This window comes from Microbacterium gubbeenense DSM 15944 (genome assembly GCF_000422745.1).
Taxonomy (GTDB): domain Bacteria; phylum Actinomycetota; class Actinomycetes; order Actinomycetales; family Microbacteriaceae; genus Microbacterium; species Microbacterium gubbeenense.
The window spans coordinates 156,486-271,828 of the sequence record NZ_KE383914.1; the positions used below are offsets into that span (position 1 = coordinate 156,486).

93 protein-coding genes, 1 tRNA gene and 1 pseudogene (2 of these 95 cut by a window edge) are annotated in these 115,343 nt (G+C 68.8%); 62 read left to right on the plus strand and 33 right to left on the minus strand.

Annotation, left to right across the window (positions count from 1 at the left end; all coding sequences use genetic code 11):
• The 3 genes in view from G510_RS17180 to G510_RS17185 are tightly spaced (each overlapping or abutting the next) and all read left to right on the plus strand, a layout consistent with a single transcriptional unit that may run on beyond the window.
• Positions 1 to 476 carry the 3' portion of a M81 family metallopeptidase gene (locus tag G510_RS17180; protein ID WP_425411304.1) on the plus strand. The gene continues 1,057 nt to the left of window position 1, outside the view, so the window shows 476 of its 1,533 coding nt (coding positions 1,058–1,533); its start codon lies beyond the left edge, outside the window; it ends in the stop codon at positions 474 to 476.
• Positions 473 to 1,198 (plus strand): copper homeostasis protein CutC, encoded by a 726-nt coding sequence (locus tag G510_RS0114115; protein WP_029154133.1) that lies wholly within the window; start codon positions 473 to 475, stop codon positions 1,196 to 1,198. The genes G510_RS17180 and G510_RS0114115 overlap by 4 nt, the downstream gene beginning before the upstream one ends.
• Positions 1,195 to 2,076, plus strand: a complete 882-nt coding sequence (locus G510_RS17185; RefSeq protein WP_051216794.1) for an ROK family protein — start codon at positions 1,195 to 1,197, stop codon at positions 2,074 to 2,076. The genes G510_RS0114115 and G510_RS17185 overlap by 4 nt, the downstream gene beginning before the upstream one ends.
• Here the strand turns inward: G510_RS17185 and G510_RS0114125 are convergent.
• The 3 genes from G510_RS0114125 to purS form a co-directional block, all read right to left on the minus strand.
• Positions 2,073 to 3,002, minus strand: a complete 930-nt coding sequence (locus G510_RS0114125) for a 2-hydroxyacid dehydrogenase (RefSeq protein WP_029154134.1) — start codon at positions 3,000 to 3,002, stop codon at positions 2,073 to 2,075. The genes G510_RS17185 and G510_RS0114125 overlap by 4 nt on opposite strands.
• Before the next feature lie 209 nt (positions 3,003 to 3,211).
• A complete protein-coding gene (purQ, locus tag G510_RS0114130) occupies positions 3,212 to 3,913 on the minus strand; it encodes a phosphoribosylformylglycinamidine synthase subunit PurQ (RefSeq protein ID WP_029154135.1) in 702 nt (233 codons plus the stop codon).
• A complete protein-coding gene (purS, locus tag G510_RS0114135) occupies positions 3,913 to 4,158 on the minus strand; it encodes a phosphoribosylformylglycinamidine synthase subunit PurS (RefSeq protein ID WP_029154136.1) in 246 nt (81 codons plus the stop codon). The genes purQ and purS overlap by 1 nt, the downstream gene beginning before the upstream one ends.
• 79 nt (positions 4,159 to 4,237) lie before the next feature.
• Here purS and G510_RS0114140 point away from each other — a divergent pair, with 79 nt between their 5' ends.
• Positions 4,238 to 4,594 (plus strand): PLD nuclease N-terminal domain-containing protein, encoded by a 357-nt coding sequence (locus G510_RS0114140; RefSeq protein WP_029154137.1) that lies wholly within the window; start codon positions 4,238 to 4,240, stop codon positions 4,592 to 4,594.
• An 88-nt stretch (positions 4,595 to 4,682) separates the two neighbouring features.
• A pseudogene (locus tag G510_RS17190) lies at positions 4,683 to 5,697 on the plus strand (LacI family DNA-binding transcriptional regulator).
• Positions 5,698 to 5,860: 163 nt separating this feature from the next.
• Here G510_RS17190 and G510_RS18960 read toward each other — a convergent pair.
• From G510_RS18960 to G510_RS0114165, 3 genes are all read right to left on the minus strand, one after another.
• Positions 5,861 to 8,290 (minus strand): helix-turn-helix transcriptional regulator, encoded by a 2,430-nt coding sequence (locus G510_RS18960; RefSeq protein WP_029154139.1) that lies wholly within the window; start codon positions 8,288 to 8,290, stop codon positions 5,861 to 5,863.
• 204 nt (positions 8,291 to 8,494) lie between these two features.
• Entirely contained in the window at positions 8,495 to 9,340 is an 846-nt protein-coding gene (locus G510_RS17195) for an HAD hydrolase family protein (RefSeq protein ID WP_051216795.1), read from the minus strand.
• A 12-nt stretch (positions 9,341 to 9,352) separates the two neighbouring features.
• Positions 9,353 to 10,753, minus strand: a complete 1,401-nt coding sequence (locus G510_RS0114165) for an MFS transporter (protein ID WP_029154140.1) — start codon at positions 10,751 to 10,753, stop codon at positions 9,353 to 9,355.
• Positions 10,754 to 10,810: 57 nt separating this feature from the next.
• On the opposite strand from G510_RS0114165, the gene G510_RS0114170 reads away from it, so the two are divergent.
• Both G510_RS0114170 and G510_RS0114175 read left to right on the plus strand, forming a co-directional pair.
• Complete coding sequence (locus tag G510_RS0114170; protein WP_051216796.1) at positions 10,811 to 12,001, plus strand: MFS transporter; 1,191 nt, start codon at positions 10,811 to 10,813, stop codon at positions 11,999 to 12,001.
• A 26-nt stretch (positions 12,002 to 12,027) separates the two neighbouring features.
• Entirely contained in the window at positions 12,028 to 12,966 is a 939-nt protein-coding gene (locus G510_RS0114175; protein WP_029154142.1) for an NAD(P)-dependent oxidoreductase, read from the plus strand.
• 107 nt (positions 12,967 to 13,073) lie between these two features.
• On the opposite strand, the gene G510_RS0114180 is transcribed toward G510_RS0114175, so the two are convergent.
• Genes G510_RS0114180 through G510_RS0114190 form a run of 3 tightly spaced genes read right to left on the minus strand, consistent with a single transcriptional unit; the run spans position 13,074 to position 16,932 of the window.
• Positions 13,074 to 14,402: an enolase C-terminal domain-like protein gene (locus tag G510_RS0114180; RefSeq protein WP_157560735.1), complete on the minus strand. Its 1,329-nt coding sequence runs from the start codon at positions 14,400 to 14,402 to the stop codon at positions 13,074 to 13,076.
• Positions 14,402 to 15,982, minus strand: coding sequence for an aldehyde dehydrogenase (NADP(+)) (locus tag G510_RS0114185; RefSeq protein ID WP_029154144.1), 1,581 nt, complete (start codon positions 15,980 to 15,982; stop codon positions 14,402 to 14,404). The genes G510_RS0114180 and G510_RS0114185 overlap by 1 nt, the downstream gene beginning before the upstream one ends.
• Before the next feature lie 20 nt (positions 15,983 to 16,002).
• On the minus strand, positions 16,003 to 16,932 hold the full coding sequence (locus tag G510_RS0114190) for a 5-dehydro-4-deoxyglucarate dehydratase (RefSeq protein WP_029154145.1): 930 nt from the start codon (positions 16,930 to 16,932) through the stop codon (positions 16,003 to 16,005).
• A 406-nt stretch (positions 16,933 to 17,338) separates the two neighbouring features.
• Between G510_RS0114190 and G510_RS0114195 the strand changes: the two genes are divergently transcribed.
• Genes G510_RS0114195 through G510_RS0114210 form a run of 4 tightly spaced genes read left to right on the plus strand, consistent with a single transcriptional unit; the run spans position 17,339 to position 21,608 of the window.
• Positions 17,339 to 18,913: an ABC transporter substrate-binding protein gene (locus G510_RS0114195; protein WP_051216797.1), complete on the plus strand. Its 1,575-nt coding sequence runs from the start codon at positions 17,339 to 17,341 to the stop codon at positions 18,911 to 18,913.
• Between the two features lie 33 nt (positions 18,914 to 18,946).
• A complete protein-coding gene (locus G510_RS17200; RefSeq protein WP_051216798.1) occupies positions 18,947 to 19,927 on the plus strand; it encodes an ABC transporter permease in 981 nt (326 codons plus the stop codon).
• Positions 19,920 to 20,873 (plus strand): ABC transporter permease, encoded by a 954-nt coding sequence (locus G510_RS17205; RefSeq protein ID WP_051216799.1) that lies wholly within the window; start codon positions 19,920 to 19,922, stop codon positions 20,871 to 20,873. Before G510_RS17200 ends, G510_RS17205 begins: the two co-directional genes overlap by 8 nt.
• Before the next feature lie 3 nt (positions 20,874 to 20,876).
• Positions 20,877 to 21,608: a sulfite exporter TauE/SafE family protein gene (locus tag G510_RS0114210; protein WP_029154147.1), complete on the plus strand. Its 732-nt coding sequence runs from the start codon at positions 20,877 to 20,879 to the stop codon at positions 21,606 to 21,608.
• A 2-nt stretch (positions 21,609 to 21,610) separates the two neighbouring features.
• Here the strand turns inward: G510_RS0114210 and G510_RS0114215 are convergent, their stop codons facing one another.
• Complete coding sequence (locus tag G510_RS0114215; protein WP_029154148.1) at positions 21,611 to 22,612, minus strand: 2-hydroxyacid dehydrogenase; 1,002 nt, start codon at positions 22,610 to 22,612, stop codon at positions 21,611 to 21,613.
• Positions 22,606 to 23,919: a glucarate dehydratase family protein gene (locus G510_RS0114220; RefSeq protein ID WP_084644410.1), complete on the minus strand. Its 1,314-nt coding sequence runs from the start codon at positions 23,917 to 23,919 to the stop codon at positions 22,606 to 22,608. Before G510_RS0114220 ends, G510_RS0114215 begins: the two co-directional genes overlap by 7 nt.
• 100 nt (positions 23,920 to 24,019) lie before the next feature.
• Here G510_RS0114220 and G510_RS17210 point away from each other — a divergent pair, with 100 nt between their 5' ends.
• The 6 genes from G510_RS17210 (at position 24,020) to G510_RS0114250 (ending at position 30,756) form a co-directional block, all read left to right on the plus strand.
• Positions 24,020 to 24,949: a LysR family transcriptional regulator gene (locus G510_RS17210; protein WP_036323592.1), complete on the plus strand. Its 930-nt coding sequence runs from the start codon at positions 24,020 to 24,022 to the stop codon at positions 24,947 to 24,949.
• Positions 24,950 to 25,036: 87 nt separating this feature from the next.
• Positions 25,037 to 26,671, plus strand: a complete 1,635-nt coding sequence (locus G510_RS0114230) for a dipeptide ABC transporter ATP-binding protein (protein ID WP_029154150.1) — start codon at positions 25,037 to 25,039, stop codon at positions 26,669 to 26,671.
• 152 nt (positions 26,672 to 26,823) lie between these two features.
• Positions 26,824 to 28,671, plus strand: a complete 1,848-nt coding sequence (gene dnaK / locus G510_RS0114235) for a molecular chaperone DnaK (RefSeq protein ID WP_029154151.1) — start codon at positions 26,824 to 26,826, stop codon at positions 28,669 to 28,671.
• Entirely contained in the window at positions 28,671 to 29,273 is a 603-nt protein-coding gene (locus G510_RS0114240; RefSeq protein ID WP_029154152.1) for a nucleotide exchange factor GrpE, read from the plus strand. Before dnaK ends, G510_RS0114240 begins: the two co-directional genes overlap by 1 nt.
• Before the next feature lie 17 nt (positions 29,274 to 29,290).
• Positions 29,291 to 30,235: a DnaJ C-terminal domain-containing protein gene (locus tag G510_RS0114245; RefSeq protein ID WP_029154153.1), complete on the plus strand. Its 945-nt coding sequence runs from the start codon at positions 29,291 to 29,293 to the stop codon at positions 30,233 to 30,235.
• Between the two features lie 89 nt (positions 30,236 to 30,324).
• Positions 30,325 to 30,756 (plus strand): heat shock protein transcriptional repressor HspR, encoded by a 432-nt coding sequence (locus G510_RS0114250; protein ID WP_036323595.1) that lies wholly within the window; start codon positions 30,325 to 30,327, stop codon positions 30,754 to 30,756.
• Position 30,757: 1 nt separating this feature from the next.
• On the opposite strand, the gene G510_RS17215 is transcribed toward G510_RS0114250, so the two are convergent.
• A complete protein-coding gene (locus G510_RS17215) occupies positions 30,758 to 31,657 on the minus strand; it encodes a LacI family DNA-binding transcriptional regulator (RefSeq protein WP_051216800.1) in 900 nt (299 codons plus the stop codon).
• Positions 31,658 to 31,663: 6 nt separating this feature from the next.
• Here G510_RS17215 and G510_RS0114260 point away from each other — a divergent pair, with 6 nt between their 5' ends.
• From G510_RS0114260 to G510_RS0114280, 5 genes are read left to right on the plus strand one after another with little or no spacing between them, the layout of a single operon-like run.
• Complete coding sequence (locus G510_RS0114260) at positions 31,664 to 32,719, plus strand: sugar ABC transporter substrate-binding protein (RefSeq protein ID WP_029154155.1); 1,056 nt, start codon at positions 31,664 to 31,666, stop codon at positions 32,717 to 32,719.
• Positions 32,720 to 32,769: 50 nt separating this feature from the next.
• Positions 32,770 to 33,684 carry a carbohydrate ABC transporter permease gene (locus tag G510_RS0114265; RefSeq protein ID WP_051216801.1) on the plus strand — a complete coding sequence of 305 codons (915 nt, stop codon included), beginning with the start codon at positions 32,770 to 32,772 and terminating at the stop codon, positions 33,682 to 33,684.
• 12 nt (positions 33,685 to 33,696) lie between these two features.
• Entirely contained in the window at positions 33,697 to 34,560 is an 864-nt protein-coding gene (locus G510_RS0114270; protein ID WP_029154157.1) for a carbohydrate ABC transporter permease, read from the plus strand.
• Positions 34,561 to 34,592: 32 nt separating this feature from the next.
• The gene (locus G510_RS0114275; protein WP_029154158.1) at positions 34,593 to 35,372 is read left to right on the plus strand and encodes a ThuA domain-containing protein; all 780 of its coding nucleotides are present in this window, start codon (positions 34,593 to 34,595) and stop codon (positions 35,370 to 35,372) included.
• Complete coding sequence (locus tag G510_RS0114280; RefSeq protein WP_029154159.1) at positions 35,369 to 36,466, plus strand: Gfo/Idh/MocA family protein; 1,098 nt, start codon at positions 35,369 to 35,371, stop codon at positions 36,464 to 36,466. Before G510_RS0114275 ends, G510_RS0114280 begins: the two co-directional genes overlap by 4 nt.
• Before the next feature lie 9 nt (positions 36,467 to 36,475).
• Here G510_RS0114280 and G510_RS0114285 read toward each other — a convergent pair whose 3' ends face one another.
• The gene (locus tag G510_RS0114285) at positions 36,476 to 37,453 is read right to left on the minus strand and encodes a LacI family DNA-binding transcriptional regulator (protein WP_029154160.1); all 978 of its coding nucleotides are present in this window, start codon (positions 37,451 to 37,453) and stop codon (positions 36,476 to 36,478) included.
• A 115-nt stretch (positions 37,454 to 37,568) separates the two neighbouring features.
• Between G510_RS0114285 and G510_RS0114290 the strand changes: the two genes are divergently transcribed.
• A complete protein-coding gene (locus tag G510_RS0114290; RefSeq protein ID WP_029154161.1) occupies positions 37,569 to 39,098 on the plus strand; it encodes an alpha-N-arabinofuranosidase in 1,530 nt (509 codons plus the stop codon).
• Here G510_RS0114290 and G510_RS0114295 read toward each other — a convergent pair.
• The gene (locus G510_RS0114295) at positions 39,091 to 40,872 is read right to left on the minus strand and encodes an ABC transporter ATP-binding protein (RefSeq protein ID WP_051216802.1); all 1,782 of its coding nucleotides are present in this window, start codon (positions 40,870 to 40,872) and stop codon (positions 39,091 to 39,093) included. The two genes, G510_RS0114290 and G510_RS0114295, sit on opposite strands and share 8 nt — an antisense overlap.
• Positions 40,873 to 40,958: 86 nt before the next feature.
• Entirely contained in the window at positions 40,959 to 42,236 is a 1,278-nt protein-coding gene (locus tag G510_RS0114300) for an ABC transporter substrate-binding protein (protein ID WP_036323602.1), read from the minus strand.
• A gap of 274 nt (positions 42,237 to 42,510) precedes the next feature.
• Between G510_RS0114300 and G510_RS17220 the strand changes: the two genes are divergently transcribed.
• A complete protein-coding gene (locus G510_RS17220) occupies positions 42,511 to 44,799 on the plus strand; it encodes a beta-galactosidase (protein WP_211219210.1) in 2,289 nt (762 codons plus the stop codon).
• Here G510_RS17220 and G510_RS0114310 read toward each other — a convergent pair.
• The 3 genes from G510_RS0114310 to G510_RS0114320 form a co-directional block, all read right to left on the minus strand.
• Positions 44,792 to 45,790, minus strand: a complete 999-nt coding sequence (locus G510_RS0114310; RefSeq protein WP_029154164.1) for a LacI family DNA-binding transcriptional regulator — start codon at positions 45,788 to 45,790, stop codon at positions 44,792 to 44,794. The two genes, G510_RS17220 and G510_RS0114310, sit on opposite strands and share 8 nt — an antisense overlap.
• Positions 45,791 to 45,843: 53 nt before the next feature.
• Positions 45,844 to 47,442 (minus strand): glycoside hydrolase family 13 protein, encoded by a 1,599-nt coding sequence (locus tag G510_RS0114315; RefSeq protein WP_036323605.1) that lies wholly within the window; start codon positions 47,440 to 47,442, stop codon positions 45,844 to 45,846.
• A 190-nt stretch (positions 47,443 to 47,632) separates the two neighbouring features.
• Positions 47,633 to 48,691: a LacI family DNA-binding transcriptional regulator gene (locus G510_RS0114320; protein WP_051216804.1), complete on the minus strand. Its 1,059-nt coding sequence runs from the start codon at positions 48,689 to 48,691 to the stop codon at positions 47,633 to 47,635.
• Between the two features lie 200 nt (positions 48,692 to 48,891).
• Here G510_RS0114320 and G510_RS0114325 point away from each other — a divergent pair, with 200 nt between their 5' ends.
• From G510_RS0114325 to G510_RS0114350, 6 genes are all read left to right on the plus strand, one after another.
• Positions 48,892 to 50,199: an ABC transporter substrate-binding protein gene (locus tag G510_RS0114325; RefSeq protein WP_029154167.1), complete on the plus strand. Its 1,308-nt coding sequence runs from the start codon at positions 48,892 to 48,894 to the stop codon at positions 50,197 to 50,199.
• Between the two features lie 19 nt (positions 50,200 to 50,218).
• Complete coding sequence (locus G510_RS0114330) at positions 50,219 to 51,169, plus strand: carbohydrate ABC transporter permease (RefSeq protein WP_029154168.1); 951 nt, start codon at positions 50,219 to 50,221, stop codon at positions 51,167 to 51,169.
• Positions 51,170 to 51,255: 86 nt separating this feature from the next.
• A complete protein-coding gene (locus tag G510_RS0114335; protein ID WP_036323721.1) occupies positions 51,256 to 52,077 on the plus strand; it encodes a carbohydrate ABC transporter permease in 822 nt (273 codons plus the stop codon).
• Positions 52,078 to 52,120: 43 nt separating this feature from the next.
• Positions 52,121 to 53,200: a glycoside hydrolase family 130 protein gene (locus G510_RS0114340; protein ID WP_029154170.1), complete on the plus strand. Its 1,080-nt coding sequence runs from the start codon at positions 52,121 to 52,123 to the stop codon at positions 53,198 to 53,200.
• Positions 53,201 to 53,263: 63 nt separating this feature from the next.
• On the plus strand, positions 53,264 to 56,710 hold the full coding sequence (locus G510_RS0114345; protein WP_157560720.1) for an LPXTG cell wall anchor domain-containing protein: 3,447 nt from the start codon (positions 53,264 to 53,266) through the stop codon (positions 56,708 to 56,710).
• Between the two features lie 143 nt (positions 56,711 to 56,853).
• Positions 56,854 to 58,011: an AI-2E family transporter gene (locus G510_RS0114350; RefSeq protein ID WP_029154172.1), complete on the plus strand. Its 1,158-nt coding sequence runs from the start codon at positions 56,854 to 56,856 to the stop codon at positions 58,009 to 58,011.
• A gap of 96 nt (positions 58,012 to 58,107) precedes the next feature.
• Here the strand turns inward: G510_RS0114350 and pgm are convergent, their stop codons facing one another.
• Positions 58,108 to 59,751 (minus strand): phosphoglucomutase (alpha-D-glucose-1,6-bisphosphate-dependent), encoded by a 1,644-nt coding sequence (pgm, locus tag G510_RS0114355; protein WP_029154173.1) that lies wholly within the window; start codon positions 59,749 to 59,751, stop codon positions 58,108 to 58,110.
• Positions 59,752 to 59,887: 136 nt separating this feature from the next.
• Here pgm and pheA point away from each other — a divergent pair, with 136 nt between their 5' ends.
• The 6 genes from pheA to G510_RS0114385 all read left to right on the plus strand — a co-directional run bounded on the left by pheA (position 59,888) and on the right by G510_RS0114385 (position 67,062).
• The gene (gene pheA / locus G510_RS0114360; RefSeq protein ID WP_029154174.1) at positions 59,888 to 60,838 is read left to right on the plus strand and encodes a prephenate dehydratase; all 951 of its coding nucleotides are present in this window, start codon (positions 59,888 to 59,890) and stop codon (positions 60,836 to 60,838) included.
• A gap of 147 nt (positions 60,839 to 60,985) precedes the next feature.
• Positions 60,986 to 62,164 (plus strand): hypothetical protein, encoded by a 1,179-nt coding sequence (locus tag G510_RS17225; RefSeq protein WP_157560722.1) that lies wholly within the window; start codon positions 60,986 to 60,988, stop codon positions 62,162 to 62,164.
• The gene (locus G510_RS0114370; protein ID WP_029154175.1) at positions 62,161 to 63,237 is read left to right on the plus strand and encodes a hypothetical protein; all 1,077 of its coding nucleotides are present in this window, start codon (positions 62,161 to 62,163) and stop codon (positions 63,235 to 63,237) included. The genes G510_RS17225 and G510_RS0114370 overlap by 4 nt, the downstream gene beginning before the upstream one ends.
• Entirely contained in the window at positions 63,227 to 64,678 is a 1,452-nt protein-coding gene (locus G510_RS0114375) for a tetratricopeptide repeat protein (RefSeq protein ID WP_029154176.1), read from the plus strand. The genes G510_RS0114370 and G510_RS0114375 overlap by 11 nt, the downstream gene beginning before the upstream one ends.
• Positions 64,672 to 65,919, plus strand: coding sequence for a CHAT domain-containing protein (locus G510_RS0114380; RefSeq protein WP_036323611.1), 1,248 nt, complete (start codon positions 64,672 to 64,674; stop codon positions 65,917 to 65,919). The genes G510_RS0114375 and G510_RS0114380 overlap by 7 nt, the downstream gene beginning before the upstream one ends.
• Positions 65,920 to 65,955: 36 nt before the next feature.
• Positions 65,956 to 67,062 (plus strand): Gfo/Idh/MocA family protein, encoded by a 1,107-nt coding sequence (locus G510_RS0114385; RefSeq protein ID WP_029154178.1) that lies wholly within the window; start codon positions 65,956 to 65,958, stop codon positions 67,060 to 67,062.
• Positions 67,063 to 67,074: 12 nt separating this feature from the next.
• On the opposite strand, the gene G510_RS0114390 is transcribed toward G510_RS0114385, so the two are convergent.
• Entirely contained in the window at positions 67,075 to 68,112 is a 1,038-nt protein-coding gene (locus G510_RS0114390) for an LLM class flavin-dependent oxidoreductase (protein ID WP_029154179.1), read from the minus strand.
• 91 nt (positions 68,113 to 68,203) lie between these two features.
• Positions 68,204 to 70,279, minus strand: coding sequence for an acyltransferase family protein (locus G510_RS0114395; protein ID WP_084644423.1), 2,076 nt, complete (start codon positions 70,277 to 70,279; stop codon positions 68,204 to 68,206).
• Between the two features lie 94 nt (positions 70,280 to 70,373).
• Here G510_RS0114395 and G510_RS0114405 point away from each other — a divergent pair, with 94 nt between their 5' ends.
• From G510_RS0114405 to G510_RS17240, 4 genes are read left to right on the plus strand one after another with little or no spacing between them, the layout of a single operon-like run.
• On the plus strand, positions 70,374 to 72,146 hold the full coding sequence (locus G510_RS0114405) for a cation:proton antiporter (protein ID WP_029154181.1): 1,773 nt from the start codon (positions 70,374 to 70,376) through the stop codon (positions 72,144 to 72,146).
• A 59-nt stretch (positions 72,147 to 72,205) separates the two neighbouring features.
• On the plus strand, positions 72,206 to 73,660 hold the full coding sequence (locus G510_RS17235; RefSeq protein ID WP_051216806.1) for a DUF3375 family protein: 1,455 nt from the start codon (positions 72,206 to 72,208) through the stop codon (positions 73,658 to 73,660).
• Entirely contained in the window at positions 73,653 to 74,345 is a 693-nt protein-coding gene (locus G510_RS0114415; RefSeq protein ID WP_029154182.1) for a DUF4194 domain-containing protein, read from the plus strand. The genes G510_RS17235 and G510_RS0114415 overlap by 8 nt, the downstream gene beginning before the upstream one ends.
• On the plus strand, positions 74,342 to 77,668 hold the full coding sequence (locus G510_RS17240; RefSeq protein ID WP_051216807.1) for an ATP-binding protein: 3,327 nt from the start codon (positions 74,342 to 74,344) through the stop codon (positions 77,666 to 77,668). The genes G510_RS0114415 and G510_RS17240 overlap by 4 nt, the downstream gene beginning before the upstream one ends.
• A gap of 12 nt (positions 77,669 to 77,680) precedes the next feature.
• Here G510_RS17240 and G510_RS0114425 read toward each other — a convergent pair whose 3' ends face one another.
• The 3 genes from G510_RS0114425 to G510_RS0114435 are packed head-to-tail and all read right to left on the minus strand — an operon-like array spanning position 77,681 to position 79,162.
• A complete protein-coding gene (locus G510_RS0114425; protein ID WP_029154183.1) occupies positions 77,681 to 78,154 on the minus strand; it encodes an acyl-CoA thioesterase in 474 nt (157 codons plus the stop codon).
• Between the two features lie 49 nt (positions 78,155 to 78,203).
• Positions 78,204 to 78,431 (minus strand): helix-turn-helix domain-containing protein, encoded by a 228-nt coding sequence (locus G510_RS0114430; protein WP_029154184.1) that lies wholly within the window; start codon positions 78,429 to 78,431, stop codon positions 78,204 to 78,206.
• Entirely contained in the window at positions 78,428 to 79,162 is a 735-nt protein-coding gene (locus G510_RS0114435; protein WP_029154185.1) for a hypothetical protein, read from the minus strand. The genes G510_RS0114430 and G510_RS0114435 overlap by 4 nt, the downstream gene beginning before the upstream one ends.
• Positions 79,163 to 79,471: 309 nt before the next feature.
• Here G510_RS0114435 and G510_RS0114440 point away from each other — a divergent pair, with 309 nt between their 5' ends.
• The 6 genes from G510_RS0114440 to G510_RS0114465 all read left to right on the plus strand — a co-directional run bounded on the left by G510_RS0114440 (position 79,472) and on the right by G510_RS0114465 (position 85,288).
• On the plus strand, positions 79,472 to 81,997 hold the full coding sequence (locus tag G510_RS0114440; protein ID WP_029154186.1) for an ATP-dependent Clp protease ATP-binding subunit: 2,526 nt from the start codon (positions 79,472 to 79,474) through the stop codon (positions 81,995 to 81,997).
• A 127-nt stretch (positions 81,998 to 82,124) separates the two neighbouring features.
• Positions 82,125 to 82,679 (plus strand): RNA polymerase sigma factor, encoded by a 555-nt coding sequence (locus tag G510_RS0114445; protein WP_029154187.1) that lies wholly within the window; start codon positions 82,125 to 82,127, stop codon positions 82,677 to 82,679.
• Positions 82,679 to 83,659, plus strand: a complete 981-nt coding sequence (locus G510_RS0114450; RefSeq protein WP_051216808.1) for a DUF4349 domain-containing protein — start codon at positions 82,679 to 82,681, stop codon at positions 83,657 to 83,659. Before G510_RS0114445 ends, G510_RS0114450 begins: the two co-directional genes overlap by 1 nt.
• A gap of 10 nt (positions 83,660 to 83,669) precedes the next feature.
• Positions 83,670 to 84,176 (plus strand): amino-acid N-acetyltransferase, encoded by a 507-nt coding sequence (locus G510_RS0114455; RefSeq protein WP_029154189.1) that lies wholly within the window; start codon positions 83,670 to 83,672, stop codon positions 84,174 to 84,176.
• A 9-nt stretch (positions 84,177 to 84,185) separates the two neighbouring features.
• Positions 84,186 to 84,857, plus strand: coding sequence for a hypothetical protein (locus G510_RS0114460; RefSeq protein WP_029154190.1), 672 nt, complete (start codon positions 84,186 to 84,188; stop codon positions 84,855 to 84,857).
• Between the two features lie 20 nt (positions 84,858 to 84,877).
• Entirely contained in the window at positions 84,878 to 85,288 is a 411-nt protein-coding gene (locus G510_RS0114465; protein ID WP_029154191.1) for an SseB family protein, read from the plus strand.
• Here the strand turns inward: G510_RS0114465 and G510_RS0114470 are convergent, their stop codons facing one another.
• Both G510_RS0114470 and G510_RS0114475 read right to left on the minus strand, forming a co-directional pair.
• Positions 85,289 to 86,647: an MFS transporter gene (locus G510_RS0114470; protein WP_029154192.1), complete on the minus strand. Its 1,359-nt coding sequence runs from the start codon at positions 86,645 to 86,647 to the stop codon at positions 85,289 to 85,291. It lies immediately after the preceding gene.
• 21 nt (positions 86,648 to 86,668) lie between these two features.
• Entirely contained in the window at positions 86,669 to 87,022 is a 354-nt protein-coding gene (locus G510_RS0114475) for a YchJ family protein (RefSeq protein ID WP_029154193.1), read from the minus strand.
• Between the two features lie 56 nt (positions 87,023 to 87,078).
• Here G510_RS0114475 and radA point away from each other — a divergent pair, with 56 nt between their 5' ends.
• On the plus strand, positions 87,079 to 88,443 hold the full coding sequence (gene radA, locus G510_RS0114480) for a DNA repair protein RadA (RefSeq protein ID WP_029154194.1): 1,365 nt from the start codon (positions 87,079 to 87,081) through the stop codon (positions 88,441 to 88,443).
• A 38-nt stretch (positions 88,444 to 88,481) separates the two neighbouring features.
• Complete coding sequence (locus G510_RS0114485; protein WP_029154195.1) at positions 88,482 to 89,210, plus strand: DsbA family oxidoreductase; 729 nt, start codon at positions 88,482 to 88,484, stop codon at positions 89,208 to 89,210.
• Between the two features lie 4 nt (positions 89,211 to 89,214).
• Here the strand turns inward: G510_RS0114485 and G510_RS17245 are convergent, their stop codons facing one another.
• Positions 89,215 to 90,276, minus strand: coding sequence for a magnesium and cobalt transport protein CorA (locus tag G510_RS17245; protein WP_051216809.1), 1,062 nt, complete (start codon positions 90,274 to 90,276; stop codon positions 89,215 to 89,217).
• Between the two features lie 255 nt (positions 90,277 to 90,531).
• Here G510_RS17245 and G510_RS0114495 point away from each other — a divergent pair, with 255 nt between their 5' ends.
• Entirely contained in the window at positions 90,532 to 90,840 is a 309-nt protein-coding gene (locus G510_RS0114495) for a hypothetical protein (protein WP_029154196.1), read from the plus strand.
• An 84-nt stretch (positions 90,841 to 90,924) separates the two neighbouring features.
• On the opposite strand, the gene G510_RS0114500 is transcribed toward G510_RS0114495, so the two are convergent.
• Positions 90,925 to 91,012 (minus strand) — tRNA-Ser (locus G510_RS0114500).
• A gap of 233 nt (positions 91,013 to 91,245) precedes the next feature.
• Between G510_RS0114500 and G510_RS17250 the strand changes: the two genes are divergently transcribed.
• Positions 91,246 to 95,364: a 3-keto-alpha-glucoside-1,2-lyase-like domain-containing protein gene (locus G510_RS17250; RefSeq protein WP_084644413.1), complete on the plus strand. Its 4,119-nt coding sequence runs from the start codon at positions 91,246 to 91,248 to the stop codon at positions 95,362 to 95,364.
• A 192-nt stretch (positions 95,365 to 95,556) separates the two neighbouring features.
• On the opposite strand, the gene G510_RS0114515 is transcribed toward G510_RS17250, so the two are convergent.
• Complete coding sequence (locus G510_RS0114515) at positions 95,557 to 97,224, minus strand: thiamine pyrophosphate-dependent enzyme (protein WP_029154197.1); 1,668 nt, start codon at positions 97,222 to 97,224, stop codon at positions 95,557 to 95,559.
• Positions 97,225 to 97,331: 107 nt separating this feature from the next.
• Positions 97,332 to 98,603 carry a phosphoribosylamine--glycine ligase gene (gene purD / locus G510_RS0114520; RefSeq protein ID WP_029154198.1) on the minus strand — a complete coding sequence of 424 codons (1,272 nt, stop codon included), beginning with the start codon at positions 98,601 to 98,603 and terminating at the stop codon, positions 97,332 to 97,334.
• 53 nt (positions 98,604 to 98,656) lie between these two features.
• On the opposite strand from purD, the gene G510_RS0114525 reads away from it, so the two are divergent.
• The 4 genes from G510_RS0114525 to purF are packed head-to-tail and all read left to right on the plus strand — an operon-like array spanning position 98,657 to position 102,026.
• Complete coding sequence (locus tag G510_RS0114525) at positions 98,657 to 99,010, plus strand: sterol carrier family protein (RefSeq protein WP_029154199.1); 354 nt, start codon at positions 98,657 to 98,659, stop codon at positions 99,008 to 99,010.
• A 45-nt stretch (positions 99,011 to 99,055) separates the two neighbouring features.
• Positions 99,056 to 99,400 (plus strand): hypothetical protein, encoded by a 345-nt coding sequence (locus G510_RS0114530; protein WP_051216811.1) that lies wholly within the window; start codon positions 99,056 to 99,058, stop codon positions 99,398 to 99,400.
• A 9-nt stretch (positions 99,401 to 99,409) separates the two neighbouring features.
• A complete protein-coding gene (gene purM / locus G510_RS0114535) occupies positions 99,410 to 100,543 on the plus strand; it encodes a phosphoribosylformylglycinamidine cyclo-ligase (protein ID WP_029154201.1) in 1,134 nt (377 codons plus the stop codon).
• A gap of 7 nt (positions 100,544 to 100,550) precedes the next feature.
• Positions 100,551 to 102,026 carry an amidophosphoribosyltransferase gene (gene purF / locus G510_RS0114540; protein WP_029154202.1) on the plus strand — a complete coding sequence of 492 codons (1,476 nt, stop codon included), beginning with the start codon at positions 100,551 to 100,553 and terminating at the stop codon, positions 102,024 to 102,026.
• 60 nt (positions 102,027 to 102,086) lie between these two features.
• On the opposite strand, the gene G510_RS0114545 is transcribed toward purF, so the two are convergent.
• Both G510_RS0114545 and G510_RS0114550 read right to left on the minus strand, forming a co-directional pair.
• A complete protein-coding gene (locus G510_RS0114545; protein ID WP_029154203.1) occupies positions 102,087 to 102,668 on the minus strand; it encodes an HdeD family acid-resistance protein in 582 nt (193 codons plus the stop codon).
• A gap of 73 nt (positions 102,669 to 102,741) precedes the next feature.
• Positions 102,742 to 103,497 (minus strand): MerR family transcriptional regulator, encoded by a 756-nt coding sequence (locus G510_RS0114550; protein ID WP_036323621.1) that lies wholly within the window; start codon positions 103,495 to 103,497, stop codon positions 102,742 to 102,744.
• Positions 103,498 to 103,623: 126 nt separating this feature from the next.
• On the opposite strand from G510_RS0114550, the gene G510_RS0114555 reads away from it, so the two are divergent.
• The 3 genes from G510_RS0114555 (at position 103,624) to G510_RS17710 (ending at position 106,424) form a co-directional block, all read left to right on the plus strand.
• Positions 103,624 to 104,478, plus strand: coding sequence for a DUF4097 family beta strand repeat-containing protein (locus G510_RS0114555; RefSeq protein WP_029154205.1), 855 nt, complete (start codon positions 103,624 to 103,626; stop codon positions 104,476 to 104,478).
• Entirely contained in the window at positions 104,478 to 105,077 is a 600-nt protein-coding gene (locus tag G510_RS0114560; RefSeq protein WP_029154206.1) for a PadR family transcriptional regulator, read from the plus strand. The genes G510_RS0114555 and G510_RS0114560 overlap by 1 nt, the downstream gene beginning before the upstream one ends.
• Before the next feature lie 81 nt (positions 105,078 to 105,158).
• The gene (locus G510_RS17710; protein ID WP_029154207.1) at positions 105,159 to 106,424 is read left to right on the plus strand and encodes an MFS transporter; all 1,266 of its coding nucleotides are present in this window, start codon (positions 105,159 to 105,161) and stop codon (positions 106,422 to 106,424) included.
• Positions 106,425 to 106,483: 59 nt separating this feature from the next.
• On the opposite strand, the gene G510_RS0114570 is transcribed toward G510_RS17710, so the two are convergent.
• Entirely contained in the window at positions 106,484 to 106,669 is a 186-nt protein-coding gene (locus G510_RS0114570) for a DUF3073 domain-containing protein (RefSeq protein ID WP_029154208.1), read from the minus strand.
• A gap of 158 nt (positions 106,670 to 106,827) precedes the next feature.
• Here G510_RS0114570 and G510_RS0114575 point away from each other — a divergent pair, with 158 nt between their 5' ends.
• The 5 genes from G510_RS0114575 to G510_RS0114595 form a co-directional block, all read left to right on the plus strand.
• Complete coding sequence (locus G510_RS0114575; protein WP_029154209.1) at positions 106,828 to 107,361, plus strand: universal stress protein; 534 nt, start codon at positions 106,828 to 106,830, stop codon at positions 107,359 to 107,361.
• Positions 107,362 to 107,480: 119 nt separating this feature from the next.
• Complete coding sequence (locus G510_RS17260) at positions 107,481 to 110,900, plus strand: efflux RND transporter permease subunit (protein ID WP_084644414.1); 3,420 nt, start codon at positions 107,481 to 107,483, stop codon at positions 110,898 to 110,900.
• A gap of 586 nt (positions 110,901 to 111,486) precedes the next feature.
• Complete coding sequence (locus G510_RS18140) at positions 111,487 to 112,110, plus strand: endonuclease domain-containing protein (RefSeq protein WP_245563380.1); 624 nt, start codon at positions 111,487 to 111,489, stop codon at positions 112,108 to 112,110.
• Between the two features lie 373 nt (positions 112,111 to 112,483).
• Positions 112,484 to 114,592 carry a DEAD/DEAH box helicase gene (locus tag G510_RS0114590; RefSeq protein ID WP_029154211.1) on the plus strand — a complete coding sequence of 703 codons (2,109 nt, stop codon included), beginning with the start codon at positions 112,484 to 112,486 and terminating at the stop codon, positions 114,590 to 114,592.
• An 87-nt stretch (positions 114,593 to 114,679) separates the two neighbouring features.
• On the plus strand, positions 114,680 to 115,343 hold the 5' portion of the coding sequence (locus G510_RS0114595; protein ID WP_029154212.1) for an aldose epimerase family protein. The gene runs 254 nt beyond the window's last position; only the first 664 of its 918 coding nucleotides appear in the window; the start codon lies at positions 114,680 to 114,682; its stop codon lies off the right edge, out of view.

Below are 115,343 nucleotides of genomic sequence, written 5' to 3' on the forward strand. Positions count from 1 at the left end.
CCGTCGGCGACGCGGTCGACGTCACGGCCGGCGCGCGGGTCGACCACCGGGTGGCCGGGCCGGTGCGGATCCGCGGCGAGCTGCTGTCGCTGCACTCCGGCGATCCTGCGGCGGGACGAATCGCGGTCATCCGCGTCGGCGGAATTCGCGCGATCGTCACCGAATTCCGCAAGGCGTTCCACGACGTCGCCGACTTTCACGCGATCGGGCTAGACCCGACCGAGGCGGACATCGTCGTCACGAAGATCGGATACCTCGAGCCGACCCTCTACGACGTCGCTCAGGGATGGACGCTCGCGCTCACACCCGGCCCCGTCGACCAGGATCTCGAGCGCCTCGGCCACTCGAGGATCGGGCGGCCGATGTATCCGTACGATCAGTTCGAGACGCGCCCCGACCTGTCGGCGGCGGTTCTTCGCGGTCGCGAGTACGTGCGCGGCTTTGCGGGAGCTCACGAAGGCAGTGCGACGCGATGACGGCGTTCGAGCTGGCGGTGCAGGATCCCACAGGCGTGGCGATTGCCGAGCGCGTGCGCCCGACGCGGATGGAGCTCTGCTCGGCGCTATCGACGGGCGGCGTCACGCCGTCTGCCGGCCTCATCGAGCAGGCGGTGGCGACGGGCGTTCCGGTGCACGTTCTTGTGCGGCCCCGCGAGGGCGGGTTCACGTATGACGATGTCGAGAAGCGCACGATCCTGGCCGACGTGCGGCACGCAATGAGCCTCGGCGCGGCGGGAGCCGTGATCGGCGGTCTCGTCGGTGACGCCGTCGACCTCGACCTCGTGGTCCGCGTGCGCGCGGCATCGGACGGAGAGGTGACGTTCCACCGCGCGTTCGACCAGCTCTCCGACCAGCGTGCGGCACTCGATCAGCTCGCGGAAGCGGGCGTCGCGCGCGTGCTGACCTCGGGAGGCCGATCCGCAGCAGCCGACGCGCTCGTCGAGCTGCGTGCGCTCGCGGCCCACGCGGCCGGACTCCTCCAGGTCATGGCGGGTGCGGGCGTCACCTCGCGCAATGCCGCATCGATCGCCGCGACGGGTGTCGACGCGGTGCATGCGTCGGCGAAGCGCACCGTGACCGACCGGCTCACCGTTTCTCTCGGATCCGCTGCCGGTGCCGGCGAGACGCGCTATGCCACGACCGATGAGGACGAGGCCACCGTGATCCGCGAGATCCTCGCGCCGGGTGCCGCGCTGTGACCGCGCTCGGCATCGACTACGGCGGCACACACACGAAGTTCCTCCTCGTATCGCAGGGCGGCGAGGAGCTCGCCCGCGAGACCGCTCCGACGGGCAGCATCGACGAGCTGGGAGACCGCGTCGCGAGGTTCCTCGCTTCCGCGCCGGCCGACGCATTCGGGGTGACGGTCGCCGGCACGCTCGACCCCGCGACCGGCATCGTCGGCCGCAGCACGAACCTGCCCTGGCTCGACGGCACGGCTCCTGCCGAAGTACTGTCGGCGCGCCTCGGCATTCCCGGAACGGCGGTGCAGGACGGCGAGGCGGCCGCGCTCGCGGAGGCGCGCCTCGGCGCGGGCCGCGGCAGCGATGACGTGTTCGTCCTCGCGCTCGGTACGGGCATCGCGGGCGCCCACGTGACTCGCGGATCCGTTCGCCGCGGCGCTCACGGGGCCGCTGGCGAGGTGGGGCACATGCGGGTTGCGACGAACGGCGTGGTCTGCTCGTGCGGACAGCTCGAGTGTCTCGAGACCGCGATCGGCGGACATCAGCTCGCCGCGCGCTGGGCAGAACGCGGCGGTGCGGGCGCCGACGGAGCGACGGCCGTCGACGTCGTGCGCGCCGCCGAGTCGGGCGACGAATCGGCGCGCGCCGCGCTCGACGACGCCGCGCGTGCGCTCGGCCGCGCGATCCTCGAGGTGAGCGCCCTGGTCGATCCGGAGCTCATCGTCGTGGGCGGCGGGCTCTCCCGATCGCCCGAATGGACGGTGCACCCCGCGATCGAGATGGCCCGCGCGAGCGCGACGTTCCACACGGTGCCGGAGATTCGGCTGGCGACGCTCGGCGTGTGGGCGGGCGCGCGCGGCGCTGCCGAGGCCGTGCGGCGGGTCGGGCCCTAGACTCCGAGCACCACGTTGACGGGATCCTCGCCTCGCGCGAGGCGCGCCGCCTGCTGTGCGATGAGCTTCGCGATGCGCGGGGCCATGGCGGCCGTGCGACCGCCGACGTGCGGCGTGATCAGTGTGTTCGGCAGGGTCCACAGCGGATGGTCCGCGGGGAGCGGCTCCGGGTCGAACACATCGCTCGCCATGCGGATCCGCCCGCGAGAGATGTGATCGACGAGCGCGTCCGTATCGAAGGTCGGACCGCGGCCGACGTTGACGACGAGTGCACCGTCGGGGAGCGCCGACAGCGCCGCGTCGTCGATCAGGTGATGCGTCGCGTCGCCGCCCGGTAGGACATTGACGAGGATCTCAGCCGACGGCAGCAGCTCGGCGAGGTCGTTGATCGCGTGCACGCGGATCCCGTCCTCCTCGCGGGCTCTTGACGCGACGACCACCAGCTCGGCCTCGAAACCCTCGAGGCGCTTCGCAATCGCTTTGGCGACGCCGCCGTACCCGAGCATGACGATGCGGCGGTCGGCGAGCCCGGCGGTCCAGAAGTTGTCCCAGTCGCCGCGATCCTGATTGCGCACCACCGTGGGCAGGTCTCGCTGGGCCGCGATCATCAGGCCGACTGCGAGCTCGGCGGTCGCGGCCTCATGCACGCTCGTGGCGTTGGCGTAGAGCACACCATCGGGCAGCGCCTTCGCCACTCCGTCGAACCCGATGGCCTGACCCTGGATGAGCCGGGGTGTGACGGCCGCGCTCGCGCGCAGCATCTCGCCCTGCTTCATGTACGGCGGCACGACGAGATCGATGCGCTCGCGGGGCGGTGCACCCTCGGCCCACAGCACGACCTCGATGTCGAGCGACGGATCGAGCCGCTCCCGCACGTCGGCGGCAAGCTGCTCGGTGGGCACGGAGACGGTGAGTGATTCGGTCACACGTCCACCGTACCGGGAAGAAAGGGCCCGCCCTCCTGCGTGCACAACTACGGCAGATCCTGCCCCGGCGCCCGGGATCGGGCGGTTTTATGCGGCAGCTGCCCGGACGTGCCGTACTTGTGCACGGAGTGCGGCGCGCGGGGCACTACAGGCCGGCACGCAGAAGGCGCGCTCCGGAACGGATCCGTGAGCGCGCCTTCTGCGAACCGCTACGCGACCTGGAGGGCGTTCAGCGCACTCTCGAAGAAGCGCAGGCCGTCGATCCCGGAGCGCATCGCGTCGGGCGTCGACGGGCCGAAGCCTGGCTCGACCGCATGCTCGGGGTGCGGCATGAGGCCGACCACGTTGCCGTGCTCGTTGGTGAGGCCCGCGATGTCGTCGATGGATCCGTTCGGGTTGACGCCCGCGTAGCGGAACGTCACGAGGTTCTCGCCGTTGATGCGCTTGAGCGTCTCGGCATCGGCCGTGAAGCCGCCGTCGGCGTTCTTCAGCGGAATCACGATCTCTTCGCCGGTCTTGAACCGGTTCGTCCATGCCGTATCCGAGTTCGTCACCGTGAGCTTCTGGTCGCGGCGGATGAACTGCTGGTGCGCATTGCGGATGAGGCCGCCCGGCAGCAGGTGCGCCTCGACGAGCATCTGGAAGCCGTTGCAGATGCCGAGAACCGGCATGCCCTTCGCGGCAGCCTGCTTGATCTCGGACATGATCGGGGCCAGCGCGGCGATCGCGCCGGCGCGCAGGTAGTCGCCGTACGAGAACCCGCCCGGCAGGATCACGGCGTCCACGCCGTCGAGGTCGTGGGACCCGTGCCACAGGGCGACCGGCTCCGCGCCTGCTGCGCGCACCGCGCGCTGGGCGTCGCGGTCGTCGAGCGAACCGGGGAAGGTGACGACGCCGATGCGGGTCGCCATCACACGACCTCGATGCTGACGACGTCCTCGATGACCTGGTTCGAGAGGATCTCCTCGGCGAGGGTCTTCGCCTCGGCGAGCACCTCGTCGGTGACCTCGCCGTCGACCGTGAGCTCGACGCGCTTGCCGATGCGCACGTTCTGGAACTTCTCGTGGCCGAGTCGCGCGAGCGATCCGGTGACGGCCTTGCCCTGCGGGTCCAGCAGCTCGGCCTTGGGCATGACGTCGACGACGATGGTGGGCATGTGTGAGCTCCGGAAGTCGCGGGCGGGAAGGACACCCCGATTCTAGCCGGTCGACGCTGACCATTAATAAGATGCGGGTATGCCCTTCCTTATCGGTGCCCTCAACCTCGCGCTGTTCGTCGCGTCGCTCGTCGACATCATTCGGATCCCCGACGACCGCGTGCGATACCTGCCGAAGATGGTCTGGATCCTCGTCGTGATTCTGCTGCCGTTCATCGGCAGCATCCTGTGGTGGGTTCTCGGGCGCGAGTACGAGCAGCGCGGTGCGCGTCTGCGTCGTGCCCCGCGGCGGGCGCAGCAGCCTCCCGCGACGCCCGCACGCACGCCCGGATTCCGTACGACGGAGCAGCAGCTCGAAGACCTCGAGCGCGAGGAGTACGAGGCCAAGCTGCGTGAGGAGATCGCCCGCCGCAGAGGCGAGCGCGGCCTGAGCTGACGCGTAATATGAGGAGCTCTGGCCGATGGCGGCCGGGGATCGTGCGGTGACGAGCGCCGCGCGACAACGAGACGATCTGGAGTCCGCGATGACCTTGAAGAGCGACGCCGGAAGCGCGACGCTCGAGCAGGTCGCGGTTCGTGCCGGGGTATCCCGGTCAACGGTGTCGCGGGTCGTCAACGGCGGGCATCGGGTCAGCCCCGAGGCGCTGACGGCAGTCGAGAAGGCGATCGCCGAGCTGAGCTACGTGCCGAACAGGGCCGCGCGCTCTCTCGCCTCTCGGCAGACGCACGCGATCGCGCTCGTCGTGCCCGAGGACACGATGCGGTTCTTCGGGGATCCCTACTTCGCGGCGATCGTCACGGGCATCAACGATCGCATCTCCGCCTCGCCGTACATGCTCGGGCTGTTCATCGCGTCGAAGGACCCCGACGATAAGGCCGCGAGCTACGTGTCATCCGGCAATGTCGATGGTTCGCTCGTCGTCTCGCACCACACCAGCGACGCCTTCGTCGGGCGGATCGCGCGCACGACGCCAGTCGTCTACGGAGGCCGCCCGATGCATCCGCGCCCGGGCGAGTGCTGGGTCGACGTCGACAACGTCGAGGGCGGTCGCATGGCCGTCCGTCACCTCCTGAGCCGGGGGTGCCGGCGGATCGCGATGATCACCGGCCCGCAGAGCATGGCCTCGGCTGTCGACCGTCTCACCGGCTGCCGGGCGGAGCTCGCCGATGCGGGCCTCGAGCTCATCGCGGTCGAGGACGGCGACTTCTCGGCCACGGGCGCCGAGGAAGCGATGCGGCGCATCCTCGCCTCCGGTGCCGCCCCCGGACGGCGTGTTCGTGGCGAGCGACCTGATGGCCAGGGGTGCGCTGATCGAGCTGCAGCGCGAAGGCGTCAGCGTGCCCGACGAAGTGGCGGTGGTGGGCTTCGACGACTCGCCCGTGGCCTCGTCGGTGTCTCCGCCGCTCACCACCATCCGTCAGCCGTCGCGCGATCAGGGTGCGGCGATGGCCGACGTGCTGCTGCAGGTGCTGGCGGGGCAGGATCCGCCCCGCGAGACCATCCTTCCGCTCGAACTGGTCGTTCGAGAGAGCGCCTGAGCCACCCTCGACCCGGTTCTGTTGGAACCCCTGCCGCACCCGTTGCGGATACGTCGGAGATTCTGATGGAATCGGGCCGCTACACGCATGTTGACGCCCGATCTCCGACAGAACCGGAGGCACCGCTCCTGCAGCTCCGACAGAACCGGGGTGCGGACCGTCGCTACTTCGCCAGGCCGAGACGGCGGGCGGTGGAAACGGCGTCGGCCCAGGAGGAGACGCCGAGTTTGCGGTAGATCGAGCGCAGCTGCGTCTTCACCGTGTTCGGCGAGACGTGCAGGCGGGCGGCGAGGTCCTTGGTCGAGTCTGCGCGCACGAGCTCGGCGACGACGGCGCGCTCGCGGTCGCTGAGGGCGTCGGTCGAGCGTGTTGCCCGCTGCAGTCCATCGCGCATCGTCTCGAGGTCGGCGACGAGCCGGCGTCCGGCGGCATCGAGCGTGAGCTCGCTCGCCTGAGCGATCGTCGTGTTCAGCGCTCCCATGCCCTGCATCGCGAACGGCAGCATCGGGCGTGCGCGCGAGGCGGCGACGATCGCCGCTTGCAGGTGCGAACGCGCGACATCGATCGATGATTCGGATCCGAGGTCGTGGTACGCCAGGAACAGGACGACGTGCGACCAGACAGCGAGCACTCCGGACCCCGGCGCGTCGCCCGTCGCCGCGAGGCACGCGAGTGCGCGCGCCGGCTCGCGGTCGCGGAGGTAGGCGCGGGCGCGCAGCAGGTCGATCGGGATCGTGCGCGTGCCCGCCGCCGGCAGATCATCGAGCACCGCGATCGCCTTCTCGCCGGATTCCGCATCGAGCAGCGATTCGGCGCGCGCCCATGCCAGGAGCGTCTGCTGGTTGCGCGACAGGTGGCGGCCGCCGAGCTCCTGCTCGAACAGCTCGAGCCGGCTGAGGGCGAGGCTGGACGTACCGAGCAGGCTGTGCGCCATCGAGCGCAGCACGACCGTCACGAAGCGCAGGACGTGCGGGTCGTCGATCGCAGAGACCTCGGTCCGGTCGAGGGCCGTCTGCAGCGCGCGGGGCTCGACGACGTAGAGCGCGCTCGAGAGCGCGACGATTCCCCGCATCGACGGCGACACCGGCTGCGCGCCGACGATTCCGTCGATGCGCGCCTGGAAACTGGTCGGCAGCGGCACGCCCCCGGGGGTCGCGATCAGGAGCATGTCGTGAGCGAACCGCGCGAGGCGGTCGTCGTGGGCGGCATGGGCGAGCGCGGCGGCGGCCGAGAACCATTCGGATGCGATGTCGGACCGCGACGCGTCGAAGGCGCTGAGCGCCGCCTGCATCAGCACGCCCGCGCGCACGATGCTGTGCGCCGGGTCCGAGGCGGGCTCGCGGTCGGCATCGGCGAGCGCCTCGTGCGTCGCGAGCGCCTCATCGAAGCGCCCGTCCAACCGCAGCAGCACCCCGCGAAGGGCGGCCGCGACGACGCCGAGGTCGCCGTCCGGGTCGTCGACCTCATCGAGAAGGGCCTCGGCCTGGCGCCGGTCGGCCTCCGAGATGCTGCCGGTGTGATCCATGCTCGTCACGTCGAGAATGGTGCGCGCGAGCGCGACGCGCAGCGCCGGATCCGGATCGCGGGTCACGGCCTCCTCGAGCCACGGCCGGGCGCGCGCGACGTCGACCTCGCCGAGCAGCCGCCAGTGACGGGCGAGGAAGCGGGTGCGCGCGCCGGGCAGCTCGGCGACGATGGCCCAACCGTCGTCGGCCTCGCCGTTCGACAGCAGCCGAGCCGCGAGCTCGGTGACGTCGGCATCGATCTGCTCGATCTGCACCTCGCGCTCCATGCGCGCGGTGAACGCGATACGCAGATCCGGGCGCAGCTCGATCGTGTCCTGCTCGAGGTCCTCCACGAAGAATCCCGACTGCAATACGTTGTCGAGCGCGGCGCGCACGACCTCGTCGCGCCCCCACACGCTGAGCAGCGTGCGCCGCGGCATCGGGCCGATCCGCGCGGACACGAGCGCGGCGCGCCATCCGTTCGGACGGAAGACTCCGGCGGCGGCGGATCCGGCGAAGTGCGCTGACTGCTCGTCGCACCCCGCGCGCACGGCTGCGTCGTCGAGCTCGCCGCGCACGGCGGCGGCGCGCAGCACCGCATCGACGAACCCGGCGTGGGATCCGACGCGGTCGAGGAGCGCGGTGGCCTCGTCCCAGGTGAGGGTGAGACCGAGCTGCTCGGCGCGGTCGATCGCTTCGTCCGCGGTGAAGCCGAAGATCGATCCCGCGAAGACGCGCTCCGGCCGCATGCCCTTGTCGAGCAGCGGCGACGGCCACTGCGTGCTCGTCACGGCGATGAGCGTGGCGCTCGGCCAGCGTGCACGCACGGCCAGCGTCGCGGTGACGTGATCCTCGCGCATGCCCTCGAGCTCGAGGAGCACGACGTCGGCGTCGGGGGTATCGGCGGGCACCTCCACGCGGTTCGACGACCACACGATGAGCCGCAGGTCGGATTCGGCGAGCCACTCGCGCACGCTCGTGGCGACGCCCGAGCGGTGCTGCGCCGTCACGACGACGGTCGCCCCCGGTGTGACGCGGCGCCAGAGCGATACGAGGCGGGGTCTCGATAGCCGGTCGCGGTCGCTCATGCGTCCATCTTGGCACGGGGGTGACCGCGGGCGAATTACGGGTGACCGGCGGGTGAAAACTCCCTCATTCATGCGGGACTGCGACGGCTGTCACCGTAATCTCGAAGAGTCGGGGGTCGCGATCACGCGACGTCGACGGCCGAGAGGCTTTGGGCCCGGGCAGCGGTCGGGGGAGCGCAGCCCGGGCCCTTGCACGTCCGCGGCTCAGCCGGGCTGGACGAGCCCGTGCTTTTCGAACGCCGCCCAGATGCCGCCGTGGTCGACGTGCGCCGTGGTCTCGTCGGCGGCCGCGAGCGCCTCGGGCGTCGCGTTGCCCATGGCGATGCCGACTCCGGCCGCGGCCAGCATCTCGAGGTCGTTGTTGTTGTCGCCGATGGCGATCGAGTTCGCCCGGTCGAGCCCGAGCTCCGCGATGACCGAGACGAGCGCCGCACCCTTCGTCACCCCGGCGACCGATACCTCTCCGCCCGCTGTGCCGAGGCCCGGCATCGTGCCGGTGATGACCATGAACTCCCCGCCGAGACGTGACTTGACGGCGCCGTAGGTGCCGTGGTCCTCACTTGAGAAGGTCGCCTTCGCGATCCGATCGAGGGGCGGATCCGCGTCGATCGTGACGCGATCGATCAGCACCTCGCGGAGGCTGTCGGTCAAGCGTCCCTCGGCGGCGAGGCGAGCACACATGCGGTCGACGGCGCCTTGCGTGGTCCACACGCCCTCGCGGCCCTGCAGCATGTAGTCGGCGCCCACCTCACGGAACACCGCGATCATCTCGGCGGCGCGATCCGGGTGCATGAGATGCTCCTCGTGCCAGGAGCCGTCGGTGTAGGGCGTGCCGATCCAGGTGTAGGCGCCCGCGCCGAGGATGGCGCCGTCGAAGCCGATGTCGAGGATCCGGGATCCGATCTCGGTCGGCCCGCGGCCGGTCGCGAGGAAGACGAGATGCCCGTTCGCGCGCGCTTCGCGGACCGCGCGGACGGTCGATTCGGGAATGGATCCGGACGTGTCGAGGATCGTGCCGTCGATGTCGAGGAAGGCAATCTGGCGCGTCATGGATTCAGTCTGTCAGGCGCGGGTGGTCGGCTTCACAGGGAGGATCAGCAGGAGCCCGGCGAGCAGCACGAGCACGATGCCGAGCACGCCGAAGATGGTGGCGCTCGTGATGGCGATGAACGCCGACCAGAGGGCGGCCGACATCCAGCTGGCCGCGCGGCCCGTCGTGGCGTAGAGGCCGAAGATCTCGCCCTCGCGGCCGGCCGGTGTCACGCGCGCGAGGAAGGATCGGCCGGCCGACTGGGCAGGCCCGACGAACGCGCACAGGACGAGGCCGAAGATCCAGAACACGATCTTCCCGGCGTCGGCGAAGAAGAACACGAGGAGGCCGGCGACGACCATTCCCGTCAGGGCGAAAACGATGATCGCCTTGGGGCCGAATCTGTCGTCCCAGCGCCCCGCGACCATGGTCGAGACGCCCGCGATGAGGTTCGCTGCGATGCCGAAGATGACGATGTCGATGAACCCGAAGTCGAACACCTGGCTCGCGATGACCGCGCCGAACGCGAACACGCCCGCGAGCCCATCGCGGAAGACGGCGCTCGAGAGCAGGAACCAGAAGGTGTTGCGCGTCGTGGGGTTCTTGTAGAGGCCCTTCACGTCGCGCAAGAGGATGGCATAGCTCTGGAAGAAGCCCGCCTTGCGCTCGGGCTTGCCGAGCGGTGCGGGCTCGGGAACCTTGAGGAACACCGGCAGGCAGAACACGATCGCCCACACGGCGCAGCCGACGGCGATGAGGCGGAACGGCACGCCGCCGTCGTCGGGGATCCCGAACCAATCGCTGATGTAGAACGCGACGACGAGGATCAGCGCGACGACGCCGCCGACGTATCCGAAGCCCCACCCGAGCCCCGAGATGCGGCCGATGTTCTTCGGCGTCGCGATGCTCACGAGAAGCGCGTTGCTGTTGACGGCCGCGATCTCGCCGAGCACGGTGCCGGCGGAGATCATCGACACCGCGAACCAGAAGAACGCCGGCGCCGGCTCGGCGAACCACAGCGCGAGCATGCTGAGCACGGTGCCGATCGTGCCGATGCCGAGCCACAGCTTCTGGCGGCCCTGCGCGTCGGCCTGTTGGCCGAGCACGGGGGCGAGGAGGAGGATGAGCAGCCCCGCGATGGTCGAGCCCCACCCGAGGCCGCTCGCGAGGTCGGCGAGCGCGCCTTTCTTCGCCGGGTGGTCGTTGGCCATCGCCGCCCCGTCGGCCGGCAGGAACGCGTCAGTCGTGAGGTACAGCGCGGTGAAGATGAACGTGACGATGATCGTGTTGAACGGCTGCAGGCCCCAATCCCACAGCGCCCACGACAGAATCGTCGACTTCTTCGTCGGGGCGCCGCCCAGCTGCTTCTGCAGGCCGAGCACGGGCACCGCCTCGCTGTTGGCCAGTGCCGGGGGGCGCGGAATCTCGCTCATGGCCGCACACTATCGCGTACATGTGACATCTCCGCGGCGTTCGGGCAGGATCGGTAGGTGCCCACACCCGATCGCGTGCTGAAGCGCGGCCACATCGCCGCCGCGACGTTCTTCTTCACGAACGGCGCGGTGTTCGCGAACCTCGTTCCGCGATATCCCGAGCTGAAGGCCGCGCACGCGATGGACGCGACGACGTACGGCGTCGTGATCGCGATGAATCCGGTCGGCGCGATGGTCGCGGGGCTCGCGGCGGCGGCGCTGATCCGCCGGTTCGGATCCGCGCGGATCGCGGCCACGACGACCGTCCTACTCGCGCTCGGCACGCTCGCGGCCGCGTGGTCGCCGTCGATCCTGCTGCTGGCCGGATCCTTCCTCGTCGCGGGCGCAATGGACGCCATCACCGACGTCGCGCAGAACGCGAACGCGCTGCGCGTGCAGGAGCGCCGGGGCCGGTCGATCATCAACTCGATGCACGCGCTGTGGTCGGCGGGTGCCGTGACCGGCGGGGCGATCGCGGCCGGGGCGATCGCGCTGGGGATCCCCGTGCGCTGGCACATCCTCGGGTCGTCCGTTGTGTTCGCGTGCGTGTCGATCTTCGCGCTGCGCCTCGCGCTGCCGGGGCCGGAGACCGAGTCGGGAACGACAGCCGAGATCCGCGTGCGCCGGGCAGCGGGCGGCGTCACCTCGAAGATCGTGTTCCTGCTGATCGCGATGCTGCTGATCGCGATCGGCGGCGGGCTCGTCGAAGAGGTCGCTTTCTCGTGGGCGTCGCTCTATCTCAATGAGGAAGTCGGAGCGCCCGCCGCGATCGCCGCGGCCGGATTCATCGGGCTGGTCGCCGCGCAGTTCGTCGGCCGAATGGTCAGCGACCGGCTCGTGGATCGCTTCGGCGCGCGCGCCGTAGTCTCCGTCGCGGGGATCCTCATCGCCGCGGGCATCGGCCTCGCGGTCGGCGTGCCGACGGTGTGGGGCGCGTGCGCCGGCTTCGTGCTCGCCGGATTCGGCTGCGCGCCGACGATCCCGCTCGCGATGCAGCAGGCCGACCGGCTGCCCGGCCTGCGCCCCGGAACCGGCCTGACGATCGTGACGTGGCTGATGCGCCTCGCCTTCCTCGTCGCGCCCCCGCTCGTCGGCATGATCGCCGACGCGAGCTCGATCCGCATGGGCCTGCTGATCTCCCTCTCGGGCGGCCTGCTGGTGCTCGTTCTGGCGTTCGTGATGCCGCGGGCGATCCCGCGAAAGCCGTAGGCTGGAGGCGAACGAAAGGTGGACCGATGAAGATCCTTGTTCCCGATATGGTCGAGTTCCTCGACGACGTCGATCCGCGTGCCGAGGTGGCGCTGTACGACCCGGCCGTGCCGATTCCGGATGAGCATCGGGACGCCGAGGTCTTCGTCGCCTGGGGCAACAACGCGGACAATCTCGCGAGCGCCGTGCAGCTGCCGAACCTGAAGTTCGTGCAGGCGCTGAGCGCGGGCGCCGAGAAGATCACGGGTGCCGGGTTCGCCGACGACGTCGTCATCGCGAACGGATCCGGGGTGCACGACCGCACCGTCACCGAGCACGCCGTCACCCTTGCCCTCGCGCTGGCGCGCCGCCTGCCCGCCTCGGCGCGGGCGCAGAAGGCGCACGAGTGGTCGCGCGAGCTCGGCGGGGTGCACCTGATGCGTCCTGAGGGCGCCGTGACGAGTCTCGTGCGCGCACGCGTGCTCATCTGGGGATTCGGCAACATCGGCCAGAACCTCGCGCGGGTGCTCGACGCCCTCGGCGCCGAGGTGCGCGGGGTCGCCCGCAGCGACGGCGAGCGATCCGGTTTCCCCGTCATCTCGGAAGGGCGCATCGGCGAGGTGCTGCCCGAGACCGACGTGCTCATCATGATCCTGCCGGGCGTCGCGGCGACGCAGAACGCGCTCGGCGCCGAGCGGCTCGCGCAGTTGCCCGACCACGCCTACGTCGTCAACGTCGGCCGCGGCACCACGATCGACGAGGACGCGCTCGTCGACGCGCTCGACTCCGGATCCATCGCGGGCGCCGCGATCGACGTCACGGCGGTCGAGCCGCTGCCCGCGGATTCTCCCCTCTGGGACGCGAAGAACCTCATCCTCACGCCGCACGCCGCGGGCGGCCGCGCCGACCTCGGCGCGAACCTCATCCACGAGAACCTCGCCGCCTATCTCGACGGCACGCGGATCAAGAACGTCGTCGAGCGGTAGGGCGCGCGGCCGCGAGCCACAACGGCGGAAATGAGCCGTAACTGCGGAGCGAATAGCCGATTCGGTCCGCAGTTACGGCTCATCTCTGCTCGAACCCGGGCGCCGACCTACCGCACGAGGCAGGGGCGCTTCGGATCGAAGCTCCAGCCCTCGACGAGGTACTGCATCGCCGCGGCGTCGTCGCGCTGGCCGAGGCCGTGCTCGACGTACAGCTCGTGCGCCTCGGCGATCCGGTCGCGGTCGAGGGTCACACCGAGCCCGGGCGCGGTCGGCACCTGGATCGCGCCGCCCGAGATCGTTGGTGCGTTCTTCGTGAGCTGCTGGCCGTCCTGCCAGATCCAGTGGGTGTCGAGCGCCGTGATCTCGCCCGGAGCGGCCGCGCCGACGTGCGTGAACATCGCCAGAGAGATGTCGAAGTGGTTGTTCGAGTGCGAGCCCCACGTGAGGCCGAAATCATCGCAGAGCTCCGCGACGCGCACGGATCCGGCCATGGTCCAGAAGTGCGGATCGGCGAGCGGGATGTCGACCGCGTTCGTGCGCACGGCGTGCGCCATCTCGCGCCAGTCGGTCGCGATCATGTTGGTCGCGGTCGGCAGCCCCGTGCGGCGTCGGAACTCGCTCATCACCTCACGGCCGGAGAACTTCCCCTCCGCACCGCAGGGATCCTCCGCATACGCCAGCACGCCGTTCAAGCGCTTGCCGATGCGTACGGCGTCCTCGAGCAGCCATCCGCCGTTCGGATCCAGCGTCACCCGGGCTTCGGGGAACCGCTCGGCGAGCGCCGTGATCACGTCGGCCTCGTCGTCGCCCGCGAGCACGCCGCCCTTGAGCTTGAAGTCGGAGAAGCCGTACCGCGCTTGTGCTGCCTCGGCGAGGCGCACGATGCCCGCGGCATCCATCGCCTCCTCGCGGCGGATCCGCTCCCACGGATCCGCGCTGCCCGGTTCGCGCAGGTAGGGGAGGTCGGTGCGATCCGGATCGCCGACGAAGAACAGGTAGCCGAGCATCGGCACCTCGTCGCGCTGCTGGCCCGTTCCGAGGAGTTCGGCGACCGGCACGCCGAGGTGCTGGCCGTGGAGGTCGAGCAGCGCGGATTCGAGGCCCGTCACGGCGTGAATCGTCGTGCGCAGGTCGAACGTCTGCATGCCGCGGCCGCCGGCGTCGCGGTCGGAGAACCGGCTCGCGACGTCGCGCAGCAGCGAGCGGAACCGGGCCACCGGCTGCCCGACGAGCAGCTCGGCGGCGTCGGTGATCGTGCGACGGATCGGCTCGCCGCCCGGCACCTCCCCGATGCCCTCGCGGCCGTCGGAATCGGTGACGATCGCGATGTTCCGCGTGAAGTACGGGCCGTGCGCGCCGGAGAGGTTCAGCAGCATCGAGTCGTGCCCGGCGACCGGAACCGCCTCGACGCGAGCGATCGTGGGCGCAGCCATGATCAGCCTTCGAGAGAGCCGTCGACGAGGCGCGGAACGCCCCACGGGTTGCTGTTCTGGAGGGGCGCAGGGAGGAGCGCGTCGGGAAGGTTCTGGTACGCGACGGGGCGCAGGAACCGCTCGATCGCGAGGGATCCGACGCTGGTCGTGCGCGAGTCGCTCGTCGCGGGGAAGGGCCCACCGTGCACCATCGCGTGCCCGACCTCGACGCCCGTCGGCCAGCCGTTAGCGAGGATCCGCCCGGCCTTGCGCTCGAGCACCGGGATCAGCGCGGCGGCCTGCGGTGCGTCCGAGTCGGCGAGCTGAAGGGTCGCGGTGAGCTGGCCCTCGAGGCGCTCCGCGGCGGCGGGCAGTTCCGACACGTCCGCGTAGCGGACGATGAGGCTCGCGGCGCCGAAGATCTCGCCCTGCAGCACCTCGTTCGAGACGAACTTCTCGATCGACGTGGAGTGGATGACGGGGGCCGGGGCGTTCGGGCCCTCTCCCTCGGTTCCGCGAGCGGACACGTCCGCGTGGTCGTCGCGCGTCGCGGCGCCCTCGCGCCACGCCCCCGCGATCGACGGCGAAAGCATGGTCTGTCCGACCGACTTCTCGATCGCGGCCGACACGGCGGCGACGAACGCGTCGCCCTTCTCGCCCGCCGGCACGAACACACTGCCGGGCTGGGTGCAGAGCTGGCCGCTGGATCCGACCGCGCTCGCCACGTAGGCGGCCGCGAGATCCTCGAGGCCGTCCTCGAGCGCGCCCGGGAAGATGAAGACCGGGTTCACGGAGCTCATCTCGGCGTACACGGGGATCGGCACGGGACGCGACTGGGCGGCCTGCACGAGCGAGAGCCCGCCCGAGCGCGAGCCGGTGAAGCCGACCGCCTGGATGACCGGATCCGTCACGAGCGCCTGGCCGACCGTGCGGCCGGGGCCGAAGATCGCCGAGAAGACGCCCGGGTGCAGGTCGTTCGAGGCGACCGCGCGCGAGATCGCGCCGGCGACGAGCTCGCTCGTGCCGGGGTGCGAGCTGTGCGCCTTGAAGATGACGGGGCAGCCAGCTGCGAGCGCCGAGGCGGTGTCGCCGCCCGCGGTCGAGAAGGCGAGCGGGAAGTTCGACGCACCGAACACGGCGACGGGGCCGAGCGGCAGCTTGCGCTGGCGGATGTCGACGCGGGGCGCGGGCGTGCGATCCGGAAGCGCCGGGTCGACGCGCACGCCGCGGAACAGACCCGACCGAACGACGCCGGCGAACATACGCAGTTGGCCGGTTGTGCGGCCGACCTCACCGGTCAGGCGTGCGACCGGCAGCCCCGTCTCCTGAGCAGCGCGCTCGATGATCGCGTCGCGGATCTGTTCGATCTCGTCGGCGACGGCATCGAGGAATGCCGCATGGGTGTCGGGGGAGAGCGACGAGAAGGACGCGAACGCCTCGTCGGCGGCCGCGGTCGCCTCCCGGAGCTGATCGACGTCGATCTGAGAGTAGTCCGGCGCAAGCACGTCGCCGGTGGCGGGGTCGATCGCGTTGAAGGTCGACCCGGTGCCCGCGACGGTGCGGCCTGCGATGAGCGAGTGTCCAGTGAGTTCTCGAGCAGTCATAGCGCTATCCTCTCGCAGCTTCAGGCCTGCGGACGCACACCGGCGGCGTCGATCAGGGCGTTCAGATCGGCGAGGTCCTGCTCGCTGAGGTTCTTCAGCGGGGGGCGCACGGAGCCGGCGTTGCGGCCGATCGCCCGGATGCCCGCCTTGACGATCGAGACGCCGAAGCCCTGCCCCCGATCGCGGATGTCGAGATAGGGAAGAACGAAACGGGTGAGCTTCTCGGTGACGGCCGCGCGGTCCTGGTTGCGCACGTCGCCGTAGAACTCGAGCGCGAACTCGGGCACGAAGTTGAACATGGCCGACGAGTACGTGCTCATCCCCATCTGCAGCAGCGGCAGCGCGTAGGTCTCGGCGGTCGGCAGGCCGCCGAGGTAGAACAGGCGGTCGCCGTTCTTGGCGGTGACCTTCGCCAGGTGCTCGATGTCGCCGTTGGCATCCTTGAAGCCGATGAAGTTCTCGTGGCGGTCGGCGAGCGCGGCGACGGTCTCGGCCGAGTACACCGCGTTGGCGCGGTTGTAGACGATGAGCGGCAGCTTCGTCGACTCGGCGATCGCCGACACGTGCGCGACGAGTCCCTCCTGCGTGCACTCGGTCAGATACGGAGGCAGCACGAGCAGTCCCTCGGCGCCCGCCTCCTCGGCGGCCTGCGCGTTGGCGACGGCGTTCTTGGTCCAGCCGCCCGCGGATCCGAGCACCGGAACCTCGGCGCGCGAGGCCTCGACGGCGGTGCGCACGACGCGGGCGTTCTCCTCGACCGTGAGGCTGAAGCCCTCGCCCGTGCCGCCCGCGGCGAAGAGGCCGCCGACGTCGTAGCTCGCCTGCCATGAGACGTGCTCGCGGTAGGCCTTCTCGTCGAACTCGAGGTCGGCGTCGAAGGCCGTCGCGGGGAACGAGAGCAGGCCGTCCTTCAGGTGGGCGGCGAGCTCGGAGGGGGTGAAATTGGTCACGGTTGCTCCTGTCGTGGGGAGGGATGCTATTCACGCTAAGACGTAATCAATGCACGAGCAAGCCGATTTATGGATGGATCAATGCTCTGCGGGTATCGCTCGACGTTATCGGCGAGCGCAGCCGGAGCCGCGCGGGTCGGTGCGTCATGGCGGGAGACTATGTCGATCGAACGATGTCCGTCTATGAGAAAAGTCGCATGGATCAATGCGCCGCGCGTATTCATCTCGACTTTGATGCGTAATCTCGCGGATCCCCGGCGCAGCGTGCGCGGCGAATCGGACGAGATCCGCGCGATGACAGGTGTCGAGGGGCCTCTGCGGTCTTGACCCCGCTCGAGCCCGGTGCGAGATTCATTAACAATCGGCGCCCATGACGGTCGCCGAGTACCCCCACCAGGAGGAACCAATGAAGATTTCTTCCCCACAGCACAGGGCGAAGCGTTTGGCGATGAGCGTCGCGGCCGTCGCGTCGTTCGCGATGCTCGCGTCCTGCTCGGTCGCGAACTCCGAGCCGGACGGATCCGGCGGAGGTGACGGCGGCGAGAATGAAACGCTCAACGTCGTTCTCACCCAGGAGCCGCCGACGCTCGAGGCGTGCGATGCGAACCTCACCTCGACGGGTGTCGTCGTGCGCAGCACCGTCACCGAACCGCTCGTCGAGCGCAACCCGTCCACGGGTGATCTCGAGCCCCTGCTCGCCACCGAGTGGGAGCAGACCGGCGACACCGAGTGGACGTTCACGATGCGCGAGGACGTGACATTCCAGGACGGCACCCCGTTCGATGCGGAGGCCGCAGCGCACTCGATCGACCGTGCCGTCAATGGCGACCTCGGCTGCGACGTCGAGGGTTACATCTTCGGCGACGACGACCTCGAGGTCGAAGCAGTCGACGCGACGACCCTCACGGTCAACACCGTCTCGCCCGACCCGATCCTGCCGCTGAAGCTCTCGTTCATCGAGATCGTCGCGGCCGACACCTCGGCCGACGAGAAGGTGCGCGAGCCCATCGGAACGGGCCCGTACGCGATCTCCGACTGGCAGGCCGGCACGAGCATCACGCTCGACCGCAACGACGACTACTGGGACGCCGCCCCCGACTTCGCCCAGGTGAAGTATCAGTGGCGCGGCGAGGGCACGGTGCGCGCCGCGATGGTCACGAGCGGTGAGGCCGACATCGCGCTCGGCCTGAGCGCGGACGACGGCGCGGGCGACCTCGCCGTCAGCTACCCGAACAACGAGACGATCGCGCTGCGGTTCTCCGGTCAGACGGCTCCGCTCGACGACATCCGGATCCGCCAGGCGATCAACTACGCGATCGACAAGGAGACCATCGTCTCGTCGCTCTACCCTGACGGCGACAAGGTCGCAGCCGAGCTGATTCCCGAGGGGATCGTCGGCTACAACGACTCGCTCGAGCCGTGGCCGTACGACCTCGACAAGGCGAAGGAGCTCGTCGAAGAGGCGAAGGCCGACGGCACCCCGGTCGACACGAAGATCATCATGCCCGTGCGCACGGCGCAGTTCCCGAAGGTCAGCGAGCTCGGTGAGGTGCTGCGCGAGCAGATCTCGCAGGCGGGCCTCGACATCGAGCTGCGCATGGTCGACACGACCCAGCACCTGCAGTACCAGACGCAGCCGTTCGTGACGGACGAGGGCCCCATCGCGATGCTGATCCAGCACGGCAACCAGGCGGGCGACGCGCAGTTCTCGGTCGAGCAGTACATGCTCACCGGTGCGGCGCAGGCCGAGTTCGGTGATCCCGAGCTCGACAAGCTCATCGAGGCCGCGGCGAAGCTCACGGGAGATGAGCGTCAGGCGGCGTACGAAGAGGTGTTCCAGTACGAGCACGACAACGTCGTGGCGCTGGCGCCGATCGCGCACCAGACGGTGATGCTGGCGCTGTCGGATCGGGTCACCTACGAGCCCAACTCGTCGACGGGCGACGAGCTGCGCATCAAGGAGGTCTCGCTCGCGGGCTGACCGTGAGCGAGAGCGAGTGAGGAGGGCGAGCACATGTGGACGTACCTGAGGAAACGGATCCTCCAGAGCGCGCTGCCGCTGGTGGCAGTGGTCCTGGGCGTGTTCGTGCTCGCCCGCCTCACCGGCGACCCGTCGAAGCTGTATCTGCCGCTCAACGCGACGCAGCAGATGCGCGACGACTTCGCCACCCGCAACGGCTTCGACAAGCCGATCTGGGAGCAGATGGGTGACTACTTCCTGGGGGTGCTGCGATTCGACTTCGGTGAGTCGCTGCGCACCGGGGAGAGCGCGTCGACCATGGTGCTGCGCGCGTTCCCCGCAACGCTGCAGCTCGCGGGCGCCACGATGGTGATCGCGATCGTCGTCGCGGTGATCATCGGAAGCTGGGCCGCGCTCAAGCCGAACGGCATCGCCGATCGGATCGTGAGCTTCTTCGCGATGGTCGCGGCCTCCGTGCCCGACTTCTGGCTCGCGATCCTCGGCATCTGGATCTTCGCGATCACGCTGGGCTGGCTGCCCACGTCGGGCACCGACGGCGGTATCAGCGTCTGGGTGCTGCCGATCGCGACCCTCATGCTGCGCCCCGTGGGCGTGCTCGCCCAGATCGTGCGCGGATCCATGGTGACCGTGCTCGGACAGCCCTACGTGAACGTGGCGCGCAGTCGCGGCGCGGGGCAGATGCGCATCGTGACGCACCACGCGTTGCGCAACGCCGCGGCTCCGGCGCTGACCGTCGCGGGCGATCTCACCGTCAGCATGGTCAACGGCGTGGTCATCGTCGAGACGATCTTCGGCTGGCCGGGAATCGGAAAGCTCATGATCGATTCGATCCTGCAGCGTGACTTCGCCGTTCTGCAGGCGGCCGTGCTGCTCACGGCGCTCGCGATCTTCGCGCTCAATATCGTCATCGACTTCGGCTACGCGGCGCTCGATCCGCGGGTGCGCCCCTCCTCCAAGGCCGGGCACGGCAAGAAGGCCACGAGCGAGAAGCAGGAGGTGGCAGCTCATGTCTGACGCCACACCCACCGTCACCGTCCTCACCCGCAAGACGCGCGACAAGGGCGACCGCCCGAGCCTGTTCCGCCTGCTCCTGCGCGACGTCGGCGCGACGATCGCCGCCGCGGTCCTCATCATCGTGGTCCTATGCGCCCTGCTCGGCCCGCTGCTGCTCGGCGACATCGCGCAGCAGCAGGACCTCACCGCGCGCAATCTTCCGCCGTTCAGCTTCGCCGCGGGCTGGGAATTCGTGCTCGGCAGCGATTCGCTCGGCCGCAGCATGTTCGCGCGCATCGTCGCCGCGACGAGCACCACGCTCGGGGTCGCGGTCTCGGCGGTCGCGGTCTCGGCCGTCGTCGGATCGGCGTGGGGCATGTGGGCCGGTTTCCACCGGGGCTGGCGCGAGAGCGTCTCGATGCGAATCGCCGACGTGATCATGAGCTTCCCGTCGCTGCTGCTCGCCGTCGTCATTCTGTACGTGTTCAACCCGAGCGCGGCGAACATCGTGCTCGTGCTCGCGATCACCAGGATCCCGATCTACCTCCGCACCGCTCGCGCCGACTCGGCCGAGCTGCGCTCGCGGATGTTCGTCGACGCAGCGCGCAACTTCGGAACGAAGCAGACGACGATCGTGTTCCGACACATCGTGCCGAACGTGCTGCCGACCCTCGTCACCCTCGCGACGCTCGAGCTCTGCTACGTGATGCTCGCCGAGTCGTCGCTGAGCTTCCTGGGCATCGGCATCCAGCCGCCCGACGTCAGCTGGGGCCTCATGGTCGCGCAGGGGCGTCAATACCTCACGGACGCGTGGTGGCAATCGGTTCTGCCCGGTGTTGCGATCGTGATCACGACCGTCGCCGCGAACATGCTCGCCGCCTGGTTGCGGCTCGCGACCGACCCGGGCCAGCGGTGGCGCCTACAGCAGAAGAAGGCGCGCAAGCGGATGATCGCCACGGTCTCCTGAGACATGGAGGCGCATGTCCTCATCCTGTTGGCCATCCCCGTCTTCGTCGCCGCGACGCTGCAGGGATCCATCGGGTTCGGCATGGGCATGGCCTCCGCGCCGTTCATTGCGATCGTCGACCCGGGGCTGCTGCCCGCGTCGATCATCATGCTGGCGATTGTCGTGAGCGGAACCGTGCTCCTCCTGGACCGCAGCGGTCTCGACTTCCGCGGCGCCAGCTGGGCGCTCGTCGGCCGCGTTCCGGGCAACATCATCGGCGCGGGCCTCGTGGTGATCATGTCGCCCGCCGTGCTCTCCTGGCTCGTCGCACTGACAGTGCTCGGCGGGATCCTCGTGTCGATGCGCGGCTGGGAGCCGAGGGTCACGCGCACGACCCAGGCGATCGCGGGCGGCATGTCGGGGATCATGGGCACGACGACTTCCGTCGGCGGCGCGGCGATGTCGATCATCTGGCAGTCGTCGGAGGGGCCGAAGCTGCGTGGCACGATGGCCGCGTTCTTCCTTGCCGGGTCCACGCTGTCTCTCGCGACGCTGATTGCGTTCGGCGCGATCCCCCAGCGCGCGTTCGAGTTCGCGGCGTGGATGCTGATCCCGGCCCTCATCGGGATCGCCGTCTCACGGTTCATCAATCGCTATCTCAACCGGCAGCGCACGCGCGTGATCGCGCTGACCGCCTCGGCGCTCGGCGCGGGCGCCCTCATCGTGACGCAGGTCGTGGAGCTCGTCGCGTCTTAGGTTCAGCGCACGCGGCGCTCGAGCGGCAGCCCCTGATCGAGCAAGTCGATGTTGCGTGCGATGTCGGCAGCGCGCTGTTCGAAGACCTCGCGCGCATGGCCGGAGAAGTGGGGCGTGAGCACAGTGTTCTCGAGTGCGGCGAACCGCGAAACCGACTCGGGCGCGGTGGTGCCGCTCGGGGCGCCCCACCACACGTCGATTCCGGCCCCCGCGATCCGCCCGGCAGACAGCGCCTCGAAGAGCGCGTCCTCGTCGACGACCGGGCCGCGCGCGACGTTGATGAGGATCGCCTCCGGCCGCATCGCGTCGAAGGCCCCGGATCCGACGAGCCCTCGCGTCTCGCTCGTCAGCGGAACCGTGACGACCACGACATCGCTCTCGGCGAGGAGAGAAGCGAGCTCGCTCTCGGCGAGGAGAGAAGCGAGCTCGCTCTCGGCATAGATGCGATCGGCGCTGACCCCGTCGGGGAGCGGCTGATCCGGGCGACGCCTGGTCGCCACGACCCGCATGCCGAGGCCGGCCACGAGCCGCGCGACCGCCTGCCCGATCTCGCCGAAGCCGAGGATCCCTATCGTCGAGCCGCGCAGCGCGCTGTGGAACGGCGTTCCCGGGGCGGTGGCGACCGTGCGCCAGGTGCCCTCGCGCATCTGTCGATCCGCCTCGAGGGCGCGGCGGTTCAGCATCATCGCGACCATGACGACGTGCTCGGCGATCGCGGATCCGTGGTTGCCCGTGTTGCAGACCGCGGCGTCCGCGGGAATCGCGTCCGCGTCGATCCGGTCGATGCCGGCGCCGGTCGCGTGAATGAGCCGCGCCGACGGCGCATCGGGCATATCCTCCGCGGTGAGCCGCGAGCACACGACGACATCCGCGCCGTCGAGCACCTCTCGCGGGGAGGAGTCGGCCGCGAAGCGCCACTCGTGCTCGCGCGCCGTCAACCGCAGGTGACCTGCGAACCCCGTGATGATGGGATCCGTCACGGCGATGCGCAGCGGGCTCACCATCGCGGCGACGTGTTCGTGAAGGCGGGATCGAACCGCTGCATGTACCCGGTGTCGTCGCGCTCGCGGATGCCGCAGTCGATGTACTGCCGGTGCAGCTTCTGGAGCAGATCCTCGTCGAGCTCGACGCCGAGGCCGGGAGCGGTGGGCACCGCGAGCGATCCGCTCTCAAACTCCAGCGCGCCGGGCGCGATCACGTCTTCGTCCGCGCGCTTCCACGGCCAGTGCGTGTCACAGGCGTAGTCGAGCACGGGCGTCGCGCCGGCGAGGTGGGTCATGGCGGCGAGGCTGATGCCGAGGTGCGAGTTCGAGTGCATCGACAGGCCCCAGCCGAGCGTCTCGGAGATGCCGCCGAGCAGCTTCGACCGCTCGAAGCCGCCCCAGAAGTGGTGGTCGCTCAGCACGATGTCGATCGCGCCGAGGCGGACGGCTTCCTTGATGTGGTCGAACGCGACGACCCACATGTTCGTCGCGAGCGGCAGATCGGTGTGCCGGCGCACCTCGGCCATCTTCTCGAGGCTGTTCGTCGGGTCCTCGAGGTACTCGAGCACGTCCTTCAAAGAGTCGGCGACGCGGATCGACGTCGCGACCGTCCATGCGCCGTTCGGATCGATGCGCAGGGGCATGTCGGGAAACGCCTCGCGCAGCGCGAGGACGGCGGCGATCTCCTGGTCGGGCTCGAACACGCCTCCCTTGAGCTTCAAGGCGCCGAAGCCGTACTCGTCGACGATGCGGCGGGCCTGCTCGACGATGCCCTCGGGGGTGAGCGCCTCGCCCCAGCTGTCGGGCTCATCGCCCGGATGGCCCGCCCACTTATAGAAGAGGTAGCCGCTGAACGGGACCGCATCGCGCACGCGACCGCCGAGCAGCTCGCTCACGGGAACGCCGAGGATCTTGCCGCGGGCGTCGAAGGAGGCCACGTCGAACGGGCTGAGCGCGCGATCGGCGGTGCTCGTCCCCGTCACCATGCCGGACATGCCGTGGCCGCCCGCGGTCGTATCGGCGGTGACGGCCGCCGTCACTCGGGTGCGGAGGTCGTTGGTCGCGAACACGTCGCACCCGAGCACGCGATCGGCCGCCTTCGCGAGGCGGGTGAGGTGCGCCTCGTCGCCGTACGTCTCGCCGAGGCCGGTCACACCGGATGCGGTGTGGATCTGCACGATCGCGCGCAGAGCGAACGGCTCGTGCACGCCGACGGTGTTCAGCAGCGGCGTATCGTGAAACGCGACGGGCGTGATCCGGATCTCGCGGATCGCGTGCTCGGAGACCGCCGTCGCGCTCGGCAGAGACACCAGAATTTCGTCGGACATCGAGCCTCCACATCGTCGTGCACCTCTTTTCCGAACCTATGGTTGTGTTTAATGCCGTGTCAAACCAAAATGAGCACAGATCAATGTCGGGAGTGAATCGATGATTTCGTTGGTACAGCTCGAGTGCTTCATCGCCGTCGCGGAAGAGCTGCACTTCGGCGCAGCCGCCTCGCGGCTCAAGATGACGCAGCCGCCGCTCAGTCGACAGATCCAGCAGCTCGAGCGCGAGCTCGAGACGCAATTGTTCTCGCGCACGAGCCGCCGCGTCGAGCTCACCCAGGCGGGTCGGGCGCTGCTGCCCAGCGCCCGGCGCCTCATCGACCTGGCCGCAAAGGCCGTCGCCGACGTGAAGTCGGTCGGCAAGGGTGCCGCGGGCACCCTGACGATCGCATACACGGCCATGGCGGGGCAGGCCGTGATACCTCGGCTCATGCGGCGCGCGTCGACGGCGCTGCCCGACGTCTCCCTGCTGCTCAGGGAGATGGTCACGCTCGAACAGGTCGACGCGATCGAGAAGGGAACGGTCGATGTCGGGCTAGTGCGCCCCCTGTTGTCGCGCCCGCAGCTCGAGAGCCGCCCCGTCTACCGGGAGAAGCTCGTCGTCGCGGTGCCGTCGGATTCGGTGCTGGCCGAACGGGGAGATCCCGCGCGCCTCATCGATCTCCTGGACGAGCCGCTGCTCATGTACTCCCCGGGCGTCGCGCGCTACTTCCACGACCTCCTACTGTCGATGTTCGTCGCGAGCGGCGTGCATCCGCGCATCTCGCAGTACGCCGGGCAGATCCCGACGCTGCTCGCCCTCGTGAGCGCCGGGCTCGGCGTCGCGCTCGTGCCCGAGTCGGCCTCGCGCATCTGCCCCGACACCGTCGCGCTGCTGCCCGTGAGCGAGAAGGATCCGTCGGATCGGGTCAACCGCGTCGAGCTCGACATCGCGTGGAGCCGCGAGACGCAGAACCCGCTCGTGCCCGCGATCCTGGCGCTGATCGATGAAGAGGGCGGCGACGTCGCCATCGATGCATTGGGTGCATAGTGTCATGCCCAACTAGCTGTTGATCGGAAGGATCGCGCGGCATAGCGTGAGCATCATCGCCCGTGCGCTCAACGAGGAGGACGCCTCATGGTCGAACAGCTCTCCGACGCGATTCTGCGCGTCGAAGGCCTCCGTGTCAGCTACCGCATCGGCGACCGCGAGGTGGAGGCCGTCCGCGGCGTCGATCTCACGGTGCGCCGCGGCGAGGTCGTCGCGATCGTCGGCGAATCGGGATCCGGAAAGAGCACCGTCGCGCAGGCGATCATGAACCTGCTCGCCCCCAATGCCGAGGTCACGGGCGGCGAGATCTCTTTCGATGGACAGAGCCTGCGCGGCCTCAGCGAGGCTCGGTGGCGCGCGATCCGCGGCCGCGTCATGGGTCTCGTGCCGCAGGATCCGTCGCTCAGTCTCAACCCCGTTCGGAGCGTGGGCGCGCAGGTCGCCGAGCCCCTCCTGGTGCACGGGCTCGCGAGCAAGCGACAGGCCGAGGGCAAGGCCGTCGAATTGCTCGAGATGGCAGGGATCACGTACCCGGCCGAGCGCGCGAAGCAGTACCCGCATCAGTTCTCTGGCGGCATGAAGCAGCGCGCGCTCATCGCGGGCGGCCTCGCCGCCGATCCGGATCTGCTCATCGCCGACGAGCCGACGAGCGCGCTCGACGTGACCGTGCAGAAGCAGATCCTCGATCACCTCGAGAAGCTGTCGGCCGAGCTCGGCACGGCGATCCTGCTCATCACGCACGACCTCGGTATGGCCGCCGAGCGGGCGGACACCGTCGTTGTGATGCGCAAGGGCGAGGTCGTCGACTCCGGGCCGGCGGGCGAGGTCATGACGAACCCGAGCCACGAGTACACGCGGGCCCTCATCGCCGCTGCGCCGCGGCTGTCGGCGCACGAGCGGCGCGCGGCGGCGACGAGCGAGCGCATCGTGTTCGGAGGCGAGCCGATCGTTGAGATCCAGAACCTCACGAAGGTCTTCCCCCTGCCGAAGGGGGAGGGCGGCAAGAAATCGCTCACGGCGGTCGACGACGTCACGCTCGAGATCCGCCGCGGCGAGACGCTCGCGGTGGTCGGCGAGTCCGGATCCGGGAAGAGCACGCTTGCGCGCCTGGTGTTGCGGCTCGACGACCCGACCTCCGGATCCATCCGCTTCGAGGGGCAGGACATCACCGACCTCAAGGGCGAGAAGCTGCGCCAGCTGCGCCGCCGATTCCAGATGGTTTACCAGAGCCCGTTCGACTCGCTGAATCCGCGCATGACGATCGAGCAGCTGATCACCGAGCCGCTCCTGTCGTTCGGCGAGGGCGACCGGGCGTCGCGCTCCGCGCGGGCGCGGGACCTCGCCGACCAGACCGCGCTGCCGGGCGGCATGCTCGACCGCTATCCGGACGAGCTGTCGGGCGGACAGCGCCAGCGCGTCGCGATCGCGCGGGCGCTCGCGCTGGATCCGGAGTTCATCGTGCTCGACGAGGCCGTGTCGGCGCTCGACGTCTCGGTGCAGGCCCAGGTGCTGGCCCTGCTCGACGAGCTGCAGCGCGAACGCGAGCTGACCTATATGTTCATCACCCACGACCTCGGCGTGGTCGCCGAGAGCGCCGACCGCGTCGCCGTGCTCAAGAACGGTGTGCTCGTCGAGTGCGATGAGACCGGCAAGCTGTTCACGAACCCGCAGGAGGACTACACGCGCATGCTGATCGACGCGGTGCCCGCTTTCACCGCGTGAGAACGGCCCGTTGGGGCGCTATCACCGCGATCCCGTAACTTGAGTCGGCTCGTATCAAGTCGGACTTGACGCAGCTCGACTCAGGTTCTATGCTTGAGCCATCGCGACTCAAGTCTCGCGAGTGAACTTGTCTCAACGAAACGGAGCTGAACATGGCACGTGCTGTAGGTATCGACCTCGGAACGACGAACTCGGTTGTCTCTGTCCTGGAAGGCGGCGAGCCGAAGGTCATCGCCAACGCCGAGGGCATGCGCACGACCCCGTCGGTCGTCGCATTCGCAAAGGACGGCGAGGTGCTGGTCGGCGAGACCGCGAAGCGCCAGGCGGTCACCAACGTCGACAACACGATCGCGTCGGTCAAGCGCCACATGGGCACCGACTGGTCGTTCGAGGCCGAGGGCAAGAAGTACACGCCGCAGGAGATCTCGGCGCGCATCCTTCAGAAGCTGAAGCGCGACGCCGAGCAGTACCTGGGCGACACCGTGACCGACGCGGTCGTCACGGTTCCCGCGTACTTCAACGACGCCGAGCGCCAGGCCACGAAGGAGGCCGGCGAGATCGCGGGCCTCAACGTGCTGCGCATCGTCAACGAGCCCACCGCGGCCGCGCTCGCGTACGGTCTCGACAAGGGCCAGGAGGACGAGCTGATCCTCGTCTTCGACCTCGGCGGCGGAACGTTCGACGTCTCGCTCCTCGAGGTGGGCAAGGACGACGACTTCTCGACGATCCAGGTGCGCGCCACCTCGGGAGACAACCGCTTGGGCGGCGACGACTGGGACCAGCGGGTCGTCGAGTATCTGCAGAAGCAGTTCAAGGACACGACGGGCGTCGACGTCTCGGGCGACAAGATCGCGCTCCAGCGCCTCAAGGAGGCCGCTGAGCAGGCGAAGAAGGAGCTCTCGAGCTCGGCATCGACCACGATCAGCTTGCCGTACCTCTCGCTCACGGCGGAGGGCCCCGCATCGCTCCAGGAGACGCTGACGCGCGCCAAGTTCGAGGACCTCACGAAGGATCTCGTCGAGCGCACGAAGAAGCCGTTCCAGGACGTCATCAAGGAAGCGGGCGTGTCGCTCAGCGAGATCGCGCACGTCGTTCTCGTCGGCGGATCCACGCGCATGCCCTCGATCGCCGAGCTCGTGAAGCAGGAGACGGGCAAGGAGGCGAACAAGGGTGTGAACCCGGATGAGGTCGTCGCCGTCGGCGCCGCGCTGCAGGCCGGCGTGCTGAAGGGCGAGCGCAAGGACGTTCTGCTCATCGACGTGACCCCGCTGTCGCTCGGCATCGAGACCAAGGGCGGCGTGATGACGAAGCTCATCGAGCGCAACACCGCGATCCCGACCAAGCGCAGCGAGACCTTCACCACGGCCGAGGACAACCAGCCCTCCGTCGCGATCCAGGTCTTCCAGGGCGAGCGCGAGTTCACGAGCGACAACAAGCCGCTCGGCACGTTCGAGCTCACCGGAATCGCCCCCGCGCCCCGCGGCATGCCGCAGGTCGAGGTCACCTTCGACATCGACGCGAACGGCATCGTTCACGTCTCGGCGAAGGACAAGGGCACCGGCAAGGAGCAGTCGATGACGATCACGGGCGGTTCCTCGCTCGGCAAGGAAGACATCGACCGCATGGTGCGCGAGGCCGAGGAGAACGCCGAGTCGGACAAGAAGCGCCGCGAGGCCGCCGACACGCGCAACCAGGCCGAGACGCTCGCGTACTCGGTCGACAAGCTCCTCACCGACAACGACGAGAAGCTTCCCGTCGACGTCAAGGAGTCGGTCAAGGCCGATGTCGATGCGCTGAAGGCCGCGCTCGCCGGCGATGACGACGACGCCGTGAAGTCGGCGCTCGACAAGCTGAACGAGTCGCAGACCAAGCTCGGCGAGGCGATCTACGCCCAGTCGCAGGAGGAAACGAACGAGGCACCGGCCGAGGAGTCCGCGTCGGATGACGAAGACGTGGTGGACGCCGAGGTCGTCGACGACGAAGAGGACGAGAAGAAGTAATGACCGACCAGGACCCGACCTCGCCGAACGACGGCGAAGACCAGGTCCAGCCGGACGCCGAGGCGGGGGCCGCAGAAGCCCCCGCCTCCGGCGAATCCGCTGAGACCTCATCCGATGATCTGACGATCGACGAGATCCTCGACGCGGAGCAGACCGACGAGGCCGTCGAGCAGGACAAGAGCGACTACGAGACGCAGCTCCTGCACGACCTCAAGCGCATTCAGGCCGAGTACGCGAACTACCGTCGCCGGACCGACGAGCAGCGCCAGATCGAGATCGATCGCGCGAAGGGGGCCGTCGCGAAGCGGCTGCTGCCCGTGCTCGACGACCTCGATCGCGCCGCGAAGCACGGCGACCTCGCTGAGGGATCCGCGTTCGCGCTCGTCGCCGACAAGATGCGGGTCGTCGCGACCGAGTCCGGCCTCGTCGCATACGGCGAAGTGGGCGACGTGTTCGACCCGCAGCAGCACGAAGCCGTCTTCCAGGCGCCCACCCCGGGTGCCACCGAGACGACGATCCTCGAGGTCGTCGAGGTCGGATATCGCCTCGGCGATGTCGAACTGCGCCCGGCCAAGGTGGTCGTGGCCGTTCCGGCCGAATAACGGGAAGAAGGCGATCGATGGCCAGCCAAGACTGGTTCGACAAGGACTTCTATCGCACGCTCGGCGTCTCCAAGGACGTCGATCAGTCCGAATTGAAGAAGGTCTACCGCAAGCTCGCCCGCACGTATCACCCGGATTCGAATCCGGGTGATACGGCCGCCGAAGCGAAGTTCAAGGAGATCAGCGAGGCGTACGCTGTCCTGTCGGACGTCGAGCAGCGTAAGGAGTATGACGAGCTCCGTGCGATGGGTTCGGGCGCGCGCTTCACGGCGGGCGGATCCGGATCCGGCGGCTTCGAAGACGTCTTCAGCCGCTTCTCGCGCGGCGGCGGCGGATCCCCCGACTTCGACGACATCTTCTCGATGTTCAACAGTCAGGGTGGGGGCGGCCGTCGCGGCGGCTTCGGCGGATTCGGCGGGCCCCAGAAGGGCGCCGACGTGCGGGCGCGCACGACGATCGACTTCCTCGACGCCGCGAAGGGCGAGACCATCTCGCTCAAGGGCGAGGACGGCAAGCCGTTCAAGGTGAAGATCCCCGCCGGCGTCGCCGACGGTCAGAAGATCCGGCTGCGCGGCCGCGGGCGCCCCTCGCCCAACGGCGGCGAGTCAGGCGACATCGTCGTCGAGGTCGCAGTCCGGCCCCACCGCGTGTTCTCGCGCGACGGCAGAAATCTGCGGCTCACGGTGCCGGTGACGTTCACCGAGGCCGTGCTCGGCACGACCATCGAGGTGCCGACGGTGGACGGCGCGACCGTGAAGCTTCGCGTCGCGCCGGGAACGCCGTCGGGTCGCGTGCTGCGGGTGAAGGGTCGCGGCATCAAGACGTCGAAGGGCACGGGTGACCTGCTCGCTGAGGTCGAGGTGGCCGTACCGGATCACCTGACCGACGAGCAGAAGGCCGCACTCGAGGCGTACCGAGCCGTCGAACCGAACGAGAACCCCCGTTCGGCCCTGTTCCTCTGATGACCGTGTCCCCGTTGGTGTCGGAATGGCGCCGCCATTCCGACACCAACGGGGACATCGTAGGGGTATGAGACACCAGGAGGTGTGAGATGCAGTTGCCCGAGGGAGTGAGCGACCAGGACCCGATCTTTCCGATCGCGGCCGCCAGCGAGCTGTCCGGCCTGCACCCGCAGACTCTGCGCCAGTACGACCGCACCGGGCTCGTGGTGCCCGGTCGCACCCGCGGCGGATCCCGTCGTTATTCGGCGCGCAACGTCGTGCAGCTGCGCGAGGTCGCGCGACTGTCGGCCGAGGGTGTGCCGCTCGCCGTGATCCAGCGCATGCTCGACCTCGAGAACGAGGTGCGGGATCTGCGCGACGAGGTGCGCTCGCTCGCCGCCGAGCTGCACCGCGAACGGCAGAACCGTCCGGGTGCCCGCGTCTTCGCGACGGGCATCGACGGAGGCGCGATCACGCTCAACGGCACCACCCGCGTGCGGCGTCGGGCCGACATCGTGCTCTGGCACCCGCCGCGCGGCTGACTCAGGCCTCTGCGGTTCGCGCGGGCGCGAGCGTATCGCCCCGCACGAATGTGCACGGCAGGAGCGTCTGCATCGGCGCACCGGACGGATCCGCGAGCCGGCGCTCGAGCGCGTCGAACCCCAGCTCGCCGAGCTCGGGCGCGGGCGTGCGCATATAGGTGAGCGACGGATCCGACATCTCGGCCATGTACGAGGACGACCCGAGCGAGAGCACGCTGACGTCCTCCGGCACGCGCACGCCGGTGAGCGCGAGACCCCGCACGAATCCGGACGCCGCGTGCTCGTTCATGATGATCACGGCCGTCACCTCGGGGTGCTCGCGCGCGAACCGCTCGCCGAGGATCCGCCCCTCGGCGGGGTGCTCTTCGCTGCTCGAGAGCGTCTGGCGCAGTCCGCGCTCGTCGGTGGCCGCGAGGTACGCGCCGCGCGCCCGCGACACGGCGCCGTGGTCGTACTCGGGGCTCGAGCTGTACACGAACGCGATGTCGCGATGCCCGAGGGCGGCGAGGCGGTCGATCGCCTCCCGCGTGGAGGTGGCCATGTCGATGTCGACGTAGGGGAGTGCCGACGGCTCCTCGGTGCGGCCGATCATCGCGAACGGCACGTCGTTGTCGGCGAGCGCGTTCACGCGCGGATCCTCCAGCTGCACCTCCATGAGGATCACCCCGTCGACGAGCCCGCCGCGCGCGAGCACGTCGATGTGCTCGGTGTCGGTGCCGATCGGCCACATGATGAGGTCGTAACCGCGCTCGCGCGCCCGGCGTGAGGCGCTCGACAAGAACGCTACCGCCGTGTGCGACAAGGATCGCTCGAGCACGGGGAACAGCAGCGCCACGATGCGGGTGCGCCCGTTCGCGAGGGCCGCGCCGATCGGGTTGCGGCGGAAGCCGAGCTCGCGCATCGCAGCATGACGACAAGGGAGTACATCGTGCGGAAGAAGAGGATCCTCGTTTCCGGAGCGGTCGCGGCCGCAGCCACCCTCGCGCTCGCGGGATGCGGCGGGGGAGGCGGTGGAGGAGAAGGCGGTGGCGACGCGAGCACGCTCACGATCCTCGACTACTACGACAACGAACCCGACTCGACGCTGGTGCAGGAGGCGCTCGACGCGTGCGCCGAGACCGTCGGTGTGGAGATCGAGCGCGAGAGCGTGCCGGGCCCCGACCTCATTCAGACCGTGCTGCAGCGCGCGCAGTCGAAGACGATGCCCGACGTGCTGATGCTCGACAACCCCGACGTGCAGGAGATCGCGGCGACCGGAGGGCTGACGCCGCTGTCGACGTTCGACATCGACACGTCGCCGTTCACGCAGTCGATCCTCGACGCCGCCACCCACGAGGGCGAGGTGTACGGGCTCGGCCCCGCCGTGAACACGCTCGGCCTGTTCTACAACGTCGACGTGCTGGAGGAGGCGGGCATCGAACCGCCGACCACCTGGGGCGAGCTGAAGGAATCGGCCGCCGCGCTGACGGATGGCGATCGCTACGGCGTCGCGTTCTCGGCGATCGCCGACTACGAGGGCGCGTGGCAGTTCCTCCCGTTCATGTGGACGAACGGCGGCGACGAGGCCGAGCTCGATTCGCCGGAGAACGCCGAGGCGCTGCAGCTGTGGGTTGACCTCATCGAGTCCGGATCCGCCTCCGCCGGCACCGTCAACTGGAGCCAGGGCGACGTGCAGGCGAAGGCAGCCGAGTTCGTCGAGTGCATGTCGAACGAAGAGACGTCGCTGTCGATCGCCGAGAGCCGCTACCTCGTGCCGACGCGCACCGACCTCATCGACGGCTACATCGAGCAGGTGCCGGAGATGGAGGCGTTCGGCGAGCAGATCAAGACGGCGCGCGCCCGCACGGCCCAGCTGGGTGCCGAGTGGCCGAAGGCGGCGACCGTGATCTACAACGCCGTACAGCTCGCAATCACGGGCGAGGCGACCGCTGACGAGGCGTTCGCGAAGGCCGCCCAGGGCTGACGCGATCCGCGGCCCGGCGATCGCGCCGGGCCGCGGTGCGACGGTGCACCATGACTGCAGAGACGATCCGACGCCCCGCGCGCAGGAGGATCCGTCGCGACGATGTCGCGAAGCTCCTCTTCGTCGTGCCGGCGGCGATCTACATCCTTCTGTTCTTCGGATACCCCATCGTCAAGAACCTGACGATGAGCTTCCAGGACTACACGACGAAGACGTTCTTCACGGGCGAGGCCCCGTGGGTCGGCATCAGCAACTACGTCACGGCGATCACGAGCAGCCTGTTCGGGCCCGCCCTGCTCAACACCGCCCTGTTCACGGCCGGATCCCTCGTGGGACAGTTCGTGATCGGGCTCGGGCTGGCGCTGTTCTTCCAGAAGAAGTTCCCGCTGTCGACCATCATGCGGGCCCTCCTGCTGCTGCCGTGGCTGCTGCCGCTCATCGTCGCGAGCGCGACGTGGCGGTCGATCCTCGACCAGGACAGCGGCATCCTGAACCGCTTCCTGGGCGTGTTCGGCGTGGATCCGGTGCCGTGGCTCTCGAGCCCGGATCACGCGCTCATCGCCGTGATCATCGTGAACATCTGGGTGGGCATCCCGTTCAACGTCACGCTGCTCTACGGCGGTCTACAGGACATCCCGGAGGAGCTCTATGAGGCGGCGTCGCTCGACGGCGCGACAGGGTGGAAGGCGTTCTGGCACATCACGCTGCCCAACCTGCGCGGCGTGATCGGGGTGACCCTCGTGCTCGGCGTTGTCTACACGCTGAAGGTGCTCGACGTGATCCTCGGGCTCACGGGCGGCGGGCCGGCGAACGCGACGCAGACGATCGCGATCCGTTCGTATCAGACCTCGTTCGTCGACTTCGAGTTCGGCGTGGGCGCGGCGTTCAGCAACATCCTGATCCTCATCTCGCTGGTGTTCGCGATCGTCTACCTGCGCAGCAGCCGCAAGCCCGTGGACGAGTAAGGAGACCGTGCCATGACCACCACCGCACTCATCACCGTCGGCAGCGGGCGCTCCCGCGGCCTGCGCGGCGCCAGCGGCAAGCAGCTGGTCTACGTCGCGATCGGCGTCGTGCTGCTCGTCGTGATGCTGTTCCCCGTCTATTGGATGATCAACGCCTCGCTGCAGCCTTCCGGCAACACGCTCTCGGCAGGGCTGTTCCCAACGAATCCCAGCTGGGCCGGGTACGAGAAGGCCATCAGCGACCAGGGGCACAACCTCATCACGAGCCTTATCGTCTCGGCCGGTGCGGTCATCGTGAGCCTCGGCATCGCCGCCCCGGCGGCGTACGCGCTCGCGCAGTTCCGGTACCGCTGGATCACGGGTGCGCTGCTCGCGATCCTCATCGCCCAGATGATCCCGGGCATCGTGATCGCGAACGCCCTCTACGCGGCGTACAACGACCTCGGCCTGTTGAACACGTACGTCGGGCTCATCGTCGCGGACGCCTCACACTCCGTGCCGTTCGCGATCATCGTCATGCGGGCGTTCATGCAGAACATCCATCCGTCGATCCTCGAGGCGGCGCGCGTCGATGGGGCGGGCCAGTTCCGCACCTTCTGGTCGATCGCGCTGCCCGTGTCGAAGAACGCGATCATCACGGCGGGCTTGTTCGCGTTCCTGTTCGCGTGGAGCGACTTCCTGTTCGCGCTGACCCTCACCACCACCAGCGACATCCGTCCGGTCACCCTCGGCATCTACCAGTACCTCGGCACGCAGGTGTCGAACTGGAGCGCCGTGATGGCCACCGCTGTGCTGTCGTCGCTGCCCGCGATCATCCTGCTGCTCATTGCGCAGAAGTACATCGCGGCGGGCGCGATGGGCGGATCCGTCAAGTGACACTCTTCGAAGAATCAAGGAAAGGAGCACCCATGTCCGGTGCCGACCACCCCATCCGCGTCGTCGTGTGGGGCGAGAACGTCCACGAGCAGGAGCAGCAGGAGGTGCGCGACATCTACCCGGATGGCATGCACACCACCATCAAGGAGGGCATCGAGGAGAACCTCGGCGAGCGGGCATCCGTTTCCGCCGTGACGCTGCAGGATCCGGAGCACGGTCTCACCGAGGAGGTGCTGCGGGGCACCGACGTGCTGGTGTGGTGGGGCCACGCGGCCCACGGCGACGTGGCCGACGAGGTCGTCGCGCGGATCCACCGCCACGTGCTCGCCGGCATGGGGCTGCTCGTGCTGCACTCCGGCCACTGGTCGAAGATCTTCGGGAAGCTCATGGGCACAAGCTGCACGCTGCGCTGGCGGTCGAAGAACGACCGCGAGATCGTGTGGACGGTCGATCCGACGCATCCGATCGCGCAGGGGGTCCCGCACCCCTTCATCATTCCGGCGCAGGAGATGTACGGCGAGTTCTTCGACGTGCCGACGCCGGACGAACTCGTGTTCCTCTCGACGTTCACGGGTGGCGAGGTCTTCCGCAGCGGTATGACCTATCGGCGCGGCTTCGGCAAGATCTTCTTCTTCAGCCCGGGGGATCAGGACTACCCGGTGTACCACCAGAAGGAGGTGCGGCGGGTGCTCGCGAACGGTGTCGAGTGGGCGATGACGCTGCGTCCCGAGCGCACGGATCCGGTGCTCCTCCGCTACGAACCGGAGGACTTCTACAACGGTCACGGGTACTCGGGGGCGATGGAGAATTGAGCACGTTCCGAACGATCGACCACGTTCGGCCCCTCCGCATCGTGCAGGCGGGGGCCGGCGGGATGGGGCGCGCGTGGCTGCGCACCATTGCGGCGGATCCGACCGTCGAGCTCGTCGGGCTCGTCGACCTGAACCTCGACACGGCGCGGGAGGCGCTCGCGGAGCTGGGGATCTCAGGCGTCGCGCTCGGCATGAGCGTTTCGGAGGTGGCCGCGCAGACCGGGGCGGACGCCGTCGTGAACGTCACGATCCCGGTCGCGCACCTCCCCGTGAACCGGGAGGCGCTCGCCGCGGGGCTGCCGGTCCTGTGCGAGAAGCCGGCGGCGCCGTCGGTCCGCGATGCCTACAGGCAGGCGGCCGCCGCGCACGCCGGCGGGCAGCTGCTGATGATCAGCCAGTCGCGCCGGTACTTCGCCGCGCTCGATGCGGCGCGGGCCGAGCTTCCGGGCATCGGCCAGGTCACCAGCGTCGCGACGCAGTTCTTCCGGGAGGCGCACTTCCCGGGGTTCCGCGAGGAGATGGCGCACCCGCTGCTGATCGACATGGCGATCCACCAGTTCGACGTCGCGCGCGCCGTGATCGGATCCGAGCCGGTCTCGGTCGTCTGCGATGAGAACAACCCGAGCTGGAGCTGGTTCGACGGCGCCGCCGACGCGCACGCCGTGTTCGAGTTCGCGGGCGGCGCGCGATACGTCTTCACCGGCAGCTGGGTGGCGGTCGGGGATCAAACGGCGTGGAACGGCGAGTGGCGCATCGACGGCGAGGGCGGCACGATCCGCTGGGACGGCGCGGACGCGGTCAGCGTGATCCGCCCCGGCTCGCGTGATGCGCCCGAGCGGATCGATGTGCCCTCCGGCGTGCCGGAGGAGATCGCCGGATCCCTGCGGGAGTTCGTCGCTTGCCTCCGCAGCGGCGCGCGGCCCGAGAACGAGGCCGCTCTGAATGTGGCCAGCCTCGCGATGGTCGAGGCGGCGGTGCGTTCGGCCGAGACGGGCGCACGCGTCGACATCGCCGAGGTGCGCCGGGCCGCGCTCGCCGAGGCGATCGAGATCGAGGAAGATCCGGCGACCCGCGCGGTGCTCGAAGAGTACTGAGCGGGCCCGTCAGCGCGAGGAGTCGCGGATCCGCAGCGCGTGGGGGATCGTGTACGTGCGCGGCGGTTCGGCGGATCCGTTCAGGCGCTCGACGAGGAACTCGAGCGCCGTGCGCGCGGCGGCCTCGTGATCGGGGGCGATCGTCGTGAGCGAGGGCATGATGATCGACGCCATCGGCACGTCGTCGTACCCCGTGATCCGCACGTCCTCCGGCACGCGCAGCCCCGCGTCGACCACGCCGCGCATCGCGCCGAAGGCGAGGCTGTCGGTCGAGCAGGCGATGCCGTCCGGCGCGTTGTCCTCCGCCATGGCGGCGGCGACGGCTCGGGCGGCCGCGACCGTGCCGAAGCCGTCGATGTCGATGAACAGCGGCTCGCGGTCGGCGGTCGCCATCGCGTCGAGGTAGCCGGCGAGCCGCGGATCCTCATCGGTGTCGTGGCGCCGGAGATACGCGACGCGGCGGCAGCCCCGCGCGAGGAGGTGCTCGGCCGCCTCGCGCGAGCCCTCGCGGTTGGGCATGACGATGTGATCGAGGGGCGCGTCGAACATGCTCTCGCCGAGCAGCACGATCGGATAGTCGACCCGCAGGAGGTCCTGGTCGCCCGCGGCGAGGCCGGCGGTCGACAGCAGCAGGCCGTCGTACAGGCGGTTGCGCGACATCGACACGACCTCGAGCTCGGCCTCGCGCGCCGCGCCCGTCTGTTCGATCGCGATGCGCAGCCGGTGCCGCGCGGCCTCCTCGACCACACGTGAGATCAGGTGCGAGAAGTAGGGGTTGTCGACCTCGGGAACCGCGAGCCCGATCGTGCCCGTGCGGCCGGTGCGCAGGTTGCGGCCCGCCGCGTTGATGCGGTAGCCGAGGTCATCGATCGCGGCGAGCACGCGCGTCCGCGTCGCGGGCTTGATGTGCGGCCGGTCGTTGACGACGTTCGACACGGTCATGGGGGACACCCCGGCGGCCCGCGCCACGTCCTGCATCGTCACCATGCTGCACTCTCCTCGCCACATTCTGGCACGGTTCGGTCGCGCGGAGCTTGACATCGCGCGGCGCCTGTCGCAATCTGTGTATCGATACAATAGCCGTCGTCATCTGCGAGGAAGCATGTCTCACGAGTCCACCCGCGTCGTCATCGATCTCGACCTGCCGCTCTCGCGCATCAGCCGCCACCTGTACGGCCACTTCGCCGAACACCTCGGGCGATGCATCTACGGCGGCTTCTTCGTCGGCGAAGATTCGAACATCCCGAACGAGGCCGGCATCCGCCTCGACGTCGTCGATGCGCTGCGCGAGCTGAAGATCCCGAACCTGCGCTGGCCGGGCGGATGCTTCGCCGACGACTACCACTGGCGCGACGGCATCGGTCCGGTCGGCGAGCGGCCGCGCATGGTCAACTCGCATTGGGGCGACATCGTCGAGGACAACTCCTTCGGCACGCACGAGTTCATGCAGCTGTGCGAGATGCTCGGCGCCGATGCGTACGTCAACGGCAACGTCGGATCCGGCACGGTGCGCGAGATGAGCGAGTGGATCGAGTACCTAACTCGCGCGGATGACTCGCCCATGGCCGCCCTGCGCCGGGCGAACGGGCGGGACGAGCCCTGGAAGGTGCCCTTCTTCGGCATCGGCAACGAGGCGTGGGGCTGCGGCGGGAACATGCGCGCCGAGGCATACACGGATCTCGCGCGCCAGTACGCGACGTACGTGCGCGACCACGGCGACAACACGGTCTACCGGATCGCGGCCGGCGCGAACACGGACGACTACCGGTGGACGGCCTCGCTCATGAAGGGCCTCGGGTGCCTCGGCGGCTGCCCCGGGGAGAGCTCGACGCCGTACCAGGCGCTGTCGCTGCACTACTACACGATGACCGGGCCGTGGGACAGCAAGGGATCCGCGACCGACTTCACTGACGACGAGTGGTACGTCGCGCTGTCGCGCGCGTTCCGCATCGAGGAGCTGCTCACGCGCCACAGCACCGTCATGGACGGGTACGACCCCGACAAGCGCGTCGGCCTCGTGCTCGACGAATGGGGCACGTGGTGGGACGTGGAGGAGGGCACGAACCCCGGGTTCTTGTACCAGCAGAACACGCTGCGCGATGCGCTCGTCGCGAGCGTGCACTTCGACTCCTTCCACCGCCACTCCGACCGCCTCGTGATGGCGAACATCGCGCAGACGGTCAACGTTCTGCAGGCGATGCTGCTCACGGATCCCGACACCGGCGCGCTCGTGAAGACGCCCACCTTCCACGTCTTCGAGATGAACACCGGCCATCACGACGCGGGCGCGCTCGCGGCGCACGTCGTCGGATCCGAGAGCCGTCACGTCGACGGACGCGACCTGCCGCTGCTGTCGGCGTCGGCATCGACGAAGGACGGGTCCGCCCTGATCTCGCTGTCGAACCTCGATTCGTCGAGCGCTCGCACGGTCGTGCTCGACCTGCGCGGCGGCGACCTCGGCGAGGTGTCCGCGCGGATCCTCACGGCCGATGACACGGCGGCGCACAACACTCCTCAGGATCCGGATCGCATCGCGCCCGTCGCGCACGACGGCGTGCGCCCCCACCCGCGCGGCCTCGAGGTCGACCTTCCCGCGCACTCGTACGTGACGGTGTCGGTCGCGATCAGCTGACGTCGTTCTGCGTGCTGTGCAGGTGGGCGTAGCGCCCGCCTGCACGCAGCAGATCGGCGTGGGCGCCCTGTTCGACGACCTCGCCGCGCTCGAGCACGATGATGCGATCGGCGCGGCGGATCGTCGACAACCGGTGCGCAACGATCAGCGTCGTGCGGCCGGTCATGAGCCGATCGAGCGCACCCTTCACGAGGGCCTCTGATTCGGGATCGAGCGCCGAAGTCGCCTCGTCGAGCAGCAGGATCCGCGGATCTCTGATGAGGGCGCGCGCGATCGCGAGCCGCTGCCGCTGGCCGCCGGACAATCGGGCGCCGCGCTCGCCGACGAGGGTGTCCCACCCATCCGGCAGAGCATCGATGAACTCGGCGGCGTTCGCATCGACGAGAGCCTGCCGAATGCGGTCGGGGGAGACGTCGTCGAGGCCGTACGCGATGTTGTCGCGGATGGATCCCTCGAACAGCGCCGACTCCTGCGGCACGACCGACATGTGCCGCCGCACGGTGCGCAGGTCGAGTTCCTGCATGTCGGCGCCGTCGAGCACGATCCGCCCGGATGTCGGTCGCACGAAGCCCAGCACGAGGTTCAGCATCGTCGACTTCCCGGATCCGGATGACCCGACGAAGGCGACCGTTTCGCCCTCGCGGATGTCGAGCGAGACCTCGTGCACCGCGTCGCGGTCTGCCTCGGAGTAGCGATGCGAGACGCGCTCGAGCGCGAGATGTCCCGCGACCTCCTGCACATCGCGCTTGCCCTCGTTATGCTCGAGATCGGGCTCGCGCAGCACCTCGGAGATCGACCGCATCGACTCGAGCCCTCGTGCGCCCACGGGGATCAGCATGAGCAGCGAGGTGAGCCCCTGCGTGAGCAGAGTGAAGTAGCTCGAGAGCAGCACGACCTCGCCCGGCGTGATCGGCAGGACGCCCGTCAGCGAGAAGACCGCCGCCGCGACGAGGCAGGTCACACCGAGCAGCTGCATCGCGCCCCACGAGAGCGAGGCGACATGGCCGTTGAGCTTGTCGAGCGCGTAGCCGGCGTGCCGCACCTCCTCCGCGCCCTCCCGCACGCGGGAGACCGCGGTGCGCTCGAGCCCGTGCGCGCGCGTGACGGGAACGAGCGTCGCCATCTCACCGACTCGGGCGGCGAATCCCTCGACCTCGCGCCGGAACACCTCGTTGCGCGTGCGCGACCGGCTGCTGAGCACGCCCCTCAGAATGAGCGCGATCGGGATCGCGAGGGCGTAGACGGGGAGGAACTGCGGCACCGCGATCGCGGTCATCGTGACGGCGCCGACGAGCACCATCGTCGCGGACAGCAGCGGGTGCGTCACCTGCTGCAGCATGATCTCGACGTTCTCGACGTCGCGCACGACCTTGTTCTGCACGATCGACGCGCTCACGCGGGTGTGATAGCCGATCGACAGGCTCTGCAGGCGCGCGGCCAACGCGTTGCGAAGATCCGCGCCCGTGTCGCGCACCACCCTCATGAAGTTGCGCACGTAGACCATGTGCATGGGATAGTTCTGCAGCAGCATCACACCGGCGATCGCGAACCAGGTGAGCACGTCCGACACCTCGCCGCCCGTCGCCACGATATCGATGATCCGCGCGGTGATGACGGGGAGGAACCAGAGCGGAACCTCCTTGCACGCGAAGGCGAGCATGGCGACCGTGAGCCGGCCCGGACGCCGACGCAGCAATCGCGCGACCGAACGGAGCGGCCGCGGGTCATCGGCGATCGTGATGACGCGGACGGCGCCCGTGAACGTTCCCAGCATCGGCGCCCTTCCATCGAGTCTGTGTATCGATACATTACCGGGCCCGGCGAGGCCGGGCCCGGTAATGGGTGCGATGGATCAGCGGATCAGTTGCCGAGGATGACCTCAGCCTCGCCGAAGAACTGGTCGACGGCGTCGTCGACGGTGACGGTGCCGAGACCGAGCTCCTTGCCGATGTCCCAGAACTTCTGTTCGAGAGATCCATAGCCCGCCACGGGCACGGGAGGCGCATCGCCGATGCGGTCCTGCACCGACTCGATGTAGTCGGCGACCTGCTGGTCGGGGCCCTCGAGGGTCGCCCCCTCGAGCTTCGTGTCGGACGCGGGGAACCCGAGTGAGGTGCCGAAGATCTCGCCGGCCTCGGGGCTGTTGATGACGTAGTCGAGGAAGATCGCCGCGGCCTCCGGGTGCTCGCTCGACGACGAAACGGCCATCTGCAGGCCGGCCTGGCGGTACAGGTCCTGGCCGCCCTCGACGTCGAGGGGCGGTGCGACGATCGAGAGGCTCGACGCCCCGGAGTCACCGAGGTAGGACGCGATGAAGTTGCTCCAGCTCGCCTCGCTCACCGTGAGGTTCGCGCCGAAGCCCGAGACGGGGCTGATCTCCTCGAGGCTCTGCTGGGGAACGGCGACGCCGTCGCGGTCGCCGGCACCCGACTCCCAGAACGCGGCGAGCTGCTCCTTCGTGAAACCGAGCTCGCCGTCGTCGGTGTAGAGGTTTCCGCCCTCGGCGCGCAGCACATTCTCGAAGTTCTGGATGCGCTGCGTGAGGTCGGTGCCGCCGTACAGCTCGCCGCCCGTCGCCTCCGTCACCTCGGCCATCCATGCGGAGTAGTCGGCGTAGCTGGTGCCGCCCTCATACGGCTCGATGCCGTTCTCCTCGAGGAGATCGTCGTTGAGGAACAGCGCCCACGCGCTGTAGCCGAGCGGCAGGGAGTACTGCACTCCGCCCAACTGACCGGTGCCGACGAGTCCATCGTCGATCGCGTCGGTCGAAATGAGATCGCCGTACTCACCGAGATCGGCGAGCAGCCCGTTCTCGGCGTACTGGCGCAGGTACGAGTCGGAGAACTGCCACACATCGGGCAGGCCGCCGCCAGCGGCCTCGGTCTGGCGCTTCTCCCAGTACGCGGGGAAGTCGGCGAACGAGCCCTTGATCGTGATGTTCGGGTATTCCTCGTTGAACGCGTCGATGAGCTCGCCGTACCGCTGCGCGCGGTCGTCGTTGCCCCACCACGTGAAGGTCAGCTCGACCTCGTCGCCCGGCTCGTAGCTGTCATCGCCGCTGGTGCCGCCCGCGCAGCCCGTGAGCGCAAGTGATGTCGCGAGGACGACGGCACCTGCGATGTATGTGCTCTTCCGCATGGGATGCCTCTCAGAACTTCTTTGTTCGGCCGCGTCGGGGTGATCGAGGCCAGTGGGAGAACGCTTTCCAGGTGATGATACGAGACAGTTAAAACGTTTCACAAGTTGCGACGGGCCGCGGTTGCCGAATCGTGATCTTTGCGAATGGGAGCGATACGCGACGCCCGCGACCGATCGGTGCTGAACAATGGGAGAGGTACTCAGTGGCGAACAGCCGAAGGAAGGCAAGACCATCTCCCAGACGTCACCAGTTCAGAACGTCATCCGTGCGTCCGTGCCGCCCCCTGTCGCTGCGGCGCCGCTCGAGATGGGCGACGCAGCTGACGCCGTCCACTCGATCCGCGTCACGACCCGATACGTGACGGTCGACGGGCGGCCGTGGATCCCCGTCATGGGCGAATACCATTTCTGCCGCGACCGGCCCGAGCGGTGGGAGCGCGAACTGCGCAAGATGCGCTCCGGCGGCGTCACGGTGCTCGCGACCTACCTGATCTGGAACGCGCACGAGGACGTCGAGGGCGAGATCCGATGGGACGGGCACCGCGACGTGCGCCGATTCGTCGAGCTCGCGGATCGGGCGGGCCTGAAGGTCATGCTGCGGATCGGCCCGTGGGCGCATGGCGAATCGCGCAACGGCGGTTTCCCCGACTGGCTGCAGGAGCTTCCGATCACGCACCGCTCGAACGATCCGGCGTATCTCGCCCATGTCGAGCGCTGGTACCGCGCGATCGAGGAGCAGGTGAGGGGCCTGTTCCACACCCCGGAGAACCCGGCGGGGCCGATCGTCGGCATCCAGGTCGACAACGAGCTGTACGACAACGGGCCGCACCTGGCAACGCTGCGAGATCTCGCCGAGTCCGTCGGCATGCGCGCGAGCCTGTGGACCGCGACCGGATGGGGCGGCGCCGAGCTGCCGCCCGGCCGGGTGCTGCCCGTCTACGCCGGGTACCCCGATGGGTTCTGGGAGGAATCGACGACCGGGTGGCCCGACTTCGGGGCCGCGCACTTCTCCTACAGCACGGTGCGGGACGACTTGACGGTCGGCGCCGATCTGCGCAGCTCGGAGGCCTCATCCGACGGCGCGCTCGGCGCGGACGATCCGTGGCCGTTCGTCACCTGCGAGCTCGGCGGCGGCATGGCGGTCGCGTATCACCGCCGGCCGCTCGTCGACCCCGACGACGTCGCGTCTCTCGCGCTGGCGAAGGTCGGCAGCGGATCGTCGTGGCAGGGCTACTACATGTACCACGGGGGACTGCAGGTCGACGGGCGGGCGTCGTCGCTGCAGGAATCGCAGGCGACCGGATATCCGAACGACGTGCCGGTGCGCGACTACGACTTCTTCGCGCCGCTCGGCACGGTCGGATCGCAGCGGCCGCACTTCCACAAGCTGCGGCAGCAGCACCTGATGCTCGACGCGTTCGGGGCGCAGATCGCCGGCGCGACGACGACGATCCCGGATCCGCGTGAGGGCGGTCCGCGCTGGGCCGTGCGGTCCGACGGTCAGCGGGGCTTCCTCTTCGCGAACAACCATCAACCCGCGATCGCGGCGCTTCCGGGCATCGACGGCGTGCAGTTCGACGTCGAGCTCGAAGGATCCCGCGTGAGGGTCCCCGCGGAACCCGTGACGCTGCCGTCGGGCGCCTATTTCGCCTGGCCGCTGCGGCAGCGGCTCGGCACGCTGGCCGCCGTCACGGCGACCGCCCAGCTCATCACGCAGTTCGACGGCCCGCGCGGCCCGGTCGTGCTGCTCGCCGCGACCACCGGAATCGGCGTCGAGATCCAGGTCGAGAAAGTGCGCGCGGACGACGTCGCGGGGGCGAGTATCGAGGCCCGCGGGGAGACGCTGATCCTGCGCCCCGATTCGGCGCCCGGCATCGGCTGCGAGGTCGAGATCGCAGGCACGACGCTCGTGATCCTCGACCAGGCGACCGCCGAATCCGTGTGGCGCGGCGAGATCGACGGGCGCGACTCGGTCGTGCTCTGGCCCGGAAGCGGGTGGTTCGAGGGCGGATTCCGCGCCGTGCTCGGCGACCGCGAATCATCCATCGACGTCTGGCCGCCGCTGCGGCACACCGAGATGCGGCCGGGAGAGGGGAGCGTGTTCTCGCGGCACGCGGTGCCGGCGGGCGCGCACCTCACGGCGCTCGACGCGCCCGCGTTCGCGTCGCGACCTGCGGCGCCCCTCCGGCACGGCGGATCCGCGGGTCGCCTGTCTGCCCCGACCGACTTCTCCGAGGCGGCCACCCTCTCGCTCGCCGTTCCGCGCGAGGCGTTCGGCGAGGAGTCCACGGTGCTCGCGCTGGATTGGCGGGGCGACGTCATGCGCGTGCACATCGGGGACCAGCTCATCGCCGACCAGTTCTGGTACGGCCGCCCGCTCGAGATCGACCTGCAGCCCTACCGGGACGCGCTCGCGGACGAGCCGCTCACGATCCGGGCGTTCGCGTGGGCGCCGCACACGGGGGTGTACGTGGACTCTCGCGTGCGGCCTGCGTCGGATCAGTCGATCCTCGAGATCCGATCGGCGGTCGTGACGGCCGCGTCGACGCGCGTGTTCACGTAGGGCGCGGTCGCGTCGTGGAATCCCGGACGATGAGCTCGTACGGGATGTCCGCGGCGGGCGGCGGCGGGGCGTCCTCGAGCTCGGACATCAGGAGGTCGACCGCCGTTGCCCCTTGGTGCCGCGGGTACTGCGCGATCGTGGTGAGCCCGAAGAACTCCGCCATGTCGTGGCCGTCGAGGCCGATGATCGACACGTCGCGCGGCACCTCGAGCCCCAGGTCGCGCGCGGCGAGGATCGCGCCGAAGGCCATCTCGTCGCTGGCCGCGAAGAGCGCGGTGGGTCGGTCGGGCGCGCCCAACAGCTGCTTCGCCGCGCGGTAACCGCCCGCCATCGTGAAGTCGGCGTCGACGATCCGCGGCGCCGTGATGCCCGCCGCCTCAGCCGCCGAGACGAACCCGCGCCGCCGCTTGATCGGCAGGTGGAAGTCGGCGTCGCTCGCCTCGTCGCCGCCGATGTGCGCGAGAGACGTGTGGCCGAGCGCGATGAGGTGCTCGGTGGCGAGTCGCGCGGCCTGGTCGTCGTCGATCTGCAGCGTGCGGATCCCCGGGATCGGCCCGCCGACGCCCACGATCGGTTTGCCGAGCGCGTGCAGCCGCGAGACCTCGGGCTCGTCGAGCTCGAGCGACACCGTGATCACGGCATCCACGCGCTGGCGCAGCAGGAATGTCTCGAACACCTCGCGGCGCTCGGTGCCGTCGCCCTCGAGGTTGTAGAGGGTGACGTCGTAGCCCGAGGCCATCAGCTGCTGCTGTGCTCCCGCCAGCACCTGCGTGAAGAACCACCGGTCGAGGAACGGCAGCACGACTCCGACGTTTCGGTTGCGCCCGGACGCGAGGGTCGAGGCCGCCTGCGAGACGACGTAGCCGAGGTCCCGCGCGGCGGCGATGACGCGCTCGCGGGTGCGGGGAGAAACGGATCCGCGCCCCGACAGAGCCCGAGACACGGTCGCATTCGACACGCCCGCGGCGCTCGCGACCTCGGCGATGTTCACGCGCCCATCCTCTCACCCGCCGTCGCCGCACGTTCGCCCCGGTAGGGGGCGGGTCAGCCGACCCAGACGGTGGTGTCGGAGGGCAGTCGGCCGTCCGGCAGCGGGCCGGAGGCGGCCAGCACCCGGCCGGCCGGCAGGTCCACCGGATCCGCCGACACGTTCGCCAGCACCGTCACGTCGCCGTTGCGGAACGACAGAGTCCCGGCGGGCGACTCGAGCCACTCGAGACCTCCCTTACCGAGGCCTCGCTCGCGGCGCAGCCGCAGCAGCGCGCGGTACAGCTCGAGCGTCGAACCGTCGATGCCGGCCTGCGCGTCGCGGGCGTACGCGGCCCAGGAATCGGGCTGCGGCAGCCACGACGCGCCCGTTTCGCTGAACCCGAAGGCCGGGGAAGCGGCCGACCACGGGATCGGCACGCGACAGCCGTCGCGGCCGTACCGCTCGCCGTTCGTGCGGAACCACGTGGGATCCTGGCGCGCGTCGTCCGGGATATCGATGACCTCGGGCAGTCCGAGCTCCTCGCCCTGGTAGATGTACGCCGATCCGGGCAGCGCCAGCATGACGGCGGTCGCGGCGTTCCCGCGCCGGAGCGCGAACGCGGTGTCGGGGATCCCCAACGACGTCGGGCCGATGCCGTGGCCCTGGGGCGATTCGTCGCCGAGCGCGAGGCGCGTGGCGTGCCGGATCACATCGTGGTTCGACAGCACCCAGGTCGACGGGGCGCCGACGGCGCCGAACGCGGCGAGCGAATCGTCGATGACGCCGCGCAGGCCGTCCGCGTCCCACTCGCTCATGAGGTACGAGAAGTTGAAGGCCTGGTGCATCTCGTCCGGGCGCACCCACTTCGCGATCTCGCCGACCGTCGGCATCCAGGCCTCGGCGCACAGCACGCGGTCGCCCTCGTACTCGCCGAGCACGGCGTGCCACTCGCGGTAGACGTCGTGCACGCCGTCCTGGCCCCAGTACGGCACGGGCTCGGCGCCGCCCATCGAATCGGCGTCCTCCGGCGGGGTGTAGTCGGGCAGGCCGTCGGCCTTCACGAGCCCGTGTGCGACGTCGACGCGGAACCCATCGGCGCCGCGGTCGAGCCAGAAGCGCAGGGTGGTGCGGAAGTCGGCCCGGACCTCGTCGTTCGACCAGTCGAAGTCGGGTTGCGAAGCGTCGAACAGGTGCAGGTACCACTGGCCATCGGCGACGCGGGTCCACGCCGGACCGCCGAACACCGACTGCCAGTTGTTCGGCGGCTGATCGCCGTCGCCCTCGCGGAACATGTACCGGCCGCGGGCGGCGGATCCGGGCTCTGAGGCGAGCGCCTCCTGGAACCAGGGGTGCTGGTCGGAGGAGTGGTTCGGCACGAGGTCGACGATCACGCGCAGGTCGAGCCCGTGCGCGCGGGCGATCAGCGCGTCGAAGTCGTCGAGCGTGCCGAACAGCGGATCCACGTCGCGGTAGTCACTGACGTCGTATCCGGCGTCCTTCTGCGGCGAGGTCATGAACGGCGAGAGCCACACGACGTCGATGCCGAGGTCGCGCAGATGGTCGAGCCGCGAGGTGATCCCTGCGAGGTCGCCGACGCCGTCTCCGGACGCGTCCGCGAAGGAGCGCGGGTAGACCTGATAGATCACGGCGGAGCGCCACCATTCGTTCGTCATGCTCAGAAGCGTAGGGGATCGTGCCCCAAGTTGGAAACGCTTGCAACAACGGAAACCGTCTTGCGTGATGAATTCCTTTATCGAACCTCGTTGTCGCCTCGGTCGTGCTGATCGATTCCGACGTGCAGACGCTCGCGGTCGAGCTCACGAAGCTCGTATCGAATCCGTGCTATGCCGATTCGGGATCCCTCTACACTGGCGCGCTCGCGGTGCTCCCGCGCACGATGAACTCGACGTCGGGTAGGTTGACGACGGCGGCCTCGCGGTGCTCGACCATCGCGACGAGCGACTCGGCTGCGGCGGCGCCCCATGTCACGACGTCCTGCTTCACCGTCGTCAGGGATGGTGCGACGAACGGGGCGAGGGGCACATCGTCGAATCCGACGACCGAGAGATCCTCGGGCACGCGCAGTCCCCGGCTCGTCGCGGCGGCCACGCCCGCGATCGCCATCAGATCGTTGGCGTAGACGATGGCGGTGGGGCGCTCGGGAAGGTCGAGGAGCTCGTGCGTGGCTCGCGTCCCGCCGGCGCCTGTGAAATCCGATGCGGCGACCGGCCCCAGGGGGAGTCCCAGCTCGGCGAGCGAGTTCTGCCAGGCCTGCTGTCGAAGCCCCGAGTGCACGTAGGCGCTCGGTCCGGCCACGTGCCCGATCCGCCGGTGGCCGAGCGCTGCGAGGTGGTGGACGGCGCGGCGGATGCCCACGCCGTCATCCATGCCGACCGCCGTGATGCCTTCCACGGGAGGCGCGACGATCACAGCCGCCAGGCCGAGCTCGTGCAGCCGCTCAGGGCGGTCGTCGGCGACGCGCATATCCGTGAGGAATACGCCCTCCACCCGCGACTCGCGCGCGAACCGCTCGTAGGCGGCCGCCTCGGCCGCGTCGTCCGCCACGACCTGCAGCAGCAGCGCGTATCCGCGCGCGGACAGCCCCGTCTCGACGCCCGCGACGAACTGCGGGAAGAACGGATCGGTGCTGAGCAGTTCAGGCGCACGGCGGATGACGAGCCCCATCGTCTGGCTGCGGCTCTGCGAGAGAGCGCGCGCCCGGGCGCTCGGGCGCCAGCCGAGGTCGTCGGCAGCGCGGAGAATCCGCTCGCGTACGACGACGCTCACTCCCGGACGGTCGTTGAACACGAACGAGACTGCGCTCTTGGATACGCCCGCCCGCTCTGCGACATCGCCGATTGTCGGGCGCCGCCCGGTTGCCGCCTGTGGCGTGCCACCAGGGGAGGAAACATCATTGGTCATGACCCGAGTCTAGCGTAGGTTTAGCGAAAGTTTAGTACACGTAGTGGCTAAAAATAGGCGATATGGCGCAAAAACGCGATCTCGTTGACACGCTGCGGATCAACCGGTTTAATAATGGGTGAGCCGGCGGTCCCGATCGTGGGATCCGCTCGGTGCATTCACCACCGTGGGCAGAGGTGCCCGAGAAGGAGGACGACACAATGAGGCGTCACACACAGATCGCATCGGTCGCAGCACTGGGGCTGTTGGCCCTGCCGCTCGCGTCCTGCGGTGCGAGCGGCGACGAGGGCGGCGACCAGGGCGGAGCGTCCGCGAGCGGTCCGATCGAGATCTGGTACTCGACGAACGAGCAGGAGATCGCCTGGGGTGAGAAAGTGGTCGAGGCCTGGAACGCCGAGCACCCCGACGAGGAGGTGACGGCGCAGGCGATCCCCGCGGGCAGCTCGTCGGAGGACGTGATCGCCGCTTCGATCACCGCCGGCAACACTCCGTGCCTCGTGTTCAACACTGCACCGGCCGCCGTTCCCGCGTTCCAGAAGCAGGGCGGGCTCGTCAACCTGTCGCAGACGTTCGATGACGCGGAGCAGTTCATCACGGAGCGCTCAGGCGAGGCCGCCGATGGGTTCCGCAGCACCGACGGCGATCTCTACCAGCTGCCGTGGAAGACCAACCCCTTCATGCTGTACTACAACAAGGACGTCTTCGCCGAGGCCGGTCTCGATGCCGAGGATCCGCAGCTCGAGACCTACGACGACGTGCTCGCCGCCGCGGAGGCCATCTCGGAATCGGGCGCCGCCGACTACGCGCTCTATCCGCCCGCGACTGCCGACTACACGAACATCAACTTCGACTTCTACCCGTTCTTCCTCGCTAACTCCGGAGGCACTCAGATCATCGAGGACGACGCCTCGACGTTCACGAGCGACGCGGGTCTCGAGACGCTCGAGTTCTGGCAGACGCTCTACGCCGAGGGATACGCGTCGGCCGAGGCGTACAGCGGCGACATGTGGGCCGGACCGTTCGCGGATGGCGTGGCCGCGATGGGCGTCGCGGGACCGTGGGGCAAGGCGCAGTTCGACGGCAAGGTTGACCATGGCGTTGTTCCCTTGCCGACAGCGGCGGGCACGCCCGCGGACGAGACGGCGACGTTCGCCGACTCCAAGAACATCGGCCTGTACAGCTCCTGCACCAACCAGCAGACGGCGTGGGACTTCCTGAAGTTCGCGACGAACGACGAGAACGACCTCGCCCTGCTCGAGGAGACGGGCCAGTTCCCGACCCGCGACGACGCCGCCGAGCTCGCTGCCGACTACCTCGCAGAGGAGCCCTTCTTCGAGCCGTTCTCGACGGCGGTCCCGCTCGCCGTGGACGTGCCGACCGTCGACGGGGTCGCCGAGAAGATGCAGGTGTTCCGCGATGCGTGGAGCGAGAACGTGCAGTCGGGATCCGGTGATCTCGCGACCGCCTTCGAGGAGGCCGCCGCGACCATCGATGGCATTTCGGGCTGACATTGAGGACGATCCGCACATGAGCACCCTCGAGACTGAGCGCCGCGCGCCGCGGGAAGGCCGCACAGCCGCCCCGCGCCGCGGGCGCCGCTTGCAGCGGTTCTTCGGCGAGAGCCCCCTCGGACTGCTGCTGAGCAGCCCGTACATCGCCTTCGTCGTCGTCGTCTTCCTCATCCCGTTCGGCTTCGGGATCTGGATGTCGTTTCACGACTTCTTCTTCACGGCACCGGGCGTGCAGGTCGAGCATCCCTTCGTCGGCTTCGAGAACTTCGCGACGATCCTCGCCGATCCGCAGGTGCGGCAGGCGTTCGGGAACCTGGGGCTGTTCCTCGTCATCAACGTGCCGCTGACGGTCGTCCTTGCCTTGGTCTTCGCGTTGGGGCTCGATGCCGTCGTGCACTGGAAGGGCTTCTTCCGCGTCTCGTACTACATCCCCTACGTCACGGCCTCCGTCGCGACGCTCACGGTGTGGATCTTCATGTTCAACGGCCCGGGCGTCGTGAACCAACTGCTCGGCTCCCTCGCACCGGATCCGACCTGGCTCGCGAATCAAGGGATGATCATGCCGCTCATCGCCGTGTACGTCACGTGGAAGAACCTCGGGTTCTTCATCCTGCTCTACCTGGCCGCGCTGCAGAACGTGCCGGGGGAGCTGCATGAGGCGGCCGAGATGGACGGCGCCGGGCCCTGGCAGCGTTTTCGCGCAGTCACGCTCCCCGCTGTGCGACCCGTCACGTCGCTCGTGGTGCTGCTGTCGATCATCACGACCGGGCAGATCTTCACGGAGCCGTACCTGCTCACGGGCGGTGGGCCGAACGGCGCGTCGATGACGCCCGCGCTGCTCGTCTATCAGAAGGGCATCCAGCAGGGTCAGCCCGATATCGCTGCGGCGATCGGCATGATCCTCGTCATCGTCGTCATGGTGATCTCGCTCCTGTCCCGGCGCCTGACGGAAGGGAAGAAGTCATGAGTGAGACCACATCTCTCGTCCACCCGACCGAGAAGGCGACGACGCGGGCGCAGGCGCGCACGCGCGCACGCCGCGGGTCTCGGGTGATGGCGGCTCTGCGGTTCGCAATGCTGGGCATCGGTGCGATCCTGTCGCTTCTGCCGTTCTACTACATGGTCATCGGCGCGCTGCAGAAGGAGCGCGACACGAGCTTCCTGGGGCTGCTCCCGCTGCCGGGGAACCTCACCCTGAGTAACCTCATCGGCGTCAACGAGTCCCTCAACCTGCTGCAGGCGCTCACGAGCTCGCTCATCATGACAGCGGGCGTCCTCGGATGCACGCTCGTGTTCGGGCTGCTCGTCGGCTATGCGCTGTCGGTCCTGCAGTTCCGCGGACAGGGCATCGTCTTTGCGCTCGTCCTGCTTGTGCAGGCGATTCCGTTCCAACTCCTGATGGTGCCTCTGTACGTCATGGTCGTGCGATACTTCGGCCTCGCGGACACCTACGTGGGAATGATTCTGCCGTTCGCGGTCAACTCGGTTGCGGTCCTCATCTTCCGGCAGTACTTCCTGCAGATCCCCCGCGACGTCTTCGACGCGGCCCGCATCGATGGCGCGAGCGAGCTGCGGATCCTGCGCTCGATCGCCGTCCCGCTTGTGCGCCCCGCGATTCTCACGGCGATGCTCGTGACGTTCATCGGCCCCTGGAACGAGTTCCTCTGGCCGTTCCTCGTGACGAAGGACGCCTCGATGCAGCCTCTTGCGGTCGCGCTCGCGAACTTCTCGCAGGCGAACTCGACCTTCCAGGACAACCCGATGGGCGCGGTCCTCGCCGGTGCCTGCGTGCTCGCGATCCCGGCGGTCGTCCTTTTCCTGCTGTTCCAGCGCCACTTCACCTCCGCCAACCTCGGATCCGCCATCAAAGGCTGATCCTCGTGCTTCTTCCCACCTGCTCGATCCAAGGACAACATTCGTGAACCCGACCCATACCGCTGCCGCCGTGCCCTACGCGCTTCGTCGCCTCTCGACGATCATGGTGCCCGAGGAGGGCAACCCTCTCGAGAAGGAGGGCGTGCTGAACCCTGCGACCGCGTGGGGGGCCGATGGTGAGCTCTATCTCTTCCCGCGGCTTGTCGCGGACGGCAACGTCTCGCGCGTCGGCCGCGCCCGTGTCGTCATCGAGAACGGCGAGCCCGTGGGCGTCGAACGTCTTGGCGTTGTACTCTCGCCCGACGAGGGGTGGGAGCACGGGGCGCGCAACGCGGGGGTCGAGGATCCGCGGATCACGTTCGTCGAGCCGCTCGGCCTGCATGTTATGACCTATATCGCCTATGGTCCGCTGGGCCCGAAGCCCGCGCTCGCCGTCTCCGACGACACCGTCACGTGGCGCCGGCTCGGGCCCGTGCGCTTCGCATATCAGCCCGAGCTCGACACCGACCTGAACCTCTTTCCGAACAAGGACATCGTTTTCTTCCCGGAGGCCGTCGCGGGACCCGACGGGCGACTTGCGCTCGCGATTCTCCATCGCCCCATGTGGGACCTGGACTGGCTGCGCCCGGGAGAAGGCGCCCCGACCCCCGCGGGTATCGACGACGACCGTCCCGCGATCTGGATCGGGTACGTAGACCTCGAGGCCGCGCGGAACGACCCGTCGGCGCTCGTCGTCGTCGAGCACTCGTCCCTGCTCGCTGGGTCCGAGTATCCGTTCGAGGAATCGAAGGTCGGCGGCGGCCCGGCACCCCTGCGCGTGCCCGAGGGGTGGCTGGTCCTGCATCACGGTGTGACGGGCGCCGACACGAAGGGCTTCGAGCTCGCGCACGGGGCGCGATACACGGCGGGTGCACTGCTGCTCGACGCGGAGGATCCGCGCCGTGTGCTCGCGCGCACGCCCGAGCCGCTCCTCGTCCCCGAGACGAGCGACGAGCTCACGGGCACGCTCGGAAACGTGGTGTTCCCCACGGCGATCGAGGAGATCGGCGGTCGCCGCTTTGTGTTCTACGGCATGGCCGATTCGAAGATCGGCGTCGCGGAGCTGACGCGGACCGATCCCTGAGGACCCCGCCGCGCGGCGACGCGCTGTGGTTCCACCCCTACGACGAGGTACCGGAGGAGAACGATGAGACACACCTTTCCCACAGCCCGACGCATAAGCGCCGGCGTTGTCGTCGCGGGGCTCGCGACGGCCTGCATGGCCGCCGCCCCCGCGGCGGCGGCCACCGGCGAGGCGCCTTCTGCGACGACCGAGGACCTCGCGGACGACACCGCGACCCAGCAGCGGTGGTTGTCGGTGCCGAACTCGCGGATCGTCCTCAACCCGTTCGACACGGATCGCGAGGGAACCGAGCTCGATCAGACTTCCGGGCCGAACCTTCCCCTCCACCTCGGCTACTACGCGAGCGACGAGGCACTGCAGCAGCGGAACCTGCTCGAGACGTACGCGGTCTCGGGGGAGCGGCCGGAGGGAGCCGGATACCGTCAGGCGCTCGCGGATCCGTTCGACGACGCTTCTGCCTGGGACGCGAGCGGGGTGACCACGGAGTCCGACGCCGGCATCACGAGCGTGACGGTCGACAGCGACCGCGAATGGGGGCACATCGCCCGCACCGTCGACGTGGACGACGTCAGCGACACGCGCTACCTCACGGTCGATATCGCCGCCATCGGCGAAGACACGTCCTGGAACGTGAAGATCGCGGACGAGGACGGCAAGGATCTCCCTGACCTGCAGCCCGACTCGGCGGAGGCGGGCCAGGCGAGGTTCGACCTTGCCGAGGCGTACGCGTGGGACCACGGGCCGCGCACGCTCACGATCAAGATCTACGCGGTGAGCGCGGAGGGAACCACCGGATCCGTCGACGTGCGCTCGCTGTCGCTCGACAACGGCGCCGAACAGCTCTGGGATGGCGATGACAGCGCCCTCGTCGAGGACTTCGCGGATGCCGAGAGCTGGGAGCCGGCCGCCGGCAACGGCAGGTCGGCGATGCTCACGTCCGACGGCGCGCAGGGGACGCTCCGCCTCGGCGACGACAACGTCGGAGCGATCGAGCGGGAGGTCACGGTCGATGTCGACAAGACGCCGTTCTTGTCGGTGCGCGTCCCCGAGACCTCGGACGAATGGACCGTCAAGGTTCGCACCGCGGACGGAAGCGACATCGGGCTGCAGGATGACACCTCCCGTACGGGACTCACCACGATCGACCTCGCGGAGGTCACGGGGTGGAGCGGCGAGCAGACGTTTTACGTGAAGCTCTTCCACATCGGAGCCGGCGGACACACGGCGTTCGAGGCCCTCGCATTCCACGCGGGCGGTGACTGGCTCGAGGAGGCGGTGTCGTTCGACAACCGGTGGTCACCCGAGGCGCTCGAATCGACGGGCGAGTATGCCGATGGCGGGAGTGTCGGCATCGTCGATGCGTTCTCCGGCGAGGACGCATTCTCGCGCACGATCGACGCGACGACCGACGGCCTCGCGCTCGCCGGATCCTTCACAGGGGTGGCGTCGTGGGATCCGGAGGCCGCACTCCTCACGGTGGTGGACGAGTTCCACACCTACTCGATCGCGATGCCGGACGACACCGACCTGCGCTTCGGAGCCTCCGTCGCCGAGCTGTCGGCCACGACGGGCGAGGAACAACCCTTTGCGGGCGCCGGCGCCTGGGCGGCAGAGGTGCCGACGGGCGAGTCGACCGTGGGCGTGGGTATCGCGCCGAACGCTCCCGAGGTGACGGAGGACGCGGCGGCCGCCTCGCGAGACCGGGCGCTCATCGCGGCTCAGGATCCCGAGGGCGGACGAGCCGCCTGGGAGGAGTTCTGGAACCACTACCTCGGCGGCGTTCCGCTGGTCGACGACCTCTCGGTGCAACGCGTCGCGGACGGCGGGGTGACCGAGGACGAGATGCGTCACTTCTGGTTCGCAGCGTGGATCAATCTCGAGATGAACGTACTGCCGGCGACGCCCGAGACGGGCAACGCGTTCGCCCAGCTCGGCACGGGCAAGCCATCGATGTGGATGAACGGCACGCCGGGCACGAAGAATGTCGCGAGCTGGGACTCGCTGCTCGGCATGCAGCAGCTCGTGCACGTGGATCCCGAGAACGCCTGGGAGTCGTTCCAGGGCATGATGGCGCTCGTCGAGGACGGACCGGAAGCGACAGCGCCGACTGAGACTCAGTACGGTGCGCTCGGCGAGCTCGGCGGCGAGTCGCTCCCGTCCCGAAAGGCGCAGACCGCGTGGATCCTCTATTCCGCGACCGGTGACGAGGAGAAGCTCGAGAGTATCTACGAGCCGCTCGCCCTCCACCTGAACTGGGAGCGATACAACATGCGCTGGGTTCTCGGCGAGAACAACCACTTCGACGAGCGCGACAGCGAGTTCGTCACCTCGCTCGCCTACGACCTCGAGTTCGCGATCAAGATCGCAGAGAAACTCGGGCACGACGAGGACATCGCGGAGTACGAGGCACTGATCTCGGAGATCAGCGACAGCTACTCCAAGTGGTTCTACCCCACGGGCGCCGACCAGGATGGCAAAGTGTGGGACACCGTGCAAAAGGTCTACCTCGATGCTTCACGCGAGGAGGTTCCGTTCGCCGACGACACTGAGGGCGAACCCTTCCGCAATGAGGACGGCCAGTGGGTGCGCCCCGGGTTTTCGTTCTACACGTCGACTGCTTTCGTCATGGATCAGCTCGCGGACGAGTCGAAGGTCCAGACGATGGATCGCTTCTTGGACGACTACGACGAGAACGCACAGCTCGCCGGCCTCGGCGACTTCGCGGTCAAGGCGCCCGATATCCAGCTCATCACCTATGGCCTGCTCGACATGGACCCGATCGACGGATCCGCGGAGCCCGTGCTGCGCGATCGCGCGACGGTGCTCGTGAACACATTCATGCGCGATGTGGTGCGCAGCGGCTGGTTCGCCGAGGTGTACTACGCGGCCGGTGAGCCGGGCGATCCCGTGGGCGCCCGCGGCGTGCGCCCCTCGCTGTTCGGCGTGTCGAACTACATCGACTTCATGCTCATGGCGAACGGCGTGCGCACCGACGAGGGCGACCCGACGTTCGTGCGGCTCGCCGGCGCGACGGGCGGAGTGTCGGGGCTCACGTACGGGGGCGAGGCGCTCGACGTCGACATCGACGAAGGCACCATCCGGTTCTCCGGCCCCGCCGCCGCGGGCGCGTGCGATGCGATCGACATCGACGAGGGGCAGACCGTGACATGGGCCGACGACTGCGTCGCCGAGGCCGAGCCCGAGGAGCCCGGAGAAGAAGCCGACCCCGGCCAGGGTGAGGAGCCGGGCGAAGACACGGATCCCGGTCAAGGCGCCGGCCCGGGTGAAGAAGCCGACCCTGCCCAGGGCGGCGACGACGGTGATGCCGACGCATCGGGAACGGGTGCGGAAGGATCCGGCGACGCGTCCGCCGACGGCGGGTCAGACGGCGCCGCGGCGCTTCCCGCGACGGGCACGGAGGGAACAGGGTCCACGATCGCCGCGCTGATCGCCCTCGCGCTCGCGGGGGCGGGCGTCGCCCTGTTGCGCCGCCGCACGGTTCGCCAGTAGCGGCATACCGCCCGACGAGGGCACCTTCGAGTCTGCTGGGCCAGGAGCCCAGCTTCCTGCCCGGCAGACTCGAATCAGATATGCGTACGCAATGCGCACTCGATCGGGCAGGATAGGGAGCACACTGACGAAGGGGGAATCTTATGTTCGGTCGTCGATCCGCGCCGCCGCGTCCCATCGCACCACCCGTGCCCGTTCGCGCCGTGCAAAGCCCGTGGCGTGATGGCCTTGGCCTGCTCGCCATCAGATCCGTTCAGATTATCGCGGTCGTCGTGCTCGCGGCGGGCGTCATCTGGGGTCTGCGCACGCTGACGGTCGTCGTGATCCCGGTGCTGCTCGCGATTGTGTTCGCGTCGGCGTTCGAGCCCGTCATGAAGTGGTTGCGCGCGCGCATGCCCTCCGTGCTCGCGACAGTGATTGTGCTGCTCGGAATCGTCGTCGTCATCGGCGGCGTCGCCTGGACGATGGTGCGGGCGGTGATGTCGCAGTGGTCCGACCTGTACGACAGCGCTGTCGCCGGCGTGAACCAGGTGATCGAGTGGGTCAATCAGCTTCCCTTCGCGCAGAACCAGGCCCAGATCGACGAGTGGTGGGCCTCGATCCAGGACTTCATCGGCGGATCGAGCATCGGATCCACGATCGGGTCCGGCGCGGTCGCCGGCGTGGGCGCCGTCGCGAGCTTCGTGACCGGGCTCGTGCTCATGGTCGTCGTGCTGTTCTTCTTCCTGAAGGACGGGCCGGTGATCTGGGGATTCCTGCTGCGCCCCTTCCGCGGCGAGTGGTTCGACCGCATGGAGCGCATCGGTACGAAGAGCGTGAACACGCTCGGCGCCTATGTGCGCGGCACGGCGGCGGTCGCCGCGGTCGATGCGATCGGTATCGGGCTCGGTCTGTTCATCCTCGACATCCCGCTGGCGTTCCCGCTGACGCTGCTGGTGTTCCTGCTGGCGTTCATCCCGATCGTGGGTGCGACGCTGGCCGGGATCCTCGCCGCGCTGCTCGCGCTCGTCGACGGCGGGTGGATGGACAACGGACTGCTCGCAGCGATCATCGTCGTCGCGATCGTGGTCGTCGTCAACCAGCTCGAGGGCAACTTCCTGCAGCCCGTGCTCATGGGCCGCGCGCTGAAGCTGCACAGCCTCGTCATCCTCGTCGCGCTGGTCATCGGCACGTCGGTGGCGTCGATCCTCGGCGCGATCCTGTCGGTGCCGATCACCGCGGTGGTGTGGGGTATCGTCCAGGTCTGGGACGGCGAGAACCTCCCGGCCCGCTGGGCACGAAAGAAGCCGGTCCGGGCATAACCCCCGCGCCCTAATTCTTCATTTCTGGCACTTTTCCGCGTGCATTTGCACGCAGAAAAGTGCCAGAAATGAAGGTTCGTCGGGGTGGTGGGGGGGTTATGCGCCCAGCACCGCGGCGACGATGGCTCGGGCCTCGTCCTGCACCTGGGCGAGGTGGGCGTCGCCCTTCAGGCTCTCGGCGTAGAGCTTGTAGACGTCCTCGGTTCCGCTCGGGCGTGCGGCGAACCACGCGAACTCGGTCTGCACCTTGAGCCCGCCGATCGCCGCGCCGTTGCCCGGCGCGTGCGACAGCTTCGCCGTGATCGGATCCCCCGCGAGGGTGTCGGCGGAGACGTCAGACGGCGACAGCGACCCCAGGGCCGCCTTCTGCTCGGGCGTCGCCGGCGCATCGACGCGCTGGTACGTGCTCGCCCCGAACTGGGCCTCGAGCTCGGCGTACCGCGCGGACGGCGTCTTGCCGGTCACCGCGATGATCTCGGCGGCCAGCAGGCACAGGATGATGCCGTCCTTGTCGGTCGTCCACACGCCGCCGTCGCGGCGGAGGAACGAGGCGCCGGCGGATTCCTCGCCGCCGAAGGCGACGGATCCGTCGATCAGGCCGGGAACGAACCACTTGAAGCCCACCGGAACCTCGACGAGCCGGCGGCCGAGCGCCTCGACCACGCGGTCGATCACCATCGACGAGACGAGCGTCTTGCCGACGGCGGCGCCCTCGCTCCAGCCGGGGCGGTGCGAGAACAGGTAGTCGATCGCGACCGCGAGGAAGTGGTTCGGGTTCATCAGACCCGCATCAGGCGTGACGATGCCGTGCCGATCCGCGTCGGCGTCGTTGCCCGTGAGCACGTCGAACTGGTCGCGCTTGGCGACGAGCGACGCCATCGCGGACGGCGACGACGGATCCATGCGGATCTTCTCGTCCCAGTCGAGCGTCATGAAGCGCCACGTGGGATCCACGTCGGGATTCACGACGGTGAGGTCGAGTCCGTAAGTATCGGCGATCAGCTGCCAGTACTCGACGGACGCGCCCCCGAGCGGATCCGCGCCGATGCGCACGCCCGCGTCCTTGATCGCCTCGAGGTCGATCACGTTCGTCAGATCGGCGACGTACGCGGCCCGGAAGTCGTAGGTCGCGACCGTGTCTTCGTCGAGGTCGGCGTGGCGCACGCGCTTGACGCCCTCGAGCCCCGCGGCCATCAGCTCGTTCGCGCGGTCGGCGATCCAGCTCGTGGCATCGGTGTCGGCCGGCCCGCCGTGCGGGGGGTTGTACTTGAATCCGCCGTCGCGCGGCGGGTTGTGGCTCGGGGTGGCGACGACGCCGTCAGCGCGCGAGGGGTCATCGCCGGACTTGCCGGCGTTGTGGGCGAGGATCGCGTGGCTGAGCGCCGGAGTCGGCACCCACGAGTCGCGCGCGTCGATGCGCACGTCGACGCCGTTCGCGACCAGCACCTCGATCGCGGTGTGCTCGGCCGGAAGCGACAGCGCGTGCGTGTCGCGCCCGAGGAACAGCGGTCCGCGGATCCCCTGGCGCTCTCGGTACTCGACGATCGCCTGCGTCGTGGCGAGGATGTGGTTCTCGTTGAAGCTGGCGCTGAGGCTGGATCCGCGGTGCCCGCTCGTGCCGAACGCCACGCGCTCGGCGGGAACCGCCGGATCCGGGTGGCGATCGTAGTACGCCGAGATCAGTGCATCGATGTCGACGAGATCCTGGGGCTCTGCGGGAAGTCCTGCGCGGCTGCTCATGACCTAATTCTGCCAGCGTCGGCGCGACTCTTCGAGCAGTACGACGGCACATTGTGAACCGATGCTCGGAATCAGCGCTCGGTAGCGCCGAATATGTGCGATCTGCCGTAGTTGTGCAGCCGCGTAATCTGGAGGCATGAGCCACGAGTCCGCCGCACCCCGCACCTACAGCTATCTCGGGCCCGCGGGCACCTTTACGGAGGCGGCGCTCGCGCAGGTCGACGAGGCGCGCGGACAGGTGTGGAAGCCGGTCTCGAACGTGGCGCAGGCGCTGGCGGACGTGCAGTCGGGCGAGAGCCACGGCGCCATGATCGCGATCGAGAACACCGTCGAGGGCGGCGTCTCGAGCGCGCAGGACGCCCTCGCGAACACCCCCGGCCTGCGCATCGTGGGCGAGTACCTCGTGCCGGTGGCGTTCGTCGTCGTCGGCCCCCGCGGATCCTCGCTCGCGGACGTCACGGGCATCGCCGCGCACCCGGTGGCGTACGCGCAGTGCCTCGACTGGCTGGGAGAGTTCATCCCGGGCCACAGCCTCGTCGTCGCCGGCAGCAACGTGGCCAGCGCGATCGGCGTGCTCGACGGATCCCTGCCCGCGCACGCAGCGATCGCGGCGCCCGGCGTCGTCGACCACTACGACGTCGAGGTGCTGGCCGAGAACATCGGCGACAACCCCGACGCCGTCACGCGCTTCGTGCTCGTCACGCGCACGGTCGCACCGCCCGAGCGCACGGGCGCCGACAAGACCTCGCTCATCGTCGAGCTTCCGCGCGAGGCCCCGGGCGGGCTCGTGGATCTGCTCGAGCAGTTCGCGACGCGAGGCATCAACCTGAGCCTGATCCAGTCGCGCCCGATCGGCGACCGGCTCGGCCGCTATCGCTTCGTCATCGACGCCGACGGGCACATCGAGGATGAGCGCATGGCCGACGCGCTCATGGGACTCAAGCGGTTCAGCCCGCACGTGATGTACCTCGGCTCGTACCCGCGCGCGGATCGTGTGACCGTCGCGCACGGCGACCGCTACACGGACGCCAGCTTCGCCGACGCGCGCGACTGGCTGCGCGGGCTGCTGTCGGGCATCGACGACTGAACCCGTGATCGGGAGCGCCGCGCCGCGCGCTTAGCCTCTGATCGACCAGCCATACCGACGAAGGGCGAGATCATGGGACTTTTCGGATTCGGACGACGCATCCACGAACGCCCGGAGGATGCCCTGGCGGCTGGATAAGCTGACGGCGTGACGGACACGCCGAGGAGCAGGGTGATCGCGGACGCGTGGCGCGAGCTGGGAGACGGCGTGAGGTCGCTCAGCAACGCCGCGGGGCTGCCGCTCGCGCGAACGATCAAGCTCGTGCTGGATCCGCTCGTCATCAGACCCGCGCAGCGCCCTCACCTCGGCCACGCGCTGCTGACGTACGAACAGGCTGCCGAGCTTCGGCTGAGAATCACCGCGGCCGCCGACGACCTCGTCGCGACCGGCGGCTGGTTCGCGCTCATGAAGAAGAGGCGCCGCGAGCGCGGCATCACGGCGGGCAGCCCGCAGGATCTGTACTTCCAGAAGGCGTTCGAGCTCGCGCGCACCGAGGGGCTGGCTCGAGACGATGCGCAGGCCGTGGTCGATGCGGCGCTCGATGACGTGCACGATTCCGGTCGGGTGACCGCCGCCGATCTGCGCGAGTATCTGACGACGCCGGCGGTCGCCGACCGTGTGCGCCAGCAGATCGATGATGCGTGGGAGGGCGCGATGACGGGGGATGAGGGCGAGACCGTGAGTGCTGCCGTTGTCGACGCGCTCGCGAGCGGGCGCGGATTCGACGAGTTCGACGATGCCGTTTCGGCTCTCCGGGGCTCCGCGAGCGGCGCGGCGCTTCGCTCGGCAGGCGAGGCGCGAGCAGCCGGCCTGAGCGACCTCGACGTGCCGAATCGCCCCGAGGTCGGCGCGACCGCCTCCAAGTCGGCGCTGCCCGCGCCGTTCGACCGGTCGCTGCTCGAGCGATTGTTCCAACAGGTCTCGGGCCTCGACATCTCGGGAACAACGGGGCTCTCCGAGCTCGTGGCGAGCGAGGCGCACCGCTCGGCGCAGCCGTGGCAGCTGGCAGATGAACCGGGCCGCGTCGTGATGGCGTCCGCCCTGGCCGCGACCGCCGGGGCCGGGGCGGCCGCCGTCCGGCTCGACGAGCGGTGGCGGCGGGAAGCGTTCGTGCGCCACGCCCTGCGCACACCCGGCGCCGCGGACCCGCGAGCGGGCGCGCGTGAAGCGATGATCCGGCGGCTGTGGGCACGCCTGCAGGGGCGCGAGCTGCGCCAGGTGCCGGTCGACGCGACGGAGGCCTGGGATCTGATCGACGGTGCGACGAGGTCCGTGATCCTCGACCGGCGAGACGCGGCGAAGGCGCAGATGGGGCGGGCGGCATGAGCATCCAGATCGGTGCGCCCCGCCCGCCCGCCTGGCTGGCCGCGGTGTTCGAGGGAGCAGGCGCGACCCTGTGGTGGCATGCCGAGACGGGCGCCCCCGGGGCGGAGATCTGGGACGCCGCGCGCGCCGCCGGGTGGCTCCACGCCGTGTGGCCGAGCGTCGCGACCACGGTTCTGTCGGAGGCGTCGGGCGAGGCGCTCGGGATCGGTCGGACATCCGGGCCGGAACAGCCCGAATCGGCGCCGCGCGGCTCGGATCTCCGACAGAACCGAATCGACCCCACGGAGCTCTCCGACAGAACCGGGCCGCTCGAGCCCTACGCGCGCGCGGCGGCGCTCGCCGACTGGCGCGAGGCCTGGTGGCCCGCGTCGCACACGGCCGGAATCCCGCCGCTCGACCCCCGCCTGATCGAGGCCGAACGCGTGCTGGCTCTGGCAGCTCTCGACGGTGCGAGCGACGACGACGACGCGGTCGGGCGCGCGGCGACCCGGCTCGCGGCGCGAATCGGCGACCTCGGGTCGCTCGACGAGACCGACCTCGGCCCCCGCGATGCGGCGCGACTGGCGAGCCTCGTGCCGAACGACCAGCATCCGAGACGAGCCGTCCTGGCAACGGCGAGAGACATCGCCGGCGACCACGGCATCGACCTGACGGCGGCCCCGGCCCCGACCAGAACCGACTACGCGCTCGCCGCATCGGGAACCGCCGCGACCGCCGCGCTCCTCGAAGGATCAGCCCCCGTCGACCCCGGATCGGTGCCGCAGCACGTGGTCGATCCCTTCGGGCTGATCGAATGGCGCGTCACGATGACGATGGCAATCGAGGTCACGGTCGCCGCCGCCCCACTGTTCGCGAACGCACGGCCGCCCGAGGTCGATCTCCACGCAGACATCGCCGGAACCGAGGTCCCGCTCGCCCGCGCGGGGGATGTCTGGTTCGGCACGGCCGCGGCGCCGGCGGGGCTCATCGCGCTGCCGCCCGCCCGGCGTACGGCAACGCTGCACGCCGCGGACTTCGTTCCCGTCGAGGGCGTCGACCCCGATGCCCTGAGGAGGATCGCGGATGGCCTTTGACTTCGACGCCGAGTACGCCGCGTACATCGCGGCGTATGAGCGAGGCGGCTACACCGCGGCGGCGCCGCACGCCGAACGGATCCTCGCATTCGCGAACAAGTGGTGGCGCCGCCCCCGCACCCACGTCGTCGTCGCGAACATGCACTACACGCTCGCCCGCGCCGCGCAGGACGGCGGCGACATCGACGCCGCCTTCTCGCACATCGCGGCGGGCATGAAGGCCGCGAAGCAGGCCACGCTCATCGGCGATCCCCGAATCGCCTACGAGGGCCTGATGCTGCTGCTCACGCGGGGCGAGCTCGAGATGCACGCGGGGGACGCCGGCGCCGCCCTCGACACGTTCTTCCTCGCCTCGCAGCTCGAGAACTCCTCGGATCACCCGCAGTGGTTCGAGGCGCAGACCCACCTGCTGTTGGCGAAGCAGTGGGCGCTGCAGATCGAGGGCCGGTTCGACGAATCCGAGCACGCAGCCAACGAGGCCGTCGCCCTCGCGTCCGAGCACGAGCCCCGACTCGTGCCGACGGCCCTGCAGCGGCTGTCGATGATCCGCCGGCTGACGGGCGGGGACGGCGACGCGCAGCTCGATGCGGCGGAGGCGATCCAGCACACGCAGGATGCGCGTCCCGCCGATCGCGCGGAGACCGCCCGGCACCGTGCGTCGGCAGCGCTCGAGCGGGGCGACGTCGAGGCGGCCGAGCGCTACCTCGCGCAGGCCGACGACGGCTACCGCGAGGCGGGGGATCTGCGCTCCGCGTCGGGCGCGGCCGTCGGACGGGCCGACGTGGCCCGCCAGCGCGGCGACCTCGCGGGTGCCATCGAGCTGGCGCACGAGGCGGTCGCGCTCACGAGGGAGTACGGCGAGAGCGTCGGATACCTCGAGGCCCACACGGTGCTGGCGATGTCGCTGGCCGATGCGGGGCGGCATGACGAGGCGCTCGGTGCCCTCGACGACGTGCGCGCCGAGCTGTCGGGCGAGCGGCTCGACCTGATCCGCGTCGACGTGAACCGCACGGTGCACGCGTTCAACGTCGGCGTCGTGCGGGGAACGGCCGGAGACGACAAAGGCCGCGACGAGGCCTTCGCCCTGTCCGCGTCGATCGCGGTGCCGGCGGCGTTCGCGGCCGACGCTGTGCGGTTCCGCATGCCGCCGGGCGAGATCCGCGAGCGGTGGACGCGCGAGATGGCGCTGCCGGTCGCCGACTCCGCGCTCCAGGCGCTGACCGCTCTGGGGCGGGCCGATGAGATCGTCGACCTCCTCGAGCACATCGCCGCGAACGCCTCGCTCGATCCGGCCACGTCAGACGATGGTGCCCAGCTGGATCCGCCGCCGCGTGTGCGCTCGCTGCCGGGCGAACCCGGCGCGATCTGGTGGGCGATCGATGCTGCGTCAGAGCGATACGACATCCCCGTGCGCACGAGCGAGGCGGTCGACGCATGGTGACGATGGATATGCCGCGCCTCGACGAGGTGAGCGATATCGGCGAGGCCCGCCCGACGGTCCAGGTGAAGTACGTCGACACGAACGACGGTGGCGTGTGGGTGACGTGGCGCTGGGAGCACGCGCTCGACAAGCCCCGGATCTGGGGCATCCAGCCCGCCCAGCTCGCGGGCGCCATGGCGGCGTTCGCCCCCGCGATCCCGACGCCGCAACAGGGCGAGAGCGCCGACGACGCCCTCCGCCGCGCGTGGCTGGTGTGGGGTGATCTCGAGCGGGAGAAGCAGCTGTCGTGGGCGCTGTCGGGAAGCCTGATCCCCGGGATGCTCGGCGTCGAGCTCAACCACTTCCTCGAGGCCGGTATGTGGCCGCACGTCCGGATCCAGCCGTCGCGCGCGCTCGGCGCCGTGCCGTGGCAGGCGCTGCGCGTCGACGAGGGCGAGCGCATGGTGCACAACGGCGACGTGTCGGCCCTGCTTCCGGCGAGCGTGCGCAACTCGCGCCGTCGGGCGGCCTCGCCGGACCGGCCGAACGGATCCGTGGTCGCGGCCGTGAACCCCGTCGTGCCGGGCAGAATCCCCGGGCTCGGATCGGTGCTGCGCGAGCACGAGCCGATCGTCGAAGAATCGCTCGCGACGCTGGGCGACCGGCTCCGCGGATCCGTGCGGCCGCACCTCTCGCGTGCGCAGCTGCGCGACGCGCTCGGCGAGGCGGGCCGGCTGCTCTATGTCGGTCATGTCACGGGCGGCGGATACGGCCTCGATACGCGGCTGCACCTCACGGATGGTCCGGAAGGCGCGGGGCGCGCCGAGGTGATCGCCGGTCAGCACCGCCCGCTGACGGCGGCCGACATCGCGTTCGACGACGGGTGGATCGTGCCGGCGCGCGTCGCGCTGATCGCGTGCGGATCCGGCAGGGAAGCGACGTTCGCGGATCCGACCGGGCTCGTCTCTGCGGTCGCGATGCGCGGGGCGCGATGGGTCACGAGCGCACGGTGGAGCCTGCCGACCGACGTCGGGCTCGAATGGCTCCAGGCATCGGGCCTCAGCGCATCGGCGACCGAGTCGTCAGCGCCGTTCTCGACCTTCGCCAGCATGGTCGCGGCGGTCAACGACGCGCAGGAGCAGGCGGATCCGGTGGCGGCGCTCGGCGCGTGGCAGCGCGGCCAGGCCGACCTGTGGGAGCGCACGGGCGACGCGGCGCACTCGCCGCTGATCTGGGGCGCGCTGACGACGACCGTGTCGTAGACTGCGAGGTAAGCGCTTTCCATCACAGGAGGATTCATGTCGATCCGAGTTGCCATCGTCGGAACCGGAGGGATTGCGCGGGGCCAGCACTTCCCGTCGCTCGCCGCCCTCGGAGACCGCGTCGTGATCGTCGCGGTGACAGACACGGATCCCGCCTCCGCGCGCTCAGCCGCCGACGAGTTCGGCGTGCCCGCCGTCTACGACGACCTTCCTGGCCTGCTCGCGGCCGAGCGCCCCGACGTGGTCGTGCTCGCGACGCCCCCGATCGCGCACCGCGCGCAGGCGATCGCCGCGCTCGATGCCGGCGCGTGGGTGATCTCCGAGAAGCCGCCGACGCTCTCGCTCGCCGAGTACGACGAGATCGCTGAGCACGAGGGCGAGAACGGCCCGTTCGTGTCGTACATCTTCCAGCATCGGTTCGGATCCGCCGCGATGCGGCTGCGCGAGCTGATCCGCGACGGCGAGCTCGGGCGCGCGCTCGTCGCCCAGTGCAACACGCTGTGGTTCCGTCCGCCCGAGTACCTCGCCGTACCGTGGCGCGGGAAGTGGCAGACCGAGGGCGGCGGGCCGACGATGGGGCTCGGCATCCACCAGATGGACCTGCTCCTGTCGCTCCTCGGTGACTGGAGCGAGATCTCGGCCGCGATGGCGACCCTCGACCGCGAGACCGAGATGGAAGACGTCGCGATGGCGACGGTGCGCTTCGAATCCGGCGCCATGTGCTCGATCACGAACAGCATGCTCTCGCCGCGCGAGTCGAGCCAGGTGCGCATCGACTTCGAGCGCGGCTCCTTCGAGCTCGAGCACCTGTACGGATACGACAACGACAACTGGACGGTGACGCCGGCGACGGGCGTCGACGGATCCGGCTGGGCCCCCGCCGAGAACGTCTCGAGCAACACGCACCTGCCGCCGTTCGCCTCGGTCATCGACGCGTTCGAGCGGGGCGCGCGCCCGGATCCGCTCGTCGCGGAGGGACGCCGCACGCTCGAGCTCGTCGCCGCGATGTACAAGTCGGCGCTCGAGCGCCGCACCGTCGCTCGAGCCGAGCTGACGCCCGAGGATCCGTTCTACCGGTCGATGGCGGGCGCGGATCCTGCCGCCGCGACCGCCGCGATCCACGCGAACACGCTGCGCGGCTGACGCGCCCCGGCGTCAGAGCGCGCCGGCGAGCAGCTCCAGGGTCGCGAGGCGGCCGGGCGTCTCGTCCGCAGGCTCTGAGGCGTAGGCGCCCGCGGACGGCGAGATCATGACCTCGTCGACGCCGTGCTGCTCGGCGAACGCGCGCAGCTGATCCGCCACCGCCGCCGGCTCGCCTACGAACCAGCGCTGCCGGTTCTGCTGGATCAGCGAGTCCTCGAGGGCGTCCGACGGATCCGCGAGGACCTCGTCGATCGTCTCGAGCTTGCGCATCGGCTTGTTCGAGCGCAGGCGCGCGAACTGGCGCAGCTGGGGGAGCGCGCGCTCCTCGGCCTCGGCCTGGGTGGGCGCGATCACGACGTTCGCGGTGAGGAACGAGACCGGAGCGGGGTGCCGCTCGGAGGCCTGGAATTCCTGGTGATAGAGCGACATCGCGCGCTCGACCCCGTCGCCCGCGAAGTGGTTCGCGAAGACGTACGGCAGCCCGAGCTGAGCCGCGAGCTTCGCAGAGAAGTCGCTGGATCCGAGCAGCCAGACCTCGGGGGATCCGGCCGCGTCGGGCGTCGCGTGCACGTCGTACGTGCCGCCCGATGTGAAGCGCACCGTCGCACCGTCAGGGCTCATGAGCTGCATAATGTCCTGCACGTGATCCGGGAACTGCTGAGCATCGCTTGTGGTGCCGGAGCGGTGCAGCAGCTGCGTGATGACGGGGTCGCTGCCGGGGGCTCGCCCGAGGCCGAGATCGATACGGCCGGGAGCGATCGCCTCGAGCGCGGCGAACTGCTCCCCGACGATGAGCGGGGCGTGGTTGGGCAGCATGACGCCGCCCGAGCCGAGACGGATCCGCTTCGTCCGCGTCACCGCGGCCGCGATCAGGACGGGCGGGGACGTCGAGGCGACCGCCGGCATGTTGTGGTGCTCAGCGAACCAGTAGCGGCGGAAGCCGAGATCGTCGGCCGCCTTCGCGAGCGTCATCGACGTGGCGATGGCCTGGGCGGTGGTCTGTCCGGTGCGCACGGGGACCAGATCGAGGATCGAGAAGGCGGTAGTCATCCCCACCCCCAACGCCGCCCCCGCGGCCCTTATTCCGTGTCCCACGTGGTGCGTCTCTGACCGTGCTGCACCCGCACTGACTCGGACTCGGTCAGTCGTCGAGCATCGCGACGAGTTCACGGCCGAACGCGGGGGCGAGGTGCTCGACCCAGAGGCGGTTCAGATGCGAGTCGTCCTCGTACAGCGGGGTGTCGCCGGCGAACAGCGGGCAGCCGTCCTCGGCGCAGACGAACTCGGTGGTATCGATGTAGGCCGCCCCGGCCTCTTCTGCCGCCGTGCGCGTGATGTCATTGCTGTGCAGCTCGACGCTCTCGCCCGTCACGACGCAGTCCGACTGGTCGCTGCCGGGGGCATCGACGCAGTCCTGGGGCTCGGCGTCGGGCCGGGCCGGCACATCTCCGAGCGAGATCACGCGCGGGGAGGACTCGGAGAACACCTCGACCGCGTCGGTCACGCCCTCGCTCCACTGCTCGTCGACTGTGAGGCCCTCGCGGTCGGCCATGTTGAGCTCGCCGCGCGCACCGAGCACCACCGCATCGGGCTTCAGCTTCGCGACCTCGTCGCGGGTGAAGTCGCGGAACGCGTCGCAGTCCTCGTGGCTGTGGCCGAGACCGTCCTGCACGACCGTGTACGGCCCGCACGACATCTTGGCGAACAGCACGACGCGGAATCCGTGATCCTCGCCGATGATGTCGAGCGCCGGCAGCCACATCGCCGCGTGCGAGTCGCCGACGAGCGCGATCGTCTGGTCGGCGTCGATGTCGCCATAGGAGCACACGTCGGCGTCCTGCTGACCTTCCGACGCGTAGCAATCGCCGTCGACGATGTCGGTCCACATCGCATCCTGCAGGGCCTCGGCGTCGTACTCGGGCGGGATCGGCGCGCCGGACTCGGCGACTTCGACCGCCTCGCCGAGCTCCTCCTGCACGCCGTCGAGATCTTCGCCCTCGACCTTCTGGTATCCGTGCTCGTCGAAGTAGTCCTGCGCGGCCCGCTGATCGGCGGTGTAGCGCGCGTCCGCGAGCGCGGAGGACCCGAAGGCGACGGCGAGCACGACGACAACGCTGATGGGCCAGAGCCACAGCGTGCGCTTATCGCGGGAGAATACGGGCACGCGCTTGTGCTGGAACGGCTGCTCGACGAAGTGGTAGGTCAGCGAGGCGAGAGCGAGCGAGACCAGGATCGTGATCGGAGCCGTCACGAGGAGGTGCGTGGTCTCGGGGAAGAGATAGTCGACGACCATCGCGACGGGCCAGTGCCAGAGGTACAGCGAGAAAGAGATGTCGCCGATGTAGCGAGCGGGCGCGCAGGATGCGATCCGGCCCGTCCAGGTACGGGGGCCGGCCGCGAGCAGCAGTGCCGTGCCCACGACCGGCACGAGTGCCTGCCATCCGGGGAACGGCGTGGTCTCATCGAACCCGATCGTGGCGACGACGATGATCGCGAGGCCGGCCGTGCCGGCGAGATGCCGCCAGCGCGAGGTCAGGGGGCCCGACATCAGGCATCCGAGCAGTGCACCGCCCGCCAGCTCGAATGCGCGAGCAGCGGTGTTGAAGTAGGTGGGTTCAGGATCCGCGCCGGTCGCCCAGACCGAGTAGGCGAGGGATCCGACGAACACGACCCCCGCGAGGATCACGAAGGAGCGGCGCCCGAGGCGCGGAACGAGCAGGAGGACCAGCAATGGCCAGATCAGGTAGAACTGCTCTTCGACCGCGAGCGACCAGTAATGCTGGAACAGGCTCGGGCTCGCGGTCGAGAAGTAGTCGGTGCCCGTCAGCGCGAAGTGCCAGTTGGCGGCGAACACGCTCGTCCAGGCCGCGTCGACCGTGGTCTGATGCAGTCGGCCGAGCGGCAGCGCGACGAGCGCGTACAGCACGACGATCACGGTCACGACGGTGGCCGCCGGCAGAATCCGCCGCGCGCGGCGAACGTAGAACTGCGCGATGCTGACGGTGCCCGAGCGGTCGACTTCGCGCAACAGCAGCTGGGTGATGAGGAATCCGGAGATGACGAAGAAGACGTCGACGCCGATGAACCCGCCCTCGAGGTTCGGGGTTCCGACGTGCGCGATCACGACGAGCATGACGGCCAGCGCCCGCAGGCCCTGAATATCGGGTCGCCACGTGCTCGGCTTCGCCGGCGCGGGCGCGCCTGGACTCGCGGTCATCGTCACCCCTCCAACCATAGTTATCGATTCGTGACATTGCTGAGAGTGAATACTGCGCGTCCTGTGTGTTGCGACGCGTCGTAATCTTGAGAGAGTGAGCGTAGACCTGATCTTCGTCGTCGCCGGAGCAGTCGCGGTCGCGGCCCTCGCGCGATGGCGGGGATGGCCCGCGCCGCTCGTCGTGACGGCGGTTGCGCTGGCCGCATCGTTCCTGCCGTTCGTGCCGAACCTCGAGATCGACGGCGAGCTGCTGCTGACGGCCACGCTGCCGCCGCTGCTCTACTCGGCGGCGCTCAACGCGTCGTTCACGAGCTTCAAACAGGCCATGCCGCACGTGCGCCGGCTCGGCGTCGGCCTCGTCGCGCTGACGACGGTGGTCGTGGGGCTTGTGGCGTGGCTGATGCTGCCCGACATCGGATTCGCCGCGGCGTTGTTGCTCGGTGCCATCGTGGGGCCGCCCGACGCCGTGTCGGCGGCGGCGATCGGACGCAAGCTGGGGCTTCCCCGGCGTGTGATGACCGTGCTGAGCGGCGAGAGCCTCATCAACGACGCCACCTCGCTGACCCTCGTGCGTGTGTTCGCGGCGGTCGCCGCCGGCGCCACGGTGACGGTCTGGCAGGGGCTGTGGGAGTTCGTGCTCGCGGTCGTCGTCGGCGTCGGCGCAGGGCTCGTATTCGGCTTCGTGCTGCACGCGATCCGCCTGTGGCTGGATGATCCGACCGTCTCGAGCACGTTGGGTCTGCTCATGCCGTTCGGGGCATACATCCTTGCGGAGCATCTGCACGGATCGGGCGTTCTCGCGGTCGTCGCCATGGGGTTCTATGTCGGCTACAACGCGCCGCGCACCTCGTACGCGCAGCGCCAGCACGACAAGCCGCTGTGGCGGTCGGTCGACTTCATCCTCGAGAGCTTCGTGTTCGCCTACGTGGGCCTGCAGTTCCCCGACGTCTGGCGCACCGTCACCGAGCACAACGGATCCGGTGTGCTCGTCGTCGCCCTCGTCGTCTTCGCGCTCGTCGTGCTGATGCGCCCCGCATTCGTCTTCGCATCGTACGCGTGGGGGCAGTTCTGGCAGCGCCTGCGGCTGCGCCGATGGAAGCATTCCGTCGAAGCGCACCAGAAGGATCCGACGAGCAGACGCGCACGCCCTGTCGCGGCGGCGCGCGCCCGTCGCGCGAGCATGTCGGTGCAGCCGACCACCCAGGCGATCCAGCAGCGCGTGCTCGAGCCGGTGCTCAGCGTGCGCGAGCGCATCGTGATCTCGTGGTCGGGCATGCGCGGCGTCGTCACCCTCGCGCTCGCGGTCGCGCTCCCCGAACTGACCGATCATTCGATCGGCGACGGGCATGTCGAAACGTTGATCGCCGTCGCATACATCGTCACCGTCGGCACGCTGCTGGTGCAGGGTCTGACGCTGCCGGTGCTGATCCGGGGGCTCGGCGTGACATCGAAGGATCAGACAGCGAGGGACAACCGCGAGGTCGCGCGCCTGCGCAGGCTGAGCAACGAGGCGGGCATCGAGTACCTGCGCGTGAAGCAGGAGAGGTGGGTTGCCGCGCACGGCGAGATCGGTCGCGAGGCGTTCAACCGCTTCTCTCGAGGGCTGCTCAAGGTCGAGCAGGGCGCCACGAGCGGCGAGAACGACCTCGACAAGGTGCAGGAGGATGCGGCGGCCGGGCGCATGAAGCAGGTCTCGTACGACGAGCTCCAGGCGCTCTCGCGCGGCTGGCTCTCGGTGCGCCGCAAGGTTGCGCTCGAGCAGAGCCGCGTCGGCAACATCAGCGAGGAGGTCATGCGCGACCTGTTTGACGCGATGGACGCCGAGGAGCTCGCCCTCGACACCCGCGGGTCCTTCCGCAAGGAGTAGGGCGGCGGATCCCGATTCTCGCGCGTGAGAAGATCGGAGGTCGGTACGAGAGGAGCAGTGTGAGTTCGATTCCCCGCGATGTCGCGCGTCTCGAGCGCGCCCGGGAAGGCGCTGCGCTGAGCCTCGTCCGCAGCCCCTGGGCCGCGATCGTCGTCGCCGTGTTCCGCGAGGTGTTCTCGCAGGAGCAGAAGCAGGTGCGCGCCGAGCGGCTGCACGTGCAGGTCGAGACCTACCTCGCCGAGCTGCGCGATGCCGGTCACGACGTCCCCGCCCAGGAGGACGGCCGGGCGCTGTGCCTGTCGTGGATGCACAGCCAGTGGCTGCGCCGCGTGCCGCTCGACGACGGCGAGGCGTACGAGCTCACCTCGGCGTCGCTGTCGGCGATGCAGATGCACGAGGGGCTCGCGCGCGAGCGCGCGCTGATCAGCGAATCCCGACTCACGACGATCGTCGACGCCGTGCACCGCTGGGCCGTCGAGGCCACGCCCGACGAGACCGCGCGCATCGCCGCGCTCGACGCCGAGATCGAGGCGCTCACGGCCGAGCGCGATCGGATCCGCGCGGGCGGCGCGGTCGAGGTGGCGGACGAGGACCGCATGCACGAGGGATTCGGAGACCTGGTCGATCTCATCGACCAGCTGCCGGGCGACTTCCGCCGGGTGGAGGAGTCGCTCGACCGGATCCACGAGCAGATGGTGCGCGACTTTCGCGCGGACGAGCGGCCGAAGGGGGACGTCCTGGGGGACTACCTCGCCGCGAGCGCGCACCTGACGTCGCAGACGCGGGAGGGACGCGCGTTCGAGGGGGCGCTCGCGATCCTCGGCGACGAGAACCTGCTCGAGGCGTTCCGCGAGGATCTGCGCGCGATCGTCGCGCACCCGTTCGCGCGCACCCTGACGCGCGACGAGCGGGCAGACTTCGTCTCGGCCGACGCGGTGCTGCGCCGCGGGCTGCGCGACGTGCAGATGCGCCAGCGCCGCGCGTCGCAGTCGCTCGCCGAATACCTGTCGTCGTACTCGTCGGGCGAGGAGCGCGAGCTCACGCGCACGCTGCGCTCGATCGAGCAGGAGCTCGGCGTGTGGATGCGCGGTGCCCGGCCGCGCGATGCGGTGCCGATGGAATGGATGCCGACGCGCCTCGACATCGATCACCTGCGCACCCGCTTCTACGACCCCGCCTCCGCGGCGCCCGCGGCGAAGCTCGACGACGTCAGCGGCGAGCGGCCCGACGCCCCGCGGATCCGCGACGTGCGCCGGCAGGGCGGCCCGCTTCTCGCCGAAACGCTCGACGGCATCGAGCGCGCACTCGCCGGCGGCGCCGGATCCCTCGCGAACGCGTTCAATCAGCTTCCGGACGACCTGCGACGCCCCGTCGAACTGTTCGGCCTCGCCTACCTCGCCTCGCACGGGCGGCTGGCGGGCGAACCCGGCGGCACCGTGAGCGCGGTGCGCCCCGACGGCACGCGCCGCACGTTCGAGCTCCCCGACATGTCACGAGAGGCCACCGATGAGTGACGATTCCGCGTTCGCCCCGACCGTCAGCGTCGAGGACGACCACGACGACACCCGCCTGACCCTCTTCGAGGGCGACGACGGCGGGCTCACCCTCGACCAGCGGCGCTGCCTCGTCGTGATTCTGAAGCACCCTGTCGTGACCGATGATCGCGCCGAGTGGGCGACGCTCGTGCGCGATTCGCGCGTCATCAAGAGCCGCTTGAACGACCTGTTCCTCGACCTCGTGATCGACCGCGAGCGCGGCATCGCGTACAAGGTGCAGATCCGCTCGGGAGAATTCGGATCCGTGCCCCCGCTCCTGCGCGACGCTGCGTTCACGCGCGAGGAGACGATCCTGCTCGTCGTGCTGCGCCAGCGACACCTCGCGGCGCGCGGCAGCGGCCTGCCCCGCGCGCACGTGGATCGCGACGAGCTGATCGCGGGGATCGACACGTTCCGTCCCTCGAGCGCGACGGACCAGGCGGGCGACCAGAAGCGGTCCGCGGCCGCCGTCGACGCGCTCGTGCGATCCGGTGTGCTCGCGAAGGCGGGATCCGACGACCGGTTCGTGATCTCGGACGTGATCGAGCGCATGCTCTCGATCGACCGGCTGCACGAGCTGCACGCGTGGCTGAAGGAGCAGAACAGCCCGGATGCGGTGCGGCCCGCAGCATCTGACGACATCGACGAGGAGGACGGCGAATGAGCGACCTGCTGATCGCCGGGTACGACGACGAGACCGCGCAGTGGCGCATCGAGAGCCTGCAGGTCATCAACTGGGGCGGGTTCCACGGGCTGCACACGACGCGCTTCGATGACGAGGCGACGCTGATCTCAGGCGGCTCCGGAACCGGAAAGTCGACCCTGCTCGACGCGTATACGGCCCTCATGATGCCGGCGACGGTGCCGTTCAACGGCGCCTCGAACGATGCCACGGTCGGCCGCGCTCGCGGCATGGATCAGCGCAACGTGCTCACCTACCTGCGCGGCAAGAGCGACTCGGTCGGCGGTGTCGACAAGGTGCTGCGCGGCGAGGGAACGAGCGCGTGGGGCGCCGTCGCGGCGACGTTCGTCGACGGATCCGGTCGCCAGCATTCTGCGATCCGCACCTATTTCGCGCCGGCGAACGCCGGGCGCAGCGTCGACGTGCGCACGCGGCACCTGACGATCGACGGACCGTTCGACCTGGGAGCCGTCGCCGATTTCGCCGATTCGCGGTTCGATCCGCGCGCGATGCGGGCCGCGTTCCCGGGGCTCAAGCACCACGAGACGACGCAGGACTTCCTGTACGCGGTCGCCGCGCGCCTCGGCATCGGCGAGGGCGGCGACAGCGACAACGCGCTGCGACTGCTCGCGCGGATCCAGGCTGGCCACCAGGTGCGCACGGTCGACCGTCTGTTCAAGGAGATGGTGCTCGAGCGCCCGTCGACCTTCCAAGCCGCCGACGCCGTGCTCGAGCAGTTCCACGCGCTGAGGCAGAGCCACGAATCGCTCCAGACGGCCGAGGCGAAGGAGCGCATGCTCGCCGACATCGCGGCGCTCTACGCCGACTACGAGGCGGCCAAGGACCGGGCAGGGCGCCTCGACCGATACGGGGTCGCGGCGGATCCGCAGGCCCCGACGCCCTTCCGCCTCTGGCAGGTGCGCACCGAGCAGCGCCTCGTCGACGAGCAGGAGGCGCAGAACCGCGAGTCGCGGGACGCGGCGAAGTCGGCGGTGACCTCGGCGCGCGCCGCCGAAGCGGCCCTGCGGGTCGAGGTCGAAGACCTGAAGCAGCAGCGCGAAGAGGGCGGCGGCGGTCAGCTGTCCCGCCTCGACGCGCGGATCAGCGAGGCCGAGGTGCGCGCCGAGCAGGTAGCCGACGCGCGCCGCACGCTGCTCGCCCGGCTGGAGCCGATCGGCGCGACCCTCCCGACGTCCGAGGCCTTCGCCTCGGTCCGCGGCGTTGCGCGCGATTTCCTCGGCACCGTCGATGAACGGCTCGCCGACATCAAGCGCCGGCGCGACGAAGAGGTCATCACGGTCGGCGAGCTGCGCCGGAAGAAGCGCGAGACGGCGGCAGAGCTGGAGTCGATGCGGGCGCGCGGCAGCCGGATCCCCGACGCGTTCGACCGGGCGCGGCAGGCGATCGCGAGCGCGGCGGGAATGGATCCGGCCGACCTCCCGTTCGCCGCCGAGCTGATGGACGTGCGCCCCGAGTTCGACGAGTGGCGCCTCGCGGCCGAGGCGACGCTGTCGGGCATCGGCATGACGCTGCTGATGGACGAGCGGCGGCAGGCGCAGATCCGGCAGGCGATCGACGGCGTGCGCCTCGAGCGCCGCGTGCGCTTCGAGGGCGTCGACCTCGATGAGGGCGCCGCGAATCCGGACGACGAGCGGTTCATCTCGGGCCGCCTCGCCTTCCGAGACTCGCCGTTCGCCGGCTGGGTCCGGCGACAGGTCGTCGCGCGCGACCACCTCTGCGTCGGCCAGGCTTCGGAGCTCGGTGGATCCACCCCGGGCGTGACGATCGCGGGGCAGACGTCCGATGGGCGTCGCGGCGCGCACGGTCGCGACCCGCGCGAGCGCGGGATCCTCGGTTTCTCGAATGTGAGCAGGCGCGGCGACGTCGAGGTCGATCTCGCGTCGTTCGACGAGCAGATCGCCGAGCGCGAGCGGGCGAGGGTCGCGTGCGAGCGGGAGCAGGACGACGTTCAGCGGTACGCCGAGGCGTATCGGCGGATCGAGGACGCGTCGTGGGAGTCGATCGATCAGACCAGCGCCGAGGCGGCCGTCGCGGGCCTGAAGACGCAGCGCGAGACAGTGCTGGCCGAGTCTGGCACCCTCTCGGATGCCGCGGAGCGCCTGGTCGAAGCGGAGGAACAGCTCGAGGCCGCGCGCCGCGCGCGGTTCCGCGCCGAGGCCGACCTCGATGAGCTCAACTCGGCGTGGGGCGCGCTCGTCGATCGCCAGGACGCGCTGTTCACCGATCTCGAGAGCCTGGATAGCGAGATCTCGCTGTCGGAGGAGGACCAGCAGCACCTCGATCGCGAGCTCGCGCGCGTGGATCCGGAGGTCACGTCCGACACGTTCGCGCGCGTGGCGGTGCGGCTGCGCGACGAGCTGAGGCAGGGGATCCGCCGCGAGAACGCGGCCCTGCACGCCGCACGGGAGGCGCTCGAGCGCATCTTCCGCGCGTACGACGAGCGGTGGCCGGATCCGAACCGCGGCACCTCGATCGAGGCGTACGAGGAGTACCAGGCCATCTACGATGAGATCGCGCGCGACAAGCTGTCGCAGCACCGGCTCGAGTTCCGCCGGCACATCCGCGACGTGTCGGCGACCGACCTGAAGATGCTGAGCGATTCGTTCGGGCATGCGCTGCAGAGCATCCGCGAGCGGCTGGATCCGGTCGACGAGATCCTCTCGGGGCTGGCATTCGCGTCGGACACCGACCGCCTGCGCATTGAGATGCGGCACCTGCACCCCGAGCGCGTGGAGCGGGTGAAGCAGCAGCTGAACGCCCTGGCGCGCGCCGAGATCGTCGAGTGGACCGACGAGGAGGCCGACCGGCGCTTCGCCGAGCTGCAGGAGTTCATCGACGTGATCGATCTGCCGGAAGACGGTGTGAATGCGCAGCGCGACGAGCTGCTCGACGTGCGCCGCCACATTGAGATCACGGCGAGCCGCGTGGATCCGGACGGCAGCGTGGTCTCGACCTACTCGACGCTCGGCGACAAGTCGGGCGGCGAGTCGCAGGAGCTCGTCGCGTTCGTGGTCGGCGCCGCGCTGCGCTATCAGCTCGGCGACCAGACGCGCTCGTGGCCGCGGTTCGCGCCGGTGTTCCTCGATGAGGGCTTCGTGAAGGCCGACAGTGCGTTCACGGGCCGAGCGATCGGCGCCTGGCTCGGCCTCGGTTTCCAGCTCATCGTCGTGGCACCGCTCGACAAGGTGACGGCGCTCGAGCCGCATATGGGCCTGAACCTGGCGGTGACGAAGACCCCGGCCGGCTACTCGTTCATCACGGAGTTCCGCGACGCCGAGGGCTGACGCGCGGTCGCATCAGCGCTTGCGGTACGTGATCGGGTCGTCGACATACGGCTCCCACGCGGCGCGGATGTCCTGCGGCAGGCGGGCAGGGCGGCCCGTGGTGGTGTCGACGAGCACGACGACGACCGTTGAACGCGCGTAGAGCACCTGATCCGCATCGCTCGCGGGGCTCATCACGTCGTAACAGATCTCGGCGGTCGAGCCTCCGAGACGCCCGATCCAGAGCTGCACGTCCAACGGATCCCGGGCGTACGGAACGGGCAGCAGGTATTCGATCTCCTGGCGTGCGACGAGTGTCGCAAAGCTGCCGCCCGTCGAGACAGTGTCGTCGTCGAATACGGCGACAGGGCTGTCGTCAGCGTTGCCCTCGCGCCAGAACGCGCGCAGCCGCGCCTCCTCCAGGATCTTCAGCAGGCTGACGTTGTTGATGTGGCCGAGAGCATCTTGATCGCCCCACCGCCGCTGAACGGGAATGTGCACGCGCATGCACCAATGGTGTCCTGCCGTGCCGGGCGGCGCCAACTCGGGTTTCGCGTCACTGTACGCGGACGAGCAGATCCCCGACTTCGCAGTCGAGCGCGCCGCAGATCGCGATGAGGGTCGAGAAGCGGATCGCCTTCGCGCGGTCATTCTTCAGTACCGAGAGGTTGACGATGCTGACGCCGACCGCGTCGCTGAGGGCCGTGAGTGTCATTCCGCGCGTCGCGAGTAACTCGTCGAGGCGGCAGTGGATCCCGGCAAGGTCTGCTCCAGCGGGGGTCACACGAGCCCCTCGGTGTCTTCCTGCAGACGCGCGCCGTGGCGGAACACCGCCGCGAGGGCCGCACAGACGAGTGAAGCGAGCAATGGCCACCACGGGAATATGAGCTGGAAGTGCGGGCTTTCACCGAGAGTGAAGCTCGCCGACGACGTCGTATCGATGGGGTACACCTCGGAAGCGGCGAGCACATTGCCGATTTCAGAGAGGAGCGCTTCGGCGCCACCGGCTACGAGCAGCAGGACACCCCCGATGATGAACCATCGCGGCACGGCGGGGGCGAACGGCGATCCGTCGAGAGCGTGCTTCATCGCTACCGAGAACATGACGGCGGGCGCCGCGAGGACCGCGATCTGTGCGATCTGTGCTGCCGCAAGCACGGCCCTCGGCCCGAGAGTAGTGCCGACAACGGTGATACTGGAGTCCCCGAAGGATCCGTCAAGCACGGCCGGCAGCGTGGTTGGCGTGGCAGGGAAATGAACCGGCCACATCTGCGATTCGTGAACCGTTACGGAGAGTTCTGGCGCGATCAATGTGTTGTACAGCGCGAACGGGATCGCGATCACCAGAAGGAAGAGCCACACCTGAGCGATCGCGAGAGTGGCACCCAGTGCGATGCCGCTCGTTCCGCGCCTCCGCGCTGTCAGCCATATGACGAGCGCGACCACCGCAACTATGGCGATTCCGATACCGAGGAATCCCAGGCCTTCCGTGAGGTTAGTTCCGCCGATCGTCATGTGAGCTCCCGCGAGTTCTGGTGATGCACGGTCATGCATTCCGCCGATGTTCACGATAAACGATAACAACGAATATCGATAACTCTGTGCTCCGGGAGCACAACTACGGCAGATCGTCGGCTGACTCGCGGATTCGAACCGTCGAGATCGGAAGTCGGCGGCAAGCGCCGTCGTCGTGCACGCGGGTACGCCGCGAAGCGGATATGCCCACGGCGAACACGGCTCCCGAGGGGGCGAACGCTGATTACCGTAGAGACACGGCGCGTTCGCGCGTGCCGTGCCGAACCGTCAAGTGCCCGGAGGAGTGACATGTTCGAGAGGTTCACCGACCGTGCCCGTCGCGTGGTTGTGCTCGCCCAAGAAGAGGCGAAGATGCTCAACCACAATTACATCGGCACGGAGCACATCCTGCTCGGGCTGATCCACGAGGGCGAAGGCGTCGCAGCCAAGGCCCTCGAGGCCCTCGACATCTCGCTCGATGCCGTGCGCGAGCAGGTGCAGGACATCATCGGCCAGGGTCAGCAGCAGCCGACCGGCCACATCCCCTTCACGCCCCGCGCGAAGAAGGTGCTCGAGCTGTCGCTGCGCGAGGCGCTGCAGCTCGGCCACAACTACATCGGCACCGAGCACATCCTGCTCGGCCTGATCCGCGAGGGCGAGGGCGTCGCCGCCCAGGTGCTCGTGAAGCTCGGCGCAGACCTCAACAAGGTGCGACAGCAGGTCATCCAGCTGCTCAGCGGGTACCAGGGCAAGGAGCCCGTGGGCGTCTCGACGAGCGGCCAGGAGCAGCACGAACAGGGCGGCAAGGGCGGATCTCAGGTTCTCGACCAGTTCGGACGCAACCTCACGCAGGCGGCGCGCGACGGCCAGCTCGACCCGGTGATCGGGCGCGAGAAGGAGATCGAGCGCGTCATGCAGATCCTGTCGCGCCGCTCCAAGAACAACCCCGTACTGATCGGCGAGCCCGGCGTCGGCAAGACCGCCGTCGTCGAGGGGCTCGCGCTGGCGATCATCAAGGGCGACGTGCCCGAGACGCTGAAGGAGAAGCAGGTCTACTCCCTCGACCTCGGCTCGCTCATCGCCGGATCCCGCTACCGCGGTGACTTCGAGGAGCGCCTGAAGAAGGTCACCAAGGAGATCCGCACGCGCGGTGACATCATCGTCTTCATCGACGAGATCCACACGCTCGTCGGCGCGGGTGCCGCGGAGGGTGCGATCGACGCCGCCAACATCCTGAAGCCGCTCCTCGCTCGCGGAGAGCTGCAGACGATCGGCGCGACGACGCTCGACGAGTACCGCAAGCACTTCGAGAAGGATGCCGCGCTCGAGCGCCGCTTCCAGCAGATTCAGGTGTCGGAGCCGTCGCTCCCGCACACGATCAACATCCTCAAGGGCCTGCGCGACCACTACGAGGCGTTCCACAAGGTGCAGATCACCGACGGCGCGCTCGTCGCCGCGGCGAACCTGGCCGACCGCTACGTTCAGGATCGCTTCCTGCCCGACAAGGCGATCGACCTGATCGATGAGGCCGGCGCTCGCCTGCGTCTGTCGATCCTCTCGAGCCCGCCCGAGCTGCGCGAGTTCGACGAGAAGATCGCCAAGGTGCGCGAGCAGAAGGAGACCGCGTCGGAGGAGCAGGACTTCGAGAAGGCCGCCTCCCTCCGTGACGAGGAGAAGAAGCTGCTCGGCGAGCGCCTGCGCCTCGAGAAGCAGTGGCGCTCCGGCGACATCGAGTCGAAGGAGGTCGTCGACGAGGGCCTGATCGCTGAGGTGCTGGCGCAGGCGACGGGCATCCCGGTGTTCAAGCTCACCGAGGAGGAGACCAGCCGTCTCGTCTTCATGGAGCGGGCGCTGCACGAGCGCGTCATCGGTCAGGAAGAGGCCATCTCGGCCCTGTCGAAGACGATCCGTCGCCAGCGTGCGGGCCTGAAGGATCCGAAGCGCCCCTCGGGCTCGTTCATCTTCGCCGGCCCCACGGGCGTCGGCAAGACCGAGCTGGCGAAGGCTCTCGCGGAGTTCCTCTTCGACGACGAGAACGCGCTGATCAGCCTCGACATGTCGGAGTTCGGTGAGAAGCACACCGTCTCGCGTCTGTTCGGTGCCCCTCCCGGATTCGTCGGGTTCGAAGAGGGCGGCCAGCTCACCGAGAAGGTGCGCCGCAAGCCGTTCTCGGTCGTGCTGTTCGACGAGATCGAGAAGGCCCACCCGGACATCTTCAACTCGCTGCTGCAGATCCTCGAGGAGGGTCGTCTGACCGATGGTCAGGGCCGCATCATCGACTTCAAGAACACCGTGATCATCATGACGACGAACCTCGGTTCGTCGGCGATCGCCGGCGGCCCGATGGGCTTCCAGATCGAGGGCAACGAGAAGACGAGCTACGAGCGCATGAAGGGCAAGGTCGACGAAGAGCTGAAGCGGCACTTCAAGCCCGAGTTCCTCAACCGCGTCGATGATGTGATCGTCTTCCCGCAGCTGAAGAAGACCGAGTTGCTGCAGATCGTGGATCTGTTCCTCAAGCGCCTCGGCGAGCGCCTGCTCGACCGCGACATGTCGATCGAGTTGTCGCAGCCGGCTAAGGAGCGCCTCATCGAGATCGGCTTCGACCCCGCGCTCGGTGCGCGCCCGCTCCGCCGGGCGATGCAGCGCGAGATCGAGGATCGCCTCAGCGAGCTGATGCTCTCGGGCGAGCTCGAGTCGGGTCACCACATCAAGGTCGACTTCGTCGACGGCGAGTTCACGTTCCACAACGAGCTCCGCGGCGAGCGGATCTCGGTCGGCGTGAACACCGGCGGCGACATCCCGTCCACGCCGGAGCTCGCGGCAGGCGAGTAAGCCTCATCGCAGAACGCCCCGTCGCCCTCTCAGGGTGGCGGGGCGTTTTCGCGAGTTCTGAGACGATCCGAGACTTCCGGACACTGTGCAGGGTGAGAGACGATATCCCAAAGGGGTGGATGGATCGATGCACGCACAGGGAAGAAGCGACGCCGAGCTCGTCGCGGCCTCCGCGAGGGGCGACGCGCTGGCGTTCCGCGAGCTGTTTCGGGCCTATGTGCGCCCGGTGTTCTGGATCGCGCACGGGCTCCTCGGAGACCGGAGCGACGCCGAAGATGCGGCGCAGGAGACGTTCGCGACGGCGTGGCAGAAGGTGCGCGGGCTTGAGCTCGCGGGCGACTCCGCGCTGCCGTGGCTCGCGACGATCTGCCGCTTCGTGGCGGCGAACCGGATCCGCGCGCGTCGCCGCGAGCGCGAGCACGTCGCAGGATCCGTCGACGAGCGCCACCCCGACACGGTCGACGTCGCGCAGCAGGTGATCGACCGCGATCTCGCGGCGCGCATCGCCGATGAAGTGGCCGACATGTCGGCCGCCGACAGGCGCGTCTTCGAGCTCTGCATCGCCGAGGGGTACGCCTACCAAGCGGCGGCCGACGAGCTCGGCATCGCCCACGGATCCGTGCGCAATCGTCTCTCTCGAATCCGAACGCGCCTGCGTTCCGTCGTGAGGGAGGAAGCATGATGAGCGAGATCGAACGGGATCTGCCCGAGCTGTCGGACGAGTCCGTGCTGCGCATCGAGCGCGCCGTGATGGACGACATCGGCCGCGAGCGTCAGACGGCGCGGACGCGCGCGAAGAAGCGTCGGGGCTGGGTCGGGGCGGGCCTCGCCGCGGCCGCCGTCGTCGCGGGCGCGATCGTCATCGTGCCGGTCGTGCAGCAGAACGGGCTGAGCGGCGCATACGATTCCGCTTCGGGCGGGGCCGCGGAACAGGCCGCGCCCGAGAGCGCCGACGCGGAGGCCGCCGTCGAGACCGAGCGCCAGGTGATCCGCACCGGCACAGCGAGCATCGTCGTCGACGACGTGCAGGCCGCCACCGACGCGCTGTCGGACCTCGCCGACGAGCACGGCGGCTACGTCGAGGGCCTCGGATCTTCGGGCGACGAGGATTCGGGGGACGCGGGATACGGGTGGATCACCCTGCGGATCCCCGCGGACGACCTGGACGCCGTGCGTGCGTCGCTCGCCGAGCTGGGCGACGTCGAGCGCGAGGAGGTGTCGTCGGAGGACGTCACGGGACAGAGCGTCGACCTCGAGGCGCGGATCGATTCGCTGCAGGCATCCGTCGACCGTCTGGGTGAGCTGATGGCGAAGGCCGGATCCGTCGGCGACCTGCTCCAGGCCGAACAGGCCCTGTCGGAGCGGCAGGCCGAGCTCGAGTCGCTGCAGCGCGAGTACGACCGGCTCGGAGACCAGGTCGCGATGTCGACGCTCAGCGTCGACTTGACACGGTCCGCATCGGCGAACGTGGATCCGAACGGCTTCGGCGACGGACTCGTCGCAGGGTGGAACGCGCTTGTCGGCTTCCTGGGCGGCCTCATCGTGGTGATCGGTGCGGTGCTCCCGTGGGTTGGTGCAGTGGGCGTCGTGGCGTTCGTCGTCTGGCTGATCGTGCGACTGGTTCACCGACGCCACAAGCGCGCTGTCAGGCGGCCCGAGTAATCTTGCCGCGATGACCGACTTCACCGTGCGCCCAGCCCGCGCTGCCGATATGGCGGCGGTGCACGCGATGCTTCAGCCCTATGTCGACCGTCGCATCCTGCTCGGCAAGGATCTCGTGGTGCTCTATGAGGCCACGCAGGAGTTCCTCGTCGCGGTCGACGAGCACGATACGGTGATCGGCTGCGGCGCGCTCCACGTCATGTGGGAAGACCTCGGCGAGGTGCGCACCCTGCTCGTCTCCGACGAATGGCTGCACCGTGGCGTCGGACGGCGACTCGTCGAAGCGCTCGAGGTCGTCGCGCGCGAGCTTGGCGTCACCCGCCTGTTCTGCCTGACGTTCGAGACAGCGTTCTTCGCGCGCCGCGGGTTCACCGAGATCGGTGAGCACGTCGTGTCGCCGGACGTGTACTCGCAGCTCGTGCGCAGCCCCGACGAGGGCATCGCCGAGTTCCTCGACCTGGCGCACGTGAAGCCGAACACGCTCGGCAACACCAGGATGCTCAAGCACCTCACTTAGGCTGGATCGGTGAGCGCGAAGCGGAGATCGTCGAAGGTGGTCTATCGGCGGCGTCGGCTCGCCGTCGGGTGCCTCACGCTGATCCTGCTCGCGGCGGTCGTGATCGGTATCGTGTTCGGGATCCGTTGGCTCATCACGGAGAAGCCGTGGGAGAACCTCCCGTTCGTCTCGGGAGAGCCTGCGGCGGAGGAGACGGTTGATCCGACTCCAACGGTGTATCCGACCGCGCGCGGCGGCGGCGACGCGGAGCCGACGCCGGAGGCGACCGAGGAACCCGAGCCGGAGGCCTGCGCGGCCGGCGCGCTCGAGCTCGCCGCGGTCACGAACAAGACCGAGTACGGTGCCGACGACGACCCCAAGCTCGCGATGTCGCTCACGAACGTCGGGGGCGTCGACTGCGTCGTCAACGTCGGAACGACCGTGCAGCGGTTCGAGATCTCGAGCGGCGCGGACGTACGGTGGCGCTCGAGCGACTGCCAGGCGGATCCGACCGATCAGTGGGTCACGCTCGAGGCGGGCCAGACCGTGAAGTCCGAAGAGGCTCTCGTCTGGGACCGCACTCGGTCGTACGACAACACGTGCGATGCCGACGAGCGCCCCTCGGCCCCGGCCGGCGCGACCTACAACCTCACCGTGACCCTGGGCGAGGTCTCCTCCGAGCCCCGGAGCTTCACGCTGTAGCTGGTCGGTAGGCTTCTGGCATGGCGAAGAAGCGCAAGAAGCCGGTGCCCATGGATCCCGCCGAGTTCCGTTCCGAGGCGCTCGCGCAAGCACTCGAGAAGCAGGACATGGCGGCGATCGCGCTCGCGCTGCGCAATGGGAAGACGATCGTTCCGCTGATCTCTCCGGGCGCGCGCGACAATCCGCTCGACTCGGGCGAGGTGTGGACGTTCCGCGACCAGAAGACCGGAGACGTGGCGCTGCTGCTGTTCAGCGACGCGACGAACAAGCCCGAGAACCTGCCGCCCACGGTCGCCGCATACGGCCCCGACTGGCTGAAGACGTTCCTCGAGCAGTATCGCGACACGATCACGACGGTGTTCCTTGACATCGCGGGGCCTCACCCGATGCAGGCGCCGCCCGAGGAGCTGTTGCGGGCGCTCGAGGCGTAGTCAGGGCCCGACCGGTTCGCGTCTTTGTGCATCGCGGATTCCGAGCCACGACACGACGCCGCCGGCTGCCAACAGGGCCGACACGATCAGGCACGAGCGGTGGAACCCGTCGAGATCGAGCGATCCGCCGATCGCCGAGCCGATCATCGCCACCGCGATCAGCCCGGCCACGCGCGAGATCGCGTTGTTCACGGCGCTCGCAATCCCGCTCTGCTCGGGGCCGATCGCGCCGAGGATCGTCGAAGTGAGCGGCGACACGGTGATCGTCAGGCCCAGCCCGAACACGACCATCCCGGGCAGCACCTGCCACCAGTAGTCGAACGACGACCCGACCAGAAGCAGCATCGCGGAGCCGACCGCCATGACCAGCGGCCCGACCGTCATGAACCCCCGCGCGCCCCACCGGCCGGCGAGGGCGCCGACGCGCGAGCTGAGCAGGATCATGAGGATCGTGACCGGCAGGCTCGCGAGCCCCGCGAGCGTGGCCGACAGCCCGGCGCCCTCCTGCAGGTAGATCGCGAGCACGAAACCGTTGAGCGAGAGCGCGGCGTACACGAACATGGTCGCGACGTTGCCCGTCCAGAAGTTGCGCACGCGGAAGAGGCCGAGGGGCAGGATCGGAGATCGCACCGTCCGCTGCCGCAACAGGAACAGCACGAAGAGGAGGGCGCCGCCGACCCCGGTCACGAGGATCGCCGGGTGCAGCCACCCGAACCGCGGCTCCTCGATGAGCGCGTACACGATGCCGCCGAGCCCGAGCGTGCACATCAGGGCGCCGATGATGTCGATGCGGGCATCGGGCCGCCGCTCCGGATCCTTCACCCGGCGCACGAGCCACAGCGTCACCGCGATCGGGATCACGTTGATGAGGAACGCGAAGCGCCAACTCGCGAGGTCGACGAGCACCCCGCCGATGAGGGGCCCGACCACCATCGCCCCGGTCGTGAACGACGTCCAGGTGCCGATCGCCTTGGCACGAGCCGCTCCCGAGAACGCCGAGGTGATGAGCGCGAGCGAGCTCGGCACGAGGAAGGCGCCGGCCGCGCCCTGCACGAGCCGCGCGATGATGAGGATCAGCGGATCCGGCGCAAGAGCGATCGCGACCGATGCGATGCCGAACCCGACGAGCCCGATCCGCAGCACGAGTGCGCGGCCGAAGGCATCGCTGACGGATCCCGCGAGCAGCATCAGGGCGCCGAGCGTGATGAGGTAGCCGTCGACGACCCATTGTTGGGTCGACAATCCGCCGCCGAGCTCCCGGTCGATCGCCGGGAGTGCGACGTTGACGATCGTGCCGTCGAGGAATGATACGAACGACGCGAGGATCGCGATCCAGAGGATCCGCGTAGGAGAGGCCACGCCGAAAGCGTACGCCGGGAATCAGTTGACGTCGCCGTCGACGTACACCCAGCGGCCTCCGCGGCGCGCGAAGCGGGAGTGCTCGCGCAGCTCGCCGGCCCCCGACGCGTCCGTGTACCGCGCGACGAAGTCCACCGTGTCCTCGGTGGACGACACGATTGAGAGACCGGTCCAGGCGAGCGACGGATCCGCCGACACGTCGTCGGGCCGCGTGCGCGGGTGCCAGGTGCGGGCGAGGTAGAACGGATCCTGCTTCGCGAACGCCGAGTATCGCGACCGCATCAGCTCCTCGGCTGTTGCCGCGTCACGCTCGCCGCGGTGCAGCGGACCGCAGCAGGTCTCGTAGTCGGGGCTTCCGCAGGGGCAGGTCTCCATGGATCCATTCTCGCGCGGCCCAGAGGAATGTCGGGGGTCACGAATAGCCTGGACGCATGGCTTCGAAGCGCGCGACCCCGGCATACGTCTGCACCGAGTGCGGGTGGACGTCGATGAAGTGGGTCGGCAGGTGCGGTGAGTGCCAGCAGTGGGGCACGGTCGAAGAGCAGGGTGCGGCGTCGGTGTCGACGGGCGTCAAGGCGCTGGCGCCCCGGTCGGCGGCTCGGCCGATCACGCAGATCTCGACATCCGACGCGCCCCGTCGGAAGAGCGGCGTCGGCGAGTTCGACCGGGTGCTGGGCGGCGGCATCGTGCCGGGCGCGGCGATTCTGCTGTCGGGCGAGCCGGGCGTCGGCAAATCGACGCTGCTGCTCGAGGTCGCGGCCCGGGCGGCCAAGGAGGGGCGGCGCGTGCTGTACGTCAGCGCCGAGGAATCGGTGGCGCAGGTGCGGCTGCGGGCCGAGCGCACGAACGCGTTGCACGACGAGCTGTTCCTGGCGAGCGAGGTCGACCTCGGCACGGTGCTCGGGCATATCGACGAGGTCAAACCCGAGCTCGTGATCGTCGACTCGGTGCAGACCGTCGCCTCCGCCGAGATCGACGGCGCGGCGGGCATGCCGGGCCAGGTGCGAGCGGTGGCGTCGACGCTGATCCGTGTGGCGAAGGATCGCGGGCTGCCGGTGATCCTCGTCGGGCACGTCACGAAAGACGGGAACGTCGCGGGGCCGCGCGTGCTCGAACACCTCGTTGACGTGGTCTGTCACTTCGAGGGCGACCGTCAGACGGCTCTGCGCTTCGTCCGCGCGCTGAAGAACCGGTTCGGCCCGACCGACGAGGTGGGCTGCTTCGAGATGGCGGGCGACGGTATCCGCGAGGTTCCAGATCCGTCGAGCATGTTCCTCTCGCAGGGCGAGCCCGTCGCGGGCACGTGCGTCGGCATCTCGATGGAGGGCAAGCGCGCGCTGCCGGTCGAGGTGCAGGCGCTGGCGGTGTCGTCCGGCGCGCCCAACCCACGGCGCATCGTGCAGGGCGTCGATTCGGCGCGCGTGGCGATGGTACTGGCGGTGCTCGAGCGTCGGGCGAAGATCACCACGAGCAACGTCGACGTGTACGTGTCCACGGTCGGCGGGGTCAGGTTCACCGAGCCGGCGGCCGACCTGGCGATCGCGATCGCCGTGGCGGGGGCGATCAGAGACTGGTCGGTGCCGCGCGATGTCGCGGTCGCGGGCGAGCTCTCGCTCGCGGGGGAGGTGCGGCCGGTGACTCAGGCACCGCAGCGCCGATCCGAGGCGAAGCGCCTGGGTTACACGCGCGTGATCGACGAGCGCGCGTCGACCGTGTCAGCTGCGCTCGCCGCTGCCAAAGACCGCGCGCCGAAACCGCGCGCGCGACGCACCGACGATGACATCCCCGAGTTCTGAGCGGGAACAACGTGCGTGGGCGGTGAGTTGCACTGAATATGAGTGAAACGACCCGCCTCGGAATCGATGTCTGGCTCGATGTGGCGTGCCCGTGGTGCGCCCTCGGTGAGCGCCGCCTTGACAGCGTGATCGAGAAGCTGCCGTTCGGCGATGCCGTCGACGTGCGATTCCATTCGTACCAGCTCGATCCGAACGCGCCCGACCGCGCGACGATGACGCAGAGCGAGTACCTGGCGGGGCGCGGTCTCGACCCGGCGAGGCTCGAGGCCAGTCACCAGCACCTGAGCGCGTCCGGCAGCGAACTCGGCTTCGAGTTCGACCACGACGCCGTCGTGCCGTCGAACACGTGGGCGGCGCACCGCATGATCCAGGCCGCTGCCGCGGAGGGCGTGCAGGCGCAGGTCGTCGAAGCGCTGCTCGTCGAGTACTTCCAGAAGGGGCTCGACGTCGGCGACCTCGAAGCCCTCAAGGCGGTCGTGGTCGCAGCGGGCCTCAGCGAGGAGGTTGCGCAGCGCGTCGTGTCAGATCCGTATGCCTTCGACAAGGAGGTCAAGGACGACGTGGCACGCGCCGGTCAGCTCGGCATCCAGGGCGTGCCGTTCTACGTTCTCGACGGCCGGTACGGCGTCTCGGGTGCGCAGCCGGCCGAGGTGTTCGAGCAGGCGCTGACCCAGGTCTACGACGAACTCAACCCGAAGCCGGTGCAGCCCCTGAACGTCGTGGGCGCCGAGGGCGAGACCTGCGGGCCGGACGGCTGCGCGGTCTGAGGCACTACATCCACTTCCGCCACTTGAACAGCACGAACAGCACCGCGGCGAACAGCACCATGAGACCGACGGCAACCGGATAGCCGAACGCCCAGTGCAGCTCGGGCATCACGTCGAAGTTCATGCCGTACACCGCCGCAATGAGCGTCGGCGCGAACAGGATCGCCGCCCAGCCCGAGATCTTCTTCATGTCCTCGTTCTGACGCTGCGCGACGAGCGTCGCGTTGACGTCGAGGATCTGCGAGAGCGCCGTTCGGTACTCGAGGACGAGCGTATTTGCGCGCGTCAGATGGTCCGAGACGTCCTGCAGGTAGGTCTGGAGGTGCTCAGTGACGCCGTACTTCCCGAATCCGCTGTGCAGCGAGTCGATCACCTCTGCGAGGGCCGAGGTCGTGTGCTGCATATCGATGACCTCGAGGCTCAGGCGGTAGATGCGTTCCGCGACCGTCGCGTCGCCGCTGAAGACCTGGCGTTCGATCTGCTCCTTGTCGACCGCGATACCCTGCAGCACGGGGGAGTACCCGTCGACGATCGCGTCGATCAGGCGATACACGACGGCCTCCGCACCGTGCGCGAGCACGTTCTCGTCCGGGAGCAGGGCGCGCTCGTCGGTCAGGTTGATGCTGTCGGTGCCGTCGATCCACGTGCCGTCCTGGCACACGACAGCGACCGCGCCTGGGCGCACCAGAACATGGAACTCGGCGAAATCGACCTCTTCCTTGGCGTCGATGTAGTGGGCCGAGCGCACCACGAGGAACAGCACGTCGCCGTATCGCTCGAGTTTGGGGCGCTGCCCGGCGTGCACGAGGTCTTCGACGAGCAGCGGGTGTAGGTCCCACGCCGAGGCGAGTTCCGCGATGTCCTCGGGAGAGGGGCGCATGTAGAGAAACAGCGCAAGCCGGTCGGATCCATCGGCCGCGTATGCGAGGCCGTCTGCGACCGAGGCGTTCGCGGGCGGCTCCTCGGCGCGCCCGTCGGAGACGTACCGTGTGATGCGCGTGCGCGCAGGTTTCATCTCGACGGTTGCGCGCGGCGGCCGCCGAAATCCGTTCCGAGGCAGAGACATCGGGCCCACCCTTCGCGTCGCGGGAGCTCAGCGTATCGCAAGATTCCCCCGCGATCCCTGTCATTTCAAGGGATTGAGCGAGCCTTCAATGGCGATCTCGGCAGTGACGATGCCGCACTTGCGGGCCAGGTGCGGAGCACCGCAGCTCCGTCGGTGCTAACGCCGAGAACCGCAGTCGCGTGCGTTCTGCCGCGGGCGTCGCCGTGTGCTGAGATTCGTCGATAATTCGACGAGCTTCACCAATATGCTGAACACGTGACGACCAGCCAAGACGCGGTGACACCGCTCGAATCCACACAATCCGTGCGGATCGCTCCCCACACCATCCTGCTCAACGTAGTGGCAGTGATTTCATGGATCGCGATCATCAGTGTGATGGTCTGGCAACGGGCGCTCGACCCCACCGATGTGTGGGATCCGCCGGCCGACGACGCGTCGCTCGTTGGCGAGTTGGAAGCTTGGGTCGATGTCCTGTTCATCGTGGCGATCAGCGCGACCGTCGGCCTCATCGTCCTCGGTGCCGTGCGCCATATGCTCAACCAGCTGACACCTGCGCCGAAGTAGGCGCAACGAAGAGCCGGACATCACTGAGGATAGAAAAATCCCCCGCGATCCTTGTCATTTCAAGGAATCGCGGGGGATTTTCTCTGGCGGTGACGGCGGGATTTGAACCCGCGGTAGGTTGCCCTACACAACATTTCGAGTGTTGTACCTTCGGCCGCTCGGACACGTCACCGAGATCAAGCTTACGGATCGGTGACCAACGCACAAAATCTGGTGGCTGGGGATCGGCTGAGGGCGCGTCGCCTCGACGTAAATGTTCGATCATGTGCGTTATGCGAAAAAAGTCCCTTGACGTGCGTTTGTGAGTGCCTATTGACTGTGTCGCGTAACGACCAACATTTCGCGCCCGACGAAGGGCGCTCAGGCTGCGCGGCAGTGGTGCCGCCGACCACATGGAGATCCGACATGACCTCGAAGAGACGTTCACGCCCCGCCGCCCGACGCGGAGCACGGTGGCGGGTGACGACCGTCGGGGTTGCATCGGCCATGGCGCTCGGCGGTATCGCGGCTCCCTTCTCTGCGACGGCGGCGACGGCGGATCCGGTTCAGGTCGCGGTGACAGGTGCGGACGTCGCCGCGGCCGCGGAGAACCGCAATGGGCTCACGTTCAAAGGGTTCGGCGTGCTCTCGGCGAACTCGACGAGCGCGCTGCTGATGGACTACAAGGCCGCGCAGCCCGAGAAGTACTGGGAGCTGCTGACGACGCTCTACGGCGGCGATCGCCCGATCATGAACACCGTCAAGATCGAGATGGGCAACGACCGCAACACGTCGACCGGGCCCAACGCCGCGACCATGCGCAGCCGCGACGAGTACCCGAACGTGCTGCGCGAGCCGGGCTTCCAATTCGCCGCCGACGCGCAACTGGTCGCCGACGGCGACATCCACCTCAGCATCCTCCGGTGGGCCACTCCCGCCTGGGTCGCCGACAAGGCCGACGAGTACATCTGGTTCAAGAACACGGCTCTCGCGGCGTACCGCGAGTACGGCATCATGGTCGATTCGATCAACCCCGACTACAACGAGACGCACGACCCGAACGCCGCCGTGTACAAAGAGTTCTCCGCGAAGCTGCGCGCCGACGAGGCCGGCTACGAGGGCGCGACGGCGGAGGATCCGAACAACGGGTACGCATCGGCCGAGGAGAAGAGTCTGCTGCAGGCAGTGCAGACCGTCGCGGGCGACACCGTGGGAACTCCGCCGACCGCGTTCGGCGACCAGCTCACGGATCCCGACGACTCGTCATTGCGCGACGCGGTCGACATCATGGGCTTCCACTACAGCAGCGGCGACGACGCCAACGCGAACATGACGAAGGCCGCCGAGCAGCTCGACATGGAGGTCTGGAACTCGGAGGGGCAGGCCACCTTCTCGAACTCGGCCGATCGCCCGCACAACACCAACGACGACGGTGTGGGCGGTGCCGGAACGGGCATCGGCGGCGTGAACAGCGCGCTCGAAATGGCCAACTGGATCACGACGGGCTTCGACGCATCTCGCCGCACGATGACGATCTACCAGCCGGCGATCGGCTCGTTCTACGATGGCTTCCAGTACTCCTCGAAGGAGCTCGTCAGCGCTCGGGACCCGTGGTCGGGGTGGCTGTACTACGACGCTGGACTTGCCGTTCTGCAGCACTTCACGCAGTTCGCGACCCTCGGGTGGGAGAACGCGACGGGTGCCGCCGACGCGAACGGGATCTGGCGCGCGATCCCGCAGGCTTCGGACAGCGGGCTCGGCCGCGGAAACCCGCCGAGCGGCGCACGCGAGGGCGGCGACTCGTATACGACGCTCGCCGCGCCGGACGCGACGGACTTCTCGACGGTCATCGTGAACGACAGTTCGTTCACTCGCACGTACGAGATCACGGCGAGTGATCTCGACCTGGGCGACGATGCCGCGATGGAGGTCTGGGAGACGCGCGCGGCAGACACCGGAGACACATACGACGCGAACTACGTCGCGCCCATCGACGAGGTCACGGCCGACGATGGCGGTACCTACACCGTCACCGTCAAGCCATGGTCGACCGTCACCGCGACTACGCTGGATCTCGCCGAGGCATCTGACGGAGTGCTGACACCGCGCGAGGGGGCGGGAAACAAGCTCCCGACCTCGCCCGAGTACACCGCGGAAGACGGCGGCCGCGATGTGCTCGATACCGATGCGGCAGGCGTCGTCAATGGCGTGACGGACGACGACGTACTCTATGCCGACGACTTCGATTACGCGGAAGAGGGCGCGATCCTCACCTACGACCCGGAGTCGGGCGAACTCGTCGACTCCGGTGATTCGTACCTCGAATCCCGGGGCGCGAAGGCGAAGCTCGACGGCACGCCCGGCGCGACCGCTGAGAGCGCAGGCGCGACGCCGCGCTACACGAACGACACGAACGGTGCGTTCGAATCGGTCGCGACAGCGGATCCGGAGCACGATCGGGTGCTGCGTCAGCAGATCGGTCCGGACATGGTGGGCAGCGCCTGGAACGGCGGCGATCCGAAGACGACGATCGGCGACTCGCGCTGGGCGAACTACACGGTCTCGACCGATGTGCTGTTCGAGCCGGGCAGCGACCAGTACGCGACGCTCGGCGCGCGCGAGCAGGGCGGCACCTCCAACGGACAGAACGTCTCGGCCGCCGAGCTGCGCGTGGATCCGACCGGCGCGTGGGAGCTTCAGCGATACGGCGATACGGTCGCGAGCGGTCTCGCCTCCGACACCGAGGGTGCCGACTTCCAGACCGGCTCCGATGTCTGGAACACTCTCGCGGTTCGCGTCGCGGGCGACACCTACACCGCGTTCATCAACGGTGCGCAGGTCGCCGAGTACGTCGATCCGTCCCCGCAGGCGACCGGCCGAATCCAGCTCGGATCGTCGTTCGGATTCACCCAGTTCGACAACCTGAAGGTCACGCCGCTCGACGGGTACACCCCGTACTACACGGACGTCATCGACGGCATGCATCAGAGCAGCTGGGCCGACACGTCGGCGCCCGTGCTCTCGTTCGACGACAACTGGAGCCACCTCAACGGCCAAGGAATGTACGAGTGGCAGCGCACGCGAAACGCCAGCACGGGCAATGGTGCGACCATGAGCTACACCTTCTCGGGAACCGGACTCGACCTCATCGGCAGCAACACGGGTGAGGCGCTGATGAACGTCAGCGTCGACGGTGAACCGGTGCTCCGGAATGCCCCGACGCTCCAGGCGGGCACCGAGAAGACCGCTCTGCACCTGCGCGGGCTGGCAGACGCCGAGCACACAGTCGAGTTCCAGACGGCGAACGACGCTGAGTTCAACGTCGACGCGGTCGGCGTGGTCAAGGCGATGGCAGACTCCTCCCACGTCGATCTCGCGACGCTGAACGAGGCGATCGCCGCGGGCGAGAAGCTCGATTCCGAGGGGCACGACCCCGAGAAGTGGGCGGTCGTTCGAACGACGCTCGATGCGGCGCAGTCGGCTGCCGCGGATCCTGCGGCGTACAGTCTCGACGCCGAGGGCGCGCAGGCGCTCGCGAACCGCCTCGACCGCGCGGTCGAGCAGCTGACCGCGCGCGACATCGTGAAGATCGGGCTCGCGGGTTCGGTGAGCATCGACCAGCAGTTGCCGGAGACGGTCCCCGTCGACGGCGACGAGCGCGCGGTGACCTGGGACCAGGAATCGATCGATGCGCCCCGCGAGGCGTACGAAACGCTCGCCGTGAGCGGTGTGCTCGACGAGCGCACGGCGGTCGAGGCCGAGTACGAGATCGTGCCGGACGGGATCCGGTACTTCATCGACGGGGGAACCGCAGGTGAGGACTCGCCGCAGTACGCTGCCGTCGCGAGTTCCTTCCCCTCCCTGCTGAACGATGCGGTGGACCGCGCATCCGACTCGGCGGACGCGTGGGGCCACATCGTTGACGGCATGAATGTGAAGGAAGGAGAGGACCTGCGCGACAAGTACTCGACCGGCCTCTGGCAGGCGACGAAGGATCTGCAGTACCGACTGCCGCTCGAGGCCGGCACGTACACGCTGACGGCCGGATTCAACGAGTGGTGGGGCGTGAACCGCCCGATGACCCAGTCGGTATCTGTGGGCGGAGAAGAACTCGCCGCCGCCGACGTCGCGCTGTCCGCTTCGAACGACCGGGTCGCGGCAGAACTCACCTTCACCCTCGAGGAGGCGGCTACGGTCGACTATCTCGTGACCGGCGAGAGCTCTGATCCCGTGATCTCGTGGCTCGCAGTGGCGGGGGAGACGGACGACGCTCTGGCGATCGAGTCGGAGGTCGCGACGCGGACGGTCGGCAAGAAGGCCTTCATCGTCGCGTCGGTGACGAACGCGTCGGATCAGGTCGCGGACATCACGGTGACCACCGAGTACGGCGAGAAGCGTCGCCGCAACGTTGCGCCGGGCACCACCATCTCGATGGTGTTCAACTCGCGACTGGTCCAGCTTCCTGCGGGTGAGATCACCGTGACGGGGGCGGGCGAGGACGGGGCGGAGTACTCGGCCACGGTGCCGTACGACGCGGTGGAATAGACCGCGACCGAACGAAGCAGCGGGCGCCGACCCTTCAAGGTCGGCGCCCGCAGTTGACGCTCAGTAAGGCCTACGCCTCGCCCTCCGCCTGGGAGGGGTGCTTCTCGAACCACAGGGGGCGGCCGAGGAACAGGTCTGCATCGCAGTCGTAGAGCTCGTTCATGGTGTTCTCCTCTTCATTGGGGATGCGGATCAGTACGCCTGGGCGCGCTGCTCCACGATCAGGTGGATGAGGGCGAAGCGGCCCTCACGGGTAGCCGCGAGCGCGTCGGCGACGGCACGCGGAATCTGGGATTCGTCTTCGACGCGCACGCCGTATCCGCCGAACGCGACGGCCATGGCGGCGAAGTCGGGGTTGACCAGCTGCGTGCCCGATACGCGATCGGGGTGCTGGCGCTCCTGGTGGGTGCGGATCGTGCCGTACTCGGCGTTGTCCATCACGACGACGAGCGGCGTCGCGCCGTACTGTCGTGCGGTCGCGAGCTCCTGGCCGTTCATGAGGAACTCGCCGTCGCCGGCGATGGTCACGACCTGGCGCTCGGGGAACTCGAGCGATGCCGCAACGGCCGAGGGGATCGAGTACCCCATGGATCCGTTGCCCGCGCTGACCATCGCGGGGTACTGCCGCACGGGGAAATAGCGGTGCGCCCAGTTGGTGTGCTCACCGGCGCCGAGCGTGACGATCGCGTCGTCGTCGAGCGCCGGCACGAGGTGCGCCATCAGTGAATCCATGCGGGCGGGGCCGGTCATGCCCGGCTCCGGCAGTGCGGCGAACGACTCCTGCTGTGCGCGCATCTTCGCGGTCCAGGTGCTCCACTCGGCGTGCGGTTCGATGTCGAGCGCAACGAGATCCCGCACGAACGACGCGGGCTTCGCCACGATCTGGTGCGAAACGGCGCCCGAGCGACCGCGCAGCATCGGATCCATCGACACGAGGAAATTCGTGCTCGCCCAGTCCTGCCGGGCGATGTAGCTCGTGAGCACGTCGCCCGGCAGCGTGCCGATGAAGATCACGAGGTCCGTCTCGGCGAACAGATCGTACGTCGGCTTCGGGCGTCCGTAGCCGACCGGACCGACGTAGCTCGGCGAGTCCCAGCTGACGACGCCCTCGGTGCGCCACTCGGCGGCCGCGGCGATCCCCGCGTGCTCGAGCCAGCCCGTGAGCAGGTTGGATGCCTCGGGCGTCCAGTCGCTGCCGCCGGTGACGACGAGGGGTTTCTGCGCGGATCCGAGCGCGTCGCGCAGGGCGGTCGCGTCACTGCGCGAAATGCCGCCCGTCGCGACGGGGATCGGCGGGTACTGCGTGACCGCGATGCGCTCGCGGATGATGTCTTCGGGCAGCCCCACAACGACGGGTCCGGGTCGGCCCGACCGGGCGGCGAAGAGCGCCTCGGTCGTGATCTCGCTCGCGCGCTCGGCGGAATCGAGCACGAACACGCGCTTCGCACCGCGTTCGAACCAACCCTGGATGTCGAACTCCTGGAACGCCTCGCGCTGACGGTGCGGCTTGGGGATGAGGCCGATGAACAGCACGACGGGCGTCGAGTCCTGCCATGCGGCATGGATCCCGACGAGCGCGTTCGCGGCGCCCGGACCGCGGGTGACCATCACGATCCCGGGCAGGTCGGAGAGCTTGCCCTCGGCGTCGGCCATGTACGCCGCGCCACCCTCCTGGCGCGTGACGATCGTGTCGATCGACGAGCCATGCAGTCCGTCGAGCACCTCGAGGTAGCTCTCGCCCGGAACGACGTACGCGCGAGGGATCCCGTGCTCCTCCAACGTGCGAACGATCGCGTGCCCCGCCGTCTCGGTCGCGACGAGCTCGCGGGTGTCGGAGGGGCCGTTCAGCAGATCGGTCACGGGGGCTCCATTGCACTCGGAGAATTGGTGTTTCTCCGATGATGCCCCGGTATCGAGCGTCTTACTGCGACAATTCCTGCGTAAGAATTGCCGTTCTTATGGATCCGTTAGGACGTGGCGACGGCCGCCGCAATGTCGGATCGGAACTGGCCGCCCTCGAGGCGGATGAGCCCGATCGCCGCGTACGCGCGCTCGCGCGCCTCGGCGAACGTGGATCCCGTGCCCACGACGTTCAGCACACGGCCGCCCGTCGTGATCAGTCTGCCGTCCTGGTTGGCCGTTGCGGCGTGCGTGATGTGCACACCGTCGACCTGCTCGGCCTCGTCGAGGCCGCTGATCTCGCGCCCCGTGACGGTCGCCGCGGGGTATCCCTCGCTCGCGAGCACGACGGTGACCGCGACCTCATCGCTGAATGCCGGCGCCGCGTGATCCTCGAGCGTGCCGTTCGCGGACGCCATCAGCAGCTCGGCGAGCGGCGTCTCGAGGCGCGGCAGCACGATCTGCGTCTCGGGATCGCCGAAGCGCGCGTTGAACTCGATCACACGCACGCCCTGCTCGGTGAGGATCAGGCCCGCGTAGAGCAGGCCGATAAAAGGTGTCCCATCGCGGTCGAGCTCGCGGATGACGGGCTCGGCGACGGTGCGGGTGACCTCGTCGACGAAGGCCTCGACGCTGCCGAAGCCGTCGGTGAGCCAGGGGAGCGGGGAGTATGCGCCCATGCCGCCGGTGTTCGGCCCGCGGTCACCGTCGAGCGCGCGCTTGAAGTCCTGCGCGGGCGCGAGCGGGCGCACGGTGTCGCCGTCGCTGAGGAAGAAGAGCGACACCTCGGGGCCGGAGAGGAACTCCTCCACCAGCACCGGCCCGTGCGGGAGGTAGGTCGACGCGTGCTCGAGCGCGGCGGCGCGATCCTCGGTCACGATGACGCCCTTGCCCGCCGCGAGGCCGTCGGCCTTCACGACGTACGGCGCGCCGAACTCGTCGAGCGCCGCGGCGGTCTCGTCGATCGTGCGGGTGTGCGCGGCTCGCCCCGTGGGCACGTTCGCGTTCTCCATGATCCGCTTCGCGAACGCCTTGGATCCCTCGAGCTGCGCGGCCTGCTTGCCCGGGCCGAACACGGGGATCCCGCGCTCGCGCAGCGAATCGGCGACGCCCGCCACGAGCGGCGCTTCCGGCCCGATCACGACGAGATCGACAGCCTGCGACTGTGCGTATTCGGTGACGGCACCGGGATCCATCATGTCGACGTCGACGAGCGTCGCGTCGCGCGCGATGCCGGCGTTGCCCGGCGCGGCGAGCACCTCGTGGTCGGCGCCTGCAGAGGTGAGGGCGAGGACGATGGCGTGCTCACGGGCACCCGAACCGAGAACGAGGATCTTCACCCCTTCAGAGTACCGGCGTGCCGCGATGCGCATTGACGGGGGAGAATGGGCCCATGGCCCGCAGAATCGACACTGCAGACGGACGCTCGGCACTCGACGCGGCTCGCGCCGACGCGCCCCCGCGCACCGCGACCGCCACGGCCGTGCGCTACCTCCTGCAGTTGCTCGAGGAGAAGGCGCCCGGCAAGAGCGTCGAGGTGCGGGTGCCGCCGTTCGGGGCCGTGCAGGTGATCCAGGGGCCGGCCCATACGCGCGGCACGCCGCCGAACGTCGTCGAGACCGACGCTATGACGTGGATCGCGCTCGCCACGGGCGCGACGACCTGGCCGGACGCGATGGCGGCGGGTCGCATCTCGGCGTCGGGCACGCGCGCGGACATCTCGGATCTTCTTCCCGTCAGGTGGTGAGGCAATGCCCCGACCACTCCCAGGGTGCGGTGGAAGACTGACGCCATGGATGATGCGCATTCCGACGATGGGGCCACGCGCGTGACGCATGCGCCCGCTTCCGCTGTGACGATCAGGCGCTCGCCGAAGTACGGCATCTTCCTCGCCCTCGGCATCGCCCTCGGCATCGTCGCCGCGATCATTCTCACCACGGTGTTCGACGGCACGAGCGAGCCGAGTCCCTACACCGAGGTCAGCTACTCGCTCACGCAGGCGTTCGGTTTCATCCTGCTCTGGTGCATCCCCGCGGGCATCGCGATCATGATGATCCTCGCAATGATCCTCGACCGCATCAGCTCGCGCTCGCTGCGACAGACGATCGTGCAAGTCGACCGCGTCGACGAACGGTAACCTGGGTAGGTGACCTCTCCCTCTTCGCCCGGCGAGTCGCCGCGCTCCACGTATTCCGAGGCCGGCGTAGACACGGCCGCTGGCGACCTCGCGGTCGAGCTCATGAAGTCGTCGGTGCGCAGAACGCACGGCCCCGAGGTGCTCGGCGGCGTCGGCGGTTTCGCGGGGCTGTACGACGCGGCGTTCTTGAAGGACTATCGGCACCCGCTGCTCGCGACGAGCACCGACGGCGTCGGCACGAAGGTCGCCATCGCGCAGGCGATCGACAAGCACGACACGATCGGTCAGGATCTCGTGGGCATGGTCGTCGACGACATCGTCGTCACGGGCGCGAAGCCCCTGTTCATGACCGACTACATCGCCACCGGCAAGGTCTATCCCGAGCGGATCGCCGACATCGTGCGCGGCATCGCCGAGGCGTGCACCGCGACCGGTACGGCCCTCGTCGGCGGCGAGACGGCAGAGCACCCCGGCCTGCTGGGTCCCGACGACTATGACGTGGCGGGCGCGGCGACGGGCGTCGTCGAGAAGGACGACATGCTGGGTGCGCACCTCGTCGAGCCGGGCGACGCGGTCATCGCGCTGGCATCGAGCGGCATCCACTCCAACGGCTATTCGCTCGTGCGGCACATCCTGAAGAATGCCGGGCTCGGCTACGGAGATCGCGCGGCCGACCTCGGTGCCACATGGGGCGAGGCGCTCCTCGAGCCGACGCGGCTCTACACGCTGCAGCTGCTGAACCTCATCGGGCGACACCCCGGATCCGTGCACGCGCTCAGCCATGTCACGGGCGGCGGCATCGCGGCGAACCTCGCGCGCGTGCTGCCGAAGGGCACCTGGGCCGACGTTGATCGCTCGACGTGGAGCCCCAGTCCCGTGTTCCGCACGCTCAGCGATGTGGCGGGCACGACGCTCGAATCGAGCGAAGGCACCTGGAACCTCGGCGTGGGCTTCTTCGCCGTCATCGCGGCCGACCGAGTGGACGACGCGATCGCGTCCCTCCGCTCTGACGGCATCGGATCGTGGCAGGCGGGCGTCGTGCAGGCGGGCGAGACCCCGTCGGCCGACTACGAACAGGGCGCGAAGGGTGTGGACGGCGGCGCCGTTCGCCTCGTCGGCCAGTACTCAGACGGAGCGAAGTAACCACCCCATGTGCGGCATCGTCGGAATGGTCGGTCGCGGCCATGTGAACCAAGACATCTACGACGCTCTCCTTCTGCTGCAGCACCGCGGCCAGGACGCTACGGGCATCTCGACGGCAGAGCCGACGGGCATCATGCACACGGTGAAGAACCACGGCATGGTGCGCGAGGCGTTCCGCACGCGCGACATGCGCACGCTGCTCGGCAACGTCGGCCTCGGCCACGTGCGCTATGCCACGCGCGGCACGGCGTCGAGCGAGGAAGAAGCGCAGCCCTTCTACGTCAACGCCCCGTACGGCATCACGCTGATCCACAACGGCAACCTCACCAACACCCGCGAGCTGACCGAGGAGATGGCGAAGAAAGACCGCCGCCACCTGAACTCCTCGAGCGACACCGAGCTGCTGCTCAACGTGCTCGCGAGCGAGCTGCAGGAGACGACGAGCGCCGTCGACCTGGATCCGGATCGCATCTTCCACGCGGTCGCGCGCACGCAGCGCCGCATCGAGGGCGCGTACGCGGTCGTGTCGTTCATCGCGGGGTACGGCCTGTTGGCGTTCCGGGATCCGTTCGGCATTCGCCCGTTGATTCTCGGGCGCCGCACCGCCACCGACGGCGGCGACGAGTGGGTCGTCGCGAGCGAGTCGCTCGTGCTCGAGAACGCCGATTACGAGATCGTGCGCGAGATTGCGCCGGGCGAGGCGGTCTTCATCACGGGCGAGGGCGAGCTGTTCAGCCGCCAGTGCGCGGCGGATCCGAAGCTCGCGCCGTGCGCGTTCGAATACGTGTATCTCGCGCGCCCCGACTCGATCATGAACGGTCAGAGCATCTACGACTCGCGCCTGCGCATGGGCGAGAAGCTCGCGGCGACGATCGCGAAGCACACCCCGGTCGACGAGTTCGACGTGGTCATGCCGATCCCCGACTCCTCCCGCCCCGCGGCCATGGAGGTCGCGCGCGTGCTGGGCATCGAGTATCGCGAGGGGTTCTACAAGAACCGTTACGTGGGCCGCACGTTCATCATGCCGGGGCAGGAGACGCGCAAGAAGAGCGTGCGTCAGAAGCTCAACGCGATGTCGACCGAGTTCCAGGGCAAGAACGTTCTCCTGATCGACGACTCGATCGTGCGCGGCACGACGAGCAAGCAGATCATCCAGATGGCGCGCGATGCTGGCGCAGTGAGCGTGACATTCGCCTCGGCCGCACCGCCCGTGCGGTACCCGCACGTGTACGGCATCAACATGCCGTCGGCGACCGAACTCATTGCTCACGGTCGCACGATCCCGGAGATCGGCCAGGAGCTCGGCGCGGATCACATCGTGTTCCAGGAGCCCGAGGACCTCAAGGCCGCCATCGTCGAGGGAAGCGCGGTGGGCGGCGTCGTCCTCGACGACGTCGACATGAGCTGCTTCGACGGCCAGTACGTCACCGGCACGATCACCGACGAGTACCTCGAGTGGGTCGCGGCGACGCAGACGTCGTAACCGCGCGGGCGATACGATGCGGCTGCGGTCGATCGCCCCGGGCCGCAGGCAGGATCCGTGTCAGGCGTCGAGAGAGGCGCCTCGCACGATGCCGATGATGCCCATCGCGACGAGCGATGCGCCGAGGAAGATCCACAGCCACAGTGCGGACATGAGCGGCGAGATCACGACGAACACGCCTGCGAGCACGCTGATGATGCCGTAGAAGATCGACCAGCCCTTGTGCGCCTTCGTGGCGCCGGGGAGCGCCCGATCCTTCACTCCGAGCGAGAACAAGGACACGACGCCGTCGATGATCCATGCGGCGCCGATGAACGTCGTCACGAACACCGCGAGCAGCAGAGTTGACTCGCCGAGGTTGCCGAAAGCGACGATGCCGGCAGCGAGGAAGACGAGGCCGAGGACGACCAGGCCCGCCCGGGTCCAACCGCCGACGCCCTTCGACCTGATCCCGTTCACGAGGCTCATGAGGCCGGCGAGGATCGCGTAGACGGCGATCACGATGGTCACGGCCATCGCCGACTTCACCGGCCACACGAGCACGACGATGCCGAAGATGAGCGACATGATTCCGCTCGCGAGGATCACCGTGCGCAGGGTCTTGAGAGTGCCGAACTCGGACGCGGCGGGAGTGGTGTTCATGGCATGAGGCTACCGCGCCGGGTCCGAGATCGCGCGAGCCGCAACTGCGGAAAACAGCCCCTCGCGCGGACGCCTACGCCCGATCCGCCCACTCGTGGAGCGCCTCTCGCACGAACTCAGCACCCTCGGACCCGCCGTAGTTCGCGCCGAAGCGCGGATCCGCGACGTACATGTCGCCGAGGCCGCGCACGTATCCGGCGACTTGCGCGGGATCCTCTGCGGGGGTACCCGGCACGCCGCGCAGCCAGGCGACGTGGCGCTCGGCAAGCGTCTGAGCCTCATCCGAGGCGGGATCGACGCCCCTCGAGGCAGCCTCCTGCCATTGCGCCGAGAGCTGCGCGGTCTCCTGCTGGAAGGCCGTGCGGTTGGTATCGCTGAGACCGCGCCACCAGCGGTCCGAACGGGCGTATGCGTCCGCGCCCCAGCGACGCGTGACCTCCTCCTTGTGCTGGGTGCGATCGAACCCGTCGAACATGTTCTCGTCCATGGGACGTTCTCCTCTTCCTAAGGCATCGACCGTGTGCATGACGGCGGCCATCTGCCGCTCGATTCGGTCTTTCTCTGTCTGAAGCCACTCGAGATGCGTGCCGAGGGCGGCGGCTTCATCGCCCGAAGCATCGAGGGCATCCGCGATCTGCGGAAGACCAAGGCCGAGCTGCCGAAGCAGCAGGATGCGCTGCAGGCGTACGAGCTCGACGGATCCGTACAGTCGGTATCCGTTCGAGCCCGCGCGCGCGGGGCGCAGGAGCCCGATGCTGTCGTAATGGCGCAGCGTGCGACTCGTCGTGCCCGTGAGACGGGCGACCTGCTGGATCGGTATCTCGTTCATGTGTTCCACGTTAGAAGTTGACGCTGCGGCAAGGTCAACCGTGCGATGCTGAGAGTTTCTCAAGAGCGCTGGCCAAACGCGATACATCGTGTTTAACTCAAGCTATATCTCGAGTAAGGAGTGAGCATGGTCAATGAGAAATGGGTCATCCATCCCGGTGAGGCGCGCGTCATCGACGTCGCCGACATCACTCGGCTGAAGGCAGCGCTCGTCGGTGGGCAGATCGACATCGTCGCCCACGACGAGGATCACGTGCGGGTCGAGGTGCACAGCGTTGCCGTCAAGGATCTGCGCATCGAGGTCACGGGCTCAGAGCTCGAGATCGACCACCCGCAGCTGCGCTGGGACAACTTCATCAGGGCTTTCGGCCACTTCGGATCCTCTGGGCCCCGCGCCGAGATCTCCGTCGCCGTGCCGCGCCGCGTCGAGCTGTCGCTCGGCGTCGTGTCGGCGAGCGCGCTCGTCGCCGGCCTCGAGGCAGACGCCACGATCAACGCGGTCTCGGGCGACGTGCTGGTCGACGGCCTCACGGGCTCGATCAACACGCACGCCGTCTCGAGCGACGTGCAGGTGCGCGGCCTCGTCGGCGGCTTCTCGAGCGACATCGTCTCCGGCGACATCGCCGTGGCGGGCGAGGTGTCGCAGACCGACATCAACACCGTCTCCGGATCCGTGTTCATCGACGCCGAGGGTGCGCTGCAGAAGGCCGAGTTCAACTCGGTCTCCGGCGCCGTCGCCCTGCGCCTCGACGACGAGTACCCGGGGCAGTACAACGTGCACACGATCAGCGGTCGCGTGCAGATCGACGGTGTCTCGCGGTCGAAGAACTACTCGGGCCACGCGGGCGCGCTCGCGGGCATGTTCGTCGACGTGCGGGCGAACACGGTCTCGGGCGACGTCTCGGTGCTGCGCCGTGGCGGCGGGGCCCCGTCGGGCGGAACCGACACCGAGGTCGAGTGGCCGAACGGGGGAGAGCGCTGATGGCCTCCGTCTTCAATCACGGCGACCTGCGCCTGTACCTGCTGAGCCTGCTCGACGAGAAGCCGATGCACGGCTACGGCATCATCCAGGCGCTCGGCGAGCGCACGGGCGGTACCTACACCCCGAGCGCGGGCACGATCTACCCGCGCCTGGCGAAGCTCGAGGAGGAGGGGCTCGTCACCAAGACGCAGGACGGCCGCACCGCGGTCTACGAGATCACCGACGCCGGTCGTGCCGAGGTGCGCGATCGTGCCGAGGAGATCGACGGCATCCAGAACGGGCTGTCCGACTCGGTGCGCCTCATCGCCGACGGGGTGCGCCAGAGCGTGCGCGAGGCGATGAAGAGCATGCGCGCGGACCTCGCCGCCGCCCAGGCCTCGCCCGAGCCGGAGCCGGCGAGCGAAGAGGATCCGCGGGTCGCGGCCCGACTGCTCCTCTCGCGAGCGGAGACGGCGGTGGCGGCGTTCCGCGGATCCGTTCGTGCCGACCTGCGCACGCACGTCGCGAGGGGCGGAGCCGTCACGACGGAGGCGGTCGAGACCTTGGAGCGCGACCTCGACCTCGCCGCCGCCCGCCTCCGCACAGCCCTCCGCGGCTGATCGCACCGACAACGCAGTCGATCCGTCCGGCGTCGGGCGGATCGACTGCGTTGTGGGTGGCCGCGGGTAAACTGAACAGATATGCCACGCCTGCAGAATTCCCCGAGGTGGCTGAGGGTCGCTGTCTGGGCCATCGCCTGCATCGCGTATCTCGCGGCGATCATGTCGCGCACCTCGCTGTCAGCGACCGCCGCGATCGCGAGCGACCGCTTCGCTCTGACGAGCGGCGATCTCGCCACCTTCGGCATGCTGCAGCTGATCGTGTACGCGGGCGCGCAGATCCCCGCCGGCATGCTGATCGATCGCCTCGGCGGCCGGGCCGTTCTCCTGACCGGCCTCGTCATTGTGGCGGGCAGTCAACTGCTGATCGGCTTCGGTGACACGTTCGCGACGCTGCTGATCGCCCGCGCGTTCGCAGGGCTCGGCGACGCGCTCGTTTTCCCGTCCGCCGTGCGCCTGACCGCCGTCTCGCTGCCGACCAGATGGATCTCGATCGGCACGCAGATGATCGGCGTCGTCGGAAACTTCGGCATGGTCGTCACCGCGACTCCGCTCGTGCTGCTCGTCGACGCAGCCGGGTGGCCCGCCGGTTACGCCGTCATGGCGGCCTTCACGGGCATCGTCGCGCTCGTCGCGTTCGGCATTCTGCAGGGCATGGGTAAAGATCCATCGCGCACGGCGAGCGGAGAGAGTCTCGGATCCGTGCTGCGCGGCACCCTGGAATCGCTGCGGCAGGGCGGGGCATGGCTCGCGTTCACCGGTCATCTCATGGCGGCCGCCGCCTTCACCGCCTTCGTCGTCACGTGGGGGCCGCTGTTCCTCGAGCACGGTGCGGGCCTCGACGCGGGCGGGATCGGCCTGTTCCTGCTCGCCATCCCGTTTGTGGGCATGGTCGCGGGCACCCTGCTCGGGCGCGTGCTCGTCGGCCGTCCGCGGCTCAGAGCGCGCGTGCTCGTCGGATCCGTGGTCTCGCAGATCGTCGCGTGGATCCTCGTGCTGACCTGGCCCGCGCCGACTCCGATCGCGCTGCTGGTCGTGCTGGCGCTGTGCACGGGCGTCGGCGGCCCCGCATCGCTCACGGCGTTCGATATCGCGCGGGAGATCATCCCGGGCAACCTCGCGGCGCGGGCGAACGGCATCGTCAACACGGGCGGATTCTCGGGTGCGCTGGTCATCATTTGGCTCACCGGGGTCATGCTCACGGCGCAGGGTGCGACGGCGCCCGGGTCCTACTCGATGGAGGCCTTCGGCATCGCGTTCATCCCGATGCTCGTGCTACTCGCGGTCGCGCTCGTGGTGTTCTTGATCCTCGATGGGCGCTACGGATCCGCCAAGAAACGGGCGTGATCGCACAGCACAGGCGCCGCAGGTGAATCACCTGCGGCGCCTGTGTGAACGAGGATCTGTTACACCCTCGCGGACTCGTCGTCCTCGCCTTCGCTGTCCTGTGCGTCGCCCCAACGGTCGACGTACTGGTTCTCGTCGTGATGCGTGAGCTCACGTTGGAGCGCCGCATAGTCCACGGTGGGACTGAACGACTTCAATTCACGAGCGAGCTTTGTGTGCTTCGCCTTCTGACGGCCACGCCCCATAGCGCGTCGACCCCCTTTTAACGTCGATCTGGCGGGTGAGTTGTCAAACCCTATTCAGATACATGCTTGCATGGCACCCGGAAAATTACCGGAAAGAGTAAGCTTTAGGGTACCACGGGGCCTGAACGGCAAGCTCCGCCGGCCGGAAGGAAGCAGTCATGTCTGATGCCCAGAACTCCTCTGACACACCTGTTGAGGCGCCCCACGGCGCCGTCATCGCGGCGGTCATTCCGGATTCCCCCGCGCGCGTCGTGACAGAGGCCGCGCGCTATGCCGAACTCCTCGGCGCGCAGCTCGCCGTGGTGCACGTCGACGTGACGCGGTTCGTTACCTATGAAGATCCTGATGGTGCCCCGCACACCGCGCCGATCGACATCAACGTCGATGCCGGTGTCGAGGAGCTCGCCGAGGTGACATCGCAAGTGTCGAAGGCCCTCGAGGGACGAAATGTCACGTGGTCGACGACGCAGCTCGTCGGCGATCCGGCGCTCGCGATCAAGCACTTCGCGAACAAGATCGACGCCCCGCTCATCGTGATCGGCACGCGCAAGCGCGGCTTCGGCGAGTCGCTGCGCGAGTTCTTCACCGGATCCGTCGCCGTGCGATTGTCGCACCGTCAGCACCGCCCGCTGCTCGTGGTGCCGCTCGGTGAGCCCGTCGACGACGACGCCCCCGTTTTCGACGAGTCGTGACGCGTCATACCAGGGGCTGATCTCTCGTCATTCGCGGCACGCACATAGCGAGCGCGTGACAAACTGACAGCTGCGGATACGTCTGTGTATCGAAGCTGCCAGCACCCGAGGGATCCCCTGTGTCGAAACTCTCCGTCCTCAGCCTGAAGAACCGCGCCCTCATCGCGCTCATCACGATCTGTGTCGCGATCGTCGGCGGGGTGTCGCTGACGAGCCTGAAGCAGGAGCTGATCCCGACGATGGAGCTGCCCGCTCTCATCGTTTCGACTACCTACCCCGGCGCCTCTCCCGAGGTCGTCGAGGAGGATGTCTCGACGCCGATCGAGGAAGCGATCCAGGCCGTTCCCGGTCTCGACTCGACGTCGGCGACGAGTTCGTCGAACGTGTCGATGGTGCAGGCGATGTTCGACTACGGCACCGACATGGCAACGGCTGAGCAGAAGATGCAGCAGGCGATCAGCCGCATCAGCAGCCAGCTGCCCGAGTCGGTGGATCCGCAGGTCGTGGCGATCTCGCTCGACGACCTGCCCGTGATCCAGGTTGCCGTATCGGGCTTCGACGACCCCGCGACGGCGAAGGACGACCTCGAGAACATCGTCCTGCCCGAGGTCGAAGACGTCGAGGGTGTGGGATCCGCGTCGGTGGCCGGCGCGGCCGGACAGCGCATCACGATCACCCCGGTTCCTGGCAACCTGCAGAAGGCTGGTGTCACGCAGCAGGCGATCAGCGATGCGCTCGAGCAGAACGGCAACCTGTTCCCGGGCGGCGACATCACCGAGGACGGCGAGACGCTGACCGTGCAGACGGGCGTGAAGCTCACCTCGGTGGACGACATCCGCGAGCTGCCGCTGATCTCGAATGCGCAGCCCGAGGTGAATCCCGAGACGGGCGAGGTCACCCAGCCCGAGACCTTCACGATCGCCGATGTCGCCCAGGTCGAGGTCGAGGACGACCCCATCGCATCGATCTCGCGCGTGAACGGCGAAGACGCGATCTCGATCTCGGTCACGAAGCTTCCCGACGGCAACACGGTCGACGTTTCGGAGGGGGTGCTCGCCGCGCTCGATGATGCGCAGCAGCAGCTCTCCGGCGTCGAGTTCACGGTCGTCTTCGACCAGGCGCCGTTCATCACGCAGTCGATCGAGACGCTCGCCGTCGAGGGCCTGCTCGGCCTCGTGTTCGCGGTCGTCGTGATCCTCGTGTTCCTCATGTCGATCCGCTCGACGCTCGTGACGGCGATCTCGATCCCGACGAGCGTGCTCGTGACATTCGCGAGCATGCAGGCGTTCGGCTATTCGCTGAACATGCTCACACTCGGTGCGCTCACGATCTCGATCGGTCGCGTCGTCGACGACTCGATCGTCGTCATCGAGAACATCAAGAGACACTACGTTGAGGGATCCGACAAGGGCGATTCGATCCGCCTCGCCGTGCGCGAGGTCGCGGGCGCCATCACGGCGTCGACCATCACGACGGTCGCGGTGTTCTTGCCGATCGTCTTCGTCGGCGACATGGTCGGCGAGCTGTTCCGGCCGTTCGCGATGACCGTCACGATCGCGATGCTCGCGTCGCTGCTGGTCGCGCTGACGATCGTTCCGGTGCTCGCGTACTGGTTCATGAAGCCGGGCAAGCCGCTGGTGACCGAGAGCGGTCAGTCGATCGATCCCGAGCATCCCGATGCGCCGAAGACGCGCCTGCAGAAGGCGTACCAGCCGATCCTCGCGTGGACCCTCAAGCACTCCTGGTCGACCCTCGGGATCGCGGTCGTCGTGCTGATCGCCACGATCACTCTCGCCCCGCTCATGAAGGTGAACTTCCTCGGCGATACGGGCCAGAACTCGCTCACCGTGACGCAGGATCTCGGCGAGACGGCCAGCCTCGAGGCGCAGGACGAGGCGGCGGGCGAGGTCGAGGGCCTGCTCGCCGGCGTCGACGGTGTCGAGAACGTTCAGGTGACGATCGGATCCGCTTCGGGCGGCGGCATCGCGAGCCTGATGGCCGGCAGCGGCATCACGTTCTCCGTGATGACGGATCCCGACGTCGATCAGGGGCAGATCCAGGCCGACCTCGAAGACGCGGTCGCGGGCCTCGAGGACGTCGGCGACATCACCGTGCAGGCCGCGGCCGGCATGGGCATGTCGAGCGACATCACGGTGAACGTCGAGGGCGCGAACGACGACGATGTTCGCAGTGCCACCGAGGCGCTCATGACCTCGCTCGACGGGCGCGACGGAATCAAGGCCCCCACGAACAACCTCGAGGCCGAGATGCCGTACATCGCGGTCGACGTCGATCGGCAGAAGGCCGCCGAGGCGGGCCTGAGTGAGGCCGCGGTCGGTGCCATGGTGAACGGCGCGATGCAGCCGTCCGACTCGGGATCCGTCGAGCTCGACGGTACCTCCACCACCGTCTACATCGCGAGCGATGACCCGCCCGCCACGGCGAACGAGCTGCGCGCGATGGAGATCCCGACCGCGGCCGGCGTCGTCGAGCTGCAGGACATCGCGACGGTCGAGCAGAGCTCGAGCCCCGCGTCGATCACGACGCAGAACGGCATGCGCACGGCGACGATCACGATCACGCCCGCGAGCGACAACCTCGCCGAGGCCACAGCGTCGGTGCAGGCCGCGGTCGACGACACCGAGCTGCCCGACGGCACGCGGGCGTCGATCGGCGGCGTCGCCGAGGATCAGGCGGCCTCGTTCGAGCAGCTCGGGCTGGCGATGCTCGCCGCGATCCTCATCATCTACATCGTGATGGTCGCGACCTTCAAGTCGCTGCGGCAGCCGCTGCTGCTGCTCATCTCGGTGCCGTTCGCGGCGACCGGTGCGATCCTGCTGCAGGTGATCACGGGCGTGCCGCTCGGCGTCGCATCGCTCATCGGTGTGCTCATGCTGATCGGCATCGTCGTGACGAACGCGATCGTGCTCGTCGACCTCGTGAACCAATACAGATCGCACCACGGCCTGAACGCGCACGACGCGACGATGGCCGGAAGCTCGATGCGTCTGCGCCCGATCCTCATGACGGCGCTCGCGACGATCTTCGCGCTCATCCCGATGGCGCTGGGGATCACGGGCCACAGCGGCTTCATCTCGCAGCCGCTCGCGATCGTCGTGATCGGCGGACTCGTGTCGTCGACCTTCATGACGCTCATCGTGCTGCCGACGCTGTACAACCTCGTCGAGGGTGCGAAGGAGCGCCGCGAGAAGCGTCGCGGCGGCGCGCCGACGGATCCGTCCGACGGCCCGGGAGATGCTCAGGACGCCGCGCACGCGCTGCCGGGCGAAGTGACGCCGGATCCTGCGCCGGAGTCGGCGCGCACAACAGGATCCACGGCGGTCGTCGCTCACGAGGCGCACCAGGTGGTGCCTGTGAGGTACGACGCCGACCCGACGACGTCGGCGCAGACGGTGGTCGACGTGCACCAGCCGGGCGCGCCGAAGGGATCCGCCCCGATCGTGACGGTGCGGGTGCAGATGCCCGAGCAGTCGCCGGGCATCCCCACCGCCCCGCCCCTGCGCCGCCGCCGAGGCTGACCCGTTCGGTCGGAGTCGAGCCCTGAACTATGCGCCAAGCGCTCAACTCCCGCAAGCCCTGCCGCTCGAGCGGAGAAGAGCCAGAACTGCGGAGCACATCACGGACTTTCTCCGCGGTTGTGGCTCGTTTCCGTCGGCGTGGTATTGCGCTGCGCGGGGCTCGCCCCCTCCTCGAGCTGCGCATCGCTGATCCGCGCGAACGGAGATGAGCCACCGTCACGGAGCAAATGTCGGAGCACCTCCGCAGTTGTGGCTCATTTCCGCGTGGACATCCATACGCGACCGCGGGGTCAGCGCGCTCACAATCGGCAGATCTGCGAAGTTATCTGACGTTCGGCGGACTCTGTCCGACGAACGGATCCGGGTTTCGGCATCGTCGCCTGGCATGGATATCGAATCGAGGGTCCGCCAGGCGGGCGGGGTGATGTTGACGACGAAGCTAGTCGACAGCGGGGTGGCGACCGCGCGGATCAAACGGGCGGTCGGTGCCGGCCGGCTGGTGCGACCTAGCCGTGGTTGGGTCGCGCTGCCCAGCGCGGATCCGGTCCTCATCCGGGCGGCGCAGTCGCGCGTCATACTCACCTGCGTGACCGCGGCAGCACGGCGAGGCCTGTGGGATGTCGGCGACGACACGTTCCACGTCGCCGTCTCTCCGCATGCTCGGCCGGCGGACGGGATCCGTGCGCGGATCCACTGGTGTGAGCCGATGATCCTTCGCGCGCCCGGTACGCTCGTCGATTCGGTGCCGAATCTGCTCTCGATCGTCGCGAACTGCCAGCCCTATGAGCAGGCGCTGACGATCTGGGAGTCAGCGATCCGTCGCAAGCAGATCACACCCGACACGATGCGCACGCTTCCGCTTTCGGCCCGGAGCCTGCGGATCCTCGATGATGCTCGGCCCTTCGCAGACGAGGGAACCGAGTCGATCCTGTTTGTCCGGCTGACGTGGCTCGGGCTGCCGATGAGGCGGCAGATCATGGTTCTTGGCCATCGGGTCGACCTTCTGATCGGCGACCGACTCGTGATCCAGGTCGACGGCGGCCACCACGTCGACCAGCAGCGAACGAGCGACAACAAGCACGATGCGCGGTTGCGTCTCGCTGGTTACCACACGATCCGCGTGTCGTACTGGCAACTGATGCACGAGTGGCATGTGGTGCAGGATCTGATCCTCGGTGCCATCGCGCGCGGCCTCCACCTCGCGGCGTGAGCGAGCCATTCGGGAGGAGACGAGCTTCAACTGCGGAGCAGATCGGCGATAGCCTCCGCAGATATGGCTCAGCTCCGCGCGAAGCGCTACGGGTCGGGATCGCCAGCGTCTGCCGATTCGAGCGGAAACGAGCCTCAACTGCGGAGCGAAACCTCGATCTCTTCCGCAGCTGTGGCTCGTCTCCGACGGGGCGGTCCGGTGAAGCCCGCCGAGGCTGACCCGTTCGCGGAGAAATCTTCGACCATACCCGGACTTCTCCCAGGGCGAACATGTAACGTAGAAAGGTCGGCTGAGGGATACCGCGTCGTACACGCGGGTGTTTGCGTGTCCTGTCATGGCCGCATAACACCTATGGAAGGTGCGTGTATCAAGCATGCCCAAAAACAAGATGCCCTCCGGCGGACGCCCCGCCAAGAACTTCGACCCCAAGTACGCGTCGAAGGGCGGATCCCGTAAGCCGCGTTGGAACCAGGACGATCGCGACCAGCGCCAGGGCGCTCCCCGCGAAGGCGGCTTCCGCCGCGATGACCGCGGTGGCGACAGCCGTGGCGGCCGCACGTTCAACCGCGACGACCGCGGTGGCCGTTCCTTCGACCGCGACAACCGCGGTGACCGCAGCTTCAACCGTGACGACCGTGGCGGACGCTCGTTCGACCGCGACAACCGCGGAAGCTTCAACCGCGATGACCGCGGCGGCCGCACGTTCAACCGCGATGACCGCGGTGCCCGCTCGTTCGACCGTGACAATCGCGGTGGCGACAACCGTGGCGGCTTCAACCGCGACAACCGCGGTGCCCGTTCGTTCGACCGCGATAACCGCGGTGGCGACAACCGTGGTGGCTTCAGCCGTGACGACCGTGGTGGCCGGACGTTCAACCGCGATGACCGTGGCGGACGTTCCTTCGACCGTGACAACCGTGGCGGCTTCAACCGTAACGACCGCGGCGGCCGTTCGTTCGACCGTGACAACCGCGGTGGCGACAATCGTGGTGGCGACAACCGTGGCGGCTTCAACCGTGACGACCGCGCCCCCCGCTCGTTCGACCGAGGCGACCGTGGTGGCTTCAACCGCGACAACCGTGGTGGCTTCAACCGCGACGACCGCGGCGGACGTTCCTTCGACCGAGGCGACCGCGCACCCCGCCGCTTCGACGACAAGCGTGACGACCGCCGCGACGACAAGCGCAGCGACAGTCCCCGCACGCAGAACGCCTGGCAGGATCGCCGCGAGGCGCCGCAGCGCACCGCGAAGCAGGAAGCGCACATCGACGTCGTGCACGAGCGCCTCACGGCCGACTCGGTAGCCGCCGAGCAGGTCGAGGGCCAGTCGTTCAGCGACCTGGGTCTCGGCGACAACATCTGCCGCGCGCTCCTCGAGCTCGGTGCGCCGAGCCCGTTCCCGATCCAGGCCGCGACGATCGGTCCGATCCTCGCCGGCAAGGACGTGCTCGGCCGCGGCCGCACCGGATCCGGCAAGACGATCGCCTTCGGCGCTCCGCTGGTCGAGGCGATCCTGCGCACCCGTACGGGCGGCGAGCGCACGTACGGTCGCAGCCCCCAGGCGCTCATCGTCGCCCCGACGCGCGAGCTCGCACTGCAGATCGACCGCACGGTGCAGCCGATCGCCCGCAGCGTCGGCCTGTTCACCACGCAGATCTACGGCGGCGTGCCCCAGGGCAAGCAGGTCGGAGCGCTCCGCAAGGGCGTCGACATCATCATCGGCACGCCGGGCCGCATCCAGGACCTCGAGCGTCAGGGCAAGCTCGACCTGAGCCAGATCCAGATCGCGGTGCTCGACGAGGCCGACCACATGTGCGACTTGGGCTTCCTCGAGCCGGTGCAGGAGATCCTGCGCATGACGAAGAAGGACGGCCAGAAGCTGCTCTTCAGCGCCACGCTCGACCGCGAGGTCTCGGCGCTCGTCGACGAGTTCCTCAAGGACCCGCAGGTCTACGAGGTCGCCGGTGAGGACCAGGACTCGGGCACGATCGACCACCAGGTCCTCGTGATCGACCAGCGCACCAAGCGCGACGTCATCGAGCAGATCGCAGGCCGCGAGGGCCGCACGATCATCTTCAGCCGCACGCGTTCGTTCGCGGATGAGCTGGTCGAGCAGCTCGAGGACGCCAACATCAGCGCGATCGCGCTGCACGGCGACCTCAACCAGGCCAAGCGCACGCGCAACATCGAGCGGTTCTCGAAGGGCCGCGCGAGCGTGCTCGTCGCGACCGACGTCGCTGCCCGAGGGATCCACGTCGACGACGTCGATCTTGTCGTGCAGGCCGACGCGCCGGACGAGTACAAGACGTACATGCACCGCTCGGGCCGTACGGGCCGCGCGGGCAACGAGGGACGCGTCATCACGCTGATCCCGCGCAACCGCCGCCGTCGCATGAGCGAGCTGCTCAGCCGCGCCGAGATCGACGCGCCGTTCCGCGACGCGCAGCCCGGTGACGCGCTGATCGACGAGCTCGCGGGTTAAGCACCCCACGAACGCGGATCGCCCGGCTTCTTCGCGAAGCCGGGCGATCCGCGTTTCCGTCGCAGGCAGGTGCGACACAATGGATCCATGCACACTCCCGTAGACCCGACCGGTCAGCAGATCCATCTCACCCGGGGCGACGTGACCGCGCACATCGCGCAGGTCGGCGCCGCTCTGAGGGGCCTGACGGTCGACGGCACGTCGGTCGTCACGCCGTACCCGCAGGGGATCCAGGCGCCGTTCGGATCCGGCACGGTGCTCACGCCGTGGCCGAACCGCATCCGCGACGGCCGCTGGCAGCAGTCGGATCCGCACGGGCGCGACTACGACGAGCAGCTCGGCCTGTCCGAGCCGAAGCTCGACAACGCGATCCACGGCTTTCTGCAGCACACGCCGTTCGTCGTCGACGAGGGCGACGGATCCGCGACGCTCACCGCGACCGTCGTGCCGCAGAAGGGGTATCCGTTCGCGGTCGTCACGTCGGTCACATACGAGCTGACCGACGATGGGATCCGCGTGACGCACCGCTTCACGAACGTCGGCGCGGACGCCGCGCCGCTGGGCGTCGGCACGCACCCGTTCTTCCACATCGAGGGCGTGGATCCGCGCGACCTCGTGCTGACGATTCCGGCGCGCACGCGCTTCGCCGTCGATGATCGCCTGCTTCCCGTGGGCGAGGAGGCGGTCGAGGAGGAGCTGCGCGAGGGCGTGCGCCTCGGCGACGTCAGCCTCGACACGGGCTTCGCCGACC

Excerpts from the sequence above, each read along its gene's own strand:
- G510_RS0114115 (WP_029154133.1), top strand. The coding sequence starts at position 473 with ATGACGGCGTTCGAGCTGGCGGTGCAGGATCCCACAGGCGTGGCGATT.
- purQ (WP_029154135.1), bottom strand. The coding sequence starts at position 3,913 with ATGGCGACCCGCATCGGCGTCGTCACCTTCCCCGGTTCGCTCGACGAC.
- purS (WP_029154136.1), bottom strand. The coding sequence starts at position 4,158 with ATGCCCACCATCGTCGTCGACGTCATGCCCAAGGCCGAGCTGCTGGAC.
- G510_RS0114140 (WP_029154137.1), top strand. The coding sequence starts at position 4,238 with ATGCCCTTCCTTATCGGTGCCCTCAACCTCGCGCTGTTCGTCGCGTCG.
- G510_RS18960 (WP_029154139.1), bottom strand. The coding sequence starts at position 8,290 with ATGAGCGACCGCGACCGGCTATCGAGACCCCGCCTCGTATCGCTCTGG.
- G510_RS17195 (WP_051216795.1), bottom strand. The coding sequence starts at position 9,340 with ATGACGCGCCAGATTGCCTTCCTCGACATCGACGGCACGATCCTCGAC.
- G510_RS0114165 (WP_029154140.1), bottom strand. The coding sequence starts at position 10,753 with ATGAGCGAGATTCCGCGCCCCCCGGCACTGGCCAACAGCGAGGCGGTG.
- G510_RS0114175 (WP_029154142.1), top strand. The coding sequence starts at position 12,028 with ATGAAGATCCTTGTTCCCGATATGGTCGAGTTCCTCGACGACGTCGAT.
- G510_RS0114185 (WP_029154144.1), bottom strand. The coding sequence starts at position 15,982 with ATGACTGCTCGAGAACTCACTGGACACTCGCTCATCGCAGGCCGCACC.
- G510_RS0114195 (WP_051216797.1), top strand. The coding sequence starts at position 17,339 with ATGAAGATTTCTTCCCCACAGCACAGGGCGAAGCGTTTGGCGATGAGC.
- G510_RS17200 (WP_051216798.1), top strand. The coding sequence starts at position 18,947 with ATGTGGACGTACCTGAGGAAACGGATCCTCCAGAGCGCGCTGCCGCTG.
- G510_RS17205 (WP_051216799.1), top strand. The coding sequence starts at position 19,920 with ATGTCTGACGCCACACCCACCGTCACCGTCCTCACCCGCAAGACGCGC.
- G510_RS0114210 (WP_029154147.1), top strand. The coding sequence starts at position 20,877 with ATGGAGGCGCATGTCCTCATCCTGTTGGCCATCCCCGTCTTCGTCGCC.
- G510_RS0114215 (WP_029154148.1), bottom strand. The coding sequence starts at position 22,612 with ATGGTGAGCCCGCTGCGCATCGCCGTGACGGATCCCATCATCACGGGG.
- G510_RS0114220 (WP_084644410.1), bottom strand. The coding sequence starts at position 23,919 with ATGTCCGACGAAATTCTGGTGTCTCTGCCGAGCGCGACGGCGGTCTCC.
- G510_RS17210 (WP_036323592.1), top strand. The coding sequence starts at position 24,020 with ATGATTTCGTTGGTACAGCTCGAGTGCTTCATCGCCGTCGCGGAAGAG.
- G510_RS0114230 (WP_029154150.1), top strand. The coding sequence starts at position 25,037 with ATGGTCGAACAGCTCTCCGACGCGATTCTGCGCGTCGAAGGCCTCCGT.
- dnaK (WP_029154151.1), top strand. The coding sequence starts at position 26,824 with ATGGCACGTGCTGTAGGTATCGACCTCGGAACGACGAACTCGGTTGTC.
- G510_RS0114240 (WP_029154152.1), top strand. The coding sequence starts at position 28,671 with ATGACCGACCAGGACCCGACCTCGCCGAACGACGGCGAAGACCAGGTC.
- G510_RS0114245 (WP_029154153.1), top strand. The coding sequence starts at position 29,291 with ATGGCCAGCCAAGACTGGTTCGACAAGGACTTCTATCGCACGCTCGGC.
- G510_RS0114250 (WP_036323595.1), top strand. The coding sequence starts at position 30,325 with ATGCAGTTGCCCGAGGGAGTGAGCGACCAGGACCCGATCTTTCCGATC.
- G510_RS17215 (WP_051216800.1), bottom strand. The coding sequence starts at position 31,657 with ATGCGCGAGCTCGGCTTCCGCCGCAACCCGATCGGCGCGGCCCTCGCG.
- G510_RS0114260 (WP_029154155.1), top strand. The coding sequence starts at position 31,664 with ATGACGACAAGGGAGTACATCGTGCGGAAGAAGAGGATCCTCGTTTCC.
- G510_RS0114265 (WP_051216801.1), top strand. The coding sequence starts at position 32,770 with ATGACTGCAGAGACGATCCGACGCCCCGCGCGCAGGAGGATCCGTCGC.
- G510_RS0114270 (WP_029154157.1), top strand. The coding sequence starts at position 33,697 with ATGACCACCACCGCACTCATCACCGTCGGCAGCGGGCGCTCCCGCGGC.
- G510_RS0114275 (WP_029154158.1), top strand. The coding sequence starts at position 34,593 with ATGTCCGGTGCCGACCACCCCATCCGCGTCGTCGTGTGGGGCGAGAAC.
- G510_RS0114285 (WP_029154160.1), bottom strand. The coding sequence starts at position 37,453 with ATGGTGACGATGCAGGACGTGGCGCGGGCCGCCGGGGTGTCCCCCATG.
- G510_RS0114290 (WP_029154161.1), top strand. The coding sequence starts at position 37,569 with ATGTCTCACGAGTCCACCCGCGTCGTCATCGATCTCGACCTGCCGCTC.
- G510_RS0114295 (WP_051216802.1), bottom strand. The coding sequence starts at position 40,872 with ATGCTGGGAACGTTCACGGGCGCCGTCCGCGTCATCACGATCGCCGAT.
- G510_RS0114300 (WP_036323602.1), bottom strand. The coding sequence starts at position 42,236 with ATGCGGAAGAGCACATACATCGCAGGTGCCGTCGTCCTCGCGACATCA.
- G510_RS0114315 (WP_036323605.1), bottom strand. The coding sequence starts at position 47,442 with ATGACGAACGAATGGTGGCGCTCCGCCGTGATCTATCAGGTCTACCCG.
- G510_RS0114320 (WP_051216804.1), bottom strand. The coding sequence starts at position 48,691 with ATGACCAATGATGTTTCCTCCCCTGGTGGCACGCCACAGGCGGCAACC.
- G510_RS0114325 (WP_029154167.1), top strand. The coding sequence starts at position 48,892 with ATGAGGCGTCACACACAGATCGCATCGGTCGCAGCACTGGGGCTGTTG.
- G510_RS0114330 (WP_029154168.1), top strand. The coding sequence starts at position 50,219 with ATGAGCACCCTCGAGACTGAGCGCCGCGCGCCGCGGGAAGGCCGCACA.
- G510_RS0114335 (WP_036323721.1), top strand. The coding sequence starts at position 51,256 with ATGGCGGCTCTGCGGTTCGCAATGCTGGGCATCGGTGCGATCCTGTCG.
- G510_RS0114345 (WP_157560720.1), top strand. The coding sequence starts at position 53,264 with ATGAGACACACCTTTCCCACAGCCCGACGCATAAGCGCCGGCGTTGTC.
- G510_RS0114350 (WP_029154172.1), top strand. The coding sequence starts at position 56,854 with ATGTTCGGTCGTCGATCCGCGCCGCCGCGTCCCATCGCACCACCCGTG.
- pgm (WP_029154173.1), bottom strand. The coding sequence starts at position 59,751 with ATGAGCAGCCGCGCAGGACTTCCCGCAGAGCCCCAGGATCTCGTCGAC.
- pheA (WP_029154174.1), top strand. The coding sequence starts at position 59,888 with ATGAGCCACGAGTCCGCCGCACCCCGCACCTACAGCTATCTCGGGCCC.
- G510_RS0114370 (WP_029154175.1), top strand. The coding sequence starts at position 62,161 with ATGAGCATCCAGATCGGTGCGCCCCGCCCGCCCGCCTGGCTGGCCGCG.
- G510_RS0114375 (WP_029154176.1), top strand. The coding sequence starts at position 63,227 with ATGGCCTTTGACTTCGACGCCGAGTACGCCGCGTACATCGCGGCGTAT.
- G510_RS0114380 (WP_036323611.1), top strand. The coding sequence starts at position 64,672 with ATGGTGACGATGGATATGCCGCGCCTCGACGAGGTGAGCGATATCGGC.
- G510_RS0114385 (WP_029154178.1), top strand. The coding sequence starts at position 65,956 with ATGTCGATCCGAGTTGCCATCGTCGGAACCGGAGGGATTGCGCGGGGC.
- G510_RS0114390 (WP_029154179.1), bottom strand. The coding sequence starts at position 68,112 with ATGACTACCGCCTTCTCGATCCTCGATCTGGTCCCCGTGCGCACCGGA.
- G510_RS0114395 (WP_084644423.1), bottom strand. The coding sequence starts at position 70,279 with ATGACCGCGAGTCCAGGCGCGCCCGCGCCGGCGAAGCCGAGCACGTGG.
- G510_RS0114415 (WP_029154182.1), top strand. The coding sequence starts at position 73,653 with ATGAGTGACGATTCCGCGTTCGCCCCGACCGTCAGCGTCGAGGACGAC.
- G510_RS17240 (WP_051216807.1), top strand. The coding sequence starts at position 74,342 with ATGAGCGACCTGCTGATCGCCGGGTACGACGACGAGACCGCGCAGTGG.
- G510_RS0114425 (WP_029154183.1), bottom strand. The coding sequence starts at position 78,154 with ATGCGCGTGCACATTCCCGTTCAGCGGCGGTGGGGCGATCAAGATGCT.
- G510_RS0114435 (WP_029154185.1), bottom strand. The coding sequence starts at position 79,162 with ATGACGATCGGCGGAACTAACCTCACGGAAGGCCTGGGATTCCTCGGT.
- G510_RS0114440 (WP_029154186.1), top strand. The coding sequence starts at position 79,472 with ATGTTCGAGAGGTTCACCGACCGTGCCCGTCGCGTGGTTGTGCTCGCC.
- G510_RS0114445 (WP_029154187.1), top strand. The coding sequence starts at position 82,125 with ATGCACGCACAGGGAAGAAGCGACGCCGAGCTCGTCGCGGCCTCCGCG.
- G510_RS0114450 (WP_051216808.1), top strand. The coding sequence starts at position 82,679 with ATGAGCGAGATCGAACGGGATCTGCCCGAGCTGTCGGACGAGTCCGTG.
- G510_RS0114455 (WP_029154189.1), top strand. The coding sequence starts at position 83,670 with ATGACCGACTTCACCGTGCGCCCAGCCCGCGCTGCCGATATGGCGGCG.
- G510_RS0114465 (WP_029154191.1), top strand. The coding sequence starts at position 84,878 with ATGGCGAAGAAGCGCAAGAAGCCGGTGCCCATGGATCCCGCCGAGTTC.
- G510_RS0114475 (WP_029154193.1), bottom strand. The coding sequence starts at position 87,022 with ATGGAGACCTGCCCCTGCGGAAGCCCCGACTACGAGACCTGCTGCGGT.
- radA (WP_029154194.1), top strand. The coding sequence starts at position 87,079 with ATGGCTTCGAAGCGCGCGACCCCGGCATACGTCTGCACCGAGTGCGGG.
- G510_RS0114485 (WP_029154195.1), top strand. The coding sequence starts at position 88,482 with ATGAGTGAAACGACCCGCCTCGGAATCGATGTCTGGCTCGATGTGGCG.
- G510_RS17245 (WP_051216809.1), bottom strand. The coding sequence starts at position 90,276 with ATGTCTCTGCCTCGGAACGGATTTCGGCGGCCGCCGCGCGCAACCGTC.
- G510_RS17250 (WP_084644413.1), top strand. The coding sequence starts at position 91,246 with ATGACCTCGAAGAGACGTTCACGCCCCGCCGCCCGACGCGGAGCACGG.
- G510_RS0114525 (WP_029154199.1), top strand. The coding sequence starts at position 98,657 with ATGGCCCGCAGAATCGACACTGCAGACGGACGCTCGGCACTCGACGCG.
- G510_RS0114530 (WP_051216811.1), top strand. The coding sequence starts at position 99,056 with ATGGATGATGCGCATTCCGACGATGGGGCCACGCGCGTGACGCATGCG.
- purF (WP_029154202.1), top strand. The coding sequence starts at position 100,551 with ATGTGCGGCATCGTCGGAATGGTCGGTCGCGGCCATGTGAACCAAGAC.
- G510_RS0114545 (WP_029154203.1), bottom strand. The coding sequence starts at position 102,668 with ATGAACACCACTCCCGCCGCGTCCGAGTTCGGCACTCTCAAGACCCTG.
- G510_RS0114550 (WP_036323621.1), bottom strand. The coding sequence starts at position 103,497 with ATGAACGAGATACCGATCCAGCAGGTCGCCCGTCTCACGGGCACGACG.
- G510_RS0114555 (WP_029154205.1), top strand. The coding sequence starts at position 103,624 with ATGGTCAATGAGAAATGGGTCATCCATCCCGGTGAGGCGCGCGTCATC.
- G510_RS0114560 (WP_029154206.1), top strand. The coding sequence starts at position 104,478 with ATGGCCTCCGTCTTCAATCACGGCGACCTGCGCCTGTACCTGCTGAGC.
- G510_RS17710 (WP_029154207.1), top strand. The coding sequence starts at position 105,159 with ATGCCACGCCTGCAGAATTCCCCGAGGTGGCTGAGGGTCGCTGTCTGG.
- G510_RS0114570 (WP_029154208.1), bottom strand. The coding sequence starts at position 106,669 with ATGGGGCGTGGCCGTCAGAAGGCGAAGCACACAAAGCTCGCTCGTGAA.
- G510_RS0114575 (WP_029154209.1), top strand. The coding sequence starts at position 106,828 with ATGTCTGATGCCCAGAACTCCTCTGACACACCTGTTGAGGCGCCCCAC.
- G510_RS0114590 (WP_029154211.1), top strand. The coding sequence starts at position 112,484 with ATGCCCAAAAACAAGATGCCCTCCGGCGGACGCCCCGCCAAGAACTTC.